This window comes from Mesorhizobium sp. B3-1-8 (assembly GCF_006439495.1).
Lineage (GTDB): Bacteria > Pseudomonadota > Alphaproteobacteria > Rhizobiales > Rhizobiaceae > Mesorhizobium.
This window is the reverse complement of the sequence record NZ_VFTK01000018.1, coordinates 1-113,212: the sequence shown is the minus strand read 5'-3', so window position 1 is coordinate 113,212 and position 113,212 is coordinate 1. Positions and strand designations below refer to the sequence as shown.

The 113,212-nt window shown below is 63.3% G+C and carries 109 protein-coding genes, 1 tRNA gene and 2 pseudogenes (1 of these 112 cut by a window edge); 74 read left to right on the top strand and 38 right to left on the bottom strand.

Translation table 11 applies throughout. The annotated features are described in order from the left end of the window. The 4 genes from FJ424_RS18270 to iolE all read right to left on the bottom strand — a co-directional run. Positions 1 to 370: the 5' portion of an ABC transporter permease gene (locus FJ424_RS18270; protein ID WP_246677281.1), read on the bottom strand. It extends 740 nt beyond the left edge of the window; 370 of the gene's 1,110 nt are visible here — the first part of the coding sequence; it begins with the start codon at positions 368 to 370; its stop codon lies beyond the left edge, outside the window. 196 nt (positions 371 to 566) lie between these two features. After that, positions 567 to 1,547, bottom strand: a complete 981-nt coding sequence (locus tag FJ424_RS18265) for a sugar ABC transporter substrate-binding protein (RefSeq protein ID WP_140659507.1) — start codon at positions 1,545 to 1,547, stop codon at positions 567 to 569. Positions 1,548 to 1,648: 101 nt separating this feature from the next. Then, positions 1,649 to 2,491 (bottom strand): polysaccharide deacetylase family protein, encoded by an 843-nt coding sequence (locus tag FJ424_RS18260; RefSeq protein ID WP_140659506.1) that lies wholly within the window; start codon positions 2,489 to 2,491, stop codon positions 1,649 to 1,651. After that, the gene (iolE, locus tag FJ424_RS18255) at positions 2,481 to 3,410 is read right to left on the bottom strand and encodes a myo-inosose-2 dehydratase (RefSeq protein ID WP_140659505.1); all 930 of its coding nucleotides are present in this window, start codon (positions 3,408 to 3,410) and stop codon (positions 2,481 to 2,483) included. The genes FJ424_RS18260 and iolE overlap by 11 nt, the downstream gene beginning before the upstream one ends. 534 nt (positions 3,411 to 3,944) lie before the next feature. On the opposite strand from iolE, the gene FJ424_RS18245 reads away from it, so the two are divergent. From FJ424_RS18245 to FJ424_RS18220, 6 genes are all read left to right on the top strand, one after another. Next, positions 3,945 to 5,414 carry a PLP-dependent aminotransferase family protein gene (locus FJ424_RS18245; protein ID WP_140655838.1) on the top strand — a complete coding sequence of 490 codons (1,470 nt, stop codon included), beginning with the start codon at positions 3,945 to 3,947 and terminating at the stop codon, positions 5,412 to 5,414. A 506-nt stretch (positions 5,415 to 5,920) separates the two neighbouring features. After that, a complete protein-coding gene (locus FJ424_RS18240; protein ID WP_140655841.1) occupies positions 5,921 to 6,310 on the top strand; it encodes a hypothetical protein in 390 nt (129 codons plus the stop codon). Between the two features lie 93 nt (positions 6,311 to 6,403). Beyond that, positions 6,404 to 6,955, top strand: coding sequence for a copper chaperone PCu(A)C (locus tag FJ424_RS18235; RefSeq protein WP_140655844.1), 552 nt, complete (start codon positions 6,404 to 6,406; stop codon positions 6,953 to 6,955). Next, positions 6,936 to 7,556 (top strand): SCO family protein, encoded by a 621-nt coding sequence (locus FJ424_RS18230; RefSeq protein ID WP_140655846.1) that lies wholly within the window; start codon positions 6,936 to 6,938, stop codon positions 7,554 to 7,556. The genes FJ424_RS18235 and FJ424_RS18230 overlap by 20 nt, the downstream gene beginning before the upstream one ends. Then, the gene (locus FJ424_RS18225) at positions 7,553 to 7,798 is read left to right on the top strand and encodes a hypothetical protein (protein ID WP_140655849.1); all 246 of its coding nucleotides are present in this window, start codon (positions 7,553 to 7,555) and stop codon (positions 7,796 to 7,798) included. The genes FJ424_RS18230 and FJ424_RS18225 overlap by 4 nt, the downstream gene beginning before the upstream one ends. Positions 7,799 to 7,887: 89 nt before the next feature. Continuing rightward, positions 7,888 to 9,288, top strand: a complete 1,401-nt coding sequence (locus FJ424_RS18220) for a PepSY domain-containing protein (protein WP_140655852.1) — start codon at positions 7,888 to 7,890, stop codon at positions 9,286 to 9,288. 74 nt (positions 9,289 to 9,362) lie between these two features. Here the strand turns inward: FJ424_RS18220 and copD are convergent, their stop codons facing one another. From copD to FJ424_RS18205, 3 genes are all read right to left on the bottom strand, one after another. Then, positions 9,363 to 10,253: a copper homeostasis membrane protein CopD gene (gene copD / locus FJ424_RS18215; RefSeq protein ID WP_140655855.1), complete on the bottom strand. Its 891-nt coding sequence runs from the start codon at positions 10,251 to 10,253 to the stop codon at positions 9,363 to 9,365. Between the two features lie 84 nt (positions 10,254 to 10,337). Further along, positions 10,338 to 10,706 (bottom strand): copper homeostasis periplasmic binding protein CopC, encoded by a 369-nt coding sequence (gene copC, locus FJ424_RS18210; RefSeq protein ID WP_140647744.1) that lies wholly within the window; start codon positions 10,704 to 10,706, stop codon positions 10,338 to 10,340. A 110-nt stretch (positions 10,707 to 10,816) separates the two neighbouring features. Next, the gene (locus FJ424_RS18205) at positions 10,817 to 11,185 is read right to left on the bottom strand and encodes a hypothetical protein (protein ID WP_140655858.1); all 369 of its coding nucleotides are present in this window, start codon (positions 11,183 to 11,185) and stop codon (positions 10,817 to 10,819) included. Between the two features lie 317 nt (positions 11,186 to 11,502). On the opposite strand from FJ424_RS18205, the gene FJ424_RS18200 reads away from it, so the two are divergent. From FJ424_RS18200 to FJ424_RS18190, 3 genes are read left to right on the top strand one after another with little or no spacing between them, the layout of a single operon-like run. After that, positions 11,503 to 12,384, top strand: a complete 882-nt coding sequence (locus FJ424_RS18200; RefSeq protein WP_140655861.1) for a zinc ABC transporter substrate-binding protein — start codon at positions 11,503 to 11,505, stop codon at positions 12,382 to 12,384. After that, positions 12,381 to 13,175 (top strand): ABC transporter ATP-binding protein, encoded by a 795-nt coding sequence (locus tag FJ424_RS18195; protein WP_140655864.1) that lies wholly within the window; start codon positions 12,381 to 12,383, stop codon positions 13,173 to 13,175. The genes FJ424_RS18200 and FJ424_RS18195 overlap by 4 nt, the downstream gene beginning before the upstream one ends. After that, positions 13,159 to 13,962, top strand: a complete 804-nt coding sequence (locus tag FJ424_RS18190; RefSeq protein WP_210239424.1) for a metal ABC transporter permease — start codon at positions 13,159 to 13,161, stop codon at positions 13,960 to 13,962. The genes FJ424_RS18195 and FJ424_RS18190 overlap by 17 nt, the downstream gene beginning before the upstream one ends. An 88-nt stretch (positions 13,963 to 14,050) precedes the next feature. Here FJ424_RS18190 and FJ424_RS18185 read toward each other — a convergent pair whose 3' ends face one another. From FJ424_RS18185 to FJ424_RS18175, 3 genes are all read right to left on the bottom strand, one after another. Next, positions 14,051 to 14,755, bottom strand: coding sequence for a hypothetical protein (locus tag FJ424_RS18185; RefSeq protein ID WP_140655867.1), 705 nt, complete (start codon positions 14,753 to 14,755; stop codon positions 14,051 to 14,053). Between the two features lie 76 nt (positions 14,756 to 14,831). Then, positions 14,832 to 15,476, bottom strand: coding sequence for a HupE/UreJ family protein (locus FJ424_RS18180; protein ID WP_246677280.1), 645 nt, complete (start codon positions 15,474 to 15,476; stop codon positions 14,832 to 14,834). Positions 15,477 to 15,760: 284 nt separating this feature from the next. After that, positions 15,761 to 17,638, bottom strand: coding sequence for a M23 family metallopeptidase (locus FJ424_RS18175; protein WP_140655870.1), 1,878 nt, complete (start codon positions 17,636 to 17,638; stop codon positions 15,761 to 15,763). Positions 17,639 to 17,818: 180 nt separating this feature from the next. Here FJ424_RS18175 and FJ424_RS18170 point away from each other — a divergent pair, with 180 nt between their 5' ends. From FJ424_RS18170 to FJ424_RS18160, 3 genes are read left to right on the top strand one after another with little or no spacing between them, the layout of a single operon-like run. Beyond that, complete coding sequence (locus FJ424_RS18170) at positions 17,819 to 18,781, top strand: GTP-binding protein (protein WP_140655873.1); 963 nt, start codon at positions 17,819 to 17,821, stop codon at positions 18,779 to 18,781. A gap of 31 nt (positions 18,782 to 18,812) precedes the next feature. After that, on the top strand, positions 18,813 to 19,136 hold the full coding sequence (locus FJ424_RS18165) for a nitrate reductase (protein WP_181182095.1): 324 nt from the start codon (positions 18,813 to 18,815) through the stop codon (positions 19,134 to 19,136). 4 nt (positions 19,137 to 19,140) lie between these two features. Next, the gene (locus FJ424_RS18160) at positions 19,141 to 20,016 is read left to right on the top strand and encodes an alpha/beta hydrolase (protein WP_140655876.1); all 876 of its coding nucleotides are present in this window, start codon (positions 19,141 to 19,143) and stop codon (positions 20,014 to 20,016) included. 50 nt (positions 20,017 to 20,066) lie between these two features. On the opposite strand, the gene FJ424_RS18155 is transcribed toward FJ424_RS18160, so the two are convergent. After that, complete coding sequence (locus FJ424_RS18155; RefSeq protein ID WP_181182096.1) at positions 20,067 to 20,492, bottom strand: Fur family transcriptional regulator; 426 nt, start codon at positions 20,490 to 20,492, stop codon at positions 20,067 to 20,069. Between the two features lie 103 nt (positions 20,493 to 20,595). Between FJ424_RS18155 and zigA the strand changes: the two genes are divergently transcribed. From zigA to FJ424_RS18100, 12 genes and pseudogenes are all read left to right on the top strand, one after another. Then, positions 20,596 to 21,813, top strand: a complete 1,218-nt coding sequence (gene zigA / locus FJ424_RS18150) for a zinc metallochaperone GTPase ZigA (RefSeq protein WP_140655881.1) — start codon at positions 20,596 to 20,598, stop codon at positions 21,811 to 21,813. Continuing rightward, positions 21,810 to 21,953 (top strand): hypothetical protein, encoded by a 144-nt coding sequence (locus tag FJ424_RS33640; protein ID WP_181182097.1) that lies wholly within the window; start codon positions 21,810 to 21,812, stop codon positions 21,951 to 21,953. Before zigA ends, FJ424_RS33640 begins: the two co-directional genes overlap by 4 nt. Further along, entirely contained in the window at positions 21,950 to 22,735 is a 786-nt protein-coding gene (locus tag FJ424_RS18145; RefSeq protein ID WP_140655884.1) for a metal ABC transporter ATP-binding protein, read from the top strand. The genes FJ424_RS33640 and FJ424_RS18145 overlap by 4 nt, the downstream gene beginning before the upstream one ends. Further along, positions 22,732 to 23,601, top strand: a complete 870-nt coding sequence (locus tag FJ424_RS18140; RefSeq protein WP_140655887.1) for a metal ABC transporter permease — start codon at positions 22,732 to 22,734, stop codon at positions 23,599 to 23,601. The genes FJ424_RS18145 and FJ424_RS18140 overlap by 4 nt, the downstream gene beginning before the upstream one ends. An 18-nt stretch (positions 23,602 to 23,619) precedes the next feature. Then, positions 23,620 to 24,534: a zinc ABC transporter substrate-binding protein gene (locus FJ424_RS18135; RefSeq protein WP_140655890.1), complete on the top strand. Its 915-nt coding sequence runs from the start codon at positions 23,620 to 23,622 to the stop codon at positions 24,532 to 24,534. Between the two features lie 205 nt (positions 24,535 to 24,739). Then, positions 24,740 to 24,931: pseudogene (locus FJ424_RS18130) on the top strand (invasion associated locus B family protein); the annotation flags it as partial. A 693-nt stretch (positions 24,932 to 25,624) separates the two neighbouring features. Then, the gene (locus tag FJ424_RS18125) at positions 25,625 to 37,105 is read left to right on the top strand and encodes an autotransporter-associated beta strand repeat-containing protein (protein ID WP_246677279.1); all 11,481 of its coding nucleotides are present in this window, start codon (positions 25,625 to 25,627) and stop codon (positions 37,103 to 37,105) included. 127 nt (positions 37,106 to 37,232) lie between these two features. Beyond that, positions 37,233 to 37,778 carry an invasion associated locus B family protein gene (locus tag FJ424_RS18120; RefSeq protein WP_140655898.1) on the top strand — a complete coding sequence of 182 codons (546 nt, stop codon included), beginning with the start codon at positions 37,233 to 37,235 and terminating at the stop codon, positions 37,776 to 37,778. A gap of 752 nt (positions 37,779 to 38,530) precedes the next feature. Next, positions 38,531 to 39,661 (top strand): integrase, encoded by a 1,131-nt coding sequence (locus FJ424_RS18115; protein WP_181182098.1) that lies wholly within the window; start codon positions 38,531 to 38,533, stop codon positions 39,659 to 39,661. A 492-nt stretch (positions 39,662 to 40,153) separates the two neighbouring features. Continuing rightward, positions 40,154 to 40,537: a hypothetical protein gene (locus FJ424_RS18110; RefSeq protein ID WP_140655904.1), complete on the top strand. Its 384-nt coding sequence runs from the start codon at positions 40,154 to 40,156 to the stop codon at positions 40,535 to 40,537. 97 nt (positions 40,538 to 40,634) lie between these two features. Next, the gene (locus tag FJ424_RS18105) at positions 40,635 to 43,658 is read left to right on the top strand and encodes a DUF3987 domain-containing protein (RefSeq protein ID WP_140655907.1); all 3,024 of its coding nucleotides are present in this window, start codon (positions 40,635 to 40,637) and stop codon (positions 43,656 to 43,658) included. 803 nt (positions 43,659 to 44,461) lie between these two features. Continuing rightward, positions 44,462 to 44,797, top strand: coding sequence for a hypothetical protein (locus FJ424_RS18100; RefSeq protein ID WP_181182099.1), 336 nt, complete (start codon positions 44,462 to 44,464; stop codon positions 44,795 to 44,797). A gap of 471 nt (positions 44,798 to 45,268) precedes the next feature. Here FJ424_RS18100 and FJ424_RS18095 read toward each other — a convergent pair whose 3' ends face one another. After that, on the bottom strand, positions 45,269 to 45,607 hold the full coding sequence (locus tag FJ424_RS18095) for a helix-turn-helix domain-containing protein (protein WP_140655909.1): 339 nt from the start codon (positions 45,605 to 45,607) through the stop codon (positions 45,269 to 45,271). 342 nt (positions 45,608 to 45,949) lie between these two features. Between FJ424_RS18095 and FJ424_RS18090 the strand changes: the two genes are divergently transcribed. Next, a complete protein-coding gene (locus FJ424_RS18090; protein WP_140655912.1) occupies positions 45,950 to 46,186 on the top strand; it encodes a hypothetical protein in 237 nt (78 codons plus the stop codon). A gap of 1,034 nt (positions 46,187 to 47,220) precedes the next feature. Next, entirely contained in the window at positions 47,221 to 49,650 is a 2,430-nt protein-coding gene (locus FJ424_RS18085) for a hypothetical protein (RefSeq protein WP_140655915.1), read from the top strand. Positions 49,651 to 49,715: 65 nt separating this feature from the next. Here the strand turns inward: FJ424_RS18085 and FJ424_RS18080 are convergent, their stop codons facing one another. Beyond that, complete coding sequence (locus tag FJ424_RS18080; RefSeq protein WP_140655918.1) at positions 49,716 to 50,117, bottom strand: hypothetical protein; 402 nt, start codon at positions 50,115 to 50,117, stop codon at positions 49,716 to 49,718. A gap of 339 nt (positions 50,118 to 50,456) precedes the next feature. Between FJ424_RS18080 and FJ424_RS34365 the strand changes: the two genes are divergently transcribed. From FJ424_RS34365 to FJ424_RS18065, 3 genes are all read left to right on the top strand, one after another. Further along, positions 50,457 to 51,377, top strand: a complete 921-nt coding sequence (locus FJ424_RS34365) for a hypothetical protein (RefSeq protein WP_281405438.1) — start codon at positions 50,457 to 50,459, stop codon at positions 51,375 to 51,377. Beyond that, positions 51,374 to 51,583, top strand: a complete 210-nt coding sequence (locus FJ424_RS18070; protein ID WP_140655921.1) for a hypothetical protein — start codon at positions 51,374 to 51,376, stop codon at positions 51,581 to 51,583. The genes FJ424_RS34365 and FJ424_RS18070 overlap by 4 nt, the downstream gene beginning before the upstream one ends. A 1,062-nt stretch (positions 51,584 to 52,645) precedes the next feature. After that, on the top strand, positions 52,646 to 53,077 hold the full coding sequence (locus FJ424_RS18065) for a MucR family transcriptional regulator (protein WP_140655924.1): 432 nt from the start codon (positions 52,646 to 52,648) through the stop codon (positions 53,075 to 53,077). Between the two features lie 244 nt (positions 53,078 to 53,321). Here FJ424_RS18065 and FJ424_RS18060 read toward each other — a convergent pair whose 3' ends face one another. Further along, positions 53,322 to 53,639 carry a hypothetical protein gene (locus FJ424_RS18060; RefSeq protein WP_140655926.1) on the bottom strand — a complete coding sequence of 106 codons (318 nt, stop codon included), beginning with the start codon at positions 53,637 to 53,639 and terminating at the stop codon, positions 53,322 to 53,324. 100 nt (positions 53,640 to 53,739) lie between these two features. On the opposite strand from FJ424_RS18060, the gene FJ424_RS18055 reads away from it, so the two are divergent. From FJ424_RS18055 to FJ424_RS18030, 6 genes are read left to right on the top strand one after another with little or no spacing between them, the layout of a single operon-like run. Further along, a complete protein-coding gene (locus FJ424_RS18055) occupies positions 53,740 to 54,330 on the top strand; it encodes a hypothetical protein (protein ID WP_140655928.1) in 591 nt (196 codons plus the stop codon). Positions 54,331 to 54,343: 13 nt separating this feature from the next. After that, entirely contained in the window at positions 54,344 to 54,607 is a 264-nt protein-coding gene (locus FJ424_RS18050) for a hypothetical protein (protein WP_140655930.1), read from the top strand. Positions 54,608 to 54,616: 9 nt separating this feature from the next. Then, positions 54,617 to 55,309: an SOS response-associated peptidase gene (locus tag FJ424_RS18045; protein WP_140655932.1), complete on the top strand. Its 693-nt coding sequence runs from the start codon at positions 54,617 to 54,619 to the stop codon at positions 55,307 to 55,309. Continuing rightward, positions 55,306 to 55,485, top strand: coding sequence for a hypothetical protein (locus tag FJ424_RS18040; protein WP_140655935.1), 180 nt, complete (start codon positions 55,306 to 55,308; stop codon positions 55,483 to 55,485). Before FJ424_RS18045 ends, FJ424_RS18040 begins: the two co-directional genes overlap by 4 nt. Positions 55,486 to 55,496: 11 nt before the next feature. Then, entirely contained in the window at positions 55,497 to 55,790 is a 294-nt protein-coding gene (locus FJ424_RS18035) for a hypothetical protein (RefSeq protein WP_140655938.1), read from the top strand. After that, on the top strand, positions 55,787 to 56,032 hold the full coding sequence (locus FJ424_RS18030) for a hypothetical protein (RefSeq protein WP_140655940.1): 246 nt from the start codon (positions 55,787 to 55,789) through the stop codon (positions 56,030 to 56,032). The genes FJ424_RS18035 and FJ424_RS18030 overlap by 4 nt, the downstream gene beginning before the upstream one ends. On the opposite strand, the gene FJ424_RS18025 is transcribed toward FJ424_RS18030, so the two are convergent. Beyond that, positions 56,029 to 56,373, bottom strand: a complete 345-nt coding sequence (locus FJ424_RS18025) for a hypothetical protein (RefSeq protein ID WP_140655943.1) — start codon at positions 56,371 to 56,373, stop codon at positions 56,029 to 56,031. The genes FJ424_RS18030 and FJ424_RS18025 overlap by 4 nt on opposite strands. 114 nt (positions 56,374 to 56,487) lie before the next feature. After that, a complete protein-coding gene (locus FJ424_RS18020; protein ID WP_140655946.1) occupies positions 56,488 to 57,342 on the bottom strand; it encodes an ATP-dependent DNA ligase in 855 nt (284 codons plus the stop codon). Between the two features lie 130 nt (positions 57,343 to 57,472). Between FJ424_RS18020 and FJ424_RS18015 the strand changes: the two genes are divergently transcribed. Beyond that, a complete protein-coding gene (locus FJ424_RS18015; protein ID WP_140655948.1) occupies positions 57,473 to 57,661 on the top strand; it encodes a DUF3606 domain-containing protein in 189 nt (62 codons plus the stop codon). Continuing rightward, complete coding sequence (locus tag FJ424_RS18010; RefSeq protein WP_140655951.1) at positions 57,612 to 57,851, top strand: hypothetical protein; 240 nt, start codon at positions 57,612 to 57,614, stop codon at positions 57,849 to 57,851. Before FJ424_RS18015 ends, FJ424_RS18010 begins: the two co-directional genes overlap by 50 nt. Positions 57,852 to 57,906: 55 nt before the next feature. On the opposite strand, the gene FJ424_RS18005 is transcribed toward FJ424_RS18010, so the two are convergent. Beyond that, the gene (locus FJ424_RS18005; protein WP_140655953.1) at positions 57,907 to 58,110 is read right to left on the bottom strand and encodes a KTSC domain-containing protein; all 204 of its coding nucleotides are present in this window, start codon (positions 58,108 to 58,110) and stop codon (positions 57,907 to 57,909) included. Between the two features lie 622 nt (positions 58,111 to 58,732). On the opposite strand from FJ424_RS18005, the gene FJ424_RS17995 reads away from it, so the two are divergent. From FJ424_RS17995 to FJ424_RS17985, 3 genes are all read left to right on the top strand, one after another. After that, positions 58,733 to 58,924, top strand: coding sequence for an excalibur calcium-binding domain-containing protein (locus FJ424_RS17995; protein ID WP_140655956.1), 192 nt, complete (start codon positions 58,733 to 58,735; stop codon positions 58,922 to 58,924). 205 nt (positions 58,925 to 59,129) lie between these two features. Continuing rightward, complete coding sequence (locus FJ424_RS17990) at positions 59,130 to 59,336, top strand: hypothetical protein (protein ID WP_140655959.1); 207 nt, start codon at positions 59,130 to 59,132, stop codon at positions 59,334 to 59,336. A gap of 24 nt (positions 59,337 to 59,360) precedes the next feature. Beyond that, complete coding sequence (locus tag FJ424_RS17985; protein ID WP_140655962.1) at positions 59,361 to 59,981, top strand: hypothetical protein; 621 nt, start codon at positions 59,361 to 59,363, stop codon at positions 59,979 to 59,981. A gap of 94 nt (positions 59,982 to 60,075) precedes the next feature. Here the strand turns inward: FJ424_RS17985 and FJ424_RS17980 are convergent. Beyond that, positions 60,076 to 60,152: transfer RNA gene (locus FJ424_RS17980), tRNA-Arg, on the bottom strand. A gap of 262 nt (positions 60,153 to 60,414) precedes the next feature. Next, on the bottom strand, positions 60,415 to 61,338 hold the full coding sequence (locus FJ424_RS17975; RefSeq protein WP_140655965.1) for a DUF1003 domain-containing protein: 924 nt from the start codon (positions 61,336 to 61,338) through the stop codon (positions 60,415 to 60,417). 386 nt (positions 61,339 to 61,724) lie between these two features. Here FJ424_RS17975 and FJ424_RS17970 point away from each other — a divergent pair, with 386 nt between their 5' ends. Beyond that, positions 61,725 to 62,174, top strand: coding sequence for a universal stress protein (locus FJ424_RS17970; protein ID WP_140655967.1), 450 nt, complete (start codon positions 61,725 to 61,727; stop codon positions 62,172 to 62,174). Positions 62,175 to 62,427: 253 nt separating this feature from the next. Here the strand turns inward: FJ424_RS17970 and FJ424_RS17965 are convergent. Next, positions 62,428 to 63,168 (bottom strand): annotated as a pseudogene (locus tag FJ424_RS17965) (D-alanyl-D-alanine carboxypeptidase family protein); the annotation flags it as partial. 419 nt (positions 63,169 to 63,587) lie between these two features. On the opposite strand from FJ424_RS17965, the gene FJ424_RS17960 reads away from it, so the two are divergent. The 3 genes from FJ424_RS17960 to FJ424_RS17950 all read left to right on the top strand — a co-directional run bounded on the left by FJ424_RS17960 (position 63,588) and on the right by FJ424_RS17950 (position 66,137). Next, complete coding sequence (locus FJ424_RS17960; protein WP_140655974.1) at positions 63,588 to 64,694, top strand: hypothetical protein; 1,107 nt, start codon at positions 63,588 to 63,590, stop codon at positions 64,692 to 64,694. A 333-nt stretch (positions 64,695 to 65,027) separates the two neighbouring features. Next, a complete protein-coding gene (locus FJ424_RS17955) occupies positions 65,028 to 65,639 on the top strand; it encodes a nucleoside triphosphate hydrolase (protein ID WP_140646827.1) in 612 nt (203 codons plus the stop codon). Positions 65,640 to 65,810: 171 nt separating this feature from the next. After that, on the top strand, positions 65,811 to 66,137 hold the full coding sequence (locus FJ424_RS17950; RefSeq protein WP_140655976.1) for a hypothetical protein: 327 nt from the start codon (positions 65,811 to 65,813) through the stop codon (positions 66,135 to 66,137). Positions 66,138 to 66,140: 3 nt separating this feature from the next. On the opposite strand, the gene FJ424_RS17945 is transcribed toward FJ424_RS17950, so the two are convergent. The 3 genes from FJ424_RS17945 to FJ424_RS17935 form a co-directional block, all read right to left on the bottom strand. Further along, a complete protein-coding gene (locus FJ424_RS17945) occupies positions 66,141 to 66,845 on the bottom strand; it encodes a glutathione S-transferase N-terminal domain-containing protein (protein WP_140655979.1) in 705 nt (234 codons plus the stop codon). Between the two features lie 129 nt (positions 66,846 to 66,974). Beyond that, positions 66,975 to 68,183, bottom strand: coding sequence for a beta-ketoacyl-[acyl-carrier-protein] synthase family protein (locus tag FJ424_RS17940; protein ID WP_140655982.1), 1,209 nt, complete (start codon positions 68,181 to 68,183; stop codon positions 66,975 to 66,977). Positions 68,184 to 68,187: 4 nt separating this feature from the next. Next, a complete protein-coding gene (locus FJ424_RS17935) occupies positions 68,188 to 68,442 on the bottom strand; it encodes an acyl carrier protein (RefSeq protein ID WP_041003067.1) in 255 nt (84 codons plus the stop codon). 202 nt (positions 68,443 to 68,644) lie between these two features. On the opposite strand from FJ424_RS17935, the gene FJ424_RS17930 reads away from it, so the two are divergent. The 5 genes from FJ424_RS17930 to FJ424_RS17910 are packed head-to-tail and all read left to right on the top strand — an operon-like array spanning position 68,645 to position 71,036. Beyond that, positions 68,645 to 69,520 carry an urease accessory protein UreD gene (locus FJ424_RS17930; protein ID WP_140655985.1) on the top strand — a complete coding sequence of 292 codons (876 nt, stop codon included), beginning with the start codon at positions 68,645 to 68,647 and terminating at the stop codon, positions 69,518 to 69,520. Between the two features lie 21 nt (positions 69,521 to 69,541). Next, entirely contained in the window at positions 69,542 to 69,844 is a 303-nt protein-coding gene (locus FJ424_RS17925) for an urease subunit gamma (protein WP_140655988.1), read from the top strand. 5 nt (positions 69,845 to 69,849) lie between these two features. Further along, positions 69,850 to 70,104 carry a DUF1272 domain-containing protein gene (locus tag FJ424_RS17920; RefSeq protein WP_140655991.1) on the top strand — a complete coding sequence of 85 codons (255 nt, stop codon included), beginning with the start codon at positions 69,850 to 69,852 and terminating at the stop codon, positions 70,102 to 70,104. A 25-nt stretch (positions 70,105 to 70,129) separates the two neighbouring features. Further along, the gene (locus FJ424_RS17915) at positions 70,130 to 70,723 is read left to right on the top strand and encodes a HupE/UreJ family protein (protein ID WP_140655994.1); all 594 of its coding nucleotides are present in this window, start codon (positions 70,130 to 70,132) and stop codon (positions 70,721 to 70,723) included. A 7-nt stretch (positions 70,724 to 70,730) separates the two neighbouring features. Then, positions 70,731 to 71,036: an urease subunit beta gene (locus tag FJ424_RS17910; protein ID WP_140655997.1), complete on the top strand. Its 306-nt coding sequence runs from the start codon at positions 70,731 to 70,733 to the stop codon at positions 71,034 to 71,036. A gap of 20 nt (positions 71,037 to 71,056) precedes the next feature. Here the strand turns inward: FJ424_RS17910 and FJ424_RS17905 are convergent, their stop codons facing one another. After that, positions 71,057 to 71,542 (bottom strand): hypothetical protein, encoded by a 486-nt coding sequence (locus tag FJ424_RS17905; protein WP_140656000.1) that lies wholly within the window; start codon positions 71,540 to 71,542, stop codon positions 71,057 to 71,059. 117 nt (positions 71,543 to 71,659) lie between these two features. Then, entirely contained in the window at positions 71,660 to 72,046 is a 387-nt protein-coding gene (locus tag FJ424_RS17900) for a hypothetical protein (RefSeq protein WP_140656003.1), read from the bottom strand. A gap of 179 nt (positions 72,047 to 72,225) precedes the next feature. Between FJ424_RS17900 and ureC the strand changes: the two genes are divergently transcribed. From ureC to FJ424_RS17855, 9 genes are all read left to right on the top strand, one after another. Continuing rightward, entirely contained in the window at positions 72,226 to 73,941 is a 1,716-nt protein-coding gene (gene ureC, locus FJ424_RS17895; RefSeq protein WP_181182101.1) for an urease subunit alpha, read from the top strand. 189 nt (positions 73,942 to 74,130) lie between these two features. Continuing rightward, positions 74,131 to 74,619: a DUF29 domain-containing protein gene (locus tag FJ424_RS17890; RefSeq protein ID WP_140656008.1), complete on the top strand. Its 489-nt coding sequence runs from the start codon at positions 74,131 to 74,133 to the stop codon at positions 74,617 to 74,619. Between the two features lie 116 nt (positions 74,620 to 74,735). After that, the gene (locus tag FJ424_RS17885; protein WP_140656011.1) at positions 74,736 to 75,329 is read left to right on the top strand and encodes a hypothetical protein; all 594 of its coding nucleotides are present in this window, start codon (positions 74,736 to 74,738) and stop codon (positions 75,327 to 75,329) included. Between the two features lie 58 nt (positions 75,330 to 75,387). Beyond that, complete coding sequence (locus FJ424_RS17880; protein ID WP_140656089.1) at positions 75,388 to 75,993, top strand: glutathione S-transferase family protein; 606 nt, start codon at positions 75,388 to 75,390, stop codon at positions 75,991 to 75,993. Further along, positions 75,990 to 76,568, top strand: a complete 579-nt coding sequence (gene ureE, locus FJ424_RS17875; RefSeq protein WP_140656014.1) for an urease accessory protein UreE — start codon at positions 75,990 to 75,992, stop codon at positions 76,566 to 76,568. Before FJ424_RS17880 ends, ureE begins: the two co-directional genes overlap by 4 nt. Next, a complete protein-coding gene (locus tag FJ424_RS17870; protein WP_140656092.1) occupies positions 76,561 to 77,232 on the top strand; it encodes an urease accessory protein UreF in 672 nt (223 codons plus the stop codon). The genes ureE and FJ424_RS17870 overlap by 8 nt, the downstream gene beginning before the upstream one ends. A 454-nt stretch (positions 77,233 to 77,686) precedes the next feature. Further along, positions 77,687 to 78,127, top strand: a complete 441-nt coding sequence (locus FJ424_RS17865; RefSeq protein WP_140656017.1) for a DUF3995 domain-containing protein — start codon at positions 77,687 to 77,689, stop codon at positions 78,125 to 78,127. Continuing rightward, positions 78,124 to 78,756 (top strand): urease accessory protein UreG, encoded by a 633-nt coding sequence (gene ureG, locus FJ424_RS17860; RefSeq protein WP_140656020.1) that lies wholly within the window; start codon positions 78,124 to 78,126, stop codon positions 78,754 to 78,756. Before FJ424_RS17865 ends, ureG begins: the two co-directional genes overlap by 4 nt. 74 nt (positions 78,757 to 78,830) lie before the next feature. After that, positions 78,831 to 79,598, top strand: a complete 768-nt coding sequence (locus FJ424_RS17855; RefSeq protein ID WP_140628305.1) for a class II aldolase and adducin N-terminal domain-containing protein — start codon at positions 78,831 to 78,833, stop codon at positions 79,596 to 79,598. A gap of 80 nt (positions 79,599 to 79,678) precedes the next feature. Here FJ424_RS17855 and FJ424_RS17850 read toward each other — a convergent pair whose 3' ends face one another. After that, positions 79,679 to 80,311 (bottom strand): HAD family phosphatase, encoded by a 633-nt coding sequence (locus FJ424_RS17850; RefSeq protein ID WP_140656023.1) that lies wholly within the window; start codon positions 80,309 to 80,311, stop codon positions 79,679 to 79,681. A 208-nt stretch (positions 80,312 to 80,519) separates the two neighbouring features. Between FJ424_RS17850 and FJ424_RS17845 the strand changes: the two genes are divergently transcribed. Beyond that, positions 80,520 to 81,476 (top strand): sugar-binding transcriptional regulator, encoded by a 957-nt coding sequence (locus tag FJ424_RS17845; protein ID WP_140656026.1) that lies wholly within the window; start codon positions 80,520 to 80,522, stop codon positions 81,474 to 81,476. 20 nt (positions 81,477 to 81,496) lie between these two features. Here the strand turns inward: FJ424_RS17845 and FJ424_RS17840 are convergent, their stop codons facing one another. Then, positions 81,497 to 81,682 carry a hypothetical protein gene (locus FJ424_RS17840; protein ID WP_140646807.1) on the bottom strand — a complete coding sequence of 62 codons (186 nt, stop codon included), beginning with the start codon at positions 81,680 to 81,682 and terminating at the stop codon, positions 81,497 to 81,499. Positions 81,683 to 81,894: 212 nt separating this feature from the next. Between FJ424_RS17840 and gcvA (FJ424_RS17835) the strand changes: the two genes are divergently transcribed. From gcvA (FJ424_RS17835) to FJ424_RS17795, 9 genes are all read left to right on the top strand, one after another. Continuing rightward, positions 81,895 to 82,803 (top strand): transcriptional regulator GcvA, encoded by a 909-nt coding sequence (gene gcvA, locus FJ424_RS17835; RefSeq protein WP_140646806.1) that lies wholly within the window; start codon positions 81,895 to 81,897, stop codon positions 82,801 to 82,803. A gap of 176 nt (positions 82,804 to 82,979) precedes the next feature. Beyond that, a complete protein-coding gene (locus tag FJ424_RS17830) occupies positions 82,980 to 84,290 on the top strand; it encodes a sugar ABC transporter substrate-binding protein (RefSeq protein ID WP_140646805.1) in 1,311 nt (436 codons plus the stop codon). 143 nt (positions 84,291 to 84,433) lie between these two features. After that, on the top strand, positions 84,434 to 85,306 hold the full coding sequence (locus FJ424_RS17825) for a sugar ABC transporter permease (protein ID WP_140646804.1): 873 nt from the start codon (positions 84,434 to 84,436) through the stop codon (positions 85,304 to 85,306). Positions 85,307 to 85,317: 11 nt separating this feature from the next. Next, on the top strand, positions 85,318 to 86,142 hold the full coding sequence (locus FJ424_RS17820; protein ID WP_140646803.1) for a carbohydrate ABC transporter permease: 825 nt from the start codon (positions 85,318 to 85,320) through the stop codon (positions 86,140 to 86,142). 46 nt (positions 86,143 to 86,188) lie between these two features. Next, complete coding sequence (locus FJ424_RS17815; protein WP_140656029.1) at positions 86,189 to 87,193, top strand: ABC transporter ATP-binding protein; 1,005 nt, start codon at positions 86,189 to 86,191, stop codon at positions 87,191 to 87,193. A 10-nt stretch (positions 87,194 to 87,203) separates the two neighbouring features. Continuing rightward, the gene (locus FJ424_RS17810; protein WP_140656032.1) at positions 87,204 to 87,974 is read left to right on the top strand and encodes an L-iditol 2-dehydrogenase; all 771 of its coding nucleotides are present in this window, start codon (positions 87,204 to 87,206) and stop codon (positions 87,972 to 87,974) included. A 166-nt stretch (positions 87,975 to 88,140) separates the two neighbouring features. After that, positions 88,141 to 89,619, top strand: a complete 1,479-nt coding sequence (locus FJ424_RS17805; protein WP_140656035.1) for a mannitol dehydrogenase family protein — start codon at positions 88,141 to 88,143, stop codon at positions 89,617 to 89,619. Positions 89,620 to 89,701: 82 nt separating this feature from the next. Then, positions 89,702 to 90,385 carry an HAD-IA family hydrolase gene (locus FJ424_RS17800; RefSeq protein WP_140656038.1) on the top strand — a complete coding sequence of 228 codons (684 nt, stop codon included), beginning with the start codon at positions 89,702 to 89,704 and terminating at the stop codon, positions 90,383 to 90,385. Beyond that, on the top strand, positions 90,382 to 91,968 hold the full coding sequence (locus FJ424_RS17795) for an FGGY-family carbohydrate kinase (protein ID WP_140656040.1): 1,587 nt from the start codon (positions 90,382 to 90,384) through the stop codon (positions 91,966 to 91,968). Before FJ424_RS17800 ends, FJ424_RS17795 begins: the two co-directional genes overlap by 4 nt. Positions 91,969 to 91,996: 28 nt before the next feature. Here the strand turns inward: FJ424_RS17795 and ugpC are convergent, their stop codons facing one another. From ugpC to FJ424_RS17760, 7 genes are all read right to left on the bottom strand, one after another. Then, entirely contained in the window at positions 91,997 to 93,082 is a 1,086-nt protein-coding gene (gene ugpC, locus FJ424_RS17790; protein WP_140656043.1) for a sn-glycerol-3-phosphate ABC transporter ATP-binding protein UgpC, read from the bottom strand. A gap of 3 nt (positions 93,083 to 93,085) precedes the next feature. Further along, positions 93,086 to 94,132, bottom strand: coding sequence for an NAD(P)-dependent alcohol dehydrogenase (locus tag FJ424_RS17785; protein WP_140656094.1), 1,047 nt, complete (start codon positions 94,130 to 94,132; stop codon positions 93,086 to 93,088). A gap of 16 nt (positions 94,133 to 94,148) precedes the next feature. Next, entirely contained in the window at positions 94,149 to 94,976 is an 828-nt protein-coding gene (locus FJ424_RS17780; protein WP_181182100.1) for a carbohydrate ABC transporter permease, read from the bottom strand. Further along, positions 94,973 to 95,839: a sugar ABC transporter permease gene (locus tag FJ424_RS17775; RefSeq protein WP_140656049.1), complete on the bottom strand. Its 867-nt coding sequence runs from the start codon at positions 95,837 to 95,839 to the stop codon at positions 94,973 to 94,975. Before FJ424_RS17775 ends, FJ424_RS17780 begins: the two co-directional genes overlap by 4 nt. Before the next feature lie 102 nt (positions 95,840 to 95,941). Beyond that, positions 95,942 to 97,216, bottom strand: coding sequence for an extracellular solute-binding protein (locus tag FJ424_RS17770; RefSeq protein ID WP_140656052.1), 1,275 nt, complete (start codon positions 97,214 to 97,216; stop codon positions 95,942 to 95,944). Between the two features lie 239 nt (positions 97,217 to 97,455). Beyond that, positions 97,456 to 98,373, bottom strand: a complete 918-nt coding sequence (locus tag FJ424_RS17765; protein WP_140656054.1) for an AraC family transcriptional regulator — start codon at positions 98,371 to 98,373, stop codon at positions 97,456 to 97,458. A gap of 113 nt (positions 98,374 to 98,486) precedes the next feature. Next, positions 98,487 to 99,833, bottom strand: a complete 1,347-nt coding sequence (locus FJ424_RS17760; protein ID WP_140656057.1) for a nucleotide sugar dehydrogenase — start codon at positions 99,831 to 99,833, stop codon at positions 98,487 to 98,489. 445 nt (positions 99,834 to 100,278) lie between these two features. Between FJ424_RS17760 and FJ424_RS17755 the strand changes: the two genes are divergently transcribed. From FJ424_RS17755 to FJ424_RS17740, 4 genes are all read left to right on the top strand, one after another. Continuing rightward, the gene (locus FJ424_RS17755) at positions 100,279 to 101,334 is read left to right on the top strand and encodes an NAD-dependent epimerase/dehydratase family protein (RefSeq protein ID WP_140656060.1); all 1,056 of its coding nucleotides are present in this window, start codon (positions 100,279 to 100,281) and stop codon (positions 101,332 to 101,334) included. After that, complete coding sequence (locus FJ424_RS17750) at positions 101,331 to 102,608, top strand: glycosyltransferase family 2 protein (protein ID WP_140656063.1); 1,278 nt, start codon at positions 101,331 to 101,333, stop codon at positions 102,606 to 102,608. Before FJ424_RS17755 ends, FJ424_RS17750 begins: the two co-directional genes overlap by 4 nt. Beyond that, entirely contained in the window at positions 102,605 to 105,412 is a 2,808-nt protein-coding gene (locus tag FJ424_RS17745; protein ID WP_140656065.1) for a DUF3131 domain-containing protein, read from the top strand. The genes FJ424_RS17750 and FJ424_RS17745 overlap by 4 nt, the downstream gene beginning before the upstream one ends. Positions 105,413 to 105,647: 235 nt before the next feature. Continuing rightward, complete coding sequence (locus FJ424_RS17740; protein WP_140656067.1) at positions 105,648 to 107,051, top strand: MATE family efflux transporter; 1,404 nt, start codon at positions 105,648 to 105,650, stop codon at positions 107,049 to 107,051. Positions 107,052 to 107,092: 41 nt separating this feature from the next. Here the strand turns inward: FJ424_RS17740 and FJ424_RS17735 are convergent, their stop codons facing one another. The 4 genes from FJ424_RS17735 to speB all read right to left on the bottom strand — a co-directional run bounded on the left by FJ424_RS17735 (position 107,093) and on the right by speB (position 110,328). Then, positions 107,093 to 107,740, bottom strand: coding sequence for an amino acid ABC transporter permease (locus tag FJ424_RS17735; protein ID WP_140656070.1), 648 nt, complete (start codon positions 107,738 to 107,740; stop codon positions 107,093 to 107,095). Continuing rightward, positions 107,737 to 108,393 carry an amino acid ABC transporter permease gene (locus tag FJ424_RS17730; RefSeq protein WP_140656073.1) on the bottom strand — a complete coding sequence of 219 codons (657 nt, stop codon included), beginning with the start codon at positions 108,391 to 108,393 and terminating at the stop codon, positions 107,737 to 107,739. The genes FJ424_RS17735 and FJ424_RS17730 overlap by 4 nt, the downstream gene beginning before the upstream one ends. 6 nt (positions 108,394 to 108,399) lie before the next feature. Further along, on the bottom strand, positions 108,400 to 109,197 hold the full coding sequence (locus tag FJ424_RS17725) for a transporter substrate-binding domain-containing protein (protein WP_140646785.1): 798 nt from the start codon (positions 109,195 to 109,197) through the stop codon (positions 108,400 to 108,402). A 75-nt stretch (positions 109,198 to 109,272) separates the two neighbouring features. Beyond that, positions 109,273 to 110,328 carry an agmatinase gene (speB, locus tag FJ424_RS17720; RefSeq protein ID WP_140656076.1) on the bottom strand — a complete coding sequence of 352 codons (1,056 nt, stop codon included), beginning with the start codon at positions 110,326 to 110,328 and terminating at the stop codon, positions 109,273 to 109,275. Positions 110,329 to 110,546: 218 nt separating this feature from the next. Here speB and gcvA (FJ424_RS17715) point away from each other — a divergent pair, with 218 nt between their 5' ends. Then, positions 110,547 to 111,530 (top strand): transcriptional regulator GcvA, encoded by a 984-nt coding sequence (gcvA, locus tag FJ424_RS17715; RefSeq protein WP_140656078.1) that lies wholly within the window; start codon positions 110,547 to 110,549, stop codon positions 111,528 to 111,530. 283 nt (positions 111,531 to 111,813) lie between these two features. Then, the gene (gene pncB / locus FJ424_RS17710) at positions 111,814 to 113,118 is read left to right on the top strand and encodes a nicotinate phosphoribosyltransferase (RefSeq protein ID WP_140656080.1); all 1,305 of its coding nucleotides are present in this window, start codon (positions 111,814 to 111,816) and stop codon (positions 113,116 to 113,118) included. Positions 113,119 to 113,212 lie beyond the last annotated feature (94 nt).

The following is a 113,212-nucleotide window of genomic DNA, read 5'->3' as shown; positions in this document are numbered from 1 at the left end:
CGACGATGATGGCGATGACGAAGGCGATAGCCACCGCCGCGGGGATCGACAGCCCGAACTGGGTGACGCAAAGCCCGATTGTGACGCTGGCAAAGCCGATCATCGAACCCAGCGACAGGTCGAACTCGCCGCCGATCATCAGAAGCGCGACCGCCGCGGCAAGGATGCCGAGCTGCGCCGACACCTGCAGGAAATTGGCGATGCCGGCCATCGAGAACAGGCCGCTATTGCCGGCTGTGATGCCGAAAGCGAGGAAGACGATGACCGTGCCGGTGATGGCGCCGAGCTCCGGCCGCCGCATCAGGCGCACCAGCCTTCGCGAAACGGGCTTCGGCTCGGGTGGATGGGCCGGGTTCAGTGCATCGGTCAAGATCGTCATCCCAATAAGCGTCCAGGGCACCCCAGGAAAAATCCGAAGCGGCAGGTTCGGCGGCTTCGCCTTGGCTTCCGTCCGGATTCCGTGTCCAACAAGTGCCCGCCGGCCAGAGCATGATGCCGAAAAGTGGTGAAGCGGTTTTCAGGCGACATCACGCTCTATCTTAGAGCGCCGGCGAGCCATTATAGCATCAGCGGATGCCGGCCTTGCTGAGATCGCGCACGGCGGCCGCGTCATCCTTCATGATGAAGGACGGACCGGTGCGCACGGCGGATGTCGGGAAGGTCTTGTACATCGCCTTGTTGGTCAGGAAGACGACGGGATAATAGCCCATCATATATTGCTGGTTGTCGATGCCGAACATCATCGTGCCCTTGGCTACGGCATCGAGGATCTCGGGCGACAGGTCGAACGTGCCGATCTTGTAGTTGCCGATCGTGCCGGCATCCGAAAACATCTTGAGCAGCGGCGCCGCGACGGTCGGGCCGAGCGTCAGCACGCCGGTGACGTCCGCATGCGCGGTGAGATAGCCTTCGACGCGGCGCGTCACGTCGGTCGGGTCCATCGTGGCCGCGACCACGTCGGAGGAGCCGCCGCTCTTCTTCAGCCCGTCATTATAGCCTTCGCAGCGCTTGTCGAGGCTGACATTGCCGACTTCGTGGTTGATGCAGATGCCCTTCTTGACGCCGGCCTTGGCCATGATCTCGCCGGCCTTGACGCCATTGTCGTATTCCGAGCCGCCGCCGACGAAGAGGTCGAGGCCCCAAGGCTCCACCGCTTCCTCGCCGCTGTCGATGACCACCACCGGAATGCCGGCGGCCTTGGCCGCTTCCACCGGCGCCTTCAGCGCGTCCATGTCGGGGATGGAGACGACCAGCCCGTCCGGCTTGGACGCGGTCGCCGCCTCGATCATGCGCGCCATGCGCACCACGTCGAAGGTTTCCGGCGCCTGGTATTCGACCTTGACGCCGAGCTGCTGGGCGGCGGCCTGCATGCCGTTCTTCACCACGCTCCAATAGACGTCGTTGGCCTGGCCGTGGGTGACGAAGACGATGCGCACATCGCTTTCCTTCTTCACCTGGGCTGGCGCAGGCAGAATGCCGACGCCGGCAAAAGCAAGCGAGAGCGCCGCGGCGCCGAGCACATTCCGGATCGAGAATAAGGCACTCATAGTGGTTCTCCTCAGTTGTGGTTGTGTTCCCAAGTATTGGCCTCGACCCTCCCTGGTCAGGCCATTTCGTCATGATTGCAGGTCTCTCCTTGCGGGCATGATCATGCCCGGAAATCCCGGAGCGAGCCGCGGCGGATGGACAATCCTTCCACGAAGGCCATGAAGTCCGGGTCTGGAAGCAGGTCGAATTCGTCGATGCGGATCTGCGCCGAGTTGGGTTCGATCTCCTCGATCTCGCCCGGCGCATTGGCGTGCAGGCAAAGGAAATTGAGCCCTTCGCCGATCTGGTTGAACAGGGCCTCATAGCGCGCGCGGGCCGGCTGGTTGCGATGCCAGGGCGTTTCCAGCACGGCGCTCGCCAGCGTCTCGCCGGCTTGCTCCAGCCGTTTCCCCGGCGCGGCATAGACGCCGTCGTCCAGCTTGCCCAGATTATGGATCGGTCCGTAGACCGTAATACTTTTCGGAAACAAAGTCGGCAGGCCGTAGTCGATGCCGACCGCTGCATAGCGGTCGACGAATTCCGGCGAGAACACCGCGCCCATATGGCCGTCGATATGGGTGAGCGAGAGCCCGGCGGCCAATGCCGCGTCGATCTGCGCCCGCATCTCGGCCTCCACGGCTTCCGGCTCGCCCTTGGCGCGCAATTCCGGCACGGAGCGGAACAGATAGCCGTCGCTATCGACGATGCCCGACGCCTGGCTCGCCTTGGTCAGCGGCCGCCAGCGGTAATATTTCTTCTCGGAGGTCAGCGTGATGTGGACGCCGAGATTGAGCGAAGCGTCTTTCGCGCCTTCTTCGGCGATCTCGAGGAACCACGGGCAAGGCACCATCACCGAGCCGCTGTCGACCGCGCCGGCGCGCTTCAGCTTCAGATAGGCGACATTGGCGCCGTGGCACATGCCGACATCGTCGATGTTGATGACGACCTTGCGTTCAGCCGGCATGGCGGACCTCGTTTGCGCGCTCGTGCACGTAGAAGCCCGCGCCTTGCGCCAATCGCTTCAGATTGCGGTAGCCCATCGTGGCATAGGTCAAGGGGTGCGCCTTGGCCGGATCCTGCTCGGCTTCGACCACCAGCCAGCCGGAATAGCCCTGGTCGGCGAGGATCTTCAGCAGCGTCGGATAGTCGATCGCGCCGTCGCCCGGCACGGTGAAGATGCCTTCCATCACCGCGCCCATGAAGCTCATGTCGGCGTCGCGCGCCTTCTTCAGCGCCGCCGGGCGCACATCCTTGCAATGCACATGCACGACGCGCTCGACATGCCGGCGCAGCAATCGCTCCGGGTCGCCGCCCGAAAAGGCGCAGTGCCCGGTATCGTAAAGCAGGCCGACCGCCTCGCCGGTTGTGTGCATCAACCTGTCGATCTCCGCGTCGGTCTCGACGATCGTGCCCATGTGGTGGTGGAAGGCCATGCCGACGCCGAAATCGGAAAAACGCTCGGCGAGCCGGGTGATCTTGGCGCCATAGGCCTTCCATTCCCCGTCCATCAGCTTCGGCCGCTGCGAGATCGGGTCGTGGATCGCGCCATGCCGGCCGCGCGAGGTGTCGGCATAGACGACGCGCCGGGCGCCGAGATCCCGAAGCAGCGTCAGATGCGGCCGGATCGCCTCGAATTCCTCGTCCACATCCTTTTCGCAGATGCGCCCGTCATACCAGCCGGAGACCAGCGCCAGCCCGTAATGGTCGAGGATGGGCCTGAGCGCGCGGCTGTCGCGCGGGAACTTGCCGCCGAGCTCGGTGCCGGCATAGCCGGCTTCCGCGGTTTCGCTCAGGCAGGTCTCGAGCGGCGTGTCGCCGCCCAGTTCCGGCACGTCGTCATTGCTCCAGGTGATCGGGTTTATGCCAAGTCGAACTGTCGTCATTGCTCGCTTTCCGCCCCGCAGCCGGGGACGGCTGCGGGATGTCTGGTCTCGGGAGGAGATGGCTGCGATTGCTGGCGACGGGGCGCGAAACCCCGCCGTTTCGTTTGGCAGGACGCCCTCCCAGCACCCTGCCCAACTTGCCTCGTCTCCGACGTCTTACCCCAACGTCAGCGCGGGAAGTCTATCCCGCTCTGTCTCCCCCGCGAGGGCCAGTTTTCCGGAAAATGAAGGAACCAGTTTGTGTCGGCGGGTAGCTATGGCAGGATGGGGAGGATGGAAAATCTGGAAATCATCGAGCGGTGGCGCAAGGCCCCCCTCTCTGCCCTGCCGGGCATCTCCCCCTCAAGGGGGGAGATCGGCAGCTTCGCCGTCGCGCGCCCTTTTGCGACGTTGGCGATTGGCGAAAGCCTGCGCGACATCCGATCTCCCCCCTTGCGGGGGAGATGTCCGGCAGGACAGAGAGGGGGGCGAAGGAACTCGACCGCCCCACGGATGCGTGTCTCGGCACGCCAATGCCGCGACGGCTAACCACCCATGCGCTCGCACCCCAAGCCCCAGGCCTTCCCCCTCGACATGCTGGCGGTCAACCGCGCGAGCCCCGAGCATCTCTCGCGCCAGCTCTATCACGGCCTCGTCGCCATCATCCGCAGCCGCGCGCTTCCCCCGGGCTCGGAGCTGCCCTCCACCCGCGCCTTGGCCGCCGAGCTTGGCCTTGGCCGCAACACAATCGTTACCGCTTACGACCAGCTCGTCACCGAAGGCTATCTTGCCAACCGCCAGGGCGCCCGCCCGGTCATCGTCGACCTGCCCGACGGCCCGCGCGAAACGCCGGCGGAGGAGCCGCCGGTGCCGCTGCGCCAGCCCTCGCTGCGCGGCCAGCAACTGCTCAGCCAGCCCTACCATCACGGCAGGCCGGGTCACGTCGCTTTCCACCCCGGCATGCCGGATGCGCAAAGCTTTCCCTTCGGCGTCTGGGGCCGGCTGGTGGCGCGCCGCGCCAGCCATGGCGGCGAGACGCTGTTCGGCACCTATGATGTCACCGGCCATCCGGCGCTGAAGGACGCGATCGCCGGCTACCTCTTCTCCGCGCGCGGCGTGCGCTGCAGGCCCGAGCAGATCGTCGTCACCACCGGCGCGCAGGCAGCTTTCGACCTTCTCGCGCGCCTTTTGCTCGATCCCGGCGACACGGTGTGGATGGAGGAGCCCGGCTATTACGGCGCCAAGGCCGCCTTCACCGTGGCCGGCGCAAGGATCCTGCCCATCCCGGTCGACCAGGAGCGCGGCTGGCGCTTAGACACTCCAAACTTTTCGCCCCGCCTCATCTATGTGACGCCGGCCTGCCAGCATCCGCTCGGCATCACCATGCGCATGGAGGAGCGGCTGCGCCTGCTCGACATCGCCGAAACCGCGAACGCCTGGGTGATCGAGGACGATTTCGACGGCGAATACCGCTTTCAAGGCCGCCCCGTGCCGGCGATCCAGAGCATGGACCGCTCCGGCCGCGTCATCTATGTCGGCACCTTCGCCAAGCTCCTGTTCCCCGCACTTCGCCTCGGCTTCATGGTGCTTCCCGTGGAGCTCGCCGGCCGCATCGTCAACGCGCTCTCCACCACCGGCCAGTTCGCCCCGCTGCTCTTGCAGGCCGCCTTGGCCGATTTCATCACCGAAGGCCATATGAGCCGGCATCTGAAGCGCATGCGCCGCATCTACGCCCAGCGCCGCCAGCTTTTTCGCGACATTGTTGCGGAACGTCTCCGCGACGAGATCACCCTCTCCCCCGCCGAAGCCGGCATCCAGGTGGTGGGCTACCTCAAGCCAGGCATAGACGACATCAAGGTCAGCCAGGCCGCGGCAAGAAGGGCGATCAACGTCTCGCCGCTGTCGAAATATTTCCAGGACACGGCGCCGACCCAAGGGCTGGTGCTGGGCTATGCGGCGTGTGACGCGGCGCAGATGCGGGACGGGGTGGAGAGGTTGGCGGCGGCGATAAGGGAGACGCTGTGAGGGGAGCTAGGTGCTGCCTTCGGAGAATGGATAATGGCTTTCGCCGAAACTATCCGTTTCTATCCGATTGTGCGCTATGCCACTGAAATCACAAAACAAATTTGAATTCGATAGGCGCCGAGGCTACGACAGGGCGGCCGAAACCCTGCCCTGCCGTGCTTACGCTTTGCTTACACGCGGCATCTTTCAGGAGGCGCCCGAGTATGGCGAAGCTGACCAAGCGAACTGTCGATACCACTGAAATTCGTTCCAAGCGGCGCCACATCATCGAAAGGGCGCGAGTCAAAACAGCGGCAGTCGATCGTCCCGAGAAATAAGACTTGCGTGACCCTTGCCGTCGCCAGAATTGCGTTCATAGGCAAATTCTTGCCCTCAGGGTCCAAACCCCATCGCCCAATCGTAGGCCGTTTGGTGCCGCAAAACGGCCTGCACAAATCGCCGCACCTTTGGAAAGTATTTCTGATCACTCCGGCGTGATGATAGGTATCGGTCATTGGAGGCCGTTTGTGGGCTATCGCACCAGGAGAGCAGGGCTGATTGGAGCGCTAGCGCTTGCGCTGGTGCTTGTCGTCCAATCCGTCGTCGGCGCCTTCGCGCTCGGCGCGGTTGGCGCTGGGCAGCAACTGGATGCTTTCGGCAATCCGCTCTGCCTCAACGGTCCGGGTCATGACGGTTCGGGCGGCAACAGTTCGCCGGATCACTCCAAAGTCCCGTCCTGCTGCACCTTTGCCTGCAGCATGTTCTGGCCGGGCGTGGCCGCGCCGACGAATGTTGGCCAGATCGCGCCAGGTCTGCGCATCGCCGAGCGACTGGCGTTCACCCACCCCAAGACGATAGACCTCAACGAGCAGGGCTATCGGCCCGGCAATCCCCGCGCTCCCCCAATATTGGTCTGATCGGCGACCCGCGTAGGCGGGACATCACCCTTCAAGATCAAAGGCTTCGGATTCCGCCGTCAAATCGGTGGGACCGCCTTGGGAGCAATCCAGATGCAACATCCATTCCGCGCTTTCGCGCGCACGCTTTCGTTTGCCCATCCGCTCGGCCGATTTCGTTCGTTCGAGGAACGGCTAGGCATCGCCGTTTTCACGCTGGCACTGATTTTCGCAACAACCCACTCCTTGTGGGCACATGAGTTCAAGGCCGGCGATATCGAGATCGTCCATCCCTGGTCGCGTGCCACACCTGAAGGTGCGGCGGTTGCCGCCGGCTACTTCACGCTGAAGAACCATGGATCGACGGCCGATCGCCTCGTCTCGGCAACCGGCGACATAGCCGGCATGACGCAAGTCCACGAAATGGCTGTGGACGCCCAGGGCGTCATGACCATGAAGCAACTCGCCGACGGGTTGGAGATACCGGCCGGCGGTGAGGTCACGCTCAAGCCCGGCTCGTTCCACATCATGTTCATGGACCTGAAGCAGCCGGTCAAACAGGGCCAGCCCTTCAAGGGCACGCTAACCTTCGAGAAGGTGGGCACGGTCGAGGTCGAATACGCCGTCGACGCCATGGGAGGCGCGCATGACGACCACGGCGAATAGTGCTCGTCCCGCAACGCGATTGGGCTCGATCATCGCGCTCGCCTGCCTGGCGCTTATGCTGGTCGGGATAACCGCAATGCTTGTCTGGCCAAGGCTGGTGCAGCGGAACGTCTCGCCGATCGGCGGGCCGTTCACGCTCACCACCCAGACCGGGGAGAAGCTTTCGGACGCCGACCTGCGCGGCAAGCCGTTCGCGATCGTCTTCGGCTTCACGCGCTGCCCGGAAGTCTGCCCGACGACGCTGTGGGAGACGACGGAGGCGCTCAAGACCCTCGGCCCTGATGCCGACAAGCTCAGGGTGCTGTTCGTCTCCGTCGATCCGACGCGGGATACGCCGGAATTCATGGCGCGCTACCTGCAGTCCTTCGACAAGCACATTACCGGGCTTACCGGAACGGAGGCCGAGATCGCCGCCATCGGCAAGGAATACCGTATCTACTACAGGAAGGTGCCGACCGACGACGGCGACTACACCATGGACCACACCGCGACAATGTTCCTGATGGATGCCGAAGGGCAGTTCAGCGGGACGATCTCTTACGGTGAGGAGATGGCGATGCGGGTGCAGAAGCTGCGTCGGCTGATCGGCGGCTCGGCATGAGACCGGGCCAGTGCACAAGCTCCAGTCCCTGGGTGCAGTTCGGACTGACCTTCGCCACGGGTGCGGCGTCCGGCCTTGCCGTGTTCGCCTGGGTTGTCCGGCAGTCTCCCGAACCGGGCGCGCGGCTGTTCGATCTGCAGCGCAACGGCCTCGATGTCTTTGACGCCTTCGTGGTGGCATGGCTGTTCGGCCAACTGGCTGTTCCCGTCCACCATGTGCTGCCTGGCATCGGACGCGACTGAAATAGCACGGCCGCGTCCCGGACGCGGCTGTTCCCCCTTCAAAACATTGCAACGGCGGCCGCTCGGACCGCCTTCCTGGAGAGGTTATCATGTCTACCGCAACGCTTGCGACACAGCCGGACGTGGCTGTCAGCACAAGGCTCTATCGCGCCATCTGGCGCTGGCATTTCTATGCCGGCCTCTATGTCATCCCGTTCCTGCTGGTGCTCGCCTGCACCGGCCTCATCATGGTCTACGGCAATTCGATCGAGACCTTTCTCGGCGCCAAGCACTACGTGGCGCCGGTTGGCGAGCGCGCTTCCTACGAGGCGCAGTCGCAAGCGGCCGTCGCGGCGATTTCCGGCGGCGCGCTGAAGCTGATGGTGGTGCCGAAGGAGGATGATCGCGCCACCGTCTTCATCGTCAACGGCAACGGCAAGGACAATGTGGTCGCCGTCGATCCGCATGGCGCCAAGGCGCTGGATACAATCGTCAAGGATGATACCTGGTTCTACTGGGCAGACAACATCCACGGCACGCTGCTGCTAGGCGATGTCGGCGATCGTCTGATCGAGGTTGCCGCCGGCCTCGGCATCGTGCTGATCCTCACCGGGCTCTATATGTGGTGGCCGCGCAACGGACGTTCGCTCGGCAAGGTGCTGTTCCCGAATCTCTCCGCGCGGGGGCGCTCGTTCTGGAAGGAAATCCACGTCTCCCTGGGCTTCTACATCTCGATCGTGCTGTTCTTCTTTCTGCTCTCCGGTCTTTCCTGGACCGGCATCTGGGGCACCAAGATCATGCAGGCCTGGAGCACCTTTCCGGCGGCGAAATGGGACAATGTTCCGCTGTCCGACAAGACCCATGCCTCGATGAACCATGGCGCGATGAAGGAAGTGCCCTGGGCGCTGGAGCAGACGCCGATGCCGATGTCGGGTTCGCAGGCGGGTTCCGCCGGGCTGCAGATGGGTTCCGTCAATCTCGACACGGTCGCCGCCTACGCCCGTGCCAATGGATTCACCGAGCAGTTTCGCATCAACGCGCCGCAGGACGACGGCGGCGTGTACACGATCTCGGCCGACTCGATGGATGCCGACACCAAGAACCCGTTCGGCGACCGCACTGTGCATATCGACCGCTACACCGGCAAGATCCTCGCCGACGTGCGCTTCGCCGACTACGGTCTGGCCGGCAAGGCGATGGCGGTGGGTATTGCCCTGCACCAGGCCAATCTCGGCTGGTGGAACACGGCGCTCAACGTGCTGTTTTGCCTCTCCGTCATCGCCATGGCGTTGTCCGGCGTCGTGATGTGGTGGAAGCGCCGCCCCACGGGGCGCCTCGGCGCGCCGCTTTATCCGAAGAACTACCGGGCGCCGGTGGCGATCATAGTGATCGCGCTTGCGGTTTCGGCTCTCTTTCCGCTGACTGGCATCGCGATCGTCGTCTTCGCCATCATCGACTGCTTGGTGCCGAAGCGCTTCAAGGAAGCTGGTCTTCAGCCGGCGGGAGCCTGACGCTCGAACGGGCTCGCCCGCCTTTGCGGACGAGCCCATACCGCGGAACAATCGGGCTCCGCCATTAGGTAGGATCACTCCCCGCCGTTCGGATCGAGCATGCCAAAGATCGCAACAAGCAGGATGGCGGCAAGGCCGAGGCCGATCTCGACCAGCGTGCCCGTCCGGATTGCCGCGAGCGCGGAGGCTCGGTCGCGGCCGATGCGGGGCACAAACCGATAGCGGTTGAGAATCGCCACCGACGTCATGACGAGCACGACAGCGATCTTCGCCGTCAACAACGCCTGGTAGGTCGAACTCCAGCCGAGCGGCCAGCCGACGATGAAAAGGCTGTTGCCGATGCCGGAGAGGATCGCCAGCGCGACCGCCCAGTGGCCGGCCGTCGAAAAACGGCGAAGCGCTGTCGCGGTCTCCGCCCGGAATGGCGGCCGGCCGAATCTGGCCAGCACGAGCACAAGCGGCAGTAGGGCGCCGAACCATGCGCCGGCGGCAAGCACGTGCAGGATGTCGTTGAGCGGATGGACAACGCCTTGCCAGCCGTCCTGCATGACGGCGTGTCCAGTGAGCGCGAGGCTGGCCAAAGCCAGGGCCGCCGTCGCAGCCGTCGCCATTGGCGCAAGGCGGGCGGAAGCGCTCTGCGCGATCGCCAGCGCGCCGGCAGCGGACAGTTGCAAAAGCCACGCCGTGCCGACGCTCGTCGAGACAACGATGTCGCCGAGCACCTGTCCGTTGACGGCATCCGGCCAGCCATCGCCGATCATCGCGGCCTGCAGCGGCAATGCCGCGCATGTCGTGACCAGGGCCAGGCTGACCGCCGCAAGGCGAAAGATCGTCAACCTCTCCGCCACCGGCTCGGCCAGACGTCGCGGGACAAGCGTTGTGAGATAGCCGAAGCCGCCCCATAGCAGCATCAGCGCCGCATCGTGAACGAAGCGGCAGGCCATGAGCAGGGTGTCCGGCGTCATCGGGCGGCCGGGCGATCGGACGTAGGGTGGTCCATCATCGGGCGGAGCGAACGAGGGGGCACGAATCGTGCCCCCTCTGGCCGATCACGGCTTCACGGTGAACTTGTAGTCGCCATGCGTCTTGTGGCCGTCCTGCGACAGCGCATGCCACTCGACCTTGTAGGTACCGGCAGCAAGGCCTGCGGGTAGATTGACCATGAAGGTCTTATCGCCGTCCATCAGCATGTCATTGTCGGTCTTGACCGCCTTCTTATCGGGTCCGGTGACCTTCACGCCGGTGAACTTCAGGTTGAGCTCCTCGCTGAACTTGAGGTCGAGCTCCGTAGGCGCTTCCTTGACAGTCCCGTTGATCGGCGGTTGCGCCGCTTCGAGATGGGCATGGGCATACGCGGCGTCCGAAAGCGCGACGGAGGAGAGGGCTGCAAATGCGGTTGCGAGAACGATATTGCGCATGGTTCATTTCCTTATGGTGGGCGGACTAGGCCGGCCCGAATTGAATTGGAGATTGGTCGAGATCTAGAAGCGATCCTGCAACCGCCACGGTTGCTTCCGCCGGTTTCCAGTCAGGGGGGACCGCGTGAGCTGAGCGGCTGAAGCTCGTAACGCCGGACCAATGCATCGGAAAAACGCTTGCTGTCGGAGGTGATCAGGAAGGCGTTCAACAGCGGCTCGACGCTGTTCGCTTCGGGAATGATCGCCGTTGCGAAATCGCAGCCGGACAGGCAGCAGTCGCAATCATAGCCGCCGCTATGCGATCCGCTGTGTGAAGTGGTTCCCGCATCGGCGGTGCACAAGATGTTGCCGAAAGCATCGCGCGGCCCGGCGGCGGCCTGCGCGCCGATTCCCGCACCGCTTACGAATGCCTGAACGAAAAGAACCAGTGCAGCGGCGATCGCTACTGGTGCGGGCGATCGTCTGCGCGACAACGTCATTTGGCCAAGCCGATCCTGTCCTCTAGGGCTATAGCATACGTGATTTCGGCTTGGCTATCGTGGCTTCGGCCAGCGGGACGATAACAAAAAATCGGGCGCCGCGGGCGAAACCGTGGCGGCCAGCGAGCACCGATTGGCCTACGGTACCTGGGTATCGTCAGGCCGCGGGAGGTCGGACCTGCCGACAGCGGATCGCACATATTTCACATTTCCGTTATGTGATAACATCGCTTTCTGGTTGACTGACGTAATAACATAACCTACCCAGTGATCGCTTCGGCGACAGGGGTTGCCTCGCTCTGCAAAGGGAGAAAGACATGCGTTCCTTTCCATTTTTGGCGGCGCTGTTGTTCGCCGTGACATTGCTGACAGGCGGCGGTGCTCGCGCCGAAGATAAGGTGAACATCGTCGCGGCCGAGAATTTCTATGGCGATCTCGCCCGTCAGATCGGCGGCAGCCACGTCGCGGTGACCAGCATCCTTGCCAATCCCGACGACGATCCGCATCTGTTCGAGACCAGCCCCTCGACGGCGCGCACGATCGCCGACGCCAAGATCATCATCTACAATGGCGCGGATTACGATCCGTGGATGGAGAAACTTCTATCAGCCTCCACCAACGCGCAGCGCACGACCATCGTGGCCGCGGATCTGATCGGCAAGAAGTCGGGCGACAACCCGCATTTGTGGTACAATCCGGCGACGCTGCCCGCGATCGCCAAGCAACTCTCTGCCGACCTTTCAAAGCTCGACCCCGCCAATGCAGCGCACTATCAGGCCAACCTGGCGAAGTTTCAGTCGTCGTTGGATGCAATCAACAAGCAGATCGACGACGTCAAGAAGGCCTATGGCGGAACCGAGGTCACCGCGACGGAGCCGGTGTTCGGCTATATGGCCGATGCCCTCGGCCTCAAGATGCTGAACTACGATTTTCAGGTCACGGTGATGAACGATGCCGAGCCGAGCCCGACGCAGGTGGCGGCATTCGAGAACAGCCTCAAGGACGGATCCGCCAAGATCCTCTTCTACAATTCGCAGGTGACGGACGAAGCGACGACGCGTCTCCTCGACATTGCCAAGCAGAACAAGGTCACCGTCATAGGCGTAACCGAGACGGAACCCGCCGGCAAGACGATCCAGTCGTGGTTCGGCGGCCAGATCAGCGACGTGCAGAAGGCCCTGGCCGCTCGCACACAATGAATGTCATCGCCTTCGACAGGGTCACATTGACCTATGGGGGACGCCGGGTTCTTACCGACGTCTCCTTTTCCATTCCACAGGGTGCGTTCGTGGGGCTGCTTGGCGCCAACGGGGCGGGCAAGACAACGATGCTGCGCGCGGTCCTGGGGCTTTTCCGTCCGGCCAGCGGAACGATTTCCGTCCTTGGCCGGCCGCCGACACGCGGCAATTCCGCCATAGGCTATATGCCGCAGGCGCGCCGCACCGTGACCCATGCCGGCATCAGCGGCTTCGATCTCGTCGTCACGGCGGCGGGCGGCCATCGTTGGCGCTGGCCGGCGGCGTCGGCGCTCGAGAAGGACGCGGCATGGAAAGCGCTTGAAGAGGTCGGCGCGGCCGATATCGCCAGGAGGCCGTTCGCGGAGCTGTCGGGGGGCGAGCGGCAGCGAATCCTCATCGCCCAGTCGCTGATCGGCGACCCCAAGCTGCTGCTGCTCGACGAGCCGCTGATCAGCCTGGACGCCGCGCATCAGCGCACCATCATCGAACTCGTCCATGAGGTCGGCGAGCGGCTGGGTATCGCCGTCATCTTCTGCTCGCACGAGATCAACCCCTTGCTGCGCGCCGTCGATGCCGTCCTCTATCTCGGGAACGGCAACGCCGCGATCGGGAGCGTCGACGAGGTCATCAACGGTCCGGTCTTGTCGAAGCTTTATGGAACGCACATCAACGTGGTGCGGGTAGGCGGACGCATCTTCGTGATGGCCGACGACGTTGAACTGGAGGGCGCCGCGCATGTTCACGATGTTTGACTACGAATTCATGCGCAACGCCTTCGCTGCGTGCACGGTCGTTGCCATCGTGACCGGGGCGGTAGGATATTTCCTCGTGCTGCGAGGCCAGACCTTCGCAGGACATGCGCTGGCTCATGTCGGATTTCCCGGCGCAACGGGCGCCGGCCTGCTCGGCCTGTCGCCATTCTTCGGGTTGACTATCTTCACCGTGCTGGCCGGCATCGGCATCGGCCTTCTGGGCGAAAGAGCGCATCGCGACGTCGCGATCGGCATCGTGCTGACGCTTTCGCTCGGTCTCGGCTTGCTTTTCCTGCATTTCTACACCGCTTTCGCGTCCCAGGCGACGAATGTCCTGTTTGGAAACGTGCTCGGCATCAGTTTCCGGACGGTCGTCATCCTTGCAGTGCTTTCCCTGGCGATCCTGGTCGGCTTGACCTTCATTTCCAGACCCTTGCTCTTCGCCAGCCTGCAGCCTGAGCTGGCGGAGGCCAAGGGCGTGAACCTCGATCTGGTTTCGACATTGTTCATGATCATTGTCGCCGTGACGACGGCTGAAGCCACCCAAATCGTCGGCGTGCTTCTCGTCTTCGCGTTGATGGTCGCCCCGGCGGCAACGACGCTGCGCCTGACCCGCGGTGTGCTGCGGGGCATCCTTGTCTCGATCGCGCTAGCGGTCGCCATCGCCTGGACCAGCTTGTGGCTTGCGTTCGAAACAGACTGGCCGACGAGCTTCTGGATCACATCGCTCGGTGCCACTGCCTATCTGGGCGCCGGTCTTATCCGGCGCTTGAAGGCGGCGCAATGACTCCCTGAACGGCTGAAAGCGTCGAACACCAGAGCAGCCGGCCTGCCGCAGCCACGCGACCAGGATGTTTTTCTGGCCGGGATACCGTTCACGGCATCAGCTTGTGTTCGCCCTGCTTCAAGGAGTCGCGCGGTCGGGTAAATTGCTGAACAGGAGGCTCGTAGCGGTATTTCCCAGTGGGCAATCCATCGGCGGGAGCAGCCCCCGATGGTTGGGGCATGGTTGTTGGAGGCTTGGTGGCGATCGCCGTTCCTCCAAGGAGGAGCCCGATCGCGACCAGCCAACTGCCCAGAATGCGTGTGCCGACCGTGTACCACGCAGGCGGGAAAATCCGTCCGATAAGGCCGACGGCGACAACGATCCAAAGGGCGATGATCGTCCCCGAGAGCGGTATTCGGAGATCGTTCAACGTAGGGTCGGTGAACTTTGTGACGACGGCCAACAACGCGCCGATGAGCAACGCCGCGGCGGGTATTGTGCAAGTTCGGAAACGACCGGAAACGACGAGAACGATGCCGATTATCAGCATCGAAAATGGCGCGGTAAGGAAAGCGTGAGTCGTCGCTCCCCGTACGCCGGCCATCACATCAAGGAATCGATCGTAAAGCAGAGTCCCGACCACCTCGCCCAGCAGCAATGCCACGAGTGTGAGAACTCCAAGCCTCAGGCTTACCAGAGCGGTTGCAACGCCCAGTCCGACCAGCGGCAAGACGCGTTCAGGAGAAAGGGCGCTGTTGAGGATCCACCACGACGTCTGCGTCTTTTCCGAAGAGGTCGCAAGTACGCCGATCATGGCAACGCCGGCGACAGCTACGACAGGGCCTGACCATCGAAGCAGGAATCGCCACGCCGATCGCTTGGGATATGTTTCAGGCGACAAGGAAATAGACGCCTCCCGCCGCGATCAATCCGCCCAGGCCCTGCGACAACCGTCCGCCGAATGCCTTGCCCAGCAGAAGTCCGAATCCGATACCCAGCAGGTGGATCAAGCCAGTGGCGATGACGAAGCCGATGGCATAGTCGGCTGGGTCGGCTGCATTCGGCAGTTCCGCGCCGTGGGCGTGGCCGTGGCAGATGGCGAACACGGCAATCATTAGCAACGCAACCCATTCCGCCGGCCGCCAGGCGCAAGCGATGGCCAGCCCCAGGGCGATGATCGACAGCGCAATGCCAATCTCAACACCGGGCAGCGGGACACCTGCTATTCCGGCAATCCCGCCCACGACCATGATCAGCGGGAATGCAACCGGCAGCGTCCAGATCGAACGCCCACCGATCTGGGCGCCCCACAGTCCTACGGCAAACATGGCCAGGAAATGATCAGGCCCGGTCAGCGGATGTTCGAAGCCGCTGCCAAATCCACCCGTCCCCGATTGAATGATATGCGCTTGCGCCATCGTGGACCCGGCCGTCAGAGCTGTTGCCGCCGCCACCATGCCGTATGCAAAATAGCCAAACCGGATTTGGCTGCTGATGGACGGCAGCTCCGCCTTCTCTTCAAGTGTCTGCGCCACTCACGAACCTGCCATGTTGCCAAACCGGCAAATTGCCATCGATGGAATCATCAAGATAAGACTTTTACGCTCAATGAATTCAGCGAACCAGAAAACGGCTATTTTTGGCGTTGAACTCGAAGCGGAGCCTCAATTGTCGGCACTGGAGCGTGAGAGCGCAAGGGTGCCGAAGCTGAAACGAAGAGGCGCTTGAAGTCCCGGTCCCCTCTGGGAGTTCAGTCCGGAGCAGATCTGGCGGGCAGATTGGCTTTCGGAATCGAAAACTTGCCGAGAGACGGAGGCGATCAGCTTCGGGCCGGCGCCGCGAAAGCATTCGCGTGATCGAAGTTCACGTGACTGAGGTGCCCACGGTCCTTCGGGACCGCAGTCATGGCCTGCTCCAAATATCGCGAAATTCTCCCCACGTGGTCGATCTGCTTTCGCAAGGCTTCAAACCTCTGCCCGGTCAATCGAGTGCCGGCCGTCAGCCGCACGGATGTAGGATCGTAGTAGTGGCCGCCGATCCGCAATTCGTAATAAAGGTGCGGCCCAGTCGAAAGACCTGTCGAGCCGATATAGGCGATGACCTGCCCCTGCTTCACATATTGTCCAACCTGAAGAGTCGCGGGCACTCGGGAAATATGGGCATAGGTCGTGAAATACCCGCCATCGTGCTGCAGGCGCACATACTTGCCATAGCCGGGCTGCCAACCGATGATGGCAACCTTGCCGTCCCCCGCGGCGACGATCGGAGAGCCATAGGGGGCGGCGTAGTCGACGCCGTTATGATGCAGCCATCGTCTGAGAATTGGATGCAGCCGCCAGGCAAAACCATCGCCAAGCCTTCCGTTGGCGACTGGCTTTGCCATCATCATCTTTGAAACAGACCGTCCCTGGTCATCGAAGAATTCCGCCTCTTCGTTTGCGGACGGCCGATAGCGATAGAATGTCTTGCCGCCATCTCCGCTGTCGAATCTTGCCGAGACAAGTTCGGAGCTGCCATCAGCACGTGTCCGGAAGATCAGCTCGATTAAGTGGGCGTCAGCCGAGCCACCATCGAGCTTGAGGCCGCAGTTGCGCGCCAGCCCGATAATCTGGCTCGCCACGGCGGGCGGCACGTTTTCCTTTTCAAGGCGCTGCATGACAAGCGGATATTTCGCCCGCAGTTGCGAGACATTTCCATCCGCATCCAGTCCGTCCACGCCTCCCGCGTGGAAGCCTGCTTCGGTCGCCTCGGCGGCGAGGCGGTCAAACAAGTCGTGGTTGGCGACCGGCTGAAAACCTCCAGCGTCGCCCCGCGCAAGAATCGCCTCCGCACCATCATCCCGAAGGACCCGGACCGCCGCGAGTTGCGCGGTTCCGGCTTTCGATGCCGGCGTTTCAAGCATCAGGTCGACACGGTCGGAAGGGGCAATGGCCTGCTCGTTCAACGCATCCGCCAGCAAATGGCCATCGGCATTGCTCAAACCTGCGGCGGCTAGAAAAGCGGCAACGTCCACATCGGACTTCGGCATCGCCGCCACCCGTTCGATATGCGGCGCCGGCTGCTCCGCGGCCATGCTGACATTGATAGGAGTCCCTCGCGCCGCCATCATCTTGGAATTGCCCGGGATTGGCCGAGGGACCGCGCTCGGAGCACGGTTTGAGGCGTCGGTCCGTGGCTTTGCGAGCAGCGCATCGAAGGGACTCGGCCGCGCAACAGCATCTTCCTGAAAAAGCAGCGGTTCCGCCGCATCCGCTTGATCGTCAGCAGATGGATTGCCCAGCGAAACCTCGACATGGCGATAGGTGAATTCGTTGGCGGATCCATTGGGGCCGGCTTCCACCAGATTGGCGATCGCATCCGTTCCAGCGACATGCGGCGGTGGCAGCCGATCGTCCTTTGGTGTCGATCCTTGTCTTGTCCTTTGTGGTTTTGCCGGGATTGCCTGGGCAAAGGCCGGAGGACGCACGGCAACACGCAATGTGCCAAGCAGCATACCCGTGGCGCCGATGGCCGCGACCATGATCGCGAGCACGAGTCGAGCATGAGTTCGAAACGCAAACCGCACGGTTCGTTCCTGCCAGTGAATGCCCGCCAGGGGACCATGGCTCAAATCGATACCGCGATGCCGGAACGCGCCGGAATTGCCATCATGCCCCCGACGATACTTGCCCGCTGCGGGCACGACAGGCACTGCCATTTGCCAGATTTCCCCTCTCTGGTCCCGTCCCACATCTTGTCAGGATCGAACGATCCCCGCCCTCTATGACGAGGATGTGTCCCTAAGGACACCCGTTCAACCCTCACATCTTTGTGCTTGATACGTTATACTATAACCGATAACAAGATGAAAACCGCCCCCTCAACGGAGTTTCCCGCCATGCAGACCCAGACTCCAGTGACCGTGCTGACCGGCTATCTCGGCGCGGGCAAAACCACGCTGTTGAACCGTATCCTGTCCGAAAATCACGGCAAGAAGTTTGCCGTCATCGTCAACGAGTTCGGCGAGGTCGGTATCGACAACGATCTTATCGTCGACGCCGACGAAGAAGTGTTCGAGATGAACAATGGCTGTATCTGCTGCACGGTGCGCGGCGATTTGATCCGCATCATCGACAGCCTGATGCGCCGTCGCGACCGTTTCGACGCGATCCTGGTGGAAACAACCGGCCTCGCCGACCCGGCGCCGGTCGCGCAGACATTTTTCGTCGACGAGGACGTTCGTTCCAAGACCAGGCTCGATTCCATCGTGGCAGTGGTCGACGCCAAGCATCTGCTCGGCGAGATCGACGAAGCGCATGAAGCCCAGGAGCAGTTGGCATTCGCCGACACGGTGCTGCTCAACAAGACCGACCTCGTCTCGGCCGAAGACCTGAAGGAGGTCGAAAGCCGCATCCGGCGCATCAACCCGACTGTTTCCATCCACCGCACACAGCGTTGCGACGTCGATCTCGACAAGGTTCTCGGCCGCAATTCTTTCGACCTCGACCGTATCCTCGAAGTTGAACCGGATTTCCTCGACGAGTTCCACGAGCATGAGCACGATGACCATGTGACCAGCTTCGCCCTGGTCACCAGGGAACCGCTCGACCCGAAAAAATTCCTGCCGTGGCTGCAGACGGTCACGCAGCAGTTCGGCATGGATATGTTGCGCATGAAGGGCATTCTCGCTTTCAAGGACGACGACGACCGCTTTGTGGTGCAAGCCGTCCATATGCTGCTGGAAGGCGATCACCAGCGGCCGTGGAAGGCTGATGAGGAACGGACCAGTCGTCTTGTCTTCATCGGCCGCAATCTGCCGAAGGGTATCATCGAGAGCGGGTTCATGGGGTGCCGGGCGTGACATTCGCCTATCACGAGAGGCCGCGAAGCTGGTGAAATTCGTCAATCCCTTTGCGCCCAGACGGGGGCCTTCATCATCTCATGCCGACAGGATCAAACAATGGATACGCGATGGGCTTGATCTGAAGGAAGATGTCGCAATCACCGTGACGGAGGTTCGCTGCCGCGAATCCGGCTGTCCGGACCTGGAGACAGTCATCAGCATATTGGAGCGGCCGATACGCTCCTTGCGCGTCGGCAAGGCCGTGGCAATGATTGCAGAGCCCGACATCGCGCTCGCGCTGCAAATCGGGCAACGGCCTTTCGACGCAAAAGCGGAGAGTTCATCCCCGAAGGTCAGCGTCAAACAGCATTGAAGGCATGGACTGGATCGAGGATCAAATTGAATGGATTGCGGACGGCAAAAAGGTTGCCGTCGGCCTGACCCGTTTTGGAATGGGCAAGAACCTGCTTCTTTTGCCGGCGCTCAGCTCGATCTCGACCCGCGCCGAGATGCGACCGCTGCAGGAGCGGCTCGGCGCATCCTTTGCCACGACGGCCATCGACTGGCCCGGCTTCGGCGCCTTGCCTCGCCCCAGGATTGCCTGGCGCCCGGAACTTTATCGTACATTCCTGCGCTTCGTGACGCAGAGTGTCGTTCAACCTGCTGCGACCATCGCTGCCGGTCATGGCGCGGGCTATGCGCTGGCAGTGGCCGCCGAAAATCCGGGTGGCTTCGGTCGCCTTTGCCTGCTGTCGCCGACCTGGCGTGGGCCGCTTCCAACCATGACCGGCAGGCGAATGGCGCTGTTTCGCGGGCTGGCAAAGGCCGTCGACCTGCCGCTCGCCGGGTCTTTTCTCTATCGGCTCAATGTGAACAGCCTTGTCATCGGCATGATGGCGCGCGGCCATGTCTATGCCGATCCGGCCTGGCTGACGCCGGAGCGCATGGCCGAAAAACGCACCGTCGCCGACGCGCCTGGCGCCCGCTACGCTTCCTTCCGCTTCGTCGCCGGGGAACTCGATCCGTTCACCGATCGCGATGCCTTCCTGGAAAGCGCGCGACGAATCTTGACGAAGATACTCGTCGTCTACGGCGGCGGAACCCCACGCAAGTCCAAGGCGGAGATGACAGGTCTGGCATCGCTGACGAATGTGCGGACCGTCGAACTGCCTCGCGGCAAGCTCTCATTCTACGAGGAGTTTCCGGACCAGACCTGGGAGACGATCCACCCGTTTCTCCTCGAATCCGACTGAGGGCGGGTCGGTGGCCGGGTATGGCGTTGGCGTGACTTGTGGTTGCTGATTCAGGAAGCTGAGGCATTGCAGCTGGCGCAGCGCACCTTGAGTTCAATGGCGACAGTATCGACCTGAAAGGCCTCTTGCTCGGCCCAGGCCACAAGCCGGCGATCGACTGTCTCGTCATGGTGTTCAACAACAGTTCCACACCGGTCGCAGACCGCGAGGATCGTTGTTTGTCCATGATGGGGGTGCGCGTCGGTGCAGCGCACAAAGGCGTTCATGCTCTCGACCTTGTGGACGATACCGCATTGAATAAGACTGTTGACCGCCCGGTAAACCTGCACCGGTGATTTGATCCCCCGAGGCCCAAGTTCCCTCAAAATCTCGTAGGCGCCGATCGGCTTACCTGCCTTGTCTATGACCTCCAGCACGAGCGCCTGGTTCTTGGTCAGACCGCCGGGGATCGTGCCGACGCGATTGAGATCGAGCATTCGGTTCACATTTCCGTTATGAAATAACATAACTTTCTGTTGACCAATGTAATAACATAACCTACCCAGGGGTCAACTGGAATTGAAATCTACCGGAGATCACATGCAGTCAGAGGCAGGGCGCAAATTGCCGGTGACCGTCCTTTCCGGCTTTCTCGGCGCCGGAAAGACGACACTTCTCAACACCATTCTCGGCAATCGCCAGGGTCGGCGGGTCGCTGTGATCGTCAACGATATGAGCGAGGTCAACATCGATGGGTCGCTGATCCGCGACGGCGGGGCGAACCTGTCGCGGACCGACGAGCAACTGGTCGAGATGACCAATGGCTGCATCTGCTGCACCTTGAGGGACGACCTTCTGAAGGAAGTTCAGGCGCTGGCAAGGCAGGGCCGGTTTGACAATCTTCTGATCGAATCCACCGGCGTTTCCGAGCCGCTTCCGGTTGCCTCCACCTTCGAGTTTCGTGACGAAAATGGCGTCAGCCTGTCGGACGTGGCGAGGCTCGACGCCATGGTCACCGTGGTCGACGCCGCCAATCTGCTGAAGGACTACGCCTCGAGTGATTTCCTGAAGGATCGCGGTGAATCGCTTGGCAATGGGGACAACCGCGCGCTTGTCGATCTGTTGGTCGAGCAGATCGAATTTGCCGATGTCATCGTACTCAACAAGGTGTCGGCCGCGACGGCGGCCGACCTCGACGCCGCGCGAAAGATCGTGCTTGCGCTCAATCGGGATGCGCGGATCATCGAGACTGATTTTGGCCAAGTGGACCTTGCGGCAATCCTCGATACCGGCCTGTTCGATTTCGACAAGGCGCATGAGCATCCGCTCTGGTTCAAGGAGCTGAACGGCTTTTCCGAACACGTTCCCGAAACCGAGGAATACGGGATTAGTTCGTTCGTTTACCGGGCGCGCCGGCCCTTCGATCCGACGAGATTCAAGGCTTTCATCGACCGCGCATGGCCGGGCGTCGTCCGCGCCAAGGGATTCTTCTGGCTGGCCACGCGCCCGCGGCATGTTGGCGAATTGAGCCAGGCTGGTGCGTTGGTCCGCAGCGGCCGGCGCGGCTTCTGGTGGTCGGCAGTTCCGAAGGCCAGATGGCCCGACAACGACGGCTGGCGCCAATCCATGCAGCCTTATTTCGATCCGGTCTGGGGGGACCGCCGGCAGGAGATCGTCTTCATCGGAACGCACCCGATGAACGAAGCGCGCATCCGCGATGAACTCGATTCCTGCCTGGTTGCCGCCGAAACTTTCTCGCCGGCACAATGGAAGCATCTGTCCGATCCGTTTCCGCGCTGGACGGAGGAAGCCGCATGAATTGGCCACGAATCTCGGCGGGGCGATCGATCTTCGCCCGCAGCTTCCTCGTCTGGTCCGCGTTCGAGCGTCTGGGGGTCTTGGTCCTCATCATCGTCGCGCTGTGGCTGGCGGTTGCCTGGGCGGTGTCGCTGGCATGAACAAGACAGATCCCGCAGCCGCCGAGGCGGGCGGCCGCCTCATCAGCCTGTCGAACGTGACAGTCGCCTATGATCGGCGCCCGGCTGTGCATCATCTTTCCGGCTCGTTTCTTCCGGGCAGCATGACGGCGATCGCGGGCCCGAATGGCGCCGGCAAATCGACGCTGGTCAAGGCGCTGATGAACCAGCTCCCTGTCGTGGAAGGACATATCGACCACGCCGAACTTTCCTCGCGCGACTTCGGCTACCTGCCGCAGGCGGCGGAGATCGACCGCAGTTTCCCGCTGAGCGTCGGAGACACGGTCATGCTCGGCGCGTGGCACGTCGTCGGTGCGTTTCGCGGTATCACCGCGGCGATCACGGCGAAGGCGCGTGAGGCGCTGTCGGCCGTCGGCCTGGAAGGGTTCGAACGTCGTCCCATTGGCTCGCTGTCCGCAGGGCAGTTCCAGCGTGTGCTGTTCGCCCGGCTGCTGCTTCAGGACGCGCGGGTCATCCTGCTCGATGAGCCATTCACCGCCATCGACGCCAGGACCACGCGCGACCTGATGGATATCCTGCTGCGTTGGCACCGCGACGGCCGCACGATCATCGCTGTCCTGCATGATTTCGAGCAGGTGCGGGCACATTTCCCCGAAACGCTGCTGATCGCCCGCGAGCCGATCGGATGGGGTCCGACATCATCGGTGATGACCGCCGAGAATCTTCTCAAGGCGAGAGCCATGGCTGAAAACTGGGACGACTTTGCCGAGGTTTGTCACCGGCCGGGGAATAAGGCGGCATGAGCCTCCACGAACTGCTTTTGGCGCCTTTCGCCGACTATGGCTTCATGCGCCGGGCGCTTGTCGCCTGTTTCTGTCTGGGATTGGGTTCCGGCCCGGTCGGCGTGCTCCTGATGCTGCGCCGTATGAGCCTGGTCGGGGATTCGCTCAGCCATGCCGTGCTTCCCGGCGCGGCGGTCGGCTTCCTGTTCGCGGGCTTTTCGCTGACGGCCATGGGCATCGGCGGGCTGATCGCCGGGCTCGCCGTTGCGATCCTGTCGGGCATCGTCAGCCGCACGACGTCGCTGCGCGAGGATGCCAGTTTCGCCACCTTCTACCTCACGTCGCTCGCCGCCGGCGTGCTGATCGTCTCGCTGCGCGGATCGAGCCGGGATCTATTGCACGTACTGTTCGGCACCATCCTCGCGATCGACGCGCCGGCGCTTTACCTGGTCGCGACGATCGCTTCGCTCACGCTGATCATCCTTGCGATCGTATACCGCCCGTTGATCGCAGAATGTTTCGACCCCGGATTTCTTCGCGCGGTCGGCGGACGCGGGTCGCTCCACCATCTCGTCTTTCTCTTCCTGGTCGTTCTCAATCTCGTCGCCGGCTTTCAGGCCCTGGGTACGCTCATGGCGGTGGGGCTCATGATGCTGCCCGCCGCGATTGCCCGGCTATGGGCACGCAGCGTGCCCGGAATGTTCATCGTCGCGGCTTCGACGGCAGCGCTCTCCGGTTTCGTCGGGCTGATCGCCTCATTCCATCTCGGCTACGCCTCGGGACCATGCATCATCCTGACTGCAAGCCTCCTCTATTGCGTCTCGCTGCTTGCCGCTCCGTCGGGTGCCGTGCGGCGTCTGTTTCCCCGCCCACACCTTACGGGCTGATCACCAAGGAGAGTTTCGATGAGAGGACTGAACATGATGGCCACGCTTGGGCTGAGCGCCGTTGCCGTGTTGGCGGTGGCGGCCGCTGCCTCCGCGAAGACGCTGCATGTCGTTGCGAGCTTCACGGTGCTTGCCGACGTGGCCAAGGAAGTCGGCGGCAGCAATGTCGAAGTCAAGACAATCGTACCGGCCGACGGCGATCCCCATGAATACGAGCCGACGCCGGACGACGCCAAGAACCTCAAAGCCGCCGATGTCGTTTTCGTCAGTGGCGAAGGGCTGGAGGGCTGGATGGATCGCCTGATCAGCGGTTCCGGTTACACCGGAACGCCGGTCGTTGCTTCCGAAGGCGTCAAGACCCGCACGATGGATGAGGACGGCAAGACCGTGACCGATCCGCATGTCTGGAACAGCCCGGTCAATGTCGAGATCTGGGTCGGCAACATCGAGAAGGCGCTCGAGGCGGCCGATCCCGAGGGGGCAGGACATTTCAAGGCGAATGCCGAGAGATACATGAAGAAGCTCCATGAACTCGACGCCTACGCGCGTTCCAAGATCGACCCGATTCCGCAGGAGAAGCGCAAGGTGCTGACCAGCCATGACGCCTTCGGCTATTTCGGACGTGAGTACGGGGTTTCTTTCCTGTCGCCGCTTGGCTTGTCGACCGAGTCCGAGGCCTCGGCCGGCGACGTCGCCAAGCTGATCGAGCAGATCAAGAAGGAAGGCGTGAAGACCTATTTCTTTGAAAACTCCAACGATCCGCGTCTCGTCAAGCAGATCGCGGGCGCCACGGGCGCCGAAGCGGGCGGAGAGCTCTACGTCGAGGCCCTTTCGAAAGAGGACGGTCCCGCGCCAACCTACGCCAGGATGTTCAAATACAACGTCGACCAATTGGCTGCTGCCATGGCGAAACAAACGCTGGCGCAGCAATAGAATATTCCATGCCAAAAGCGGATGGGGCCGTCGCCCCATCCGTAGGTTCACCCTGCGATTCCGCCTCTGGCGATGAGATCGAAGAAGCCGCGCCGTGAGGTTGTTGGTTCTGTCCAGAGTGGTATCGGGAGGCCGGCTTGCGGCGTGACGGTGGCCTCCAGAATCCAGTTGCGGGTTTCAAGATGCGTGGGAGCCGCGATGGGCTCGCTTCCGCACCTGCCTGCCCGGCGGCTGCCTCGTCGATCTGAGTTTCGACGCCGAGACACTGGCGAGCCTGCGCGACGGCAAAAGCCTCAAGGTCAAGGTGGTCGCCGACGGCGGCAAGGAGACCAATCTGGCACTCTCGCTGAACGGCTTCCCCAGCGCTGTCGACAGGACGGTGGCGCTGTTGAAGTAGACGTTCTATTTCCCGTACCGTTGCTCCTGGGCATCGGCAATGTGTTCGCAAAACAGCTCCCCGTTACACCGGGTCTCGTTCGCTGGATTTCTCCAGATGGCTACCCGCGCGGTGTCTTCATGAAGGCCGTCGAGCGAAGCTCGGGATTCTGCAGTCGAATGTAAGATCTGACTTATATTTAAACACCCTAATGTTTACATCAATAAATCCGAAACGATTCAATTAACCTCTTTATAAGTTGCTTGATGTGTGATGTTCTTGACAGACTTGCTTTGCGGTGCCGATTCGGTCGCCAGTGCAACGCCGCCATTGCCCGGGACCAAGGTGCGATCGCGGTTGGCAATCTGATCAGGCTGAGGAGAGGGTGATGCTGGAGCAGATCAAGCCAGCAGTGGGCATTGCGGATATATGAGGTCGTGGCGCAGCCTAGTCAGGCGAGTGGCGCGTCATTGCCGTCGGTCAGTCGACTGATGCAAGGATCCGCCGAGGGTCATCCCGTTCCGGCCCGGCAAAGCGGGCAGGCAACCCTCCTTGCCAGCTGTCGGTTCGCCACCAACCCCTTCAGCAAATCTCTTATCACATGGATCGGTCGGCTGCCGCCCCGGCCATATCGATTTGCAAGGCGGCCGGCATGTTACGACGACTGGTTGCGGCAGTGGCCATTCGACGCGGGGGAATATGATGGATAGAATCGTGAACAGCAAAGCAGGCATGTCGGCGGAGCCGACGCGCGAACCATCATTTGCCCATCGCCTGCTGCGCGGCGGCCGTATGACCAAATGGAAAGGCCAGGCGGCGAGCTATGCGCCGAATCTTGCCCACCTGGCTTCGACGGCAGCTCCGGTCTTGCGTGGTGCGCTTGTGTCGGCCGCGCTATTGGCCGGGCTTGGCGGCGTCCCTGCAGAGGCGGCCGATCTCTATTGGGACGTCAACGGCACCGCTGTGGGCCTCGGGGGTACCGGAGCCTGGAACACCTCGTCCCTGCTTTGGAATCCGAGCAGTGATGGTGTCACCGGGCCGATGGCCAGCTGGAACAATGCCGCCGTCGGCGGCGACAATGCCTTCTTCAACGGCACCGCCGGGACGGTGACGCTCGCGGGGCCGATGACGGCCCACAATCTGACCTTCGGTGTCGCGGGCTATACAATCGCTGGCAGCACGCTGACGCTCACCGGCACGACGCCGACGATTTCCACTGCCGGAACCACCACAATCAGTTCGGTGATCGCCGGATCAGGCTTCACCAAAGTCGGCGCCGGCGGGCTGACGCTCACCGGCGCGAACACCTTCACGGGTGACATCACCGTCTCGGCCGGAGGACTTGGGCTCGCCAGCGATGCCTCACTCGGCGCGGCCGGCAATGGCGTGTCACTTGCGAATGGTAGCTCTATCAGCTCGACCAGCGCACTTGCCGCCAGCCGGGTTGTTACGATCGTCAGCGGACGTGCGGTCGCAGGTAGTGGGGCGCTCACAGCGCGCTTCACCGGGGCCGGCGGGCTGCAGGTTTTAGGCACAATCAGCAACGACGCCAACGACTATACAGGTCAGACGGTTTTCGGCCAAGGCACCAACGGCTTCACCTCGGTAGCAAACCTTGGGGTGGCAAGCTCGCTCGGCGCGCCTACGGATGCGGCGTCGGGTACCATCACTGTAAGCGCCGGTGGCGGAGTGGGCGGCAATCTGGTCTATTTCGGTGACGGCGACAGCTCCAATCGCAACTGGCGTTTCAACAACACCTCCAGCGGAGGCAACTATCTCCAGAACGCTGGCACCGGGACGCTGACGCTGACCGGCGATATTCTTGCCGGCGGTGCCTACGGACTTACCATGAATTTCTCCGCGGCGTCCGGCGACATGGACCTGCTGGGCGTCATTAGTTCCTCGGTCGCCCGGGCTATCGCCTTTACCGGAAATGCTGGCCGGATCATCACCCTCGGGGACGCCAACACCTACACCGGGCCGACCACGATCAACACTATCACCGTCAGGGCCGGGACCCTGGCGAACAGCGGTGCCAACAGCTCGTTCGGCACCGGCAACACTATCAATTTCGGCGGCGGCACGCTGAGCTATACCGGAACGGGCTCGGCGACCAACCGCACGCTGACGATCTCGGGTTCCAGCACCATCAGCAATGACGGCACCGGCGCGCTCTCCTTCAGCGGACCGACGAGCTTTGTCGCGGGCGGCGTCGCCGATACGCTGACGCTCGGCGGCAGCTTCGCGGGGGCGAACACATTCTCCGGCGTGATCTCCGGCGCCGGCAACCTCACCATGAACGGCGCCGGCACCTGGGTGGTGAGCGGCAGCAACACTTTCACCGGCACCACCACGGTCCAGGGCGGAACGCTCACCGCCGGCAGCTCTGCTGCATTCGGGCCTTCCAATCCGCTTGTCGTCAATGGCGGCACGCTTGACCTGGGTGGCTTCGATATAACCGCGCGCTCGCTGGCAGGCACCGGCGGGACCGTGGACCTCGGCAGCAACAACCTGACGGTGAACGGCACATCGGGCAGCGCCACCTATGCCGGCGTCATTACCGGCACCGGCGGCCTCACCAAGCTAGGTGCCAGCACGCAGACGCTGACGGGCGCCAACACCTATTCCGGCGCGACCAGCATCGGCGGCGGCACGCTGGCGCTGGATTTCACAGCGCCCGGCGCGCCGACGAACAATATCGTTTCCATATCCTCGGCGCTCAATATGAGCGGCGGCACGCTCACCGTGAAAGGTGGCACCGGAACGAACAGCCAAAGCTTCAATGGCCTGAACGTCACGGCGGGCAACAACCGGATCAACGCGACCGCTGGCGCGGGCGGCGTGCTGACGATCGATCTCGGCGCCGTCAGCCGTACCGGCGGTCTGGTCGATTTCGGCATCGGCACGGGAACGTCGATGGCCACCAGCAACGCCAATGGCGCGCTTGGCGGCTGGGCAACCGTCAACGGCACCGACTATGCGCAAGTGTCGGGCGGCTTCATCACCGCATTCACCGCCTATGTTGATGAGGACAATGCGGCCCTGTGGGCGACGGGCAATATCCTTAGCGACGAAGCCGGCAACGCCAATACGCCCTATTTCGGCACGGTGAACGGCAATGTCGCGCTCGGCGGCCTCAAATACACGGCGGCGGCCAATTCCATCGTCACTGTTGGCGCCGGCAATACGCTCGGCGTGGACGGCACTATAATCGTCTCTCCCTCGGTCGGCACCGCGAACCAGACCATCCAGGGCGGCTCCTTGACCGGAGGCGCCGGTGGAAGCGCGCTTGGCGTGCAACAGAATAGTGGCGGCACCTTCACCGTCGCCTCGAACATTATCAACAACGGTGGCCCGACGTCCTTCACGGTGGGCGGCACGGGAGGCTCGACCGGCACCGGTGTCGTCGCGCTGACGGGCAGCAACAGTTACACCGGTGCGACGACGGTGAGCGGTGCCACGCTCGCCTTCAACAGTGTCGCCAATGGCGGCGCGGCGAGCGGCATCGGCGCCTCATCCAGCGCGTCGTCGAACCTGGTGATCGAGAACGGCACGTTGCGCTACACCGGCGCAACGGCCTCGGCCGATCGCGGCTTCACCCTCGTCAACGGCGGTCCATCGCGCACCTTCGAGGTCACCAACGCCGCCACCAACCTGACGTTCTCCGGCCAAGTGACCAGCCCGGACGATGCCGGCTTCATCAAGACCGGCGCCGGCACGCTGACGCTGACCAACGCGAGCAACGACTATGTCGGCGCCACCACCATTGCCGGCGGCACTCTGGCCGTAAGCGCGCTTGCCAATGGCGGGCAGGCAAGCGGTATCGGCGCGGCGAGCAATGCTTCATCCAATCTTGTGCTGCAGAACGGTGGGAAGCTCAGCTATATCGGCGGAACCACCAGCAGCGACCGTGGCTTCACGCTCGGCACCGGCGGTGGAGCTATCGACGTAATCGGCGGCACCACGCTGACGATGAGCGGGGTTGGCACCGGGACAGGTGGTCTCACCAAGGGCGGCGCCGGTGTCTTGGTGCTGTCGGGCACGAACAATTATACCGGCGGCAGCACGGTAAGCGCTGGCATTCTGCGTGCAGGGTCTGCCGGTGCGTTCGGCACAGGGGCGATGACAGTGGCCACGGGAGCGACTCTCGATCTGGCCAACAACAACAACACCGTGGGCGGGCTCGGCGGCGGGGGCAGCGTGCTGCTGGGCGCGGCGACCCTGACGACGAACGGCAACGGCAGCTTTTCGGGCACGATCGGCGGCAGCGGCGGCGTCGCCGTCGCGGGCGGCAGCCAGACCTTCAGCGGCTGCACCAACAGCTACACGGGAGCCACGACCATCACCGGCACGCTGAACGTCAGCTGCCTGCGCAATGGCGGACAGCCGAGCGACATCGGCGCCTCGAGCAGCGCCTCGACCAGTCTGCAGATCGATGGCACACTGAACTATACCGGCGCCAGCGTCACGACCGATCGCGGCTTTACACTGACCTCGGGCAGGATCACCGTGGAGAACGCCGCCACGACACTCGAGTTCAGCGGGGTGGCGACGGGGACGCAGCTCGAAAAGTTCGGGCCCGGCACCTTGGTGCTCTCCGGTGCCAATACCTACAACGGTGCGACTTTCGTCAACGGCGGCACCCTCCGCGCGGGGTCGACCAGCGCATTCGGCTTGAGCGGCCTGCGAATGGACACGACCGGGGCAACCCTGGATCTGAACGGTTTCAGCAATACGGTCGGTTATATCAGCCAAGGTAATCTGGGCATTACTGGCGGCAACATCACGCTTGGCAGCGCCACGTTGACGATAAGCGGTATCGGAAGCGCCAATTACAACGGTGCCATCAGCGGCAGCGGCGGGCTTGTGAAGAACGGGGCCAGCGCGCAGTCGTTGTCCGGCAGCGCTAGCAGCTACACCGGCCCGACTGTCATCAATGGCGGCATCCTCGCCGTGGCCAGCCTTGCCAATGGTGGCACCAACAGCTCGATCGGAGCATCGAGTTCCGCGCCGAGCAATCTGATCATCAATGGCGGCGTGCTGCGTTATAACGGTACGGGTGGCAGCACCGACCGGCAGTTCACCTTCGGCCCCAATGGCGGCGGTCTCGACGCGTACGCCTCTGGCCCGGGTCCGATCAATTTTACCAGCACGGCGCCTGTCACCATGTCAGGCAGCGGGAGCCGAACGCTGCAGCTCGCGGGCCTGAGCACTGCCGACAACTCGCTTTCGGCGCGGATCGACAACCCGACGGGCGGCACTACCGCTCTCACCAAGAGCGGCACGGGTACCTGGGTGCTGAAGAACCAGACCAGTACCTATACCGGCATCACCACGATCAGCGGCGGCGTGCTTGCCGTCGACAAGCTCGCCGATGGCGGCCAGGCGAGTTCGATCGGGAAGTCGTCGAACCTGGCATCCAGCCTCGTGATCGGCAGCGGTTCGACGCTGCGCTATACCGGCACGGGCGACACCACCGACCGGCTGTTCACGCTGCAGACAGGCGTCAGCTTCATCGAATCGTCCGGCACCGGGGCGATCCAGTTCACCAATACCGGGTCCGCATTATACAGTGGGGCCGGAGCGCGCACGCTGGCGCTGGGCGGCACGAACACCGGTCTCAACATAATGGGCGGAACGATCGTCGACCAGAATGCCACGACCGGGAAAACGACGCTGGCCAAGAACGATGCCGGCACGTGGGTGCTGACGGGCAACAACAGCTATTCCGGCAACACCGTCATCAATGACGGGAACCTGATCATCGGCAATGGCGGCACGTCAGGCAACGCCGGCACAGGCAATGTCGTTGTCGTCAACTCGACCTCGACGCTGTCGTTCAATCGCAGCGATACGTTCAACTTCGCCGGCAACCTGAGCGGCGCGGGCAACATCGCCCAGATCGGCGCCGGCACGACCAGGCTGACGTCGGCGATCGACAGCAGCATCGGCGGCACGACGCAGGTCGATGCCGGCATGCTGGAATTGGCAACCAACCTGACCAGCAGCGGCGGCACGACCGTGAATGCCGGCACGCTGCAGGTCGACGCGGGCAAGGTGCTGACCACGCCGACCCTCGCCATGGATGGCGGCTCGACCTTGAACGTCAATGGCACCGTGCAGGCGGTCGGCGCGACCCCCGTAGCAATCACCGGCGACGCGGGGGCAAGCACGATCAACATCGCCAATGGCGGCACGCTGCGCGGCAATGGCGACCTTGGCGGCGGCAGCGATACTGTCAACCTGACCGGGACCTTGAACACCGGCGCCGGAGCGCTGAACCTTGGCGCCGGCAACGACACGCTGACGCTTAACGACGGCGCCGTTCTCACCGGAACAGTCAACGCCGGCACCGGTGGCGAGACGGGCGCGGGCGACACGCTTCGGGTAATCAACACGGTGAATCGCACAGTCCAGGGCGCGGGCATCAGCGGGTTCGAGAGCCTGGACAAGCAGGGCACCGGAACGTTGACGCTTGTTGGTGACCACAGTTACAGCGCCGGCACGACGATCCAGGGCGGGACGCTCCAGGTGGGCAGCGGCGCGACGGCGGGTACCTTGACGACACCGAGCGTAGCCAACAACGGCACGCTCGCCTTCAACCTGAACAACAACTACAGCTTCGGGGGCGCGATCTCCGGCACCGGCGCGGTCAACAAGCTCGGCACCGGCATCACCACGCTGACCGGCACCAACAGCTACAGCGGCGCCACCAACGTCAATGCCGGGACGCTGCTGATCAACGGCAACCAGTCGGGTGCTACCGGCCCGACATCGGTCGCGAGCGGCGCGACCCTCGGCGGCACCGGCACGATCGGCGGCAGCGTCACCGTGGCCGACGGCGGCACGCTCGCCCCCGGCGGCGCCGGCAATGCTCCAGGCACGCTGACCATCAACGGCAACCTCGCGCTGGGCAACTCCGACCTCAACGTCAATTTCGGCCAGGCAAACGTGCCCGGCGGCCCGCTGAACGATCTCATCAATGTCGGTGGCAACCTGACGCTGGACGGCACGCTGAACGTGACCCAGAGCCCGGGAGGAACCCTGGGTCCGGGCGTGTATCGCATCATCAGCTACAACGGCTCCCTTGCCGATAACGGTCTCGACGTCACGGATCCCAACTATTTCGTGCAGACCTCGGTGGCCAACCAGGTCAACCTCGTCAATTCGGCCGGGCTGACGCTCAGCTACTGGGACGGCAATGCCGGCCCCCACTCCAATGGCGCGGTGAATGGCGGCAGCGGTACCTGGCGGGCCGCAGGCGACCAGAACTGGACGGACATCACCGGAACGTTCGCTGCTCCCTTCGCCAATGCCAGCTTCGCGATTTTCCAGGGGGCCGCCGGCACGGTGACGGTGGACGGCACGAACGGCCCGGTGCAGGCCGCGGGCATGCAGTTCGCGGCGGACGGCTACCTGGTCCAGGGGGCGGACATCGGCCTGGTCGGCCCGCAATCGATCATCCGTGTCGGCGATGGCACGGCGGTGGGCGCGGCCTATGTCGCGACGATCGCCTCCAACCTGACGGGCGCCACCCAGTTGGTGAAGACCGATCTCGGCACGCTGGTGCTGTCAGGCACCAACACTTATGCCGGCGGCACGGCGATCAATGGCGGCACGGTCCAGATCGCGTCCGACAACAATCTCGGCAACGCCTCCGGCGGTCTTTCGCTCGACGGCGGCACGCTGCACACGACGGCCGATATCACTTCTGCCCGCGCCGTGACGCTCAATGCCGGCGGCGGCATCTTCGACACCGACGGCGCGACCAGCCTGGCGCTCACCAACACCGTGAGCGGCGCCGGAACTTTGACCAAGGAAGGTGGCGGCATACTGGTGCTCAGCGGCGCCAACAGCTACCAAGGCGGCACCGTCATCGATGGCGGCACTGTCCAGATCACCGCCGATGCCAATCTCGGCGATGTGGCCGGCGACGTCACCTTCGACGGCGGCACGCTCTACCAGCAGGGCGCGGCCAGCATCGTAACCGGACGCGACGCTACGCTTCAGGCGGGCGGCGGAACATTCCAGGTCGACAGCGCCCTGCAGTGGGAGGGCGGGGTCGACGGCGCGGGCGCGCTCACCAAGACCGGCGCCGGCGCGCTGATCCTCGGCGCGGACAATAGCTATGCCGGCGGCACGACCATTGCGAGCGGCATCCTGATGCTGGGCACCGGCGGCACGACCGGGTCAATCCTCGGCGATGTGGTCGACAACGGCACGCTCAGCTTCAACCGCTCCAACCTCTATACTTTCGGCGGCACGATCTCGGGCAGCGGCGGCGTCAGCCAGGATGGAACCGGCAACACCGTGCTCACGGCCGACAACACTTACGGCGGCACCACGCTGATAGCCGGCGGAGGCGGGCTCTATATCAATGGCGACCAGACCGCCGCGACCGGATTGACCAACGTCAATTTCGGCACGCTGGGCGGCAACGGCACCATCGGCGGCGATGTCTTCGTCGACGTGGCCGGCAGGCTGGCCCCCGGTGGCCTCGGCTCCGCGCCCGGCGCGCTCACCATCAACGGCAACCTCGAACTGGCCGACGGCTCGAACCTTGATTACTCGTTCGGCCAGGCCGGCGTGGTTGGCGGCGCGTACAATGATCTGGCGGTCGTGCATGGCAATCTGACGCTCGACGGCACCATCAACGTGACGGAGGCGCCCGGCGGCAATTTCGGGCCGGGCATCTATCGCGTCATCAGCTATGACGGCACCCTGACCGACAACGGGCTCGACAGCAATTCGCCCACTCATGTCGTCCAGACCTCGATAGCGGGCCAGGTCAACCTCATCGACATCAGCGCCATGACGCTGAATTTCTGGGATGGCGACGCCGGCCCCAAGAGCAATAACGCCGTCAATGGCGGCAACGGCACCTGGCGGGCGGCCGGCGACGACAACTGGACCGGGCCGGCCGGCGATATCAACGCCGCCTTCTCGAACGGCAGCTTCGCGATCTTCGCCGGCCAGGCCGGCACGGTCGATGTCGACAGCACGACGAATGGCCAGGTGCAGGCCGCAGGCATGCAGTTCGCCACCGATGGCTACCTGATCCAGGGGCAGTCCATCGATCTGGTCGGGCCGCAGGCGACGATCCGGGTGGGCGACGGAACCCTGCCGCGCTACACCGCGACCATCGCTTCGGTGCTCCAGGGCAGCTCGCAGCTGGTCAAGACCGATCTCGGCACGCTGGTGCTGAGCGGCACCAATACCTACAGCGGCGGCACGGCCATCAATGGCGGCACGCTCAGGGTCTCGGCCGACGTCAACCTTGGCGATGGGGCGGGAGCGCTGTCGTTCGACAATGCCGCGACGCTGCAAAATACCGCCGCGTTCAGCTCGGCGCGCGACATCACGCTCAATGCCGGCGGCGGCACGTTGCAGACCGACGCCGATCTCACGCTGTCCGGCCCTATCGGCGGCGCGGGCGGCTTCACCAAGACGGGCGGCGCGGCGCTGACGCTGACGGGCACCAACTCCTATGCCGGAGCGACCACCGTGGCGGCAGGCGGGCTCTATGTCGATGGCGACAACAGCCTGGCCACAGGGCTTACCTCGGTAGAGATCGGCGCCACGCTTGGCGGCAAGGGCACAATCGGCGGCAACGTCGTGATCGCCGACGGCGCCACGCTCTCGCCCGGATCGGCCGACGCCACGCCGGGCACGCTGGCGATCGCCGGCGATCTGACGCTCTCCGGCGGCTCGATCCTCAACTACAGCTTCGGCCAGGCGAATGTCGCGGGCGGCGCGCTCAACGACCTCACCACCGTAGGCGGCAATCTGACACTCGCCGGCACGCTCAATGTCACTGTCTCGCCGGGCGGCACCTTCGGCCCCGGCATCTACCGGGTGTTCGACTATGCCGGCACGCTGACGAACAACGGCCTGTCCGTCGGCTCCATCCCATCCTCGAACTACTTCGTGCAGACGTCCGTCGATCATCAGGTGAACCTCGTCAACACGCAAGGGCTGAACCTGAACTACTGGGACGGCGATGCCGGTCCGAAGTTCGACGGCACGGTCGATGGCGGTAGCGGCACCTGGCAGAGCTCCTTGGGCAACGACAACTGGACCGAAGACACCGGGTCGATTAACGCAGCCTATTCGGACGGCGCCTTCGCCATCTTCGCCGGCCAGGCCGGCACGGTGACGGTGGACAACGGGCTCGGCCAGGTGACGGCCGCCGGCATGCAGTTCTCGACCGACGGCTATGTCATTCAGGGCGGCGACATCGGCCTCATCGGCGCGCAGTCGACGATCCGGGTCGGCGACGGCACCAGTGCCGGCGCAGGCTACACGGCGACGATCGCCTCCGCGCTCACCGGCAATGCTCAGCTCGTCAAGACGGATGCCGGAACGCTGGTGCTGACCGGCACCAACAGCTACACCGGCGGCACCGCCATCAATGGCGGCACGCTCAGGGTCTCGGCCGATGCCAATCTCGGCGATGCGGCCGGTGGGCTCTCCTTCAACGGCGGCACGCTCAACACCACCGCCAGCTTCGCCAGCGACCGCGCCATCGACTTCCTCGGCCAGGGCACGATCTCGACCGCCGCCGATACCACCTTGACCCTGAACGGGGCTGTGACCGGGTCTGGCGCGTTCAACAAAGCAGGAGATGGTACGCTTGTCCTGACAGCCGCTGGCTCGGCCTTCTCGGGATCCACCTCTGTCCAGCAGGGCATACTGGCCGCGGGCGCGACAAACGTGCTCAGCTCCAGTTCGGCCTTCACCGTCGCCTCCGGCGGCACGCTTGACCTTGCCGGCTTCGACCAGACGGTTGCCTCGCTCGACAACAGCGGCGCGGTGCGGCTTGGCGCCGCGGCACCCGGCACGGTGCTGACGGTGAGCGGCGACTATGTCGGCAATGGCGGCAAGATCCTCATCAACGCCGCGCTCGACGGCGATGCCTCCACGACCGACAGGCTGGTGGTGCATGGCAGCACGTCCGGCACCGGCATCCTGGCGGTCACCAATGTCGGCGGCGCGGGCGCGCAGACCAGCGAAGGCATCAAGATCGTCGACGTCGACGGCAGCTCGGCCGGCACCTTCACGCTTGCCGGCGACTATGTCTTTGAAGGCGACCAGGCCGTGGTCGGCGGCGCTTACGCCTACCGGCTCTACAAGAACGGCGTCAGCACCCCGGCCGACGGCGATTGGTATCTGCGCTCGACGCTGATCAATCAGACCGGTCCGCTCTATGCGCCAAGCACGCCGCTCTACGAGGCCTATGAAGGCGTGCTGCAGAGCTTCAATGAACTGGGCACCCTGCAGCAGCGCACCGGCAACCGGACCTGGGGCGAAGGCGCGACGCCGCAAGGCGCGGACGTGCCCGGCCAGGGTCCGGTCGACGGCAGCGCCATCTGGGCCCGCATCGATGCCGCGCATGGCAAGTTCGAGCCCAAGACCTCGACCACCGGCACCGACTACGACGTGACGACGTGGAAGCTCAACGCCGGCGTCGACGGCCTGCTGCATGAGAGCGAGGCCGGCATCCTGTTGGGCGGCATCACCGTCCATTACGGCACCGTCTCGTCGGATGTCGCGTCGACCTTCGGCACGGGCTCGATCTCGGCCACCGGCTACGGCGTTGGCGGCACGCTGACCTGGTTCGGCAACAGCGGCTTCTACGTCGACACGCAGGCCCAGGCGACCTGGTATGACAGCGACATCAACTCGGCCGTGCTGGGCAAGCTTGCCGATGGCAACAACGGCTTCGGTTATGCGCTCAGCATCGAGAGCGGGCAGAAGATCGCGCTGCGCTCCAACTGGTCGCTGACCCCGCAGGCGCAACTGTCCTACTCGGCGGTCGACTTCGACAAGTTCACCGATCCGTTCGGCACCGTCGTGTCGCCCGGCAGCGGCGACAGCCTGATCGGCCGGCTCGGCATATCGGCCGACTATGAGGACCAGTGGGCCGACAGCGCCGGGCAGGTGAGCCGCGCGCATGTCTACGGCATCGCCAACCTCTACTACGACTTCCTCGACGGCACCGATGTCGATGTCTCGGGCGTGAAGCTTTCCAGCCAGAACCAGAAGTTCTGGGGCGGCGTCGGCCTCGGCGGCTCGCTCGACTTTGGCGACGGCAAGTACTCGGTCTATGGCGAGGCGCTCGCCAAGACCAGCCTGGCGAGCTTCGGCGACAGCAATGTCATCAGCGGCAAGCTTGGCTTCAGCGTGCGCTGGTAGCACGCCGACGAGGCATCGGGCACAGCCCGGGTTAGCAATCAGAATGCGCGCGGAAATGCGCATTCTCTGTCGTTCGCATTCGTCGTCGCATTCCGGGCGGTCCGACTTTTTGAGAGATGGAAACGAGATGATACGAAACAGCCGAATTGGATATGCCACGCTGATCGCCGCAAGCCTGCTCTCCCTTGCGGCCGCTTTCGCGCAAGACACGGCAGCCCTCCCAGGCGGGGCGACTTCACTCAGGGAAGGGCATGGCGACTGGACCGTCTCGTGCAATCTCGCCACCCAGAACGGCGCCAATGTGAAGGTCTGCGCGCTGTCGCAGGAACAGACCGACAGCCAGTCGCGCCAGCGCGTGCTGGCGATGGAACTGCGCCCGGCCGGCGAGGCCATCCAGGGAACGCTGGTGCTGCCGTTCGGCCTGGCGCTGGACCAAGGGGTAACACTTCAGATCGATGACGGCCCGGCCCTGCCGCCGCTGCGCTTCCGCACCTGCCTGCCCGGCGGCTGCCTCGTCGATCTGAGTTTCGACGCCGAGACATTGGCGAGCCTGCGCGACGGCAAAAGCCTCAAGGTCAAGGTGGTCGCCGACGGGGGGAAGGAGACCAATCTGGCACTCTCGCTGAATGGCTTCCCCAGCGCCGTCGACAGGACGATGGCGCTGTTGAAGTGATCGCCGTCTTCTGGTTGATGACGAGTCGCTGATTGAGGTCTATTGCCGGTCAAAGCAAATGCATGTCGCGCAAAAGTGTGCAGCGGTTTTGCGATAACGACATGCATGAAAACAAAGGCTTAAAAGCGCGTCGCCTGAATCCGCTTCAGCGCGACGCGCTTTAGGCGCAAAAGTCGGCTTCCTAGCCCAATTGACCGCCTCTGTCGGAACTGCCGCCCAAGCTTCTCGACAGACCAAACACACTTGAGCGCTGCTTTTATGGGCAGGACCCAGCAACCGCTTTCCGTGGAATCAGTGCCGGGCACGTCATCCGAACGATGATTACGCGACCTTTGCTCCACGAAAGCAGCGGAAAGAGAGCCCTGTTGGTTGCGTGGGCAGTCTCCAGGCAAGCAAGGCAAGTCAGAATTGGCGTAACCGATTGAAATAGAAAGATAATTTGGCGCACCCGACAGGATTCGAACCTGTGACCTCTGCCTTCGGAGGGCGATGGGCTGCACCTACTCGGATAAACGTGACACTCTGAACGCCTTGCATTGCCGGCACTGGCCGTTATGCTTATCACAGTCATCTCTCAAATCTATGTGGGACGCTCTGTGGGAAAGCGAATTTCCGAGATCGATAGCCCGTCCAAACGGGGCCGTCTAGCCCCCCGAAAGAACCCGTACTGGCAAGGCGTCAGCGGCGGACGCGGGGGCGTTAGCCTGGGCTACCGAAAGCCGATTCGCGGTGCCGGCGTCTGGATTGCAAAGATGGTCGCCGGTGGCACCCGCGTCGAGGAGAAGCTAGGTGCCACTGACGATGATGGAGCGGGCGCCGGCGCGCTCACATATCGCGCGGCTGTGACCGCGGCGCTGGACTGGAGCAAGCGCCAATACGAGGCCAGCCAATCGGCGTCTGCGGGGACGGGCGGTCCGACGGTTCGGTCGGCCGTGGCCGACTATGTCGTCCGGCGCAAGAAGCGCTCACCGCGTGAGGGTCGGAATGCAGAAGGTCGGCTGGCGCGCCACGTTCTGGCCGATGAAGAATTTGCCTCTCTGCGCCTTGGGAAGTTGCGAGCCAGCGATTTGGAGAGTTGGCGGAGCCGTTTGCCGGTCGACGGCCAGGCAGAGCTCGCCGAAGACGCGGAACCCATCTCGCCGGCGACCGTCAACCGGCTGCTCAACGACCTTCGTGCGGCATTGAACGGAGCCGCCGAAAATCATAGGCGCGAGTTGCCGGCCCATCTGCCGGCCGAAATAAAAGTCGGCACCCGTGCCCTGAGCGTGACCGGTGACGCGCGCAAACAGTTGCTGACCGACAAGCAGATCAGGGGGGTCATCGCGGCTGCTTTTGAGGTCGACGAGGACTTCGGCCGTTTGATCCTGGTTCTCGCCACTACGGGTGCGCGGCACTCACAAGTGCGGCTGCTCCGCGTGGGCGATGTTCAGGTCGAACATTCTCGGCTGATGATGCCGGGATCCTCGAAAGGACGATCGGCGAAGGCTAGGCCGCCGGTCTCGACGCCGGTGTCTTCCGAAGTGATCGACAAGCTTCGACCGGTCTTGGTCGATCGCGGCGCGAACGAGACGCTTTTGGAGCGTTGGGCGTATCGCAGCGTCGGGCCTATCAAATGGGAAAAGGATCATCGCCAGGCATGGGGGCCAGCCTACGAGGTCGGCAAGGCGTGGGCGGCGACAATCGCAAAGGCGGGCGTGCCGGCCGACACGATCGTCTATGCCCTGCGACACTCGTCTATCGTTCGTGGCCTGAAAGCAGGCTTGCCCGTTCGGCTGGTCGCAGCGCTGCATGACACCTCGAGCGAAATGATCGAAAAGCACTACTCCGCGTTCATTGTGGACGCGACCGAAGAACTATCTCGCCGCGCAGCGCTCGCCATTTGATTCCGACATACAGAATCACGCACATCCTCAACAACACAGAAAAGACCGGTCGAAAAATACTGTTGCTATCCCCCGGCGCTCCCCTATTATAGGCGTATCGAACGCGCCGACATTGATTTGACTGCTGAAACGGTTGTCCTGGACTGGAAACGGCGCCCATCCAACGAGAAGGACGGCCATGCCCATTCCAGCGTCACCGCGACCCGCCGCGGTCAAAAAGCGATCTCCCCTAAGCCCGATTGAAGTGCCTTGGCAGCAGCGGCCGGTGCTGCCTCTTGCCGTTGCTGCCGAGATTTCTGGCGTGTCCCCAGCGTCGCTGTATCGCTTTGCATCTGAAGGTCGACTGAAGTTTCGGCGTCTCGCCGGCCGCACGCTGGTCGAGACGCCCAGCCTGATGGCGCTGGTCGATGCTGCCGAGAGTTGGACGCCTTCCAACCGAGGCTCGGCGGCTCGAGCGCAGCGGCAGGAGCGAGCTCGTGCGGGATGGGCCGAATGACGGCCGCATCCGTTTCTCGCCGCCAACGGCGCCGTGGCCGCAACAGCGGGGGGCTGGAACTGTCGGATCGTCCGGCCGTCTTCTGCGATCTACGGCCCGCCACCGTTGCGGATCTGCGGCCAGGCGAAGCGATGGTGCCGGGAATGCAGTGGCTTCTCGCACGCGGTGCCAACGAGCAAGGGTTGCCCGGCGACATGTTTTTCGAGATCCCGCTGAAGCTTCCGCCCGAGAAGCGCGCCAACACCGGCCCGAACGTTCGGGCTGTCATTGAGACGCTTCGCGAGTCCGCCGAGTTTCGGCGCATGATGGATCGGTATCACTGGTTCACGCCAAAGGCCGGCGAGCCCGGCTATTCGAACATGCACGCGCCAGCGGGTTAGCGTCCGCAATTATTAAACGACGACCAATCGACCTGGGATCACTGAAACAGAAACGCCGGCCGCGTCTGGACACGCAAGCCGGCGAGAAGGTCGAATAATGGATACTGGTAACATACTACCTCACAACGACGTTGACAAGTTCCATCAGTACCTTGCGTCGATTAAGCCCGCCGAGTTTCCGGTAGTAGTCCCGCCAAGGATATACGTCTCGCACTTTGACGAGACCGCGGATGCGATGGTGGCCGGCGGCTACCTGTCGCTTCTTCGCCCATGCATACCGAGTGGCAAGGTGCCAGGTGAACTCACCGGCGGCCGCTGGGAAGCGATGTCCAACTGGCCAAACCGGACGCCCGCCGAAGCTGATATCGCCGCATGGCGCCTTTGGCCGGATGCGGGCGTTTGTCTTGTTACAGGCACTGTCGCGGCGATCGACATCGACATTAAGATTGGCTCCGAAGAAACCGGGCAGGAGGCTGACCGCGGCCGCGCCCTGGTCGTTGCAATCAAGCGCCTGACCTCAGAAGCTCTTGGCGTGCCTGTCGATCGATTGCCGATGCGGTGGCGCGACAATTCGACGAGTTGCATGGTTCTAATGAAGCTCTCCGCGCCGCTCGGCAAAAAACAGCTGCCACTGATCGACGCTGCAACAGGCCGAAAATTCGCGATCGAGTTTCTCGCAAAGGGCCAACAGGTCGTCATCGCAGGAGTGCATGAGTCCGGCGCCCGCGTTCAGTCATCGCTGCCGAATGTCCCGCTCGACGAGTTACCAATCTTGGAGAGCGCGAAGCGGGACGCGCTTTTTTCGGCCATCGCTGAGGCTGCGGGACAATTGGGTTTCAATCCTGGGTCATTTGCGACAAGCGCCACTCGCGAGCACAAACCGCCCTACGTGCCTTCGGTTGCCGTGCTCCGGGAGGTTATGGCGCGCCGCGCCGAATGGGTGCCCTCCGTGCTCCCTTGCTCGCCAAGCGCCGACCGGGAGTGGCGGATTTCCTCCGCTGAGCTCGATCGCGATCTCGAGGAAGCCCTCGTGATTTTCCCAGATGGCATTCGGGACCACGGGGCCGAGAGGGGCCACACGCCGGCATCGCTGATCCGCGAATTCGGATCGATCGACGACACCGGTGAGATCAGCTTTGGCGGTTCGCCGGCCTATGGGCGCGAGGGCCAAGCGAACTTTGCTGTTGTCGCCGAGCCAGATGCAGCGGTCCGGCGCCCGACAGAAGCCGAGGCGATGACGTGGCTTTGCCGGAAACTGGCAGGCGATCAGTTTCCGGCGTTTTCTGCTGATGCGACCTGGTCGGCCTGTCAGCCGCTGTTGGCGCGGGCGGTCGGCTTGGACTGGTGCGACTTGGCCGTGGCGCGATGGTTTGACCACACGGCCGGCGAGGAACCGTCGAGCTGGTCGGCGGACAAACTGAAGTCTGCTGCCAACTATCTCGCGGCATTGCGAGCCGTTGATCCTGGCGCTTTCGATCGAATCGTTTTCGCTCGAGACCTGAAGGGGTGCACCGTCGACTTGGAGGACCTCGCCCGCGATCACCGGGCAGCTGTTGCTTCGGGCCGAATATCGGCGGCAGCGCCCTCCGCAGTTCTTGCCGACGATTCGCCGGAGCCGTTCGATATCTTTGCTCAGGACGACCCTGCCGAGTTGTCGACGCTACCTCCAAACTGTTTGCCGGAAATGCTTCTGCGATGGGTGCGGAGTGAGAGCCGGCGCAAGGGCGCACCGGAGAGCTTTGCAGCGCTGGCCGCCATCGCCGTCGCGTCGTCGGCGATTGGCGCTTCGCTTCGAATTCAGCCGAAGGCACTGGACACAGGCTTTGTGCAGTTTGCGTCGTTGTGGGCCGCGATCGTGGCCGAGCCCGGCCGCGGCAAGTCTCCCATAATCAGCGCAGCGGAGAAGCCGCTTCGGGATCTCGACGCCGAATGGTACGCGGCCGGCAAGGATCGCCACGACAGATGGTCTGCCGCCATGCAGGCGCACCGCAAGAAGCCAAAGGAAAATCCTGATCCTGGACCGGAACCGGTCATTCGCCGGATCGTAGTCGACGACATAACGCTCGAGCAACAGGTGCGGGTCCACTCACAGAACGCCCGCGGGTTGATACGGTGTCCTGACGAGTTGATGGGTCTGTTCGGCTCCTTGGGGCAGTACAAGAAGGGAAGTGAAGGCGATCGCAGCCAAGCACTCCGCTTGTTCGAAGGCCGACCAATTGCAGTCGACAGGGTGGGAGGCGGTTCGATCCGAGCGGACAAAGCCCTGATGGGGGTGCTCGCTGGGACGCAACCTCAGAAACTCGCCGAGATCGCGCGCAACTTGGGCGCGGACGGAATGCTTCAACGTTTCATATTCGTCATCGATGACGGCGTGGAGCGGGAAGCCGCTGACGAAGAGCCGGACCGCGAAGCAGTCGGTGCCTATATGCGCGCTATCCGCACGTTAGCGACCACCGATTTTCCATACGCCACACCGCTGCGGATGAGCCCTGAGGCGCAGCAGGTTTTTCGCGACGCGTCCGCAGCGATAGGCCGCCTTCGACACGTGCCGGGAACTTCACCAGCCTGGCGGGGCCACTTGGACAAATGGGGTCTGTTTCTGCCGCGTCTCACGCTGACCTTTCATGCACTTGAGCATGCTTTTGGCTTGGAAGGGAGCGACCTCAATTCCGAGATCAGCGTTGAGACGGTCGGGCGGGCGGTCAATTTCGCCCGGTTCCTGCTCCGCCACAGTCTTCGCCTATACCAGATGTTCTTTGCGCCCGATGTAGCCGCCGATGATGCGCGTGGCGCCGCCGGATATCTCCTCACCAAGCCTGATCTCTTGACCTTTACATGTCGGACAATTTCCGACGCGCGGAAGGATCTTAGGGACCGGCGGCGGTTGTTTGCGGCGATGGCCGAGCTCGAAACGGCCAATTGGGTGGCGGTCGACAAGCGGGACCAGGACGGCCCAGCCGCCTGGCGCGTCAATCCGAAGATCCACCAGCGGTTTGAAGCGCAAGCTGGTCGGGAAATGGCGGAGCGGGCCGGAAAGCGTAAGGCGATCGTAGCGGCTGGCGAGGCCAGAAAATGGGTCAATTCAGACAAATTGTCCGAAGGAGACGGCCATGCGAGTTGAAAGCGCGGCAAACGCGGCATGCGTACGCGAAGAGATAGTTTGCATCTCGACCTATTTTTCCCATCACTCCCTATCTGGATCATTCAAACTCTCTCTGCGCGCACAAGCCGCGATTGCCGCAGGCGCACCCAAGGGACAATTTGTCGGCAGTGCGGGGCTAGGCCGCTTGGGGCGGCTCTATCGTCGGATACCTCAACAGCGCGTAACCGGGGTTCGACTGTGAAGCGCGCCGGCGCGCCGAAGCGGTCGGGCGGATGGCGAGGCAGCGCGGCGCAGATCGCCGTTGGCCGCGCCTCGATCATTCGATGGAACCGCACCCGGCATTTGCAGCCGCGGTGCGAAGCCGCTCGAAAGCGTGACGGAAATCCGTGCCAAAATCTCGCGATGGCAAACGGCCGGTGCCGATGCCACGGGGGTAAGACCGGCAGAGGCAAGAATTGGCACCGCCCCGTGTGGCCGCACCGAGATTCGCCCGACGCAATGACCAAGCTCAATAGGAAGCTGAACACGCTGGAGCGCGCCGCAGCAAAACGAGCGAAGCGGATCGCCGCTATGACTACAGACCAGCGTGAGCGGTACGAGGCTTGGCTCCGGGCTCACAAGCCTGGATCCGCCGCAGCGCGCCACCGAGCAAAGGCAGAGCGCCAGCAAGCCGCCGCTGTGCGTAGGATGCTGTCGGAGCCGCGACCACGCCCGGCCCCGAGCGACGAGGCGGCAGAGTTGGAAAGGCTGATCGCCGACCGCAAAGCCGAACTCGCTCGCGCTGTTGCCAAGAAACAGACCAACGATCCAGGAGCGTTTGGATGATCACGAAAGAGAATGAAACGCCGGAGCAATTGTTTGAACGCGTGTCGCTTCGGCTGCGAACTGTGGGGCTCGAAAGTGCCGTGGAAGCCTTGATTGCGGTTTGCACCGACAAGGGATCCCCAATGCCGGCGCGGGCGACCGCCGGCGTTGCGCTGTTGCGAGCGAACGGCATGCTCGTCGACAAGGCCGAAGGCGGCAAGAAATCAAAGGCGCCGCACGAAATGACGGGCGACGAGCTCCAGGCTGCAATCGATCGGCTGAAGCGTACGGCGCGCGAAGTCCGGAACCCGTCAGCGGAGGCAGATGTGGGAGAAAGCAGCGCGTTCGACTAGGTGAAGTGCATTAGCCACGAATCCAATTTTCAAAGTCCGTAGCCCGCACTGGGGCCAGTGCTCCGGACTGCGCTCCGGGTGGCTTCGCTAACCGCTTCCTTGACGATAGGCTCGAGCGCAGCCGCTAGCCTTCGCGCAGCTTCATCCTTTTGAGCCTCTTGCTCGAAAAAGTTGGGGTGGTGAACCGAACTAATCGCCCCAAAGAAAAACAGCACGCATAGCACACAAAAAACCGCAATTATTGCTAGTGACGTTGCTATTACGATCTCTGCCAACACGGCCTCCCCGCCTGAGACTGTTGGATTTCTGGGAAAGAGGGATTGAACGTCTGCGCTCTGCCTGTGTCAAGATGTTTGGCTGGCCAACCTCAGTCCAAGTCGATCGCTACAAGCCATTCACCGGATATCACCTCGACAGCGTGGAGCAGATCAGTCGCCAGGTGATGGCCGTGCCCGTTTGCCGCCGGCCCCTTTAAGGGCGCTTTTTTAGCTTATTCTGTTTGTCATGTTGAAAATTCTGGCGCGCCAGCCAAATGCGTCGTGCGAGCACGCCAGGGTCTTCCATCTCGGATGGCGTTAGCTTGCGTCCGTCGCTGGCGCGCCTCGCGGACTTCGGCTCCTTTGTTGCCGGCGGCTTAGCCGCGCGCCTGACACTTTCCATGTAAGCCTCGAGATCGGATTCCTCGATCAAGACGGGCCGACCAGGCAAATAGGCCAACCGGCCTGTGATACGCAGCCGCTTCACCTTGGACGCGGAACACCTCAAAATCGCGGCGGCTTCGTCCTGTGTCAGTAGTTTCGTCGGCGTCATATGAAGCGCTCCGGCATGTCAGGTGGCAACGTAGCACATACAAAGTGTTTTCGCTACGGTATACCTTGTTGATCGAAGTGTTGATCCTTCGTTGATTGTCTACAACTATCAATCAACAGAGTTGACTAAGCAATAAGGTGAAAAATACTGTTGACTAAACTGGGATTTGAGGTATGGTTGCCTTGGCCCGAAAAGCCAGATGCCATTTTCAAATCGTGAATTCGTCCGGGGGCCGCTGCGTATGTCCAGCCCGAGAGGGTAAAGGCAGTGGGGGCCATGCTCTGGTCTTTTCGACCCCGGACCCATCAACCGTCGCCCGAAAAGCGGCAGAAAGAGCTGAAAATGTGTGACGTCATCGATTTTGCCACGCGTAGGTCAAATCCGACCGCGCCGAAGGTCGAAACGGAATGTGATTGGACGATTGAGAGTGCGCCGGTCGCCGGCTTTGCCGACATGGTGCAAATCACGCTCGTTGCCGATCGCAGCGCCCTTGCTGAAATCAAGGCTCACCATGAAGCGACGTGGGCAAGGCACGTTATGGGCCAGCTCGCGTCAGCAAAGGCTGAACGGGCGGGCTGAGCCGTACAGACTGGCGCCCCCGTTTCAGAGCCTGCCGCGTCTGCGCGGCAGGCTTTGCCTTTGGCGGAAAGCGCGCACCAATGCTGAGCGATTACACGCCTACGATCGATCTCTCTCCCCGTCCTGACCCCCGTGACCGAGCGGCCGTAATAGCCGTTGTCACGCTTCTCGTGACGAAGGACCGCCTTGACGAGTGCCAAGAGACCGTTCGGCTGTTCGAAGCCGCTTATGTTCGAGCGCCGAAAATAGAGTTGTGCCGATCCTGGCACGGTGAGCTCACGCAACCGCGTGCAGTGGAACTTGGCCTTTGGCATTTTTCGGTTCAGGTGCCGATGGCGCTCATGGGGCCACTCCTTCGTGCGTACGGTTACGATTTCTGACGGCCAACAGCGGGCAATTCGCCCATTTTCCGGGCTTCGCTACCAAGCCGCTACCATCAGCCGCGCCTAAGCCGTTGATATCCTTCGCGTACGAACAGTATCAATAATACTGTTGCCGCGAATTTCGAGCAGCTGGCGGCGTGAGAAAGCGACGCCCCGGCGGAGGTCGCGGAGCAAGCCGGAAGGCTGCGCGGCTATGTGCCCAGGCGCGAATGGTGGCGAGCCGGCGGGTGCCACGACCTGGCCGGCAGGGTGGGTGCCACCCCGTGGCATAGTCCCAATCGCGCGGCCGAAACCCCGGCGACCTGTCAGAGAAATTTGCAATTTTGCCGAACTTTCGGACATCCTGTCCGGCCCAACTCCTCGCCGGCGAAACTACTGAAACGCTGGTCAGTACTCTGCAAATCGGCTAAGTTGTCCAATGCCGGAACACTAGCGGAACTCGGGCAGCCGCATCGCCGCGGGCTCGCCCGTATCCTCAACCGAAACATCCTGATCGCGCATTCTCGCTGAGCACCGCTCGCGCGCGTCGATGGTTCGAATGGATGGAGTGTTCCGATGGGTGGACCTTGGGAAAAATATCAAGCGCAGCAAACGTCGGTCGGGCCTGAAGTCGTGCGCGTTGCCGGCGGCAAAGGCCCTCGATTTCTTGGGATGCCTGTGCCGACGGCGGCGCCAGCAATCGACCCCTGGGCCGGCTTCCCCGATGCCACAGCCAGCGACATCCCGCCAGGCTTTCACGTTGTGGCGCATGCCACGCCCGCCGATGGGCCCTGGACCAAATACCAGACGCAGGCCCCGAGCGGCGCGCAGTCGACGATGCCCGAACTGGAAGATGCGTTGCGGAACGCCGACGCCGCAGGCGACACTGCGGCGGCGCAACAGCTTGCCGACGAGATTGTTCGAAGGCGAAGCACGCAGGCCGGCGGCAACGTATTCGATCAAATCGACGCACCCCCCAGCAAGCCGCGCTTTGCCGGAACGCCGGCCAAGACCGACCCGTGGGCCGCCTTCCCTGACGCGTCAGCCGCCGCGCCGGCGGTTCACAAGCCTCCGTCGCCAGACGACGAGAAGATTTTGAACGTGCTTCGTCAGAGCATGGGTCTGCCGCCCGAGAGGGTGACGAGCGAGCCGCCAATGTCCACGGCGGCCGACACCGGCCTGTCGTTCGCCTCCGGCGTGCCGCGCGGCCTCGTCGAAACCGCCATGTTCCCGGTGACGCTTAGCCGCATGGTCGAGGGCGCCGGAAACTACCTCTACAATAAGGCCGAGAACGGCGTCCGCTATGCCATCGGCGCCGAACCGCTGTCCGAAGCAGAATTGGCCCGCCGAGCCGAGCCGATGGGCGTCAACGGGTATCTCTACGGCGCCCAAGACCGCACGCGCGAGATCATGGACGCCGTGCTGCACAAGCCCGAGACGACGACCGGCAAGTACGCGGGAACCATTGGCGAATTCGTCGCGCCCGGCGGCATCCCGAGCAGGGCCGCACGCACGGCAACGACCGGCCGAGAGATCGTGCAGCGGGTCGCAGAGGATCTTGCTGGCAACGTGCTCGCGCCAGCGGTGACTTCCGAAGCCGCCGGCCAAGCCACCGAAGACACGCAATACGAAGGGCTGTCCCGCTTTCTTGGTGCGCTGTTCGGCAACACGGCGACGGCCGCGGGCCGCGCCTACAACGCGCCGGAAAGCGTGGTGCGCCGAGCAACCAGCGAAATGACCGATGCCGATTGGCGGCGCGCCCTTGGTCTTCAGGACAATTCGACTGGCATCAGGCTGACCGGGCCGGAGGCAATCGCCCAAGCGACGGGCGGCGGCAGCGCCTTGCCGAATTTGCTGCGCGTCGTCGAGGGCTCCGTTGATGGCCGCGCGAGAACAGGACAGTTCTTCGCGCAGCGCCCCGCACAGATCGACACCGCCGTTGGCAACGTGCTCGACCAGATCGCCCCACAGCACCCGCAGCCGTCCACGCTTGGGCCTCGAGCTGCCGAAGCCGCTGGCAGTGTCGTCGACAACGTGCGCCAAGGCATCAACGCCCAAACGCGCCCGCTGTATCAGGCGGCGCAGCATCAGCAGATCCCGCAGGCGGAGTTTGCGCCGATTGCCGCGGACCCGCGCTTCGTCGCCGGCCTGGCGCGCCTGCGCGGCAACGCCGAATTGGCACCGGACTACGCCGGCATGGCGGACAATTCGGTAGGCGTGATCGACGCAGTGACGAAGGACATGGCAGCGCGCGGCGAGGCGCTGCGCAACACGGCTAATCCGCTCTACGGCCCCGAGCTCGCGGCCAGGAGCACGGCCGGCGCCGCTGGAGCCCGCAACATCGCCACCAACCAGTCGCCCGAATATGCGCAGGCGCTGGCCGAGCAGGAGCGGCTGCGCCGCGCCGTGCTCAATCCGCTCGATCAGGGTCCGGTTGGGCGTGTGGCAGCGGCAAAGGACACGGCCGGCGCGGGCAGCGCGATATTGCCGCAGAATCCGCTCACAGGGTCATCAGGTGAGGCAGCGGACGCGTCACGCCGATTGATGACGGAGGATCCGGCCACGACAACAGCGCTCGTGCGCCAGAACCTTGGCGACCGCTACGCCAAAGCCTCGACCGAAACTCAGGAAGGCGTTCGCGATTTCGCCGGCGCCAAGTTCCACAAGGACGTAGCCGGCAACGACGTGCGCCAGGAAGTGCTCGACGCCGTCCTGCGGGAGACGTCGCCGCAGGCTGCAGCTTCGATGCCTGAATTGCTCGACGTGCTTCAAGCGACCGGCCGACGCAAGCCGATCGGCAGCGCGACGGAATTCAACCGTTCGATGAATGCCGACCTGGCCGGCGCGGCATCGCCTACTGGCCTTGCAGTCGGCCTCGCCCGGTCGTTGGGTTCGTCAATTACGCGGGTTGGCGACATCGCCAAGCGCGCGGCACTTCGCGGCAACCTCAGGACGCTGGCGGACATGTTCATCGATCCGCATTCGGTCGAGCTTATCCGCAACGCGAACTATCGCCGCGGAAGCATCGGCTTGGGCGAGGCTCTGGACCGCACCGCGGTCGAGGCTGGCGGCACGTATTTCGAGCCGGCAGGCAAGCGTTAGGTGGCGGTGGGCCGGACTTGTTACCAATGCGGGCGATGCAGTCATCCAACGGCGGCCCGTAACGATTAGGGATAATTGTTCTTCTTTGGCGTCGGCGGCGTGGGTTTTTGAAAGACGATCCCGCATTTCTTGACGGTCGAAGCGTCTTCGATCGCCTGCATCTCCCCCTTCAGCCGAGCCACTTCGGCTGCGGAGGCGCCATCGCCGTTTGCGAAGAAAAGAGCGGGCCAGAACACAATCACTCCAACCGCAACAACGGCTGCGTCTTGGCCAGCCTTCTTATTTTGGACGCCGGCTGCCTCAGTCGCGCGCCTCGAAATATTAGTTGCCTCTAATGCAAGTTGTTCGCACGTCAAATTTTCATAAAGAATTGGCGAAACATAGCTGGCTTGGATTTTTTCCGGCGGCGTAGCACAACCGGCAAGCGATACTGCAGCGCATAGCGCCGCGACATAGCAATTCTTCATCCCCCACGCCCCTCCCACAAGGCAAGGTTGGATCATGCACATTGGATTTCGACATGCAAGTCGTCACATTCCACTTTCAGATGCCTTATCCCGGTGTTATTATTGAAATGCTTGCAAAAAAGCAGAACTCGAGCATCTGCATCACCGCCCCGGCCTCCGGGGCAAAGATCAACCACTTTCCCTCTTTGATCTCAGCATTGATCAAGCGCCACGCTGGCGCGTTTGGGAAAGTGCAGTTGCGCGTGATGCAAAATGCCCTCTCCTTCGAAGCCTCAGGCCACGTTCTCGTACGTATCCTGGCAACAGTCTCAACAGAACGCACCTTTCCCCGGTTCGAATATGGATGCCGACCTGGCCGAGCTCAGGCGAGCAGCCAGCGACACGATCGACGCCCTCGCCGATGTTAGGCGCGCCGACGGCGCGCTGCCGAACCAGAAGGTGACGGTCGACAGCCTGGCGCCCAATGTGCTCGCGCTGCTGCGCGGCGACGGCCCGACAGGCCCCACCGGGCCGTCCGGCGCTGATTCCACTGTCCCCGGTCCGACCGGACCGACCGGGCCTGCCGGCGCGACAGGTCCGACGGGCGTGGGCGCGACTGGCCCGACCGGGCCTGCCGGCGCCACTGGGCCTGCCGGGGCCACAGGCGCAACAGGTCCGACCGGTGTCGGAGCGACCGGCCCCACGGGGCCGACCGGCATTACCGGCGCCACGGGACCGGCTGGAGCAACGGGAGCGACCGGCCCCGCCGGCGGCCCGACGGGCGCCACCGGGCCAGCCGGAGCGACGGGACCGGCCGGCGCTACGGGTGTGACGGGAGCGGTCGGCCCGACAGGACCAACGGGCGTGACAGGACTCACAGGTGCCACGGGGCCGACTGGCGTGGCCGGGGCCACAGGGGCCACAGGCGCTACCGGTGCCACGGGTCCGAGCGGCAGTCCCTTGCCTCGGATTGGCGGCACCACGAGCTCGGCCACGCCAACCCCTGACGCCGCCACTCAGGACCAGTACAATCTAACTGCCCAGGCTGCGGGAGCGACCTTCGGCGCGCCGACGGGATCGCCGGCAAACGGGCAGAAGTTGATCATCCGCATCAAGGACAACGGGACGGCGAGATCGCTGGCTTTCAACGCGATCTACCGCGCCGGCGCAGACGTTGCGCTGCCGACCACAACGGTAATCAGCAAGACCTTGTATCTCGGCTTCGTCTACAATGCTGCCGATACCAAGTGGGACTTGGTCGCCAAGGTGAACAACATATGATCGCCGCCGGGATCGTCTTCGTCGGCGCTCGGCCTGTGCGTTTCGTTCTTGGCGACACTTCGACTTTCAGCCGGCACGTCCAGCCCGGTGAAAGTCTGCTCATCACCAGCGATGACATCTACACGGACGGCCTTCCCGACCCCGAAAAGGCGCAGCGGGTTCTCGACGCGGCCCTGTCCACAAGGCTGAGGGTGATCCTGTGGTAGACACCGTCGTATTCATCACATCCGGGACCAGCTTCCCAATCCCGGCAGACTGGAGTTCGGTCAATACAATCGCCGCGATCGGCGCAGGCGGTTCTGGGGGCTCCGGCTTCACCACGTCGTCTGCCGCCAAGATCGGCTGCGGCGGGGGCGGGGGCGGGTTCTCGTCCGTCTCTAATCTGTCCCTGTCGGGTTCTGTCACTATTCAAGTCGGCGCTGGCGGCGCTGCGAAGACGGGTGTCGGCGCGGGCAACACTGGCGGCGATACGTGGTTTAACGGGGCCTCGCTTGCCGCGAGTAGTGTTGGCGCGAAGGGGGGCGCGGGCGGCGCCGGCGCGATCACCAACGCAGCGCAGGACGGCGGCTCTGGCGGAGATGCCGCAAGCGGGATCGGCACTACGAAATTTTCAGGCGGCAACGGTGGATCTGTCACGTCGGCACCGGGCACAGGCCGTACTTGCACCGGCGGCGGAGGCGCAGCCGGGCCGAATGGCAATGGCGTAAACGCTGGAAATCTCACAACCAACTCCACCTTTAGCGCCGGAGGAAATGGCGACAACGGATCGGGCGGCGCCGGCGGCGCAGCATCGACCGGAAACAGCGGAGGGACTGGGGCGGAATACACAGCTACGGCCGGCGGTACGGCAGGATCGGGCGGCGGGTCCGGCGGAAACGATGCGTCAGGTGGCGGCGGCCCGTCCGGTTCCGGCGGATTGTATGGTGGCGGCTCAGGCGGCGTCGCCGGGAGTACGGATTCGGGCTCTGGGGCCGGCGGGGGTGGGCTTATCGTTATCGCCTACACCCCGGCGTCGAATGCCGGCGGAATGTTTTTGGTTTTCTAGCCTACCAGACGCGGCAGGCTATCAGACACAAGACGCCGAGACAAAGCCACAGAATCGATCGGACTTCGGCCAAGTCTCTGACCATCGGATTTCCGTCAATCTTCTTGGGCTTCTACCCACCGATGCTTGTTCAAGTTTGCCTCCGCTTAAGGAAAGACAGCTGGCAATTCTTAAAAATGTAGCTAAGAAGACAGGCAGATGTTAGCCGCGAACTGGAGTTTTTATGTCAAAAGAGAATAGCGCCTTGATTGAGCTCACCGCAGACATCGTTTCGGCCTACGTGAGTGCAAATCCAGTACCCGTCGCTGGCTTGCCGGATCTCATTGCGAGCGTGAACGCCGCGCTTTCCGGCGTTGGTCAGCCACCAGTCGAGCCCCAAGCTGAACCAGCAGTTAATCCGAAGCGGTCTGTCACTCCGGACTTCATTATTAGCCTCGAAGACGGTCGAAAATTCAAGTCGATGAAGCGTTATCTTGGCTTGTTGGGAATGACGCCCGACGAATACCGGGCCAAATGGGGTTTGGCGCATGATTACCCTATGGTGGCGCCTAACTACGCGGCGCAACGATCGGCGCTGGCGAAGGCGAGCGGACTCGGCCGGAAGGCAACGGCAAAGCCGGCGAAGAAGGCCCCGCCCAAGCGGCCCGCAAAGTGAGGACACTCGGCCGTGCGCTGTGTCACATCCTGGGCGGCCTTTTCGTAGCCGCCGCCTTTCTTCAATGGATCACTTACGACTACCCGGACGTAAGTCCCTTTGCCTCGGCGCCATCTTTGCGCCAGGAATGCTCTCGCAATTGTTCAATTGGATACTGGTTTGTTTTCTTGCGACGACAGGCCTGACGCTGATCGCCTTTGCGCGAAGCTGGGGACAAAGGGTTTAGGTACGTGTCTGCCGCGGTCTACTCGTCCCGCCAGATCACCCGCTTCTCCCATCGGATCTGCACCAGGCGCCGATAGCGGATCGTGTGCGCCTGCTCTCCGGTTGGGTGGAATAGCTCGGCGTCCATCCATTCGCGGCTGCCGCATTTCTGACAGCGAACCTTGACCCGAACCTCATCGATCGTGACGTTGCCGATGACCTCGCGCAACTCAAGGGGCTTATAGAACCGCTTGAGGTTGCACTTGCCGCAACGGATGCCGCACGCCTGCCCGGCATCATGGGCATGCGTCAGGGTCCAGGCAGCACCGCGCGGCCACTTTTCGTGTTGTTCCGGCATATCCTGAAATGAGGAACATATTCCTGTCCAGTCAAGAGGGTCTTGACTCCAGTGTTCTCATTTTGTTCACTGTTGTCCTGACAGCCACAGGAGGCCAGTCATGGACATTATGATGGACGCCAGGGGAGCCACCCCTGAGGAAAAGCAGCGCGGTCTCGCCGCAGCACGGGCCGTGATCGAGCAATCTGGCTTGACGGCCGAGGAAGCGGCGGAAGGCTCATTCGCAGTCGAAGGCTGGGATGAAATGGGTTTCCCTCCTGATCAAGAGCCATCGGAAGACGAGTACGCCGCCGCTGAGATTTGGTGGGCGGCCAGCAATGCCGCAATCAAGGCGTGTTGCGAAGGGTGGCCGGACGAGAAGCGCATGCAGGTCAGCGGCCTACAGTTGCTGCATAATCCCGATGTGCAGCTCGCCGACCGCACCACTGCACTCCGCCGGATGCGCGCCATCATCCAGGCCGAAGACGGCAGGCACGAATATCATGACGACAGGGTCTTCTTGCTTGCTCTCGCCGCCACTGCTGAGGTTCCGGATAGTTCGGAAGCGCAGCAGCTCGTCAGCGCCGTAACGGTTGCGTATACGTCTCTGTCACTCGCGCGCTTCCACCCAGGTGAGCCTATCGAGCCAAAGCGCCAGGCGGTGCTCGACGCGATCGACGCGCTTGATGCGGGATCAGCGGCGCTCAACTGAGAAAGGTCCCTGAATGTCCACCCACGTTCTTCCGGAGCAGAGAAAGCCGAAACTGATTGTTGTGGTCGCATTTGACCGCGGCGAAGACGGAGAACTGTTTCCCATGTACGGGCCGACTGATCAGCAAAGCGAAGAGCGGGCAGTCCGGACCGCGCAAGCACTTGCGAGCAAGCATGTTGGCGTCATCGCATGGAGCCGGGATGCCGATCCGGCGCTCGGTGATTACGGTCCGCCAAACACGCTGTTTGTGAGCGGCGAAGTGCCTGACATGGAATGAGCAGCGCCAATGTGCGGACGCTACACGAGATATCTGCCCTGGTCTGAAATCCACCGGCTCTACCGACTGACTGCGCCGGCGGATGTCGGCCGCAACGACGCTCCGCGCTACAACATCGCGCCGACGGAGGAAGTCCCGTTCGTGACGGCCGGCGACGACGGCGACCATAGGCTTCGCGTCGGCCGCTGGTGGCTGGTGCCGTTCTGGGCGAAGGAAATGCCGAAGGCCGCCACCTTCAACGCGCGCATCGAGACGGTCGACACCATGCCGGCCTTTCGCGACGCCTTCAAATCGAAGCGCTGTCTCATTCCCGCCGACGGCTATTACGAGTGGACGATATCGCCGGCCGACAAGGGCAGAGATCCTTGGCACATTTTCCAGCCCGGCCACGCGCCTTTCTCCTTCGCTGGTCTGTGGGCCTACAATTCGAACCTCGACGTCACCAGCTGCACGATCATCACCGAGCCGTCCGCGGCGCCGGTAAACCAGATCCACGATCGCCAGCCGCTCATTCTCGATCCGGCCTGGTATGACGCCTGGCTCGATCCGAAGACGCCCGTCGGCGACCTGAAAGAGATCCTCAGCAATGACATGGACGGGCAATTGCAATTCCACCGGGTCGGCCGCGAGGTCAATGCCAGCGTGAAGAACAAACAGCCGAACGACTATGCAGCACTTGTCGAGCCGGTGGCACTGCTATGAGCGACGAACCGCAACGCCCCGGCGAAGCCGCCGCGCCGCGCGAGCGCGGGTCGCTCGGCCATGTCTGCGAGCATACCGGCTGTGGCAAGGATGCCGGCTGGGGCTTTGCACGGCCAAGACAGGCCTCGCACTGGTTCTGCTATGAGCACAGGGCGGAAGGCGAGCACTTTCTGTAGGAACTTGACCCATGTCCCGTCATCAATTTGTGCACGAACTGGAAAGCACCGCCGACCATATCGCAGACGCTTCTCGGGCCGATTTGCAGGTACTTTTGCGGCGGGCCGCGCTGCTGCTCAGAAACGTCGGTGGGATCAGCCTTGATCCGCGCACTGATGAAGCGATTTCCAGCTTGGCCGCTGAGATGGGCGCGGCGAAACCGGAGCTGATTGAAAGGATCGTCGGCGAATGGCTTGTCGCGAACGCTTATCTGCCGCTGCCGCGACACTTGGACGAAGAGAGCACGGTGGACGGCAACGGATGATCAGCGGACCGAGACGCGAAGGCGACTACCCCGACCGTAAGGTCGACTGTCAGGAAGCAATGGAGCCCGGGTTTCAGGCGATCGTCGATTGCATGATCGAGGCCGGCTGGACGCGTGGGGAAGTGGTGCGCTCACTGCGCCTGCTGATCGCGGCCGACAACATTACGCAGAAGGAAAACGCCAAGGTTGAGGCAGAGCTTGCCATTGCTCGGGCGGTGCTCCGGACTGGCCGCTCGCTTTAAGGGGAAAGTTGATTGCAAGCGCCGTCGATGTGTTTATCTTGTTGCTGCAGCACTGCCTTGCCCAGTACTATCCAATCACCTTCGTTGCAGCCATTGGCATTGTCCATGAATTTTCCGTCGTGATTCCAAGCCGCGTCGTTGCATGTATTTACTGTAGCGGCTATCTGGTTCGAACCCTGCACACGTCTGAACTCAGTTCTAAAAGACTCATTGGACCAACAGATACTTATCACTTTATGGCAAACTTCCCGCGCGTTTTGGCAGTGTGCCGACGCCGGGATTGTAGAATTTGCTAGCAGCACAGTTCCGAAAATCGAGCCAAATATCGCTGCCTGTTTCATTCAAATCTCCCCAAATAATATACTTTATTTCGGCCCGGCAGCATCCGTGAGTCAAGTTGTCCGTCTAATCACACGGAAATGTGATGCCCGAAACGGTGCATCAGGCTTCCGTGGTCACTCCTCGCGAAAATCCCGCAGCGACGCGTGGCGAAGCATTTCCTCGCCTTTGAGGAACTTCACCCGACCGAACAGACCAGGCTTCAGCCATTCCGCCTTTTCCTTTGCCAGGCCCTTCGGCGGCGGAGCGCCGGTCTTTCCTTGAACGCGTTCCCATAGGCGCTCTCGGATTTCGCGGTTCGTCGTGATAAAGGCGCCTCCGACATAGCGGCCCCGGTCGGCCATCAGCGCCATGGCGGGCTTACCAGCCTCTCGCTTCACGCCGATGATTTCCAGCTCACCTTCGGTGAAGCATTTGATCTTGCGCCAGTCCATCGTCGGGCCGCTGCGATAGCGGCTGAGTTTGCGCTTGGAAACCATGCCCTCGAGGCCGGCCTTGTCGACGAGATGGTAGACCGCGGCGCCGGTGCCCGGCAGTGCTTCAGAGAATTGGATCCGGCCGCCGGCGGGGATCATCTCGTGAAGGATCTCGCGGCGATCCTCGAGCGGCATGTCGCGCAGATCATGACCGTTCAGGTGCAGGAGATCGAACGCGACGAAATAGAGATCCTGCGGCCGGCTGGTGATGGCCGATCGCAGGGCGCTGAAATTGGCAAGGCCTTCTTCATTGGTGACGATGACCTCGCCTTCGATGATGAAGCTTTCCGCTTCGACCACCGCCGCCTCAGCGGCGAGCGGCCGATATTTCGCCGTCCAGTCGTGGCCGCGTCGAGTGTAGAATCGGATGCCGTCTTCGTCCTTGACGGCTTGGGTGCGAAAGCCGTCGAATTTGACTTCGTGGCTCCATTCGTTGCCTTCAGGGGGCCGATCGACCAGCTCCGGCATCATCGGAGGGATGAATTTCAGACGCACACACGACCCCAACAACGTTCGAATTTGATTCAATATGGCATGGCCGGTTCCGTTCCGTTAGCGATTGCTGAAAAAGCAAAGCGGAACATTCGTCGGGGCTCGCAGGTTCTTTAGCGAAGAGGAACCAGCCATGGCAGACGACACGACCAAGCGCGACTTCCGCGACCGCGATCGGGTATCGGGCGACGAGGACTATGAGGTCGCCCACTTCGCCCGAAAGTTCCAGCTCACCATTCCAGAAGCGCGAGAACTCATAGCGAAGCACGGCAATGACCGACAAAAGCTGGAGCGCGAGGCCAAAGCGCTTGCCGAAAAATGACTCGTTTGCCTGGCCGCCAGACTGCGACGAAGCGCTCAGCCTGATCAGGATGGCCATCGAGATGACCTGTCCCGCTGGCGTGCTGCCGAGCCGAGAAATGGTGAATGGCCTTTATGGCCCGGAGCCGATCCATGAAGCCGAGGCGCTTGCCAAAGCTATCATTGCGACAGTGGAGAAGCTCACCGGATGACAAAGACTCGGACGTGGCACGAGCAGGACGACACGAGCCGCTTGAACTGGTACCGCTAGTCCGGAATGCGGCGATAGCGGAAGTGATTGCGAATGTGATCGTTGAAAAAGCGGCCTTTGACAAAGGCCGACCGGAACGCGGCGTAAGTCTCTGGAGGCACCTCCTCAAAGTCGTAGTGCTTTCCGCTGGCCACGAACCAGACGGACAAGATCCTACTTGCCGGATCGTATTCGGTTTTCCTGATCGAGGTGGATGGCATTTGCCGCCAGCCCGTAGCTCATGAGAGGCGATGCGCTACAGGCTCCGGCGAAAATGCCGGAGCCTGGTAATGGCGGTCAGACTTAGCCCCCGTTAGCAGGTGCCGGGGCGGGTGTGGCCGGAGCAGCGGGTTTGGAAACGGACGGTGCGGCCGGAGCAGCGGGTTTGGAGACGGACGGTGCGGCCGGCGTCTCAACCTTGGGCGTGTTGACGCTCACATTCACATCCTTCCCCCCGCTACCATTTAGGTTAATGACTCCCGTGAAGAACAACAACACAACAATCGCGATGATCCCAAGGACTACCGCAACGACTGTTCCGCCACTTCCGGAGTTTACGACTGTAGGCCCTTCAGGCATGACTTTCACTCCTTCTTGAGTGCTCACTATAGAGAAAAGAGAACTTGGGAGTGTTTGTTCCATTCTCGGGCCACAGTCCCACTATACGTGCGACCGAAGTCCCTTTGGTGCGAAAATCCCGAACGCCCCAAAGAGACCCGCTGGTTTGCACCAGCGGGCAAAAGGTTTGGCGGCTTTGATCTTTGCTCATGTCAGTGAGCCTTTGGGACTGTTGGTGCGTTCCAGGCGCCTTGGGAATGGCGCGCAGAGCACGCCGACGGCGCAGTGCCCGCGAGCCGGCCGCTCGGCATCATCAGCCGCAAGCTCGTCGCGCAGAGCGGCTATTCGTGCGAGCCGCGGCGGACATGCAAGCAGATCGGCTCGTGCGAAGAAGCCCAATGGTATCTGCAGAACTGCTCGTGGGGCGGGAAGCTGGATCGGGACAGCGACGGCGTGGCGTGTGAGACGTTATGCTAGGAACAGTTGGGGTTGCGCTTCGCGGGGGAACGAGTAGGTTGACACCACGTTAACCTTGGCCTGTGAGGATAGGCGTGATTCGTCACGCCTTTTGGGTGATCTGTTGCAGTGCGATATGATTGCCTATATACAACCGCGAACCCCGGCGCGCCTCCCCGGCCGGGATCGCCATGGTTTGGCCAATAAGCTTTGGAGGGAGAGTAGCATGAACGGAAACCGTCTGAATGACATCTTGACCCGCCACGGTGTGGCGGATGCTCACGAGTTGCTGGAGTCAATCAGCGACGGCGTGCGCATTAGACGCGCGCAAGACCCGGATGTGCACATGCGGGGCAGTATCCACCAGATGAAAGACCTGGTCAGTACGCCTGAATCTGTTCAAGATGGATTTTCTCAGCTAGAGCATCTGTAGCCCAAGGGGGGCTACAGGTGCTTAATGCCGCAGAACAATCCGTCGCAGTACACGGTTAGTCAGCTACTCGCGTATTATCATGATGAAGTCGTGCCGGCGCTCGCAACCGCCGTCACGCTGGATCACGCGTTCCCACAAGAAGTTCTCAACGAGTTGAGAAACGCCATGACGCACATGGCGCGGGCGAATGCACTGGACGCATCCCAAGCCCACGCGGCCCAAAAAGAACTTCATTCGGCGCATCGGCATCTTTTGCGATGTACTCTTGACTCGTTAAAAGTGGTGCTTCTGGCTATTGCAAAACCTTGCGACGAAATGATGAAGGCTCTTAACGATGAGATGCTGCTTCCCGGCAGCGTTCATACGGAGGCGCGCAAGTTGAGGGCGCGCCGAATTGATATCAGTACCCACGAGGGGCAGCGGCCAATTGACGAAGTCGTTGAGAAGCTGAAAGTTCTTTGCGACGACTACGATAAGTTTTCTGAAAAACTCCAGACCGAGTTTAGTGGCGACACGATTGTTCAGCGGCGTGGGGCGATCAGAAAAGCGAAATGGATTGAAAGAGCCTGGGGATTCGTCGTGGGGCTCGTGGCGGGGATCATCGTAACACTTGTGGCTTGGGAATGGCTCCCGCCCCCGAGCTAGTGAGCTGATTTGCACCTGTGGTGGCTTGTGTGGGACCAACATGTGGGACGCCACACTAAGCAACTCGTATGCGTAGCTAAGTGGCTGATTTTATTGGCGCACCCGACAGGATTCGAACCTGTGACCTCTGCCTTCGGAGGGCAGCGCTCTATCCAGCTGAGCTACGGGTGCTTCCCGGGGAACCGGAAAACGAACCAGCCGGTAAGCCGGCCAGCCACGGGCTTCTTAGCGGAAGCCGCACCTAGCTTCAACGGCCAATTGGCGATTGTGCGGCGGCCTGTGATGGGTCGATTGTCCGACTGATAGGCCATCGGAGATGGCGCCCCCCTCTCCGTCTCGGTTTCGTCGAGCCTCCGTTCCGGGGCGAGCCGCGGGTCTCGCTTGTCCTTCGGACCCCCACTTTGTGGGGGCGAGGAACGCAAGCTCTTCGGCCTCATCCCTCCGCCGGCACCTTCGCCGTCTTTCTCCGCACCGCCCTTGTCGCCCGCTTCTGCTTCTTCGCCCCGGCCAGCTCGTGCATGGCGTCGAGCTGCATCTGCTGCATTTCTGCTAGGCGCTGCCATTGGCGCGAGATCAGGTAGTCGAGCTTTTCGTGCAGGTGCCGCACTTCGAGCTCGGCCTTCAGGTTCACCCGGTAGTCGTTGAAGGAGCGCAGCCGGTCTTTGGCCTCCTGCCGCTTCTGGCTCATCATGATCACCGGCGCCTGGATGGCGGCGATGCAGGAGAGCATCAGGTTGAGCAGGATGAACGGGTAGGGGTCGAAGGCGTGCGCCAGGCCGGCGATCAGGTTGATGCCGATCCAGATCAGCAGCACGCCGCCGAACGAGATCAGGAACCACCAGCTGCCGCCGAACTCGGCCATGGTGTCGGAGACGCGGTCGGCGAAGGAGCGGTGCTCCTCGAACTCCTCTTCCGAGTTTTCCGAAATCGTGTCTTGCCTGGCGATCGATTCCACCACTTGGCGGTCGAGCTCGGAGAATTCGCCGTGCTCCTGCTGCAGCAATTCCTCCATGTAGCGCATGCGGTAGCGGCCGAGCTCCTCGCGGCTGATGCGGGCGCCGCGCGGCAGGTCTGGATGGTCGGAGCGGATGCGGTCGGCGAGGCTGGGCCTCAGATCATCGACGCGCACCAGGTCGCGCTTGCGGAACTTTCTGCCGCTGATCGCCGAGGGTTTTTTCTTCGGCTTGATCCGGCCGGGCACATGCGGTTCGGAATCCGGCACTTCCGGCGCTTCGAGGATCTCGTCGGCGGCGGCTTGCGCATCCTCCGGCACGGTCTCCGCCTCGAGATATTCGCCGGCGATGTCGTTCTCGTTGTCGGCCTGGACTTGCGCGGACGCCTTCGGGTCGCCTGCCATGGTCGGTGCTCCTGTTCGCGGGCTTTTGCGGCTACGATACGCCAAGCCGGCGCAGCATATCCATGCTGAGTGTGAATCCCGTGTGACCGAACAAGTTCTTATGATTGGGTGGGAAGGTGAGAGGCGTCGCCAGCCGCCACGCGCAATTGCATAGGTCGGCGCTGCCCCCGCTCCGTCTCGGCTCGGCGAAGTCGAGATGAGAGGGAGAGCGCCGTTCGCGATTATCAATCTCCCCTGGAGCAATCGTCTCCGCCGGCTGGCCTTGATCCAGATCAAGCTGGCCCCTGTGGCTGGCCTGATAGGCTGACTATATCCAAATCAGGCCTGATCGTTCAGGCTCCCGCCAATTGGGGCGCGCATCGCCCCGCAAATGAGGGGTAGCCACCATGTACAAGAAAATCCTGATCGCCACCGACGGCTCGGAACTGGCCCAGAAGGGCGTCGCACACGGGCTGGAGCTGGCCAAGGGCCTCGGCGCCACCGTGGCTTTCGTCACTGTCTCCGAGCAGTTCCCCGCGCTGGCCTGGGGCGGTGCCATGGCCGGCTACGTCGCCGCCGACGAACTGGTCAATTACGAGGAAAGCGCGCGCAAATATGCAAACGAGCTGCTCGACAAATGCAAGGCCGAGGCCGATGCCAAGGGCGTGGCCTCCAAGGGCATCCATATCGAGAACCGCACGCCCGCCGAAGCGATCCTCGATGTTGCGGCCAGTGAAGGCAGCGACCTCATCGTCATGGCTTCGCACGGCCGCAGGGGCATCGGCCGCCTGGTTCTGGGCAGCCAGACGGCGGAAGTGGTGTCGCTGACGGAGATCCCCGTGCTGGTGGTTCGGTAGGGTTAAGGCAGGGCGGCGCGCCTGTTGGCCTTGTCTATTGCGTCGGCAGCAGCGGCGCACTGGGCGAGGCCAGATCCGCCGACGGCAGATCGGATGCCGGCGAACCCGGCAGCGTCGACGCAGGCGTCGCCGAACCCGGCGGCGGCAGCCCTGGCAAAGCCGAGTCCGGCGGCGGCAATTGGGGAAGTGGCGAGGCCGGCTGCTGCCCGGAATACATCAGCCGGGGCTGGGTTGCATCGGCGGTCGTCGGCCCCAGGCTGCGCTGGATCAGCGCCTCGACATGATCGTTGCGCTGGCGCGCGGTATCGGCACCCATCACCACCACGATCAGATGCCGCCCGTCGGCATTGTAGGAGGTGACGATGTTGTAGCCGGAAGCTCTTATGTAACCGGTCTTGATGCCGTCGACGCCGCGCACCCGTCCCAGCATGTCGTTGTGGCCGCGCACCAGCCGGCCGCGGAACATGAAGTCGCTTTCGGAGAAATAGTGGAAATGCTGCGGGAAGCGGCGCTCCAGCGCCATGCCCAGCACCGCCATGTCGCGCGCCGTGGTCACCTGGCCGTCGTCGGGCAGGCCGCATGCATTGCGGAAACTGGTGCCGGTCATGCCGAGCGAGCGCGCCTTGGCGGTCATCATGGCGGCGAACTGGTCCTCTGAGCCGCCGCCCAGATATTCGCCCACGGCCACCGCCACGTCGTTGGCAGACTTCACCACCATGGCGCGGATGGCGGAATCGACGTCGATCGTTTCGCCGCGCCGGAAACGCAGTTTCGTCGGCGGCTGCGAGGCGGCGTGATCGGAAACCGGGATCCGCGTTTCCTTGGTGACGCGGCCGGACTCCAGCGCCTCGAACAGCATGTAGAGCGTCATCATCTTGGTCAGCGACGCGGGATAGCGCTGCGACCTCGAATTGACCTCGAACAGGGTCTTGCCGGACGAAGCGTCGACCACGATCGCCGCATATTTCTGCGGTTGCGCCGGCACGGCCAGCACGCTTTCCGGCGGCGTGGTGGTGCAGCCGGCAACCGGCGCGAGCAATGCCAATACGGCGATGAGTTTCTGGAGGAAGGGGAAGGGACGGGCCAAGACTTGTTCTAAAGCTGTTGCTGAGACGCGGCGAAGCTAGCGTAACCCATCCGCCGCGTCCAACTGGTTAACGCGCACAGCAAAGCATTTGCCCAGGTTTTGCAGCCTTTCAGACACACCGGCGCGCCCCCCCGCTTTGCCGTCCCCACCCCCTTGCCGCCTATATCGCGCTGGCGGCCGTCGCGGCTTTGATCATCGCCACCGCCATGGTGCTGCGCCATCCCCCTTGTAGGGCGCAAACGCGGTGATGCAAAATGCTGGTCGCTCCGCTTGCGCGCGCTCCATCGAACAGGCTTTTCTTGCGCAAAGATTCGCGGGAGACATTCATGGACACGCTCACCATCGGCGCAAAAGGCATCTCGGTCTCGCTCGATCTCGCGGTCGGCCATATCGCCGCCATGGACATCGAAGCCGACGGCCGCGTTCTGAAACCCCTGCATCGCGCGCCCTGGGTCGGTTCGCCGCGCGAGAACCTGCCGGAAACCCTGCCCGAAGGCACGGTCCGCCTGTCCGGCGATTTCCTTTGCGCGCCATTCTCCACCAGCGACGTCGAGGCCGCGCCCCTGCATGGCTGGCCGGCCAACAGTCAGTGGGACGTCGTCGAGAACGGCGCCATTGCCGGCGGCTGGCGCGCCGTCTTCCGGCTGCGCCGCAAGGTAATGGGCGCCACCATCGACAAGGTCTTCACGCTGCGCGACGGCCATCCCTTCCTCTACCAGGAGCACATCTTTTCCGGTGGCTCCGGCGCGATCTCCGTCGCCCACCATCCGATGACGGTGATGAAGGGCGGCGGCCGGTTGGCCTTCTCGCCGAAGCGCATGGCCGTCACGCCCCCGACGCCGCCGGAGCCCGATCCGGCGCGCGGGCGTTTTCGGCTGGCCTATCCGGCCCGCGCCAGCGACCTCACAAAGGTCCCGCTGGCCGCCGGCGGCACAACCGACCTCACCGACTACCGCATGGAAGACAGGCGCGAGGATTTCATAACCCTGGTCGAGGCGGATCACGGCGGCCCGGGCTGGACGGCGATCGCCCGCCACGCCGAGCAGGACCTGGTTCTGGTGCTGAAGAACCCGGCCGAACTGCCGGTGACCATGCTGTGGTTCAGCAATGGCGGCCGCGACTACGCGCCCTGGAGCGGCCGTCACGTCGGCGTGCTCGGCGTCGAGGACGGCCGCACGGCCGTCGGCCATGCCGCCTCGCTCGGCGACAACTGGTTGAAGCATGAAGGCGCGGCAACGGCCTTCGCGCTCGCCGAGGGACGGTCGATCTCCTTCCGCCATGTCATCGGCGCGGTTCCGTTCGCGGGTGTGGAGCCGCCGGGCGGCCTGGAATCGGCGCCTGACCGCTTGCGCGTTGTCACCGCCGGCGGCGCGGCGCGGGAGCTGCCGTTCGACGGAGGGTTCCTGCGCATCGGCCGCTCGGTTCCTACGTGAGAGGTCCGGGGGCAGCGCGTCTAGAAATTCGTCATTCCAGGGCGGAACAAGGAGCGAAGCTCTGTCTCGGAGCCCCTGTAATCCTTGCCGTTACCTCGATAGAAAGGTGTGAGCCGAGCAGAATTCTGCGCCGTTGCAACCCTCAAGGGCACGGAATGGATCCGCGGGTCTGCGCCGCGTCGCAACGCTCCTTGCTCCGCCCGTGGATGACGATGGGATGGACGTCTCGGCTAATCTCGAAGGCGTGCAGGCCGCCGAAACTTCGGAACGAGGTTTGAAATTTCCATCCACACCCGCCAAGATGCCAGCCGAACCGCAGCCGGAAAGCCGCCGATGTCCGAGATCGCCCATATCACAGCCGCCATCTTCAAGCGCGCAGGCAAGGCCAAGCGCTTCGTCGTCGCCATCGCTGGTCCGCCCGGCTCCGGCAAGTCGACATTGTCCGCTTCGCTGCATGAGCTGCTGCCGGAAGGCAGCTCGGAAGTCGTGCCGATGGACGGCTTCCATTATGACGACATCATTCTCGACCGTCGCGGCCTTCGCCCCCGCAAGGGCGCGCCGGAAACCTTCGATTTCGCCGGCTTCGAGACGCTGCTGAAGCGCATCCGCTCCGGCGAACCCGACATCGCCATCCCGGTGTTCGACCGCAGCATCGAACTGTCGCGCGCGGCGGCCGAAATCGTCGGCGCCGACACCAAGTTCATTCTGGTCGAGGGCAATTATCTGCTGCTCGACGAGGAGCCGTGGTCGCGGCTGGCGCCTTTGTTCGACTTCACCATCTTCGTCGACGTGCCGCGCAACGAGCTCGAGCGCCGCCTGATGGAGCGCTGGCGGGAGCACGGCAAGTCCGACGAGGACGCCCGTGCCTGGATCGCCTCCAACGACATGCCCAACATCGAGCGGGTGCTGGCGCGGCGCCGGCCGGCCGACATGGTCATTGGTTAATGACCCTGGTGATTGGTTAACCTGCTCAATTTTCAATATTTTTCGGCGGGAACTTTAAGGTTTTCACGCCGTTATGATCCTATCCCGAATTGTCCGGCGCCGGAACAATTCCAGGAAGGCGCAGTGCTTTGCCTCCGGAATTGCAAAAAAGAAAATGACAGGAGCCGTCAGATGGCAACCAACAGCAGAAAACCCGCGCCCAAGAAAAGCAGGGCCAACCAATCCAGGGCGACGCAGGCCAAGGCTGGCGCCGGCCCCACAATCGCTGAGCGGTCGAAAGACGCCAAGCCGGCTTTCGGCAAGGCGGCGCCAAAGAAAGTGACGCCTGGCACGGCCCACAAGGTCGCGGCCAAGAGCGCGAAACATGCCAAGTCGCCGGCTAGCAAATCGGGGCCGATCCGCACCGTGGCCAGCGTCGCGACAGGAGCGGTCGTCGCGACCGCGAGGCTCGCGGCCTCCGTGTTCGGCCGCGGCGGCGCCAAGGCCAAGGCGAAATAGCTCTTAGCCTTTCGCCGGGATGGTGAGGCCTCGCTTCACCGCCGGCCGTTCCAGGCCGCGCTCCAGCCACTCGGCGACGGTCGGGAAATCATCGAAGCCGACCAGGTCCCGCGCCTCGTAGAAACCGATCAGGTTGCGCATCCAGCCCAGCATCGACACGTCCGCAATGGTGTAGTCGTCGTCCATGATCCACTTGCGGCCCTTCAGGCGCGTTTCGAGCACGCCGATCAGCCGCCGCGACTCGTCGCGGTAACGCTCCAGCGGCCGCTTGTCGGCGATCTCGCGTCCGGCGAATTTGTGGAAGAAGCCGACCTGCCCGAAGATCGGGCCGATCGCCGCCATCTGGAAGAACACCCATTGGATCGTCTCGTAGCGCCGCGCCGGATCGGCGGGAATGAGCTTGCCGGTCTTGTCGGCCAGATAGAGCAGGATGGCGCCGGACTCGAACAGCCCGATCGGCTTGCCGCCCGGACCGTCCGGATCGATGATCGCCGGTATCTTGCCGTTCGGATTGAGCGACAGGAATTCCGGCGTCCAGCTCTCGTTCTTGCCGATGTCGACGTAGTGCGGTTCGTAGGGCAGGCCGATCTCCTCCAGCGCGATCGACGCCTTCACGCCATTGGGCGTCGTGGCGGAATAAAGCTGCAGGCGATCGGGGTGCTCGGCCGGCCAGCGCTTGGCGATCGGAAAGGCGGACAGGTCGGTCATCGGAAACTCCGGATGCGGATTGGCGCCGGGGCGGCGCTCATGGCGGGTGAAGAAAGAATTAGGACCCTGGCCGGCCGGATCAATACACCGGCAAGCGGCTTGCCGTGCACAGTCAACGGAATCGCTCGATCAGACCGCCTTGAAGGCCAGCACCGCATTGGTCCCGCCGAAGGCGAAACTGTTGCTGAGCGCGGCGCGCACCTTGCGCTCGCGCGCCGTGTTCGGCGTCACGTCGAGGTCGCATTCCGGGTCCGCCTCGCGGTAATTGGCGGTCGGCGGCACGATGCCGTCGCGGATCGCCATCACGCAGGCGATCATCTCCAGCCCGCCGGAAGCGCCTAGGCAATGCGCATGCATCGACTTGGTCGACGATACCGAAAGCGAACGCGCGTGCTCGCCGAAGACGCGCTTGATCGCCGCGGTTTCGATCTGGTCGTTGGCCTTGGTGCCGGTCCCGTGCGCGTTGAGGTAGTCGACATCTTCCGGATTGAGCCCAGCATCTGCCAGGCAGAAACGCATGGCCGCTTCCGGCCCTTCCACGGTCGGCGCGACGATGTCGGAGGCATCGGCCGAAAGCCCGACGCCGGCGATCTCGGCCAAAACGGTGGCGCCGCGCGCCATCGCGTGATCGTAGCTTTCCAGCACCGCCATGCCGGCGCCTTCGCCGAGCACCAGGCCTGCTCGATCGGCCGAGAACGGCCGGCACGTGTCGGGCGAAAGCACTCTGAGCGCCTCCCAGCCCTTCAGCACGCCCCACACCAGCGGCGCTTCGGTGCCGCCGGCGACCATTACGTCGGCGCGGCCGAGCCTGATCTGGTCGACGGCCGAGGAAATCGCGTGGTTGGCGGACGAGCAGGCCGAAGTGGCGCCGAAGACAGGGCCGCGCAGCCCGAGATTCATGCTGACCTGGCCGGCGGCCGCGCCCGGCATCACTTTCGGCACGGTGAAGATCGCGGCGCGGTTGCGCCCCTCGAGCAAAATGGCGCGGTAATTCTCTTCGATGGTCTCGAAGCCCGCGACGCCGATGCCGACGATTGCCCCCATCCGGTAGGTGTTGTCGGCATGGGCCGTCAATCCGGACTGCCTCATGGCCTCGCGCGCGGCGATCACCGCCAACAGGCTGAAGCGGTCCATCGACACGACCTGCTTGCGGTCGATGCCATGGTCCGGCAATTCCTTGATCTCGCAGCCGGTCTTGACCTTGAGATCGTGCAGCGACGGGTTGTCGATAGGGCCGATGGCCGAGCGGCCGGCGCGCATGGCCTCCCACATCGCCGGCGCGTCGTTGCCAAGCCCGCAAATCCCGCCAATGCCGGTGATGACGACGCGTTTTTGCATGAAGTCAGGCTTTTTTCGCGATCAGTTCGCGAACCGCCTCGACCATGTCGCCGACGTTCTTGAGATTGCTCCAGGCGTCGACCGTATTCATCTCGATCTCGATGCCGTATTTTTCCTCGAGATCGAAGATGATCTCGGTCAGCTCCAGCGAATGGATGCCGAGCGTGCCGAGATCGGTGCTGGCGGTGATTTCCTCGCCGCCGGTATCGGCATGGGCCTTGATCTTTTCGATGATCTCGGTCGTCAGTTGGTCAGCCATTCGGTTCCTTCCCTGTCGTTGCCCGACGCCAACTGATCAGCGCCCCTTTTTGATCCCCGGACCCAACAAACGCCGTCGCCCTTACCTCGCCAGGCACCGCGCGACCGCTCCAAGGTGGCTTCCCTCTATAGAAACCGAAACGATGTCAAGCAACAAGCGATATCGACAAAGCCGCCGGAGTGCTTAACCTGGGATCGTGGACATGATCGACGACACCTTGACATCCCAACCTGCCTCGCCCGTGGCGGCCCCTTCCTTGCCTGCCGCGCAACGTGTTGGCGGCCTAGGCAGGCTTTTCTGCGGCAAAGGCGGCGGCCGGACGCGCCTGCAGCGGCTTTACCAGGACGGATCGGCCAAGATCCGCCTGCCGGCGGTGCAAGGCGATCCGCTCGAGGCGGTGCTGATCAACACGGCCGGCGGACTGACTGGCGGCGACCGCCTCGGCTGGACGATCGAGGTCGGCGCCGACGCCTCCGCCGCCATCACCACCCAGGCCTGCGAGAAGGTCTACCGCGCCGCCGCCGACAGGGCCGAGACAAGCGTCCGCCTGCGGGTGGATCCGGGCGGCCGCGTGGCCTGGCTGCCGCAGGAAACCATCGTTTTCGACCGCGCCGCCTTCGCTCGCACGCTGGATGTCGAGCTTGGCGACGATGCCGAGGCATTGGTGCTCGAAGCCACGCTGTTCGGCCGGCTGGCGATGGGCGAGCGCGCAACCAACGGCAGTTTCCACGACCGCTGGCGGATCCGCCAAGGCGGCGCGCTGATCCATGCGGAGGATTTTCGCGTTGGGCCGGATATCGCGGCAACTTTGCGGCGGCCGGCGGTGGCCGGCGGCGCGCTTGCCGTCGCCACATTGCTGCTCGTTTCGCCGCAGGCCGAAAGCCTGCTGGAACCGGCCCGCGCCATCATCGGCGATCCCCTTATGGGGGGCGGCGCCAGTTTCTGGCGCGTCGGCCGATCTGGCAAGCTTCTTGCGAGGCTTTGTGCCGGCGACGGCTACCAGCTCCGCAAGCGGCTGGTTCCGCTGGTCGAACTGCTCAATGGGCGGGCGGGCCTGCCCAAATTGTGGTCACTCTGATTTCGATTGCCGGGACATTGCATGAACCTGATGCCGCGTGAAAAAGACAAGCTGCTCATCGCCATGGCGGCGATGGTGGCGCGCAAGCGGCTGGAGCGAGGCGTCAAGCTGAACCATCCCGAAGCCATCGCCCTGATCACCGACTTCGTCGTCGAAGGCGCGCGCGACGGCCGCCCGGTCGCGGAACTGATGGAGGCGGGCGCCCATGTCGTCACCCGCGCCCAGGTCATGGACGGCATCGCCGAGATGATCCACGACGTCCAGGTCGAGGCGACGTTTCCCGACGGCACCAAGCTGGTGACCGTGCACGAACCCATAAGGTGAGACCGATGCTGGAGCTCAGGCCGAATTGCGAATGCTGCGACAAGGATCTGCCGCCGGACGCGACCGATGCGCTGATCTGCACCTTCGAATGCACCTTCTGCGCCGACTGCGTGGATAATGTGCTGGGTGGCGTCTGCCCCAATTGCGGCGGCAGTTTCTCGCCGCGGCCGATCCGGCCGGCGGCCAAGCTGACGAAATATCCGCCATCGACCAAACGCGTGCTCAAGGCCGAAGGCTGCGGTCCGCGCAAGGCCGCTTGACCAGGTCAATTGGAAAGGCAGAAAGATGATCCCCGCTTCGACGAAACGTACCACGCTTGCCGCGATCCTGTTCCTGGCAGCCGCCATGCCGGCCTACGCCCATGTCGGCGTCGGCGCGACCTCGTCCTTTTCCGCCGGCTTCGCGCACCCTCTGTCCGGCCTCGACCATATGACCGTGATGATCGCGGTCGGCCTGTGGGCGGCGCTGAGGGGCGGCAAGGCTATCTGGGCCTGGCCGCTCGCCTTTGTCGGCGTGATGCTGGTCGGCGGCGCGCTCGGCATGCTGCATGTGCCGGTGCCTTTCGTCGAGCCGGGCATCCTCGCTTCCGTCGTGGCGCTCGGTCTGCTGGTGGCGCTGGCGATCGACCTGCCGGTCTCGGCCGGTATCGCCGTCATCGGCCTGTTCGCGCTGTTCCACGGGCACGCGCATGGCACGGAAGTGCCGGAAAATGCCAGTGGCCTCGAATATATGGCGGGCTTTGCCGCCGCCACGGCGCTGCTCCACGGCGTCGGCATTGCGGCCGGTCTTGGGCTAGGCTCGCGTTTCCGCCGCCTGGCGCGCGCCGCCGGCGCTGCCTGTGCGGCGGTTGGCGTCGGCCTTGCCTTCGGCGTGCTGTGAGGCCGCAATGATCCCCGGCGAAGTCATCACGGCCAAAGGCGACATCGAACTGAACAAAGGCCTGCCCATGGTGACGCTCAAGGTCGCCAATAGTGGCGACCGGCCGATCCAGGTCGGCAGCCACTATCATTTCTTCGAGACCAATGAGGGGCTGAAATTCGACCGCGAACGCGCGCGCGGCATGCGGCTCGACATCGCAGCCGGCACCGCCATGCGCTTCGAACCGGGACAGGAGCGCGATGTCACGCTGGTGCCGCTGGGCGGCAAGCGCGAGGTCTATGGCTTCCAGCAGAAGGTGATGGGCAAGTTGTGAGGTCCGCCGCCGCGCTGATATCACTTCGGAGGCTTGGCTGCGGCGTAGATGACAATCCTGCCGGGATTGTCGAACTCCACCGCAAGCACGTCCTCGGCCAGAACACGGCGCGAATCGATCGCGTTGAAGAGCAGGGCGTTCGCCTCGATCTCCTGGCGAAGTTCGGCAACATCGTCCTTATGCTGCTTCACCTTGTTCTCGATGACGGGCGGCGGCCCGCCTTCGCTGCGCGCCGCGTCGGTCAGGAAGACGATGTCGACCGTGTCGAGCTTGGTGGTCTTGCGCACCGCGCCGATGTTGTCGCGGGTGCGGTCGATGGCCGTGATGACCTTTCCGGCTTCCGTCCTGGAGAGCGCTTCCTCCTGGCGGATGTTGGAATCGACGATTGCCGCAGCAGGCCTGTCGCTGTCCAGCGGCTGCGCCGCGAGTGCAACATGTGGCGCGGCCACGAAAAGCGTGGCGGCAATCACGGAACTCCATTTCGCAAGGCGCGGGGCGTTCGCCATCGCTCGCTCCTGACTGAACTCGTGGCGGGGCGAAAACAGCGAAACGGTCCTGCCTGGCCGGTGGTTCCCTTCAAAAGCTCGCCGGCGGACCGCGAAGCGGCCCGCCTGGTCGCGCAATCAGCTTGCCTTCTTGGTGATCAGCGTCAGCGCGCCATTGGGCTGCAAGCTGGCGGCGATCACTTGCGCCGAACTCACCCCCTTGGCTTCGAGGGCGGATTTCACCTTCGGCGTCGCGTCGATCGATTTGCGCAATGTCTGCAGGCCGGCGTCGCCGCGTTGCGCGACGATCTGATTGACCTGCGTCTGCGTGTCCTTGGGCAATTCGGTGATGTCGACCACGTTGACGCTCTGGATCGACGGCGCCGCGGGCTGAGCCTTCGGCGCGGCGGGCGCGGCGGGCGCGGTCGGCGCGGGGCTGGGCTGCGGCGTCGGCTGCTGCTGGGCATTCGCGGCGCCCGCCATCAACGTGGCGGCGGTTGCGGCGAGAACAATCGCTTTGAGCATGGATATTCCTTCCATCGATTTGGCAAACGGTCGTTTTGGGCTGACCGGGCCACCTCAACCGCCAAATGGGAGCGCAAGGTGTCGCCGAGCGGGTCATTGCGTGACCATTGGATGGCGACAATGTGCAGTCCGCGCCCAAACAACCTTACTTTTGGCAACCTGAATTTCGGGAGCAATCGCTGATGGCCAGGATAACCCGCGCCGCCTATGCGCAGATGTATGGGCCGACCATCGGTGACAAGGTGAGGCTCGCCGATACCGAACTGTTCATCGAGGTCGAGAAAGACCTCACCGTTTACGGCGAGGAAGTGAAATTCGGCGGCGGCAAGGTCATCCGCGACGGCATGGGCCAAAGCCAGGTGACGCGGGCCGGCGGCGCGGTCGATACCGTTATCACCAATGCGCTGGTCGTCGACGCGCTCATCGGCATCGTCAAGGCCGATATCGGCCTCAAGGACGGCCGCATCGCCGCGATCGGCAAGGCCGGCAATCCGGACACGCAAGCCGGCGTCACCATCATCATCGGGCCGGGCACGGAAATCATCGCCGGCGAGGGCAGGATCCTGACGGCCGGCGGCTTCGACGCGCATATCCACTTCATCTGCCCGCAGCAGATCGAGGAAGCGCTGATGAGCGGCGTCACCACCATGCTTGGCGGCGGTACAGGCCCGGCGCATGGCACGCTGGCCACCACCTGCACGCCGGGACCGTGGCACATGGCGCGCATGATCCAGTCCTTCGACGCCTTCCCGATGAATATCGGCCTGTCGGGCAAGGGCAATGCCTCAAAGCCGGCGGCGCTTGAAGAGATGGTGCTGGCCGGCGCCTGCTCGCTGAAGCTGCACGAGGACTGGGGCACGACCCCGGCCGCAATCGACTGCTGCCTGTCGGTCGCCGACGACTATGACGTGCAGGTGATGATCCATACCGACACGCTGAACGAATCGGGCTTCGTCGAAAACACCGTGGCGGCCATCAAGGGCCGCACCATCCACGCCTTCCACACCGAGGGCGCCGGCGGCGGCCATGCGCCCGACATCATCAAGGTCTGCGGCCTGCCCAACATCATCCCGTCCTCGACCAACCCGACCAGGCCCTACACCGTCAATACGCTGGCCGAGCATCTCGATATGCTGATGGTCTGCCACCATCTGTCGCCCTCGATCCCCGAGGACATCGCCTTCGCCGAGAGCCGCATCCGCAAGGAGACGATCGCGGCCGAGGACATCCTGCACGACATCGGCGCCTTCTCGATCATCTCCTCCGACAGCCAGGCCATGGGCCGCGTCGGCGAGGTGGCGATCCGCTGCTGGCAGACCGCCGACAAGATGAAGCGCCAGCGCGGCGCGCTGCCGCAGGAAACCGGCGGCAACGACAATTTCCGCGTCCGCCGCTACATCGCCAAATACACCATCAACCCGGCCATCGCGCACGGCCTGTCGAAGGAGATCGGCTCGATCACGGTCGGCAAGCGCGCCGACCTGGTGCTGTGGAATCCGGCCTTCTTCGGCGTCAAGCCGGAGATGGTGCTGGTCGGCGGCTCGATCGCGGCCGCTCCGATGGGCGACCCGAACGCCTCGATCCCGACGCCGCAGCCGATGCATTACCGGCCGATGTTCGGCGCCTATGGCAAGGCGCTGACCAACTCCTCGGTGACTTTCGTTTCGAAGGCGGCGCTCGACGCCGGCCTGCAGGGCAGGCTGGGCGTCGACAAGGCGATGGTCGCGGTTGAGAACACGCGCGGCGGCATCGGCAAGCATTCCATGGTGCTCAACGACGCCACGCCGCATGTTGAGGTCGATCCGGAAACCTACGAAGTGCGGGCCGACGGCGAGCTGTTGACCTGCGAGCCCGCGACCGTGCTGCCGATGGCGCAGCGGTATTTCCTGTTTTGAGACCGATTGCGTCTGCCGAAGTTTATGAACTCGATCAAGTACAAGCCCAATTTGTAAAATGAGCCTTCGTTGAAAGCGCATGGCCTTTGTCAAATGTGGCCGTGAAGATATTGCGCGGGGAGGCCGAACGGGCCCTGCCTTTTCTCGCTGGGCTTGGAAATTGCTCGCTTTGAGAGCAGTATCACCCAAATGAACAAGATTTTTCGAAAACAGCAATTGACGCCCTATGAGGCCGATTATGCTCAGTGGTGCGCCGAACAGGGCGCGCTGTTGCGCGAAGGTCGTCTCTCCGACCTCGATCGCGAGAACCTTGCCGAGGAGATCGAGAGTTTGGGGCGGAGCGACAGACGGGAAATTACGAAGCGATTGGGTACCTTGCTTCTGCACTTGCTCAAATGGCATTTTCAGGTGGAAATGCGGAAAGTTGGCTGGTTGCTTACGATCCGCGAGCAGCGGCATCAGATTAAAAGCCTGATTGATGAAAGCCCAAGCTTGAAGGCTCATCCTCGAAAGCAGCTAGCTGCCGAATACGAGTTTGCGCGGCTGAGAGCAGCCGACGAGACGGGCTTGCCGAAGAAGAGTTTCCCGGCCGACTGCCCCTACCAGATCGCGGATATACTCGATCAAGATTTTCTCCCGGGGGAGCCGTGGCTGCCGGAGCAGCTTGCTCGCGACTGAGAGGTTCGGACTGCCTCCCTGCCTGCATTGCTGTGATCTAACGGAGGGCCGGTTGCGGCTCGCGCCCGCAGACCGCAATATGCGGCCTCATTCGAACAGCCGCATTGTGATCAGGCATGCCCACCGAAATCGCCTCTCCGCACGATATCTTCCCGCATATCCGCATCGTCATGGGCATGGTGATCGGCCTCGGCGTCACGCGGCTGCTTTCGGGAACCGCCCGTATCGTCCAGCACCCCGGTCAGTACCGGCTCTACGCGGTGCATCTCGCCTGGGTAGGCTCGGTGCTGTTGATGCTGGTGCATTTCTGGTGGTGGGAGTTCGGCCTCTACGCCATCGAGAACTGGACCTTCGGCAAATACCTTTTCATCATCTTCTACGCCATCACGCTGTTCCTGCTGTGCGCGCTGCTGTTCCCGGATTCGATGCTCGACTACACCTCCTACGAGGACTATTTCTACTCGCGCCGCGCCTGGTTCTTTGGCCTGCTCGGCGCGACTTATCTGCTCGACGTCGTCGACACTTTGCTGAAGGGGCCGGAGCATTTCGCCCGCTTCGGCAACGAATATCTGATCCGCACGCCGGTCTTCGTGGCGCTCTGCCTGATCGCGATCCTGGTGCGCGACCGCCGCTTCCACACCGCCTTCGTCGCGGCCGCGCTGATCTATCAGATCTCATTCATCCTGCGGCTCTTCGACACCATCGTGTAAGTGGCGTTGGGCCGATGCCTGCGTTGGTCTAGGATTTGGGGAGATGCAGGATTCAACCATGTACAAGGCCGTCGGATCGCGTGGCTCCCGGGTCAACCGGGTGCTTTGGATGCTCGAGGAGCTCGGACAGCCCTACGAGTTCGTCGAGGTGAAGCTGCGCTCGCCGGAGGCCTATGCGCTCAACCCTTCCGGCAAGGTGCCGATCCTGATCGATGGCGACCTCAAGGTCACGGATTCGGCGGCGATCTGCGTCTACCTGGCCGACAAGCATGCGGATCAGGGCATGGGCGCCAATCCGGGTCTCGCCGGCCGCGCCGAGATGGATTCCTGGATGCATTTCGCCCAGAGCGAATTGGAAGCGCCGCTATGGAACAAGCTGCGCCATCGCTTCCTGCTGCCAAGGGTAGTGCGCGTCGATGTCGGCCCGGCCGCAGCCTATGATTTCGCATCCGAAATAAAGGCGCTGGAACGGCGGCTTGGCGACAAACCCTTTGCGCTGGGCGACCGCTTCTCGGCCGTTGACGTGCTGCTGGGCGATATTGGCGGCTGGGCTCGTGCCGGCCGTTTTCCGATCGAGTCCCAGCGCGTCAACACCTATTTCGATCGTGTCCTCGGGCGCCCCGCTCGTGCGCGTGCCCAAGCCAATGGCGGAGCCATGAAATGAAGCTCAACATCACCACCGATTTCACCAAATTCCCGCGCGCCGTCTCGGTGTTGCCAGCCGGCGAGGCTGGCTCGGCGGCGCCCTATGACAAGGCCGTGCTGCCGCATGACGAGCGGCATCTGCGTCGCCGCGCCATCGAGACGGCGGCCGGCGAAAAAGTGCTGGTCGACCTGCCCGAGCCGGTGGCGCTCGCAAATGGCGACCGGCTGGAGCTGGAGGACGGCCGCCAGCTCGAGATCGTCGCAGCGCCCGAAGAGGTCTACGACATCCGCGCCCGCGACCCGGTTCATCTCGCCGAGCTCGCCTGGCACATCGGCAATCGTCACCTTGCCGCGGCGATCGAGGCGGACCGCATCCTCATCCTGCGCGATCATGTCATCAAGGCGATGCTCGAAGGTCTCGGCGCTACGGTGAATGAGGTTCTGCTGCCGTTCAGCCCGGTGCGCGGCGCCTATTCCGGGCATGGGCACGACCACGGCCATTCGCATGACCATCACGATCATGACCACCAGCACCATGATCATCACGATCACGATCACGACCACGACCACGGCCACCACCACCATCATGACTGAGGAGCTTTCCAGCGTCGCGCTGCTGCGGCTGATGGCCTGGCTGTCGCCGTCCTTTCCGGTCGGCGGCTTCTCTTACAGCCACGGCCTCGAGCGCGCCGTGCATGATGGGCTGATCGCCGATCGCAATGATCTCGCCGGCTGGCTGGAGACGCTGGTCGAGTTGGGCTCCGGCTGGAACGACGCCGTGCTGTTCGCCGAAAGCTGGCGGCGTGCGCGCGACGGTGGCGATCTGGGTGAGGTTGTCGCGCTGGCCGAAGCGCTTGCCGGGTCGCAGGAGCGGCACATGGAAACCATGCTGCAGGGCACGGCCTTCCTCCAGGCGGCGTCGGCCTGGTCGTCTCGAGCGCTGCAGCGCCTGCCGGCCGATTGCCCCTATTGCGTAGCAGTCGGTGCCGCTGCAGGCAGCAGCGGCATCAGCCTTTCGGATGCGCTTTCCGCCTTCCTGCAGGCTTTCTTCTCCAATCTCGTGCAGGCGGCAATCAGGTTGGGCGTCGTCGGCCAGGTCGATGCCGTCGCATTGTTAGCCGGCTTCGAACCTCTGGCGCTGGCGACCGCATCGCGCGCCGCCGCATCGACGCTCGATAATCTGGGTGGCGCCGCCTTCATGTCGGACATCATGGCGATGAACCATGAAACGCAATATTCGCGGCTGTTCCGGTCATGACCTTTAGCGCAAACAGGATACGCATAGTAAACGCCTTTCGAGACCTCCGATCATTGCCCGTCACTGTGGTGGGGCATTCCGCGGGATCGACGATCAATATTGGATTTGGAAGATTGCTTCCACTCCGTTACGTGAAGCGCCGATCGGGGCGTCGCCGCCCCGGTTACGCAAAGCTGGCTGAACGAGACCTGTTTCTGCTTTCGGCGGACTGGGAGGTTCAGGGAGCTTGCGGTTATCGCCTTCGTTCGTCGGACAATCCGGGTCGGATCGCAAAGGAAGTACAGTCCTTGATAGGTAAGACAGTCGTGAAAACCTCGCTGAATGGATTTCACCGACAGGTCCAGATCCACTTTACCGATCGCCGGACATTACGGATCCAGCCGGACCGCTACGATTTTGACGGCTGGGACCTAAGAACCGGTCGAGATATCCTCTCTCCGGGAAGTGATCGCTGATGACCATCCTTGCCGTCATCCTCTCCTTCGTCCTGCTCCTGGTCACCACGCTGCATGTCTATTGGGGCATAGGCGGCATCTGGCCGGGCACGGACCAGGCATCCTGCGCCCGCGCCGTCGTCGGTTTTCGCGGCGTCGACGAGATGCCGTCGTCATTCGCGAGTTTTGCCGTCGCCGCTTGCCTCGCGCTCGCGACGCTCTGGCCGCTGGCGCTCGCGGGCGTCTTTGCAACGCCCTTTCCAAGAGAGGGGCTGGCTGCCACGGCTTTGATGATCGGCCTCGTTTTCCTCGGTCGCGGCATTGCCGGCTTCACGCCCTGGTGGCGCCGGCTTGCGCCCGAGCAGCCTTTCGCGCGGCTCGACCAGCGCCTCTATTCGCCGCTCTGCCTGCTGGTCGGGCTGGGCTTTGCAATCCTTGCCATCACGGAGTTTCCGGCATGACGTCGAAAAACGGTCCCCTTCGCATCGGCATCGGCGGCCCTGTCGGCTCCGGCAAGACGACACTCACCGAAAAGCTCTGCAAGGCGCTGCGCGACGACTTCTCCATCGCCGTCGTCACCAACGACATCTACACCAAGGAGGATGCGATGATGCTGGCGCGCCTGCAGGCACTGCCGGAAGAGCGCATCGTCGGCGTCGAGACCGGCGGCTGCCCGCACACCGCCATTCGCGAGGACGCCTCGATCAATCTGCGCGCCATTGCCGAGTTGAACAAGAAATTCCCGGACCTCGACATCATCTTCATCGAATCCGGCGGCGACAACCTCGCCGCCACCTTCTCGCCCGACCTTGCCGATCTGACGCTTTATGTCATCTCGGTCTGCCAGGGCGAGGAGATCCCGCGCAAGGGCGGTCCGGCCATCACCCGCTCGGATTTCCTCATCATCAACAAGAGCGATCTAGCGCCCTATGTGAACGTCAACCTCGACATCATGGAGAGCGATGCCGGCCGCATGCGCGGCAAGCGGCCTTTCGGCTTCACCGATCTGTCGCGCGGCAAGGGCTTGCAGGAAGTGGTCGATTTCATCGTCGCGCAGGGCGGGCTGCAGTCGGAGCGGCCTGCCGCGTAAGCCACTGACCTACCAGTTTGCGGTTGCTGGCAGCGGCTTCGCACGGCATTCTCACCAAAACAGGAGGATTTTCGATGAGCCTTGCCCGCCTGCACAAGGAACCGCTGAGCAACCTGCCCTATTATGAGGAGCGGGTCGATCTCGCCGCCGCCTTCCGCTGGACGGCGCGGCTCAACATGCATGAGGCGGTGGCCAACCACTTCTCGCTGTCCGTCAACGACGAAGGCACGAAGTTCCTGATGAACCCCAACCAGGTGCATTTCTCGCGCATCAAGGCGAGCGACCTGCTTCTGATCGACGCCAACGATCCCGACACGCTGTCCGGCCCCAACGCCCCCGACCCGACCGCGTGGGGTCTGCATGGCGCCATCCACCGCAACGTCCCGCATGCGCGCTGCGCCATGCATGTGCATTCAATCCACGCCACCGTGCTTGCTTCGCTCGCCGATTCGACGCTGCCGCCAGTCGACCAGAACTCGGCCATGTTCTTCAACCGCCATGTCGTCGACGCCAATTATGGCGGGCTGGCCTTCGAGGAAGAGGGTGAGCGCTGCTCGCAGCTTCTCACCGACCCCAAGGTCAAGGTGATGGTCATGGGCAATCACGGCGTTATGGTCATCGGCGACACCGTCGCCGATACCTTCAACCGCATGTTCTATTTCGAGCGCGCCGCCGAGACCTACATCAAGGCGTTGTGGACCGGCCGGCCGCTGCGCACGCTGTCGGACGAGATCGCCGAGAAGACCGCGCGCGAGATGGACGATTACCCGGGCCAGGCCGAGCGCCATCTGGCAGAGCTGAAGGCGATCCTCGACGAGGAAGAGCCCGTCTACCGGAATTGAAGCTTTTTCCTGCTCCCCGTTCACGGGGAGAAGGTGGTCCGAAGGACCGGATGAGGGGCGGCGCCCACCTTGGCGGTCGTTCAGAGTCCGAGTTCTCGGCGCAATTCCTCGGCGCTGTTGATGACGATGGCCCCGGCCGGACCCTCCATCGGCGCTTCCGGCCAGAAGATCGTCTTCATGCCCGCCGCCAGTCCGGCCATGGCGCCGGTCAGGCTGTCGTCGACGGCAAAAGCATCCGCCGGATCGACGCCGGCGAGATAGGCGGCGCGCAGGAATGGTTCGGGCAGCGGCTTGCCGTCGATCACGTCGTTGCGGCTGACCGTCATCATGCCCGGATAGGTGAGGCCGACGGCGCGCAGGTTGGCATCGACGATCAGCCGGTCGGAATTGGACACCACCGCCTGCTCGACGCCGAGCGCCCGCAATTCGTTGAACACCTCGATCGCGCCGGGCCGCGGCTTCAGCGTTTCGGCCATCGGCAGATAATGGTCGTATTTGCGCCCGATCCAGTCGTCGAAGGGCAGAGCGAGGCCGAACTCGTCGCGCAGCATCTCGTAGACCGGCCACGCCGCGATCCCCAGCACGCGCTCATGCAGGTTGGTCGGCGGCGCAATCCCGACGCTGCGCAGCGCGGCCGCAAGGGCAGCCGCATGCAGCGGCTCGCTGTCGACCAGCGTTCCGTCCATGTCCCAGAAAACCGCTTTCGGCATCACGCGAGGCTCCTTTTCCGATCCCTTAAAGCGTTTCCCGGTAGAGATAAACCGTCCCGATGGCAAATGGCCCGGACAGGGGCGAAACGGCTGCCTTCCCAGAGTCAAAATTATCAAGCAATTGCTCTTTCGATAGACAATTGCGCGCCGCTGCATTCGCTGTAAGCTATGGCGCCCGCTTGAACGTTGCACGGGGTTGGGGAGGCAGGACGTGAATTCGCGACAGGACACCGGCAGCACAAGGTTGGACGACGCCGCGCGCGCCGGCTGGCTCTACTATGTTGCCGGCAACACACAGGACCAGATCGCCGCCAAATTGGGCATTTCCAGGCAGACGGCGCAGCGGCTGGTATCGCTCGCCATGTCGGAAGGCCTGATCAAGGTGCGGGTCGATCACCCGATCGCCAACTGCCTCGACCTCGCCGCGCGGCTGAAGTCGCGCTTCGCGCTCGACCTCGTCGAAGTGGTGCCGAGCGATCCGGCTTCGAATTCGACGACGATCGGCATCGCCGAGGCGGCGGCGGCCGAGATCGAACGCCGGCTGCGCTCGCAGGCCCCCATCGTCATGGCGATCGGCACTGGGCGAACGCTGAAGGCGGCGATCGAGCAACTGCCGCCGATGGAATGCCCGCAGCACAAGGTCGTGTCCTTGACAGGCAACATCTCGCCCGACGGCTCGGCGGCCTTCTACAACGTCATCTTCACCATGGCCGACCGCGTCAAGGCGCGGTCCTTCCCGATGCCGCTGCCGGTCATTGCGTCCTCGCCGGAAGAGCGCGAGATGCTGCTCAACCAGCCGATGATCCAGCCTACATTGGCGCTGGCGGCCGAGGCCGATGTCACCTTCGTCGGCATCGGCGACCTCGGGCCTAAGGCACCCCTCTACGAGGACGGCTTCATTTCGGAAAGCGAGTTGAAGGCGCTGCAGAAGGCCGGCGGCATCGCCGAAATCGTTGGATGGGTGTACGACCGGGAGGGTCGCATGATCGAGGGCATCACCAACGACCGGGTGTCCTCCGCCGCGCTGCCGTCGCGGGAAAGGTCGCTGGTCATTGCTCTGGCCATGGGCGAACGCAAGCTGCCGGGCATCCTGGCCGCCGTCAACCGCCGGCTGGTCAACGGCCTCGTCACCGACGAACGGACGGCCGAAGCCCTGCTTGACGGCTGATTGCCCATAAAAAGAGCCGGCTATTGCGAGGGGCCGCGCGGATCGTTGCCGTCGAGAAAACCCATGTCGCGCTGCAGATGCTCGGATAGTTCCCTGACATCGATATAGCCGCGCCTGCGGCCCGAAAACCTTGCAAATTCCCGCACGAGCGTGAAAAACCAACCGCGTGCCGGGGTGGAGACGAGTTTTTCCTGTACCGTGGTCATGATCGTCAGCCTTCGCTTGAGCAATTCCAGGAAAAGTGTGAGCGGTTTTCCGTCCGGAATTGCGTAAAATCAGAGAGTTAGAGCGATTTGCCGTTTCCGTGAAACGGCGAAGCGCTCTAGCGCTTGAACTGGATTGATCGTCGACCCCAAATATCGGTCTGGCCGGTTCGTGCTTCCAATTAAACCTCGATCATGACCCATAAGGAGGCCTTATGCCCGATCTCAGCTCTCCGCAGCTTGCGCCGCTGCCGCCGCTGCAGGCGATCCGGGTGTTCGAGGCGGTGGCCAGGCACCTGTCCTTCACCAAGGCCGCGCAGGAGCTGGGCATGACCCAGGCGGCTGCGAGCTACCAGATCAAGCTGCTCGAGGAGCGCATCGGCGCTCCGCTGTTTCTGCGCCGTCCACGGCAGATCGAGTTGACCGAGCCCGGCCAGCGCCTGGCGCCCGCCGTCAGCGAGGCCTTCGCCATCCTGGGCCAGGCCTATGCCGCGGCGCGCGGCGGCGCCGACGGCCTGCTCTGTGTCACCACCGTGCTGACCTTCGCCTCGAACTGGCTGGCGCAGCATCTGGGCTCGTTCCAACTCGCCCATCCCGCACTTGCCGTGCGGCTCGACACGTCGAGCCGCCTGACCGATTTCGCGCGCGAGGATGTCGATCTCGCCATCCGCTCGGGCGGCGGCAAGTGGCCGGGCCTCGAGGCGCACAAGCTGCTCGATGCCGATTTCACCCCGATGCTCAGCCCGAAGCTCGCGGCGAGCATCGGCGGCGTCAACGAGCCGGCGGATCTGCTGCGCCTGCCGATCCTCGATCCCGGCGACGTCTGGTGGGCGCAATGGTTCGAGGCCGCCGGCGTGACCGGGCACGACCTCGCAAAACGGCCCGGCTCCAGCATGGGCGCACAGGCCTATGAGGCGAACGCGGCCATGGCCGGCCACGGCGTAGCGATCCTGACCAGGGCCCTGTTCAAGAACGAGATCGCCGACGGCCGCTTGGTCCAGCCCTTCGACCTAGTCGGCGACGACGGCCATGCCTATTGGCTGGTCTATCCGACGGCGCGTCGCAACGTGCCGAAGATCCGCGCCTTCCGCGATTGGATCCTGGCCGAGATCGCCTGCCCGTAATCCGGCGGCCCCCTTAGCTTCCTCCTCCAAAGATACCGGCCGCATCGCTGAATCGGGTTACGTAACGTCATTTCTGCTGCGTTGCAGCATAGATTCAGGGTTGACATAATTCATGCCGAGTGAGTAATTGCTCAAAGCCAAGGCAAATGCTCAACTTGGTTTATGGGAGGAATTTGATGAAACTTCGCACGCTCACCCTGGGCCTGTTGTCGGCCAGCGCTCTCGCTTTCGCCGCGCAAGCCGAATCCATCACCATCGCCACCGTCAACAATGGCGACATGGTCCGTATGCAGAAGCTGACGGACGACTTCACCAAGGCCAACCCCGACATCCAGCTCAACTGGGTCACGCTCGAAGAGAACGTGCTGCGCGAGCGCGTCACCACGGATATCGCCACCAAGGGCGGCCAGTACGACGTCATGACCATCGGCACCTATGAGGTTCCGATCTGGGCCAAGCAGAGCTGGCTCCTGCCGCTCGACAAGCTCGGCGACGACTACGACGTCAAGGACATCATCCCGGCCATCGCCGGCGGCCTTTCGGTCGACGGCAAGCTCTATGCCGCGCCCTTCTACGGCGAAAGCTCCTTCGTCATGTACCGCAAGGACCTGATGGAGAAGGCGGGCTTGAAGATGCCCGATGCCCCGACCTGGGACTTCATCAAGCAGGCCGCCGACAAGATGACCGACCGCGCCAACGGCGTGAACGGCGTCTGCCTGCGCGGCAAGGCCGGCTGGGGCGAGAACATGGCCTTCCTCACCGCCATGTCGAACTCCTTCGGCGCCCGCTGGTTCGACGAGAACTGGAAGCCGCAGTTCGATCAGCCCGAGTGGAAGAACACGCTGCAGTTCTATGTCGACCTGATGAAGGCCGACGGTCCGGAAGGCGCTTCGTCCAACGGCTTCAACGAGAACCTGGCGCTGTTCCAGCAGGGCAAGTGCGGCATGTGGATCGACGCCACCGTCGCCGCCTCCTTCGTCTCCGATCCGAAGGCCTCGCAGGTCGCCGACAAGGTCGGCTACGCGCTGGCGCCCGACAACGGCCTCGGCAAGCGCGGCAACTGGCTGTGGGCATGGTCGCTGGCGATCCCCGCCGGCACCCAGAAGGCCGATGCCGCCGAGAAGTTCGTCTCCTGGGCAACCAGCAAGCACTATGCCGAGCTGGTCGCCTCGAAGGAAGGCTGGGCCAACGTTCCTCCGGGCACGCGCTCCTCGCTCTACGCCAATGCGGAGTACCAAAAGGCGGCGCCCTTCGCGAAGATGACGCTGGACTCCATCAACGCCGCCGACCCGACGCATCCGACCGTCAAGCCGGTGCCCTATGTCGGCGTGCAGTTCGTCGCCATTCCTGAATTCCAGGGCCTCGGCACCACCGTCGGCCAGCTCTTCTCGGCCGCCCTTGCCGGCCAGTCGAGCGTCGACGATGCGCTGAAGCAGGCTCAGGACGCGGCCACCGCCGCGATGACCGAAGGCGGCTACATCAAGTAAGGCTCCTCCCGGTGCCGAACGCCGGTCGCGCATCATGACCGGCAGGTGGCCGCCCGAAACCCAGTTCGGGCGGCCACCCTTCAAAATCGGGAAAATTCTGGCACAACTCTGAAAATCCGGCTGACCTTGGGAGGGTGACCGTCATGGCTACTCAGCAAACCCGTTCGCTTGCGCGTTTCATGATGGCGCCATCGGTGATCCTGCTGTTCATCTGGATGATCGTGCCGCTGGCGTTCACGCTGTGGTTCTCGTTCCTGCAATACAATCCGCTGAACCCGATCCGCGACGGCTTTGTCGGTTTCTCCAACTACAAGCTGTTCTACGACAATCCGGCGTTCTTCGCCGCCATTCTCAACACGCTGACCATCGTCGTGGCGGTCCTCCTGATCACCATCATCGGCGGCATTCTCCTTGCGCTGCTGCTCGATCAGCCGATCTGGGGTCAGGGGATCGTGCGCATCCTGGTCATCTCGCCGTTCTTCGTCATGCCGCCGGTGGCCGCACTGGTCTGGAAGAACATGATCATGCACCCGCAATACGGCGTCTTCGCCGACATTGCGCGCTTCTTCGGCGCCCAGCCGATCGACTGGTTCGGCCAGCACCCGCTGACGGCGGTCATCATCATCGTTGCCTGGCAATGGCTGCCTTTCGCAACGCTGATCCTGTTGACGTCCCTGCAGTCGCTCGACGGCGAGCAGAAGGAGGCGGCCGAGATGGACGGCGCCGGCTTCCTCAGCCGCTTCTGGTATCTGACGCTGCCGCACATGTCGCGCGCCATCACCGTCGTCATCCTGATCCAGACCATCTTCCTGCTCTCGATCTATGCCGAGATCCTCGTCACCACCAATGGCGGCCCGGGCTATGCCTCCACCAACCTGCCCTTCCTCGTCTACCAGAAGGCGCTGCTGGAATTCAAAATCGGCCAGGCGTCCGCCGGTGGCGTGATCGCCGTCATTCTCGCCAACATCGTTGCCTTCTTCGCCATGCGCGCCGTCGGCAAGAACCTCGACAAATAAGGGAGGACAAGATGGCCCGCGCAGTCACCACCCAGCACAAGACCATCGCCACGGCCGCGGCCTGGATCGTCGCCCTGCTGATCTTCTTTCCGATCCTCTATACGATCATCACATCATTCAAATCGGAGCAGGAGGCGATCCAGGGCTTCGCCCTGATCCCATCCGGGACCTTCGAGAGCTATTCGGAGGTCCAGCAGCAGAGCGGCTACTTCAAGTTCTTCTTCAATTCGGTGCTGCTGTCGGTCGGCTCGACCATCCTGGCGCTGCTGATCGCGGTCCCCGCGGCATGGTCGATGGCCTTCTCGCCGACCAAGCGCACCAAGGACATCCTGATGTGGATGCTGTCCACCAAGATGATGCCGGCCGTCGCGGTGCTGTTCCCGATCTACCTGATCTTCCGCGACACCGGCCTGCTCGACAGCCGCATCGGCCTGATGGTCATGCTGATGCTGATCAACCTGCCGATCGTGGTGTGGATGCTCTACACCTATTTCCGCGAGATCCCGGGCGAGATCCTGGAAGCGGCGCGCATGGACGGCGCCTCGCTGTGGAACGAGATCATCTATGTGCTGACGCCGATGGCCGTTCCGGGCATCGCCTCGACCATGCTCTTGAACATCATCCTCGCCTGGAACGAAGCGTTCTGGACCATCCGGCTCACCACCACCAATGCCGCGCCGCTGACGGCCTTCATCAGTTCCTTCTCCAGTCCGCAAGGCCTGTTCTGGGCAAAGCTTTCTGCGGCCTCGACACTGGCGATCGCGCCGATCCTGATCATGGGCTGGTTCAGCCAGAAGCAGCTTGTGCGCGGCCTCACCTTTGGCGCCGTGAAGTAACGACGCCCGAGCGGCGGACGACGAAGACCATCCCCGGGAGGAAACCATGGGAAACATCACGCTCAAGAACGTCTCCAAGTCCTTCGGGTCGACGGTGATCATTCCGGACATCGACCTCAACATCGATGACGGCGAGTTCGTCGTGTTCGTCGGCCCATCGGGTTGCGGCAAGTCCACGCTGCTCAGGCTGATCGCCGGGCTCGAGGACACCAGCGGCGGCACCATCAGCATCGATGGCCGCGACGTCACCGGCGAGGCGCCGGCCAAACGCAAGCTTGCCATGGTGTTCCAGTCCTATGCGCTCTATCCGCATATGACGGTCGCCAAGAACATCGCCTTCCCGTTGAAGATGGCCGGCGAGGACCAGGCGACCATCGACAAGAAGGTGAAGGACGCAGCCCGCGTGCTGAACCTCACCAACTATCTCGAGCGCCGCCCCGGCCAGCTGTCCGGCGGCCAGCGCCAGCGCGTCGCCATCGGCCGCGCCATCGTGCGCCAGCCTTCGGCCTTCCTGTTCGACGAGCCGCTATCCAACCTCGATGCCGCACTGCGCGGGACCATGCGCCTGGAGATCAGCGAGCTGCACCATCAGCTCAAGACGACGATGATCTACGTCACCCACGACCAGGTCGAAGCCATGACCATGGCCGACAAGATCGTCGTGCTCAACGCCGGCAACATCGAGCAGGTCGGCTCGCCGATGGAGCTCTACAAGACGCCGAAGAACCTCTTCGTCGCCGGCTTCATCGGCTCGCCGAAGATGAACCTCATCGAAGGCGCGCCGGCTGACAAATACGGCGCCAAGACCATCGGCATCCGGCCCGAGCATCTCAACATCTCGACCACGTCGGGCGACTGGAAGGCGACGGTCGGCGTCGCCGAGCATCTTGGCTCCGACACTTTCCTGCACGTCCAGGCGGACGGTATCGGCACCGTCAATGTCCGCGCCGACGGCGAGGTCGGCGTGAAACACGGCGATACCGTCTACCTGACCCCCGACAAGGCCAAGCTCCACCGCTTCGGCGCCGACGGCAAGGCGCTGGCCCAGTGAGGAGGGGAAAGTGAGGCTGAAAGGCAAATCGGCGCTGATCACCGGATCGGCGCGCGGCATCGGCAGGGCCTTCGCCGAAGCCTATGCGCGCGAAGGCGCGACGGTGGCGATTGCCGACATCGACCTGGAAGCGGCGCAAGCGACGGCGAAGGCGATCGGCGCGGCCGCCTACGCGGTCCGGCTCGACGTCACCGATCAGTCCTCGATCGAAGCGGCGGTGAAGGCGGTCGAGGCGAAGACCGGTGGGCTCGACGTGCTGGTCAACAACGCCGCAATCTTCGACCTGGCGCCGATCGTCGAGATCACCATGGCGAGCTACGAAAAACTGTTCTCCGTCAACGTGGCCGGCACGCTGTTCATGCTGCAGGCGGCTGCCCGCTCGATGATCGCGCGCGGCAAGGGCGGCAGGATCATCAACATGGCGAGCCAGGCCGGCCGTCGCGGCGAGCCGCTGGTCGCCGTCTATTGCGCCACCAAGGCCGCGGTCATCTCGCTCACCCAATCGGCCGGTCTCGATCTCATCAAGCATCGCATCAACGTCAACGGCATCGCGCCGGGCGTCGTCGACAGCGACATGTGGGACCAGGTCGACGCGCTGTTCGCCAAATACGAGAACCGGCCCAAGGGCGAGAAGAAGCGTCTGGTCGGCGAAGGCGTTCCTTACGGTCGCATGGGCAAGCCCGAGGACCTCGCCGGCATGGCGGTTTTCCTCGCCAGCGACGAGGCCGAATACATTGTCGCCCAGACCTATAATGTCGATGGCGGCCAATGGATGAGTTGACCGGGATGGGCTGAGGGGGAAGGCGCTTCTCTTCTTTCCTCCGGAGAAGACGCCATGGGGCGGGTGAGGGGCGGCATGCTGGAACACCAGGTGTTGCCCCTCATCCTCGCTCTCCTCAAGGAGGCGTAAACAGTCGGGCTGCGGATCGGCCAAAGGGTAAAATGAGATGACCGTGAAACTCTCTTCCTCGAACCTCGCCAGGCTGCCGGCCAAGGTCGCCGGCCCGAAATACGACCGCTCCGCCCTGAAGGCGGGCATCGTCCATTTTGGCGTCGGCAATTTCCACCGCTCGCACCAGGCAGTCTATCTCGACGACCTGTTCGGCACCGGCGAGGGCCATGACTGGGCGCTGATCGGCGCCGGCGTGTTCGAAGGCGAGAAGACCGGCCGTTCCAAGCTGCAGGAACAGGACTGGCTGACCACGGTCGTCGAGCAGGACCAGGGTCATATGAGCGCCCGCGTCACCGGCGCCATGATCGAATTCCTGACGCCCGGCGACGCGGCCGCGATCATTGACCAACTCGCCGATCCGGCGATCAAGATCGTCTCGCTGACCATCACCGAGGGCGGCTATTTCATCGACCCGGCCTCCGGCAAGTTCAACCCGGCCCATCCCGACATTGTCGCCGACGCCCAGCCGGGTGCTGCGCCGAAGACCGTTTTCGGCATCATCCTTGCCGGCCTGCTGCGCCGGCGCGCCGACGGCATCGTGCCGTTCACCGTCATGTCCTGCGACAACATCCCCCATAACGGCCACGTCACCTCCGACGGCGTGATCGGCCTTGCCAGGCTGATCGACGAGGATCTGGCGAAATGGGTGGAGGACAAGGTCGCCTTCCCGAACGGCATGGTCGACCGCATCACCCCGGCCACCAGCGACCGAGAGCGCAAGATCCTCGCCGACGATTTCGGGCTGGAGGACAATTGGCCGGTGTTCTGCGAGCCGTTCAAGCAATGGGTGCTGGAGGACCGTTTTACCGCCGGCCGCCCGGCGCTGGAAAAGGTCGGCGTGCAGTTCGTCAAGGACGTCTCGCCTTACGAGCTGATGAAGATACGCATCCTCAATGGCGGCCACGCCACGATCGCTTATCCGGCCGGGCTGATGGACATCCATTTCGTCCATGAAGGCATGCAGGAGCCGCTGGTGCGCGGCTTCCTGTCGAAGCTCGAGCATGACGAGATCATCCCGACCGTGCCGCCCGTGCCCGACACCGATCTGGAGGACTATTACCAGCTCATCGAGCGCCGCTTCTCCAACCCGAAGATCGGCGACACCATCCGCCGGCTTTGCCTCGACGGCTCCAATCGTCAGCCGAAATTCATCATCCCGACGATCGCCGACCGGCTGAAGGCGGGCGAGGGCGTCGCCGGTCTCGCGCTGGAATCGGCCTTGTGGTGCCGCTACTGCTTCGGCACCACCGACAGCGGCGCCGTCATCGAGCCGAACGACCCGAGCTGGGACCGCATGCAAGCGACCGCGAAAGCGGCGAAGGAAGATCCGAAGGCCTGGCTGGCGATGGAGGATATCTATGGCGATGTCGGCCGCTCGCCCGTCTTCGCCGAAGCCTTCGCCCACGCCTTGAAGGTGCTGTGGGCGCAGGGCGCGCATGAAACCCTGACGCGCTATCTCGCCGGCAAGCTCTGAAAGCCTCGATCTCTTTTGACGCAATTCCGGGCGGAAAACCGCCCACACTTTTCCTGGAATTGCTTAGCTGGAAGCAACAGCCATGACGCCGGAACTGGTCATCTTCGACTGTGACGGCGTGCTGGTCGACAGCGAGGCGCTTTCCGTCTCGGCGCTGCTTGGCATGATCGAGCTCGCCGGCGGCACGGTCAGCGAGGACGCCGCCTACGAGCATTTCCTCGGCAAGAGCATGAAAAGCGTGCGCGAGATCCTCGGCCGCGATTTCGGGTTGGAGATCAGCGACGAGCATCTGACCGCCATGCGCGTCGACCTGATGCGCAAATTCCGCGAGGAATTGAAGCCGATCCCAGCCGTCAAGGAGGTGCTGCCGAAGCTTGGCCGGCCATGCTGCGTCGCCTCCTCCGGCACGCTGGAGCGCATCCGCTATGCGCTCGACGTCACCGGCTTGCTTCCCTTGCTGGAGCCGCATCTGTTCAGCGCCAGCATGGTCAAGCGCGGCAAGCCGGCGCCCGACCTTTTCCTGCATGCCGCCGCCTGCATGCGGGCGCATCCGCGCCGTTGCCTGGTGATCGAGGACAGCCCCGCCGGCGTTGCCGCGGCCCGCGCGGCGGGCATGCGCGTTTTTGCCTTCACCGGTGGCTCGCACGCGTCCAACCCCGCCCTCAAGGCGCGGCTTGCGTCGACGGAACCGGACTTTATATTCGCTGACATGCTGCAATTGCCCGATCTGATTGCAGGCCTGGGAGCGAGAGAAAAAGCATCTTGACGAAGAGTTTCGTTTGCGCGGTCGATGTCGGCACCGGGAGCGCTCGCGCGGGCATTCTCGACTCCGAAGGCAATCTGCTCGGCCGCGCCGATCATCCGATCGCCATGCATCAGCCCAAGCCCGATCACGCCGAGCATGATTCGGAAGATATCTGGTCGGCGGTGTGCAAATCCGTGCGGTCCGCTCTGCAGAAATCCAGCGTCGCCGCTGGCGATATCGCCGGCATCTCTTTCGACGCGACCTGCTCGCTGGTCGCGCGCGACAGGCAAGGCAGCCAGATCAGCGTCTCGGTCACCGGCGAGAAGCGCTGGGACACCATGGTCTGGCTCGATCATCGCGCCATCGCCGAGGCCGATGAATGCACCACGAGCGGCCACGCCGTTCTCGACTATATCGGCGGTGTGATGTCGCCGGAGATGGAAACGCCGAAGCTGATGTGGCTGAAGCGCCATCTGCCGAAGACATGGAACGAAGCCGGCTATCTATTCGATCTCGCAGATTTCCTGACCTGGAAGGCATCAGGCTCGCTCGCCCGCTCGCAATGCACGCTGACGGCGAAATGGACCTATCTCGCGCATGAGGAAAAAAGCTGGCGGCGCGACTTCTTCGAACTTGTCGGTCTCGGCGACCTGTTCGAGCATGGCAACCTGCCGGAAAAGGCCAGCCCCGTCGGCGCCGATATCGGCCCACTGACGGCCAAGGCGGCCGCCGAGCTCGGCCTCACTGAAAAATGCCGGGTGGGCGCCGGCGTGATCGACGCCTATGCCGGCGCGCTCGGCGTTCTGGGCGGCTTTGCCGGCGACGAGAAGGACATTGGCCGGCATCTGGCGCTGATTGCCGGCACATCGTCCTGCGTCATGGCGATGTCGCCCGACCCGCAGCCTTTTGCCGGCGTCTGGGGCCCTTATTTCGGCGCGGCATTGCCGACGCTGTGGCTGTCGGAAGGCGGCCAGTCGGCCACCGGCGCGCTGCTCGACCACATCATCCGCTGGCATGGCGCCGGCGGCGAGCCGGACGCGGCCATGCATATGAAGATCGCCGGGCGCGTCGCCGAACTGCGCGCCGAGGACGGCGATGCGCTGGCTGCAAGGCTGCATGTGCTGCCGGATTTTCACGGCAACCGCTCGCCGCTCGCCGACCCGCACGCCGTCGGCGTCATCAGCGGCCTTACGCTCGATTCCTCTTTCGACAGCCTGTGCAAGCTCTACTGGCGCACCGCCGTCGGCATCGCGCTCGGCGTGCGCCATGTGCTCGAGGCGCTGAACGAGAACGGCTATCTGATCGACACGCTGCATGTCACCGGCGGCCACACCAAGAACCCGCTTTTGATGGAGCTCTACGCCGACGCCACCGGCTGCACGGTTGTCGAGCCGCTGGCCGACGAGGCGGTGTTGCTCGGCACCGGCATGGTGGCGGCGACCGCCGCCGGGATCTATCCCGATCTCAACGCCGCCTGCGTCGCCATGCAACAGGGCGGCAAGATCCGCGCACCCAACAAGGCCGCCGGAGCTCGCTTCGACCGCGACTACCGGATATTCCTCGAAATGCATCGCCAGCGGCAGATGCTCGACGTGATCGGATAGAACGATTCCCGGGAACGCTCTCGCCGTTCTACTGCCTGCGCAGCGACTTGCCTGTCTCGGCGTCGAACAGATGGATGCTTTCCTCGTCGAACGTGTAGCGCAGGGGCGCGCTCTGCTGCGGGCATTCGCGGGCCGGCACCAGCGCGCTGATCTCCTTGCCGCCAAAGCCGAACGTCACCAGCGCGTCATTGCCATGGAACTCGATGAGGTCGGCGGTGCCCTGCAGCAGGTTTCCCGCGCCGGCTTCCGCCGTCTTCAGATCCGGAGGCCGGATGCCGAGCACCACGCGATCGCCGTGCTGCAGGTAGAAGTCGCTGCCCTCGACCGATAGCACTGTCCCCGCGCCGGTCAATGTCCGGCCATCGCCTGTGCGGCCGACCATGACCTCGATGAAATTCATGTTCGGCGTGCCGATGAAGCCGGCCACGAACAGATTGCCGGGACGGCGATAGATTTCCGCCGGCGAGCCGATCTGCTCGATCACGCCGTCCTTCAACAAGACGATGCGGTCGGCGAGCGTCATTGCCTCGAGCTGATCATGCGTGACATAGACGGTGGTGGTCTTCAGCGACTGGTGCAGCCGGGCGATCTCGACCCGCATATGGTTGCGCAGCTTGGCGTCGAGATTGGACAGCGGCTCGTCGAACAGGAACACTTTCGGTGTCTTGATCATGGCGCGCGCGATCGCCACCCGCTGCTGCTGGCCGCCGGAGAGCTCGGTCGGCTTGCGGCCGAGATAGGGTTCGAGGCCAAGCGTTTTCGCGACCGCCTCGACGCGCCTCTTGATTTCGGCCGCCGGCACCTTCTGCCGCTTCAGTCCGAAGGCGATGTTGTCGAAAATCGTCATGTGCGGATAGAGCGCATAATTCTGGAACACCATGGCGATGCCGCGGTCGCCTGGATCGAGGTCGTTCACCACCTTGCCGCCGATCGACACCTTGCCGCCGCTGATGTCCTCCAGCCCCGCCAGCATCCTGAGAAGCGTGGACTTGCCGCAGCCGGACGGGCCGAGGAACACGACGAACTCATGCTCTTCGATCGAGAGATTGAGATCGCGGATGACCGTCGTGGCGCCATAGGCCTTGTCGACATGGGAGCAAACGATGGCGGACATTCCTTATCCCTTCTCGCCGGTCAGCAGGATCTGCAGCTTGACGTCCTGCGGCTTGCCTTGCGCGGCGCGCTCGAACGCCTTGATGCTCTCGGAGAAATCATAGGTGCCGGTGATCAGCGGCTTGAGGTCGACCTTGCCGGAGGCGATGAGCTGCAGGGCGCGGTCGAAGATGTTGGCATAGCGGAACACGGTTTCGATGCGCACTTCCTTGGAGATCGCAGCCGGCACGTTGAGCTCGACCGCTTCCACCGGCAGGCCGACCAACACCACCGCGCCGCCCGGCCGCACCACGTCGAACAGGTTGGCGAAGGCCTTCGGGCTGCCGCTCGCCTCGAACACGATATCGGCGCCCCAATTGTCGGTCGCGGCCGCGACGGCATCAACCAGCGATTGCTCGCCGATATTGACCGGCACGATGCCGGCATATTGAGCGGCGATCTCCAGCTTCGGCGCGGAAAAGTCCGAGATCAGCACTTTGGAGCAGCCGCCCGCCAGCGCGGCCAAGGCGATCATGATGCCGATCGGGCCGCAGCCGACGACGACGGCGACGTCGCCCGGAACGATCCTGGCGCGCGCCGCCGCCTGCATGCCGATGGCGAAGGGCTCGACCATCGCGCCCTCGGCGAAGGAGACATTGTCCGGCAGCCGGTAGGTGAAGGCCGCTGGATGGACTGCATAGGGCGCGAGCACGCCATGCACCGGCGGCGTTGCCCAGAAGCGGACGTCCGGGTCGACATTGTAGATGCCGAGCTTCGTCGCGCGTGACGCAAGGTTCGGCACGCCGGGTTCCATGCAGACGCGGTCGCCGACCTTCAGGCTTGTGACATTGGCGCCGGCCTCGACGATGGTTCCCGAGGCCTCGTGGCCGAGCACCATCGGCTGGCGCACGATATAGCTGCCGATGGCGCCATGCGTGTAGTAATGCACGTCGCTGCCGCAGACGCCGACCGTGTGGATCGCGATCCTGACGTCGTCCGGCCCGACGTCTTGCGGCAGCGCGATTTCGCGCAGCGACAATTCGCCTTTTTTCTCAAGCACCAGTGCCCGCATCGGGATAAGCCTCACTTCAATTTTTCTTTTGCCGGAAAACGGAATTCAGGAAGCCGCTCAAAACACCGAGGAACAGCAGCGGCGGCAGCGACAAGAGCACGACCGAGGCATTGAGGATTCCCCACGGCACGTTCATGCCTTGCTGGGACAGCTCGGAAGCCACGATCGGCAGCGTCTTGGCGTTGGAGCTCGACAGCATCAGCGCGATCAGGAATTCGTTCCAGACCAGCACGAAGCTGAAGGCGACGGCGCCGATCAGCGAGCGCGCCGCGACGGGAAGCGCGATCCGCCAGAACACCGAATAGGCGCCGTAGCCATCGACGAAAGCCGCTTCCTCGATCTCCTTCGGCACGCCCTGGAAGGCTGGGATGGCGAGCCACATGATCACCGAGATGGTGAGCAGCGAATAGGTGACGATCAGCGCCGGCAAAGTGTCGTAGAGGCCGACCTGCAGCCAGATCACCATCAGCGGGATGGCCACCGCCACCGGCGGCAGGAAGCGCAGCGACAAGACGAAGAACTGGATGTCGCCGGCAAAGCGGTTTGGGTAGCGCGCCACCGCATAGGCTGCCGGCAGGCCGAGCGCGATGCCGATCATCACCGCCGCGCCGCAGGCGACGACCGAGTTGTAGAGCCCGGTCAGTACGCTGTCGCGGCCGAGGATGTAGCTGATATTGGCGAGCGTCGGCGTGAAGATCACCTTCGGCACGCGCGTGATGATGTCGACATTGTTCTTGAGCGCGTTGAGCGCCGTCCAGACCAACGGGAACACGGCCAGGAACCCGGCCAGCGCCAGGATGGCCTTGGCGATCAGGCGGCCCACTCTTATCGGATATCGCTTCATGCCTGCACCCGCTTCCACAGCATGGTGAAGGTGATGACGGTTGCGATCATCATCAGCACCGCCATGGCCGACGCGTAGGAAACCTTGCCGGACTCGATGAAGCCTTGCGAGAAGGCGTACATGTCGAGCGTCTCGGTCGCGACGCCCGGTCCGCCGCGCGTCATCACATAGATGAGGTCGAAGGATCGCAGCGACTCGATCATCTTGACGAACATCAGGCTGATCAGCGGCGCCTTCAGCATCGGCAAGGTGACATAGGCGTGGATCTGCCAGCGCTTGGCGTGGTCGAGCCTGGCCGCCTCGATCGGCTGCGGCGGCAAGGTCTCGAGCAGCTTCAGCACGATGACGGCGAAGAACAGCCCCCATTGCCAGACATCTACCGAAGCGACGGCGAACAGAGCGGTCGCGGGCTTGGACAGCGGATCGAAGATGAGGCCGCCCGTCAGCAGCCGGTAGGGATAGGTGGCGATGCCGTAGAGCGGGTGATAGGCGAACTTCCAGACGAAGGCGGCCGAGACGCGCGGCAAAAGCACCGGGATGATGAACAAGAGGCAATAGAAATTGCGAAGGCGTGGGCCGGCGACCTCGAACATCAGCACGCCCAGCCCGATCGCCACCACCATTGTCGCGACGACGGTGACGATCTCCCATTTCACCGAAACCCAGACGGCGTTGAGGAAACGACGGTCGGTAAAGAGATCGGCGAAGTTCGAGAACCAGACCCAGGAATAACCCGGCGTGCTCAGTTCGCGGTTCTGCAGCGCGATCACGATGGCGTAGAGCGTCGGCACCATCGACAGCACGAGCAGGATGGCGAGCGTCGGAACGAGAAATGTGACCGGCAGGGAAGAGCGTCGGCGCATTGCCTATCCTCGGATTTGGACTGCTGTCTGGCGAAGGTCCCGCGGCGCACGGGTCCCGGCATTCCTTCGAATGCCGTGGGCCGCGCGCCGCGGGCGGGAGGATTACTTCTTCTTCACCAGATCGTTGGCATAGGCCTCGAGCTCGTTGAGGCCGCCCTTGATGTCGGTGCGCGTGCCGGTGACGAGCTCTTCCAGGATGATGCCCCAGCGGTCGCCGAGATCGGGCCAGCGCGGATCCTGCCAGAAGTTCACCGCCGTGACCTTGCCGGTATCGGCCAGCGCCTGGCCGAGATCGGCGCCGTAGATATCGGCGAATTCCTTGCTGGTGAGGATGCTGGTCCGGTTCAGCTCGCCGAACTGATGCGCGTCGAGCCGGCGCTTCTCGTTCTCTTTCGACGTCGCCCAGGCGATGAACAGGCCGGCGCATTTCTTCGCGGCGTCATCCGCATTGGCCTTGGTGCCGATGGCGAGCCCGTGGCCGTAGCCGCCGCCGGGCAGCGGCGAGGGCGGCGGCAGGAAGCCGATCTTGCCGACCACCTGCGAGGTCTTCGGGTCCACCGCCATGCCTGACAGCGGCGTCGATTCGACGAGGATGGCGACCTGGCCGGACAGGAAAGCACCGGTCGATTCATCCCAGCTGCCGGTCTGCGTGCCGGGCGCCGAGTCCTTGAACAGCTTCAGATAGGTCTCGGTCGCCTTGACGGCGGCGTCCGAATTGAAAGCCGGCTTGTCGCCGTCGAACCACTTGCCGCCATAGGCTTTGAAGAACGGCATCCAGCGCCAGACATTGGCGCCCGAGCCGCGCGCGCCGCGGAGCGCAATGCCGTACATGCCCTTGTCGGCATTGGTCAGCTTAGGCACGTCGGCGATCAGCTCGTCCAGCGTCTTTGGCGGCTGGATGCCGGCGGCCTCCAGCACATCCTTGCGGTAGACCATCAGGTCGCCGCCGCCGGTCAGCGGCGCGAACCACACCTTGCCGTCATAAGTGGCGACCTTCTGGCGGCCCGGATCGAAATCGGCATAGTCATAGTCAGCCGGGTAATAATCGGTCAGAGGCACGATCCAGCGGGAGGACGCAAACAGCGCCACATTGGCCTCGTCGACATAGTAGACATTGTAGTTGCCGACGGTGGAAGCATCGGCGCGCGACTTGGCGCGGCGGTCGTTCTCGTTGAGGTAATCGATCTGGAACGAAGCGCCGGAGAGCTTCTTGAACTCGTCCTTGGAGTCCTCCAGCAGCGTCAGGCCGTCGCGCGGCTGCGCCAGCACCTTGACCGGCGCCGAGCAGACCGGCGCCTGTGCCAGGGCTGCGGTTGAAACGGAAGCGGTAAGCACGAAAGCTGCACCGAGGCTGGCAGCGAGCCGGTTTGATTTCATTGATGTTTCTCCTCCAGGAACATGCGCGGGAAGTAGCAAGTCCGCGGGCTAAGCGACCCTCACGTCGCCCGCATGACTGCGACCCGTCGCCAAAATGAGGAGTTGGAAGGGGCGAGACTAGAAGCCCCGTTGCAGCAGACCTGTACTTTTATGCATTGTGCGGCGCAAAAAATGACGCCGGCAGAGTCTGCCCGTCACACGAGTATCAGTGCTATCAAGCGTAGCCGCTCCCGGCTCGATCAGGCCCGCAACGTCAGCCGCTGCCGCGACAGCTTGCGATAGGACGACGGCGTCATCTTGTGCTTGCGCAGGAAGGCGCGGTTGAAGTTGGAGATGTTCATGTAGCCGACCTGGAAGCAGATGTCGGTGATCGGGATCTCGGTATCGGCGAGCAGCTTGCAGGCCTGCCAGAGTCTGAGCTTGGCGACATGGTCGCTGAAGGAATTGCCGGTGTTCTTCTGGAAAAAGCGCGAGAATGTGCTTTCGCTCATCCCGGCCAATGCCGCCACCTCCGGCAGCTTCAGATCCTCGGCGAAATGCTGGAACAGATAGGTCAGCGAGCGCTGGATGATATCGAGCGATTCCGCGTCGAGCAGCGGCGAAAAGTCCGGCGACGACAACAGCGCGTATTCGTCGGTGGTGGCCAGAAGGTCGAGCAGTTCGAGGAACAGGCGGAACCTCGCCAGCCCGTGCACCTCGCCCATCCGTTCCATCAGGTCGGCGCCGTCGAGCGCGGTCTGGCCATGGAAGACCATGCCGCGTAGCGAGCGCTCCAGGAACGGCTCCAGCTCGCGCAGTTCCGGCAGCAGCCCGGACGAGCCGCGCAGCCGCTCGGGATCGAATTGGAGAACGATGTCGCGGCCCTCGATCAGCTCGCCGGGCTGCACCGCGGTCACCCAGTCATGCGGCAGACTGCCGCCGACGATGGTCAGGTAGCCCGGTCCGAACTCGCCGATATGGTCGCCGACCAGCACCACGCCGGACGATTTCCTTAGAAGATGGATTTCGTATTCGGGGTGAAAATTCCAGACATTGCGCTCCCACGGATAGTCGTCCAGCCGCCACAGGAAACTGTCGCTCGCCTCGGTCACGATATGCTCGAAGGCGGGCACCGTGCGTGGTATCGCGGCGGTGTTCTTTCTGCGCTTGAAGGGCATCCATTCCTCCCGGCGCGGTGCGCCGGCTATCCGCGTCGGCGCTATCCGTAGCAGCCCAGCTCCGGCAAGTGAACGTGCCGTCGCGCCGGAACCCAGGCCGGCCGGCGAATGCCCTACGCCTTCACCACCCGGTCGCAGACGATGCCGTTGCGCTGCATGGCGTTGCGCGTGTCGATAATCAGGCGCGAATGGTTTGCCAGGAGCCCGTAGTCGACCCCGTCGTGATCGGTGACGATGACGACCGCGTCATAGGCAGCGATCGAGTCGCGGTTGAGGCGGATGCAATCCTTGCCGGCTAGCATCGGGTGCTTGCGCGTCTTCGGGATGCGCGCGACGTGAGGGTCATGATAGGCAATGTCGGCGGTGCGTGTCTCGAGCAGCTCGATCAGCTTGAGCGCCGGGCTTTCGCGCACGTCCGACACGTTCTTCTTGTAGGCGACGCCGACGATCAGGATGGCTGCCTGGCTCAGCGGCAGGCCAAGCTGTCTGTCGAGGGCTTCCGAGAGCTTCGCCATGACGTAGTGCGGCATGGAGACGTTGATCTCGCCGGCCAGCTCGATGAACTTCGTCGACACTTCGAACTCGCGTGACTTCCAGGTCAGGTAGAACGGATCGATCGGGATGCAATGTCCGCCGAGCCCTGGACCGGGATAGAACGGCATATAGCCGAAGGGCTTCGTCTTTGCCGCCTCGATGACTTCCCAGATGTCTATCCCCATCGCGGAATAGATGACCTTGAGCTCATTGACCAAGGCGATGTTGACGGCGCGGAAGATGTTTTCCGTCAGCTTCACCACTTCGGCCACCTTGATGCTCGAGACAGGCACGACCCTCTCCACGATCGCGCCGTAGAAGAGCGCCACCAGTTTCGCGGCGACCGGCCCGTCGCCGGCGACAACTTTCGGAATGGTGGCGGTTTCGAAGCCGATGCTGCCCGGGTCCTCGCGCTCGGGCGAATAGCCGAGGAAGAAATCCCTGCCGGATTTGTAACCCGTCGCTTCCAGTATGGGCTTCATCACCTCATCGGTGGTGCCGGGATAGGTGGTCGATTCCAGCACGATAAGCTGGTGCTTGCGCAGATGAGCCGCGATGGCGCGCGTCGTTCCTTCCACGAAGGAAAGGTCTGGCTCCCGCTGCTTTGTCAGCGGCGTCGGGACGCAAATTGATATCACATCGCATTCTTCGAGGGCCGCGAAGTCCGATGTCGCCTGGAAACGCCCGCCTGCGCTGATGTCCTGCAGCGCCTCGTCGGCAACGGCGCCGATATAGGACCGGCCCGCCCTCAGCCTCTCGACCTTGCTGTTGTCGATGTCGAAGCCGATCACCCGGAAGCCGGCCCGCGCCGCCACCGCGGCAAGCGGTAGGCCGACATAGCCAAGCCCGATGACCCCGATCGTGGCCGTTCGTGATTCAAGTTTCGAATGAAGTGTCGCGCCGCGAGCCTGCTCGACCAAAGTCATTGTTGCCCTCCACCAGGGCGGCTGACCGGAACCGGTGCCGCATTGCAATGCCGTGAATTCTGACGAACAGGACTTCTGGTAGCCGGCGTCATAACCCCACGTTGTCATGGGCCGCGATGCAACTCCTGTGCCACGAGTTTTCTTCTGCGGCTGAACCTTGCGCAGGGCCGGCAAACAAGGCGACTGCGGCTCGCGGCAGGATCAAGATTCTGCGGATTGTCAAGCGCGCTGCTTGTGCCGATTTCGCACGCAGTCGTTCCACTTTAGGTCATCTTAAAAAAGGAACGCCAAAAAAAGCAACGATTACAAAAAGGTAATTAACCACTGTTGTTTATCATATTATTAACTATCAGTTGCTTTGCCTGGGGAAATCCTCGTTTCATGGAGAAAGGCGCACAATGAGGGGGTGCGGCTTTCTTCTTTTGCAAACGAGGATTGTCGCTCGATGAGCATGAACAGCAACGAAGTCAGATGCCTTATCGCGGGAGGCGCGGGGTGTCTGGGGACCAACCTTGCCCGTCGCCTTCTCGATCAGGGCGCGCAGGTCGATGTCGTCGACAATCTCTCCACCGGTCGCCAGGCGAATGTCGACCAGTTGTCGCGCCACCCAAATTTCGGCTTCATCAAGATGGATATCGCCGATCCGGCAATCTGCCGGCGGTTGCAGCGCCGTCGTTACAGCCATGTCTACAACCTGGCCTGTCCAACGGGCGTTCCCAACATCAAGCGGCTGGGCGAGCAGATGCTGATGGCCTCGTCCGCCGGAACGCTGAACCTGTTGAAGATCACGCGCAGGTGCAAGGCGAAATATCTGTTCGCCAGCACCGCCGAGGCTTACGGCGATCCGGACGTCTTCCCTCAGCCCGAGACCTATGTCGGGCGGGTCGATCCGGTCGGGCCGCGCAGCCCCTACGAGGAAGGCAAGCGCTTCGGCGAGGCGCTGACCCGCTTCTGGGGCGGCAAATATGGAATCGAGGTGCGCATCGTACGCATTTTCAACACCTATGGTCCGGCCATGTCGCCCAAGGATCAGCGTGTCATCCCACAGATGTTGACCCGCCTCATCGCCGGCCAGCCCGTGCCGATCTATGGTGACGGAACGCAGACGCGAACCTTTCTCCATGTGGACGATCTGGTGAGCGGACTTCTCACCGTCGTCGAAAAGGGAGTAAGCGGCGAGGTCTACAATGTCGGCGGCGACGAACAGATCACCGTGCGCGACCTCTTCACAACGGTGAAAAAAGCAACCGGCCTTGCTGGCGAAGCAGCCTTTCGCGAGCATTTCATCGAGGATCACCGCGGCCGCTGGCCGGACACGACCAAGCTTCGGGCCCTCGGCTGGCGGCCGAACATCTCGTTGGAAGCAGGCATCCGCCAGAGCTACCAGGACCTGCTTCGCGCGATGGGCATCAAGCCGGCCCGCTCGGCTCTCGGCCCCGCGCACAGGAGGGACGGCGGCGCGCCGGTCCCGGGCGATCGGTTGCAGCCCGCCGCGCCATGAGCCCGACGGCCGCCCTCAATATGACCTTGATGGTTCTCAGCGCGTCGCTGGGCATTAACATCGCATTCTGGTGCACGGTCGGGCTGCTGCGCTTCATCGCCGAACTCGGCAGCAGCAAGGCCGCCGCGATCCCTCGCGCCATCAGGGTCGCCGATGTCGCGGTCGTCATTCCCGCGCATAATGAAGAGATCGCGCTTCCCAAATGCATTGCCGCCCTCAAGGCGATCATCCCGGCCCGGCAGATCTATGTCGCCAGCGACGGATCGAAAGACGCCACGGTTTCCATCGCCCGGAGCCTGGGCTGCAGGGCTCTTGATATCCGGCCCAACGGTGGCAAGGCCAAGGCCATAGACCGGGCGATCAAGCACTATCGCCTTTGCGAGCGGTTCAAGGCGGTGCTGATCCAGGACGCAGACTCCGAAATCGACCCACACTATTTCGACCACGCCCTTCCGCTGTTCGACGATCCGGGTGTCAGCGTCGTCGCGGGCCATGTCCTGTCGCGCTGGCGCGATCAGCGTCTGCCGACGCTGGATATGCTCTTCGCCGCCTATCGCACACGTCTCTACAGGATCCTGCAGACGGCGTTCCAATATGGCCAGTCCTGGAAATGGGCCAGCGTGAGCTATATCGCGCCCGGCTTTGCAAGCATGTACCGCACCCAGGCCCTGATGCAGATCGACATCACGGCCCCTGGCCTTGTGATCGAAGACTTCAACATGACCTTCGAGGTGCAGCACAAAGGGCTGGGCCGCGTCGCCTATACGCCGAGAGCGCGATGCTCGTCGGAAGATCCGTTCAACCTCTCCGACTACCGCAAGCAGGTGCAACGCTGGTATCTGGGTTTCTGGCAGACGGTGCGCCGGCATGGCGTCTGGCCAAGCCGCTTCTGGCTTTCGCTCGGCGGCTTGCTAGCCGAATTGCTCGTCATATCGGTTTTCGCGCTCGCTCTGCCGCTGGCCGTCCTGGCGTATCTGGCGACAGGCCTTGAAGTGCCCGCATTGTCGATCGGCCAATTGGCGATACGGCCGGTCTCGCCCGTCATTCTCCTCGCTCTGTTCCTCGCCGTCGATTATGCGCTTACACTGGTCGTCGCGGTCATCGAACAGCGGCCGAGCCTGATGCTCTACGGCATCGCCTTTCCCGCCATCCGGCTTCTCGACGCCGCTCTTTTCCTGCGCGCCCTCGTCAAATCCTTCTCCGCGAAATCCGATGGCCGCTGGGTGAGCCCGGCGCGGTACGCAATTCCCGCCGCCGACAGGAGGCACTCATGAACATAACCCGGCGTTCGGTCCTTCTCGGCGGTATCGGCATCCCGCTCCTGGCCGTTGCCGGACGAGGTGTCGCCACGGCCGCGGCGCGCCTGCCCAATCCGCTGATCGTGACCGTCAGCGGCGTCGGCGCCCACGCCGACACAGGCAAGCTCGAAGCTGTCGCAAACGCCTTCTCGTCCGCCGGTCTGCCGATCGCCATGACCATCAAGATGGCAGGCGATCCCGGCGACATACCAGGCTACAGCTCCGGCCTGGCCAAGTGGATCAGGCAGTCCGTGGAACTGGCTCCAAAAGCCATCGAATTCGGAATCCATGCCACGAAGATCGCGCCGGCCGATCCTTATCTGCAGGCCCGGCAGGCCGGCGAGATGCAGGCCGCCTTCTCGCTCATGATCAACGCGTTCGACCGTTACAAGTCCAAGGCCGTCATCACCGCGCTGACGCTGACCACCAATCAGCCGCTGCAATCGCCTCAGGACGCCGCATCGATGAGGTCGGCCGGCATTCGCACCGTCATTCGTCTTGCGGGCGAGCCAGACGACAAGGTCGGCCGGCGGCCTCCGGATGGAGGCTATTGGATGACCAACACCGGCCTTGTGAACACCGTCGCCTCGGTGCGAACATCCGCCACGTCGGGCAATGCGACAGCCGCGCTGACGGCCCCGGCCGCGCTTGCGCGGAATATCACGGCTCTTGCCGCCAACATCGACCCGATCATCATTGAAATTCCCTTTGACGCGCTCGCCGGCCTGTCCAATGCCGATGCGGCCGACTACGCGGCCGGCGTCGCCAAGGCGGTGCTTGCGGCGGTTTCATCCGGCGCCGTGCGTGTCCTGACGCCGCAGAGGCTCTATACACAGAGCCGCGCTGCCGGCAGGCGCTACATCGTGGTCAGGGTGGATGACCTGCGTCTCGACAGCGACACCGATCCGAGCCACATGGCCTTCGTCAAGGGCCTCATCGAAGCCGGCTATCCAGTCACCAACGCCATCATCCCGGCCCCCAAGGCGGGCCTGCTGTCGGCGGACGAAAACAGCAAGGCCTTTCTGCGATCGATGCTGGCCGACCAGCGATACGATATCGCGGGGCATGGCTGGCACCATACGCCTTCCGAGCTGCTCGGAAACTCGCTCGCCAAGGACGTCGACCTCATCAGGGACTGCATGAGCGAAATCTACCGCTCCACCGGCAGGCTGCCGCTGACCTATATTCCTCCGAACGACGATTTCGACGACAACACGCTCGATGCCGTGGCCGGCACAGGGACGCCGATGTTCGCCGCCGAGAAGGGCGACATGCGCTGGTTCAACGGTCTCGACAGGCGTGGAGTCCTGCATGTGTCCAATACCGTCAAGTTCGAAGCCGCCTGGACCGGCGACCTTCCCTACTTCTCGCAAGAACAGGTCTTCGATTATCTTGGAGAGGACAATGATGCGGTCTTCTGCATCCACCCGGACACCGCCAAAACGCCCGAAAAGAAGCAGGTGATACTCGACTCCATCACCCGGATGGCAGGCCTGCCGGGGACGACGCTGGTCAATTTCGCGCAGTACTACAAAGCCGTCTGCCCGGCCATGCCGAAGGTGGATCGCATCCGGCAAGCCCGTGCCGAGGTATCGGTGAAGGACTGGAGAAAACCCGATCCGTATTGGCTGGAGGAGGAAGCGCTGAGGGCCGATGCCGAACTGGCCTGGACCTATTTCGACTGGGGCGCAAGGCATTACAACGGCATGGCGCCGGCCACGTCCTGGATCGAATCCGGCAAGCAGGCCGGATATCCGTTTGTCACCATGTGGGATATCGGATCGCACATCCTGGCGGCGGTTTCCGCCCAACGCCTGCGCATCATCGACCAGACCGAATTCGAGACGATGATCAATCGGATCCTGGCATTCCTGGGCCAGGGCGATTTCAGCTTCGCCGGGGTGAAGATTCCAAATACCGAGCGGCGGCTGAGTTCAAGGGGCGGCGAGCGCGATGGTTTCGATAGCGCCGATACCGGGCGCCTGCTCGTCGCGCTGAAGATCCTGGACAGCTACACCGCGGGTGCCTTCCCGGTGTTCAAGCTGGTGCGGCATTGGTCATTCGGACCCGTCCTCAAGGATGGCGAGATGCATGTGGTGAGCGACACCGGCAAGATTTCGTCGGGACAGTACAACAGCTATGCCGGCTATGCCGGCCGCGGATACAGCCTCTGGGGCGAGGCGATATCGCCGGTCTTCGGCACTGCGGATCCGAGCAACGACATGGACGCCGCCCTCGCGGCCATGGTGGAAATCCAGCGGCGCGGCCGCATAGCGACCGAGCCTCATGTCACCGAGGAAATCGAGCTGGGCGCATCACCGCATGGGCGGCTGATCGCGGACATCCTCTACGCCGCCCAGATGAAGCGCTTCCAGGACACCGGCATCCTGACCTGCGTTTCAGAGACCGCCATGGCCGGGCCGCCCTATTTCACCTACCAGGGCTACCAGTTGACCCACGATGGCGGCACTTTCCCGGTCGACACGTTGAAGACCTCCGCGCCCGAGAAGGCGGCGAAGCTTTCCGACTCGCTGCGGCTGGTCAACTCCAAGGGCGCCTATCTGTGGCTCGCGGCGCGGCCGGGCGACTACGCGCAAAAGCTCGTAGCCCATGTCAGGGAGCGCGCCAGGATGAAGGGAATAGGTTTTTCCGCCGGCATATCCGAGCGGACCGGCAAGCGGATCGAGGTCACCGATATCAACACCAACGGCGTCATCCTCGAGTCTGTCGCCTATATACTCGGTGGCCGCAAACCCCTGATTTCACGCGCAGAGGCCTGAACTGCGCCGCTCCTTGCGGTGGTGGAATCGCGCTGCCCGGCGTTTCTGTCACCTGGCACGGAAGCGGCAGCCGTCGCGCCGGGTTGCGTCGGCTGGATCAATCGCTAGCCGGGCCCCTCCCTTGCCAACATGTCGCATTTCGTTCACAAGGCGACGCAAATGGCGCCATTTCGCGCCGTTGTTGTGCGGCTTCCGGCCCTTTGGCCGACGCGCCGTGTTCTGAAAGAGCAGAACAATGTCTGCGATCGAAGCCGGCGCTCGCGCGCCGGAAAACCTTTGGCGTCAGGAAATCAGGGCGACGATCACGCTTGCCTGGCCGATGGTGCTGACCAATCTCGGCCAGACCGCCATGACCGCGACCGACGTCATGATGATGGGCCGTTTGGGGTCCGATACGCTCGCCGCCGGCGCGCTCGGCGCCAACCTCTACTTCATGCCACTGATCTTCGGCCTCGGCCTGATGCTGGCGACCTCACCGATGATGGCGACCGAGCTCGGCCGCCGCCGCCATTCGGTGCGCGACCTGCGCCGCACCGTGCGCCAGGGCCTGTGGCTGGCGATCCTGATCTCGATCCCGATCTGGATTTTTCTCTCGCACGGCGAAGAGGTGCTTTTGGCCATGGGCCAGAAACCGGAGCTCGCGCATCAGGCCGGCATCTACCTGCACTGGCTGCAATGGGCGGTGCTGCCCTTTTATGGCTATATCGTGCTGCGCTCCTTCATCTCGGCGCTGGAGCGGCCGGGCTGGGCGCTGATCATCGTTTTCGTCGCGGTCGCCTGCAACGCCTTCTTCAACTGGGTGTTCATGTTCGGCAATCTCGGCGTCAAGTCGATGGGCATCGCCGGCTCCGGCCTTGCCACCACTCTGTCCAGCACGCTGATGTTCGTCGGCCTGGCGGCGGTGGTGATGCTGGAGAAGAAGTTCCGCCGCTACCGTCTGTTCGGCCGCTTCTGGCGCTCCGACTGGCCGCGTTTCCGCGGCCTGCTGAGACTCGGCATGCCGATCGCCGGCATCCTCGCTTTCGAGGTCACGATCTTCAATGCGGCGGCGCTGCTCATGGGGCTGATCGATGCGGATTCGCTGGCCGCCCACGCGATCGCCATCCAGATCGCCTCGATCTCCTTCATGGTGCCGCTCGGGCTCAACCAGGCGGTCACCGTGCGGGTCGGCCTGGCGCACGGCGCCGGCAACCCGGATGGCGTTTCGCGCGCCGGCTGGACTGCCTTCGTCATCGGCGTCTCATTCATGGCGCTGATGGGCCTGGTGATGATTCTCTGGCCGCATGCGCTGATCAGCGCCTTCATCGATCTCGCCGATCCGGCCAATGCCCGGGTGATCACGCTTGCCGTGTCGTTCCTTATGTTCGCCGCGCTGTTCCAGATTTTCGACGGCGCCCAGGCGGTCGCGGCCGGCATGCTGCGCGGCTTGCACGACACCAAGGTGCCGATGATCTACGCCGCGATCGGCTATTGGGGCGTCGGCCTGCCGCTCGGCGTGCTGCTCGCCTTCCATTTCGGTCTGAACGGTATCGGCATCTGGATCGGCCTGGCCTCGGGGCTAGCCGTGGTGGCGGCGCTGCTCCTCGCGCGCTGGCTCAGGCGCGACCGCATCGCGCCGGCGTTGTCCTTCGGGCATTGACAGGAAAGGCTGCCGGCACGATCGGCAGCCTTTGCGCCGGCTCAGCGCGCTCCGGCGCGTTGCTCCAGCCGCCGTGCGTATTGCGTCAGCGGGAAGCACATGATGAAGAAGATCAGCGCCACCAGCCCGTAGACCTTGAACGGCTCGAAGGTCGCGTTGTTGATGGCGTTGGAGGTCCTGACCAATTCCTCGAAGCCGATGATCGAGGTCAGCGCCGTCGACTTGATGAGCTGCACCAGGAAGCCGACGGTCGGCGCGCGGGTGATCGCGAAGGCCTGCGGCAGGATGATCAGCCTGAGCTCCTGCAGATAGTGCAGCCCGAGGCTCGCGCCGGCGTCCCACTGACCGCGCGGCAGCGCGTCGACGCCGCCGCGCCAGATCTCGGCCAGATAGGCGCTGGCGAAGAAGGTCAGCCCGAGCGCCGCCGCCGTCCATGGCTCGATGCGCAACCCCAGCATCGGCAGGCCGAAGAACATCAGGAAGAGCTGCATCAAAAGCGGCGTGCCCTGGAACAGCGCGATATAGCCCGAAGCGATGCGCCGGCTCCATTTGGTCTTGGCGATGCGGAAGAACAGCACGATCAGCCCGACCAGCGCGCCACCGATGAAGGCGGCGAGCGACAACAGCACCGTCCAGCGCGCGGCGAGCAGCAGGTTGCGCAGGATGTCCCAGAAGGTGAACTCGATCATGAAACACCTGCTCCAAGCGCCTGGCGCCCGCCGGCAACGAGCAGCCGGCGCAGTCCAATCGACAGGCCGAGATAGACCAATGTCACCACGAAATAGGTCTCGAAGGCGCGGAAGGTGCGGGCCTGCAGCATGTCGGCCTCATAGGTCAGCTCGCGCACCGCGATCTGCGACACCACGGCCGATTCCAGCATCATGATGACGATCTGGCTGGTCAGCGCCGGGTAGATCACCTTCAGCGCCTGCGGCAGCACGATCTTGATGAACACCTGGCGAGGCCTGAGGCCGAGCGCCAGTGCGGCTTCAGCCTGGCCGCGCGGCACGGCGTCGAGCCCGGCCCCGACGATCTCGATCGTATAGGCCGCCATGTTGAGCGTCATCGCCAGCATCGCGGCCAGGATCGGGTCGAGCCTGATGCCGAGGCTGGGCAGGCCGAAGAAGATGAAGAACAGCTGCACCAGGAACGGCGTGTTGCGCATCACCTCGACATACCAGCCTATGGCCCGACGCAGCAGCACGGGGCCGTTCCGCCGGCCCGCGGCGCCGAGAATGCTGAGCAGCGTTCCCGCCACCGTGGTCACGACGATCAACAGGATCGTCGTGGCCGCGCCGTGAGCGATATCGCCCACAGCGCCTGGAAGCCAGCCGAAGGCCACGGCAGCTCAATCCTTGAGATTGTCGGGATTGAGCGGCGTCTTCAGCCAGGCCTTCGAACTCTCGTCGAGCTTGCCGTCGGCGAGCATCTTGGCGACCGCGTCGTTGACCGCCTTCTTCAGCCGGTCCTCGTTCTTGTTGAGGCCGATATGCGAAGGCGAAGTGAGCAGCTGGAATTTCTGCTCCGGCTGCAGCGCGTCCTGCTTGGCCAGAACCTGGGCGCCGACATCGTTGCCCACCACCATCAGCTGCGTTTGGCCGGAGATGAAGGCCTGGATAACCGCATTGTAGTTGTCGAAGCGGCGGATGTCGGCGGAAGCCGGTGCCGCTTCCGTCAGCGAGGTGTCCTCCAGCGTGCCGCGATTGACGGCGATCGACTTGTCGGCAAGGTCTTCCTTGCCTTTGACCGTCATTGCCTTCGGGCCGATGACGGCGATGTAGTAGGGCGCATAGGCGGCGGCGAAGTCGATGACCTGCTCGCGTTCCTTGGAGTAGCCAACGCTCATCAGGATATCGACGCGCTTGTCGGTGAGATACGGGATGCGATTCTGGCCGGTGACGCTGACCAGGTTGAGCTTCACCTTCAAGGCATCGGCGATCGCCTGCGCGACGTCGACGTCATAGCCTTTGATGCTCATGTCGGCGCTGGCCGACGAGAAGGGCGGGAAGTCGGAGAAGATGCCGACATTGATGGCGCCGGCCTTGGTGATGTCGTCGACGGCATCGGCCTTCGCTTGCGTGGCCAGGCCGGCGCCGAGGATGACTGCCGCGGTGATGACGGATTTCAGTGCGTTGCGAAGAGTCATTGTTGTTCCCCTGCTGGAAGCTTGTTTGTTGCATCCGGCCGCCGGCTCCAGCGCGGCGGCCGTGTTGGTATGGCATTAGCCCTTCTTGATGGCCGGGCTGAACACCATCAGGCTGAGAATCTCGAACAGGACCTGGGCGCCGACATGGGCGGTGTTGGTGGTCGCGTCATATTGCGGCGCCACCTCGACGACGTCGCCGCCGACGATGTTGAGGCCCTTCAGGCCGCGCAGCAATTCGAGCACCTCGCGCGTCGTCAGCCCGCCGACTTCCGGCGTGCCGGTGCCGGGCGCGAAGGCCGGATCGATGCTGTCGACGTCGAAGGAGATATAGGTCGGGCCGTCGCCGACGATTTTGCGCGCCTTCTCGATGATTGCCGGGATGCCGAGCCCGGTCACCTCCTCGGCATGCACGACGGTCATGCCGGATTCGTAGGTGAACTCCCACAGATACTCGGCCGAGCCGCGGATGCCGATCTGGATCGTGCGCGAGGGATCGAGCACGCCGTCCAGCACCGCGTTGCGGAATGGGCCGCCGTGGTGGAACTTGGTCATGTCGAACAGCCCGCTGGTGTCGCAGTGGGCATCGATATGGATCATGCCGACCGGCGCTTTTTTGCCGACCGCCTTCAGGATCGGATGGCTGATCGAGTGGTCGCCGCCGACCGAGAGCGGCAGCACGCCGGCGTCGACGATCTGGTTGGTGCGCTTTTCGATGTCCTCATGGCTGATCTCCAGCCGGTAGCGGCTGCGGAACGGCGTGTCGCCGATGTCGGCGACGCGAAGCTCATGCGTCGGCGCGCATTCCAGCACATGGTTGTAGGGTCCGATGCGCTCGATGGCGCGCAGCGCGCGCGGCCCGAAGCGCGAGCCGGGACGGTTGGTGACGCCGAGGTCCATCGGCACGCCGATCATCGCCACCTGCAGGTCGCCGAAATCCGGATTGTCGGCCGATATTTCGCGGTAGGGCGCGGCGAGGAAGGTCGGGATGCCGGAATAGGGCGCCAGCCTTGTGCCCGACTTGTTGAAGATCTTGTCGGCGACCTTGCGGAATTTCGGGTCGAACATCTCGCCGCCATGGCTCTCGCCATATTTGCGGCGCAACGCTTCGAGCTTGCCGCGATCGTAACCCATGTCCGGTCTCCTCTCTTGCCTGCCTGCAGCGCTGCCCGCATGGACGATTTGCCAAGCCAGCCTGTTGTCCGGCTGGATCGTTGCCCGCCGGCTGTGCTGCGGATTTCACGTCTCTTGAAGCTGTTCCGGGCAAAAGTGTCGGGCAGCCGCTTTGAAAAATCAATTGATATTGTTAGGGTCTTGGCTGTGAGAAAACCTCACAAAGTAGGAGCCGACCCATGGCCAAGCGCCTGCCGCCCCTGAACCCGCTGCGCGCCTTCGAAGCCGCGGCGCGGCACGCCTCGCTGACCAAGGCCGCGGGTGAGCTGAATGTCACGCACGGCGCCGTCAGCCACCAGATCAAGGCACTCGAGCAATCGCTTGGCGTGAAACTCTTCGAGCGCGCCGGTCAGCGCGTGAAGCTGACGCCGCATGGCGCCGAATTCCTGCCGGCGGTCTCGTCCGCCTTCGACGGCATCGCCGCCGCCACCCAGCGCATGACCAGGCCGGCAAGCGCCGGCGCGCTGTCGGTGTCCTGCGTGCCGGCGCTGCTCTTGCTCTGGATGACGCCGCGGCTCGGTTCCTTCACGGCGCAATATCCGGACATCCAGCTGACGCTTATCCCATCCAACGACGCCCGTGATATTCGCGCCCCGCAGATCGACGTCTGCGTGCATTATGGCGACGGCAGCTGGAGCGATTGCTGGATACGCAAATGGTCGGGGCTGGAACTTTTTCCCGTGGTCAGCCCGACGCTGATCAACAACCGGCCGATCCGCGGCGTCCGCGACCTTGCCGATCACGTCTTCCTGCACGGCGACGACGGCCGCGAATGGCACACCTGGCTGGCCGCCGCCGATGCGCTCGATCTGGAGCGCGGCCGCCGCCATCATCTGGGCGATGCGCGCATGGCGACGGAGGCCGCCGTGCACGGCCATGGCGTGGCGCTCGGCGATTCCGTCACCGCGCGCGCCTTGCTCGCCAGGGGCATGCTCGTCGCGCCTTTTACCTTGTCGGTGCCGGCGGTCGATGATTTCTACGTCGTCTGCCGCAACGAAATGCGCTCGGCGCCGATCGTCCAGCTCTTCATCGACTGGCTGTTCGCCGAGAAGGAGCAGGATGAGGGCCGGGCCGACGCGCCGGTGGCCGGCCGCGTGCCCAGCCGCAGGAAACGCCCCGCCCTGAAGGTGATCGGGGCTAGAGCAATTCCAGGAAAAGTGTGAAGCGGTTAGGCTCGGCGACTTCGCCGTAGCCTCCGTCTGGAAATGCTCCGGCGCGGCGTCTTGATGGCTGGACTTGCATAGCTGCTTTTTGTCGGGCCAGCTTGCAAAGCAGCAAGCGCGTTCGAAAATACAGTGCTAAGAGGCATTCCCGCGGCCAGAGCGTGATCCCGAAAGGTTGGAACCGGTTTTCGGAAAAGATCATGCTCAACAAAAAAGCTAGATCAGGATGGCGATTCAACGAAACGTCATCCTGATCTAGCGAGCAACGAAAGCGCATTGAGACATGGCAAAGACCGATATAGCGCGGCGCGTCTACAACCACACCTGGAAGCTCGACCCGATCGTCCGCAGCCTGCTGGACACCGACTTCTACAAGCTCCTGATGCTGCAGATGATCTGGGGCATGTATCCCAAGGTCGACGCCACCTTCTCCCTGATCAACCGCACCACCTCGGTGCGCCTGGCCGACGAGATCGACGAAGGCGAACTGCGCGCCCAGCTCGACCATGCCGGCACCTTGCGTTTTTCCAAGAAAGAGATGATCTGGCTGGGCGGCAACAATTTCTATGGCCGCAAGCAGATCTTCGAGCCGGAATTCCTGGCTTGGCTGGAGAATTTCCGCCTGCCCGACTACGAGCTTTCCAGGCGTGACGGTCAGTACGAGCTCTCCTTCCCCGGCCCCTGGATGTACACCACGCTCTGGGAAATCCCGGCCTTGGCCATCATCAACGAGTTGCGCTCCCGCGCGGCGATGCGCTCCTACGGCCCGTTCGCGCTCGATGTGCTCTACGCCCGCGCCAAGGCTAAGATGTGGGCCAAGACCGAGCGGCTGAAAGCGCTGCCCGGCATCCGCATTTCCGACTTCGGCACAAGACGCCGCCACTCCTTCCTGTGGCAGCGCTGGTGCGTCGAGGCGCTGAAGGAAGGCATCGGCGATGCCTTCACCGGCACCTCCAACGTGCTTCTGGCCATGGACAACGACCTCGAAGCCTTGGGCACCAACGCGCATGAGCTGCCGATGGTCTTCGCGGCGCTGGCCAATTCCGAGGAGGAATTGCGCGAGGCGCCCTACAAGGTGCTGCAGGACTGGCAGCGCTATTATGGCGGCAATCTCCTGATCGTGCTGCCCGACGCCTTCGGCACGGATTCCTTCCTGCGCGACGCGCCGGACTGGGTCGCCGACTGGACCGGCTTCCGCCCCGACAGCGCCCCGCCGATCGAGGGCGGCGAAAAAATCATCGACTGGTGGCGCAAGAAGGGCAAGGACCCCAAGCAGAAGCTGCTCATCTTCTCCGACGGTCTGGAGGTCGAGACCATCGAGGAGACCTACAGGCATTTCCGCGGCAAGGTGCGCATGTCCTTCGGCTGGGGCACCAACCTCACCAACGATTTCGAAGGCTGCGCCCCGACCGAAACCGACAGCCTCGACGCCATCTCGCTGGTCTGCAAGGTCACCGAGGCCAATGGCAGGCCGGCGGTGAAGCTGTCGGACAACCCCGCCAAAGCGACGGGGGATGAGAAGGAGATCAAAAGGTATCTGAGAATTTTTGGCGAGAAGGGGCGGGTGGAGCAGTTGGTGAAGGTGTAGAGGCATCGGTGATGTCCATGCCTGGATCACCACCTGACGCCAATAATCCTGAAACGTTGAGTTCCCGCCCACCCCCCTCTGTCCTGCCGGACAT

Bases quoted from the DNA above. Each gene is read 5' to 3' on its own strand.
- FJ424_RS18265 (WP_140659507.1), bottom strand. From the start codon at position 1,547: ATGAGTGCCTTATTCTCGATCCGGAATGTGCTCGGCGCCGCGGCGCTC.
- FJ424_RS18260 (WP_140659506.1), bottom strand. From the start codon at position 2,491: ATGCCGGCTGAACGCAAGGTCGTCATCAACATCGACGATGTCGGCATG.
- iolE (WP_140659505.1), bottom strand. From the start codon at position 3,410: ATGACGACAGTTCGACTTGGCATAAACCCGATCACCTGGAGCAATGAC.
- FJ424_RS18245 (WP_140655838.1), top strand. From the start codon at position 3,945: ATGCGCTCGCACCCCAAGCCCCAGGCCTTCCCCCTCGACATGCTGGCG.
- FJ424_RS18235 (WP_140655844.1), top strand. From the start codon at position 6,404: ATGCAACATCCATTCCGCGCTTTCGCGCGCACGCTTTCGTTTGCCCAT.
- FJ424_RS18230 (WP_140655846.1), top strand. From the start codon at position 6,936: ATGACGACCACGGCGAATAGTGCTCGTCCCGCAACGCGATTGGGCTCG.
- FJ424_RS18225 (WP_140655849.1), top strand. From the start codon at position 7,553: ATGAGACCGGGCCAGTGCACAAGCTCCAGTCCCTGGGTGCAGTTCGGA.
- FJ424_RS18220 (WP_140655852.1), top strand. From the start codon at position 7,888: ATGTCTACCGCAACGCTTGCGACACAGCCGGACGTGGCTGTCAGCACA.
- copD (WP_140655855.1), bottom strand. From the start codon at position 10,253: ATGACGCCGGACACCCTGCTCATGGCCTGCCGCTTCGTTCACGATGCG.
- copC (WP_140647744.1), bottom strand. From the start codon at position 10,706: ATGCGCAATATCGTTCTCGCAACCGCATTTGCAGCCCTCTCCTCCGTC.
- FJ424_RS18205 (WP_140655858.1), bottom strand. From the start codon at position 11,185: ATGACGTTGTCGCGCAGACGATCGCCCGCACCAGTAGCGATCGCCGCT.
- FJ424_RS18200 (WP_140655861.1), top strand. From the start codon at position 11,503: ATGCGTTCCTTTCCATTTTTGGCGGCGCTGTTGTTCGCCGTGACATTG.
- FJ424_RS18195 (WP_140655864.1), top strand. From the start codon at position 12,381: ATGAATGTCATCGCCTTCGACAGGGTCACATTGACCTATGGGGGACGC.
- FJ424_RS18190 (WP_210239424.1), top strand. From the start codon at position 13,159: ATGTTCACGATGTTTGACTACGAATTCATGCGCAACGCCTTCGCTGCG.
- FJ424_RS18185 (WP_140655867.1), bottom strand. From the start codon at position 14,755: ATGATCGGCGTACTTGCGACCTCTTCGGAAAAGACGCAGACGTCGTGG.
- FJ424_RS18175 (WP_140655870.1), bottom strand. From the start codon at position 17,638: ATGGCAGTGCCTGTCGTGCCCGCAGCGGGCAAGTATCGTCGGGGGCAT.
- FJ424_RS18170 (WP_140655873.1), top strand. From the start codon at position 17,819: ATGCAGACCCAGACTCCAGTGACCGTGCTGACCGGCTATCTCGGCGCG.
- FJ424_RS18160 (WP_140655876.1), top strand. From the start codon at position 19,141: ATGGACTGGATCGAGGATCAAATTGAATGGATTGCGGACGGCAAAAAG.
- FJ424_RS18155 (WP_181182096.1), bottom strand. From the start codon at position 20,492: ATGCTCGATCTCAATCGCGTCGGCACGATCCCCGGCGGTCTGACCAAG.
- zigA (WP_140655881.1), top strand. From the start codon at position 20,596: ATGCAGTCAGAGGCAGGGCGCAAATTGCCGGTGACCGTCCTTTCCGGC.
- FJ424_RS33640 (WP_181182097.1), top strand. From the start codon at position 21,810: ATGAATTGGCCACGAATCTCGGCGGGGCGATCGATCTTCGCCCGCAGC.
- FJ424_RS18145 (WP_140655884.1), top strand. From the start codon at position 21,950: ATGAACAAGACAGATCCCGCAGCCGCCGAGGCGGGCGGCCGCCTCATC.
- FJ424_RS18140 (WP_140655887.1), top strand. From the start codon at position 22,732: ATGAGCCTCCACGAACTGCTTTTGGCGCCTTTCGCCGACTATGGCTTC.
- FJ424_RS18135 (WP_140655890.1), top strand. From the start codon at position 23,620: ATGAGAGGACTGAACATGATGGCCACGCTTGGGCTGAGCGCCGTTGCC.
- FJ424_RS18120 (WP_140655898.1), top strand. From the start codon at position 37,233: ATGATACGAAACAGCCGAATTGGATATGCCACGCTGATCGCCGCAAGC.
- FJ424_RS18115 (WP_181182098.1), top strand. From the start codon at position 38,531: ATGGTCGCCGGTGGCACCCGCGTCGAGGAGAAGCTAGGTGCCACTGAC.
- FJ424_RS18110 (WP_140655904.1), top strand. From the start codon at position 40,154: ATGACGGCCGCATCCGTTTCTCGCCGCCAACGGCGCCGTGGCCGCAAC.
- FJ424_RS18105 (WP_140655907.1), top strand. From the start codon at position 40,635: ATGGATACTGGTAACATACTACCTCACAACGACGTTGACAAGTTCCAT.
- FJ424_RS18100 (WP_181182099.1), top strand. From the start codon at position 44,462: ATGATCACGAAAGAGAATGAAACGCCGGAGCAATTGTTTGAACGCGTG.
- FJ424_RS18095 (WP_140655909.1), bottom strand. From the start codon at position 45,607: ATGACGCCGACGAAACTACTGACACAGGACGAAGCCGCCGCGATTTTG.
- FJ424_RS18090 (WP_140655912.1), top strand. From the start codon at position 45,950: ATGTGTGACGTCATCGATTTTGCCACGCGTAGGTCAAATCCGACCGCG.
- FJ424_RS18085 (WP_140655915.1), top strand. From the start codon at position 47,221: ATGCCTGTGCCGACGGCGGCGCCAGCAATCGACCCCTGGGCCGGCTTC.
- FJ424_RS18080 (WP_140655918.1), bottom strand. From the start codon at position 50,117: ATGAAGAATTGCTATGTCGCGGCGCTATGCGCTGCAGTATCGCTTGCC.
- FJ424_RS34365 (WP_281405438.1), top strand. From the start codon at position 50,457: ATGGATGCCGACCTGGCCGAGCTCAGGCGAGCAGCCAGCGACACGATC.
- FJ424_RS18070 (WP_140655921.1), top strand. From the start codon at position 51,374: ATGATCGCCGCCGGGATCGTCTTCGTCGGCGCTCGGCCTGTGCGTTTC.
- FJ424_RS18065 (WP_140655924.1), top strand. From the start codon at position 52,646: ATGTCAAAAGAGAATAGCGCCTTGATTGAGCTCACCGCAGACATCGTT.
- FJ424_RS18060 (WP_140655926.1), bottom strand. From the start codon at position 53,639: ATGCCGGAACAACACGAAAAGTGGCCGCGCGGTGCTGCCTGGACCCTG.
- FJ424_RS18055 (WP_140655928.1), top strand. From the start codon at position 53,740: ATGGACATTATGATGGACGCCAGGGGAGCCACCCCTGAGGAAAAGCAG.
- FJ424_RS18050 (WP_140655930.1), top strand. From the start codon at position 54,344: ATGTCCACCCACGTTCTTCCGGAGCAGAGAAAGCCGAAACTGATTGTT.
- FJ424_RS18045 (WP_140655932.1), top strand. From the start codon at position 54,617: ATGTGCGGACGCTACACGAGATATCTGCCCTGGTCTGAAATCCACCGG.
- FJ424_RS18040 (WP_140655935.1), top strand. From the start codon at position 55,306: ATGAGCGACGAACCGCAACGCCCCGGCGAAGCCGCCGCGCCGCGCGAG.
- FJ424_RS18035 (WP_140655938.1), top strand. From the start codon at position 55,497: ATGTCCCGTCATCAATTTGTGCACGAACTGGAAAGCACCGCCGACCAT.
- FJ424_RS18030 (WP_140655940.1), top strand. From the start codon at position 55,787: ATGATCAGCGGACCGAGACGCGAAGGCGACTACCCCGACCGTAAGGTC.
- FJ424_RS18025 (WP_140655943.1), bottom strand. From the start codon at position 56,373: ATGAAACAGGCAGCGATATTTGGCTCGATTTTCGGAACTGTGCTGCTA.
- FJ424_RS18015 (WP_140655948.1), top strand. From the start codon at position 57,473: ATGGCAGACGACACGACCAAGCGCGACTTCCGCGACCGCGATCGGGTA.
- FJ424_RS18010 (WP_140655951.1), top strand. From the start codon at position 57,612: ATGACCGACAAAAGCTGGAGCGCGAGGCCAAAGCGCTTGCCGAAAAAT.
- FJ424_RS18005 (WP_140655953.1), bottom strand. From the start codon at position 58,110: ATGCCATCCACCTCGATCAGGAAAACCGAATACGATCCGGCAAGTAGG.
- FJ424_RS17990 (WP_140655959.1), top strand. From the start codon at position 59,130: ATGAACGGAAACCGTCTGAATGACATCTTGACCCGCCACGGTGTGGCG.
- FJ424_RS17985 (WP_140655962.1), top strand. From the start codon at position 59,361: ATGCCGCAGAACAATCCGTCGCAGTACACGGTTAGTCAGCTACTCGCG.
- FJ424_RS17975 (WP_140655965.1), bottom strand. From the start codon at position 61,338: ATGGCAGGCGACCCGAAGGCGTCCGCGCAAGTCCAGGCCGACAACGAG.
- FJ424_RS17970 (WP_140655967.1), top strand. From the start codon at position 61,725: ATGTACAAGAAAATCCTGATCGCCACCGACGGCTCGGAACTGGCCCAG.
- FJ424_RS17960 (WP_140655974.1), top strand. From the start codon at position 63,588: ATGGACACGCTCACCATCGGCGCAAAAGGCATCTCGGTCTCGCTCGAT.
- FJ424_RS17955 (WP_140646827.1), top strand. From the start codon at position 65,028: ATGTCCGAGATCGCCCATATCACAGCCGCCATCTTCAAGCGCGCAGGC.
- FJ424_RS17950 (WP_140655976.1), top strand. From the start codon at position 65,811: ATGGCAACCAACAGCAGAAAACCCGCGCCCAAGAAAAGCAGGGCCAAC.
- FJ424_RS17945 (WP_140655979.1), bottom strand. From the start codon at position 66,845: ATGACCGACCTGTCCGCCTTTCCGATCGCCAAGCGCTGGCCGGCCGAG.
- FJ424_RS17940 (WP_140655982.1), bottom strand. From the start codon at position 68,183: ATGCAAAAACGCGTCGTCATCACCGGCATTGGCGGGATTTGCGGGCTT.
- FJ424_RS17935 (WP_041003067.1), bottom strand. From the start codon at position 68,442: ATGGCTGACCAACTGACGACCGAGATCATCGAAAAGATCAAGGCCCAT.
- FJ424_RS17930 (WP_140655985.1), top strand. From the start codon at position 68,645: ATGATCGACGACACCTTGACATCCCAACCTGCCTCGCCCGTGGCGGCC.
- FJ424_RS17925 (WP_140655988.1), top strand. From the start codon at position 69,542: ATGAACCTGATGCCGCGTGAAAAAGACAAGCTGCTCATCGCCATGGCG.
- FJ424_RS17920 (WP_140655991.1), top strand. From the start codon at position 69,850: ATGCTGGAGCTCAGGCCGAATTGCGAATGCTGCGACAAGGATCTGCCG.
- FJ424_RS17915 (WP_140655994.1), top strand. From the start codon at position 70,130: ATGATCCCCGCTTCGACGAAACGTACCACGCTTGCCGCGATCCTGTTC.
- FJ424_RS17910 (WP_140655997.1), top strand. From the start codon at position 70,731: ATGATCCCCGGCGAAGTCATCACGGCCAAAGGCGACATCGAACTGAAC.
- FJ424_RS17905 (WP_140656000.1), bottom strand. From the start codon at position 71,542: ATGGCGAACGCCCCGCGCCTTGCGAAATGGAGTTCCGTGATTGCCGCC.
- FJ424_RS17900 (WP_140656003.1), bottom strand. From the start codon at position 72,046: ATGCTCAAAGCGATTGTTCTCGCCGCAACCGCCGCCACGTTGATGGCG.
- FJ424_RS17890 (WP_140656008.1), top strand. From the start codon at position 74,131: ATGAACAAGATTTTTCGAAAACAGCAATTGACGCCCTATGAGGCCGAT.
- FJ424_RS17885 (WP_140656011.1), top strand. From the start codon at position 74,736: ATGCCCACCGAAATCGCCTCTCCGCACGATATCTTCCCGCATATCCGC.
- FJ424_RS17880 (WP_140656089.1), top strand. From the start codon at position 75,388: ATGTACAAGGCCGTCGGATCGCGTGGCTCCCGGGTCAACCGGGTGCTT.
- ureE (WP_140656014.1), top strand. From the start codon at position 75,990: ATGAAGCTCAACATCACCACCGATTTCACCAAATTCCCGCGCGCCGTC.
- FJ424_RS17870 (WP_140656092.1), top strand. From the start codon at position 76,561: ATGACTGAGGAGCTTTCCAGCGTCGCGCTGCTGCGGCTGATGGCCTGG.
- FJ424_RS17865 (WP_140656017.1), top strand. From the start codon at position 77,687: ATGACCATCCTTGCCGTCATCCTCTCCTTCGTCCTGCTCCTGGTCACC.
- ureG (WP_140656020.1), top strand. From the start codon at position 78,124: ATGACGTCGAAAAACGGTCCCCTTCGCATCGGCATCGGCGGCCCTGTC.
- FJ424_RS17855 (WP_140628305.1), top strand. From the start codon at position 78,831: ATGAGCCTTGCCCGCCTGCACAAGGAACCGCTGAGCAACCTGCCCTAT.
- FJ424_RS17840 (WP_140646807.1), bottom strand. From the start codon at position 81,682: ATGACCACGGTACAGGAAAAACTCGTCTCCACCCCGGCACGCGGTTGG.
- gcvA (WP_140646806.1), top strand. From the start codon at position 81,895: ATGCCCGATCTCAGCTCTCCGCAGCTTGCGCCGCTGCCGCCGCTGCAG.
- FJ424_RS17830 (WP_140646805.1), top strand. From the start codon at position 82,980: ATGAAACTTCGCACGCTCACCCTGGGCCTGTTGTCGGCCAGCGCTCTC.
- FJ424_RS17825 (WP_140646804.1), top strand. From the start codon at position 84,434: ATGGCTACTCAGCAAACCCGTTCGCTTGCGCGTTTCATGATGGCGCCA.
- FJ424_RS17820 (WP_140646803.1), top strand. From the start codon at position 85,318: ATGGCCCGCGCAGTCACCACCCAGCACAAGACCATCGCCACGGCCGCG.
- FJ424_RS17815 (WP_140656029.1), top strand. From the start codon at position 86,189: ATGGGAAACATCACGCTCAAGAACGTCTCCAAGTCCTTCGGGTCGACG.
- FJ424_RS17805 (WP_140656035.1), top strand. From the start codon at position 88,141: ATGACCGTGAAACTCTCTTCCTCGAACCTCGCCAGGCTGCCGGCCAAG.
- FJ424_RS17800 (WP_140656038.1), top strand. From the start codon at position 89,702: ATGACGCCGGAACTGGTCATCTTCGACTGTGACGGCGTGCTGGTCGAC.
- ugpC (WP_140656043.1), bottom strand. From the start codon at position 93,082: ATGTCCGCCATCGTTTGCTCCCATGTCGACAAGGCCTATGGCGCCACG.
- FJ424_RS17785 (WP_140656094.1), bottom strand. From the start codon at position 94,132: ATGCGGGCACTGGTGCTTGAGAAAAAAGGCGAATTGTCGCTGCGCGAA.
- FJ424_RS17780 (WP_181182100.1), bottom strand. From the start codon at position 94,976: ATGAAGCGATATCCGATAAGAGTGGGCCGCCTGATCGCCAAGGCCATC.
- FJ424_RS17775 (WP_140656049.1), bottom strand. From the start codon at position 95,839: ATGCGCCGACGCTCTTCCCTGCCGGTCACATTTCTCGTTCCGACGCTC.
- FJ424_RS17770 (WP_140656052.1), bottom strand. From the start codon at position 97,216: ATGAAATCAAACCGGCTCGCTGCCAGCCTCGGTGCAGCTTTCGTGCTT.
- FJ424_RS17765 (WP_140656054.1), bottom strand. From the start codon at position 98,373: ATGCCCTTCAAGCGCAGAAAGAACACCGCCGCGATACCACGCACGGTG.
- FJ424_RS17760 (WP_140656057.1), bottom strand. From the start codon at position 99,833: ATGACTTTGGTCGAGCAGGCTCGCGGCGCGACACTTCATTCGAAACTT.
- FJ424_RS17755 (WP_140656060.1), top strand. From the start codon at position 100,279: ATGAGCATGAACAGCAACGAAGTCAGATGCCTTATCGCGGGAGGCGCG.
- FJ424_RS17750 (WP_140656063.1), top strand. From the start codon at position 101,331: ATGAGCCCGACGGCCGCCCTCAATATGACCTTGATGGTTCTCAGCGCG.
- FJ424_RS17745 (WP_140656065.1), top strand. From the start codon at position 102,605: ATGAACATAACCCGGCGTTCGGTCCTTCTCGGCGGTATCGGCATCCCG.
- FJ424_RS17740 (WP_140656067.1), top strand. From the start codon at position 105,648: ATGTCTGCGATCGAAGCCGGCGCTCGCGCGCCGGAAAACCTTTGGCGT.
- FJ424_RS17735 (WP_140656070.1), bottom strand. From the start codon at position 107,740: ATGATCGAGTTCACCTTCTGGGACATCCTGCGCAACCTGCTGCTCGCC.
- FJ424_RS17725 (WP_140646785.1), bottom strand. From the start codon at position 109,197: ATGACTCTTCGCAACGCACTGAAATCCGTCATCACCGCGGCAGTCATC.
- speB (WP_140656076.1), bottom strand. From the start codon at position 110,328: ATGGGTTACGATCGCGGCAAGCTCGAAGCGTTGCGCCGCAAATATGGC.
- gcvA (WP_140656078.1), top strand. From the start codon at position 110,547: ATGGCCAAGCGCCTGCCGCCCCTGAACCCGCTGCGCGCCTTCGAAGCC.
- pncB (WP_140656080.1), top strand. From the start codon at position 111,814: ATGGCAAAGACCGATATAGCGCGGCGCGTCTACAACCACACCTGGAAG.